The sequence below is a fragment of the Vitiosangium sp. GDMCC 1.1324 genome, from assembly GCF_003044305.1.
In the GTDB taxonomy this organism is placed as follows: domain Bacteria; phylum Myxococcota; class Myxococcia; order Myxococcales; family Myxococcaceae; genus Archangium.
Genome location: NZ_PZOX01000001.1, coordinates 576,449 through 691,791, shown reverse-complemented (window position 1 = coordinate 691,791; position 115,343 = coordinate 576,449). Strand labels below are relative to the sequence as shown.

General features: G+C 67.8%; 95 protein-coding genes and 1 riboswitch (2 of these 96 running past the window's edge). Of the genes, 52 read left to right on the top strand and 43 right to left on the bottom strand.

Annotated features, from left to right (window positions below; all coding sequences use genetic code 11):
- The 10 genes in view from cbiE to DAT35_RS02605 are tightly spaced (at most 9 nt apart) and all read right to left on the bottom strand, a layout consistent with a single transcriptional unit that may run on beyond the window.
- Nucleotides 1–258, bottom strand: partial view of a precorrin-6y C5,15-methyltransferase (decarboxylating) subunit CbiE gene (cbiE, locus tag DAT35_RS02650; RefSeq protein WP_108065275.1) — the 5' end (the start) only. The gene continues 993 nt to the left of window position 1, outside the view; the window shows 258 of its 1,251 coding nt (coding positions 1–258); it begins with the start codon at nt 256–258; its stop codon lies beyond the left edge, outside the window.
- Complete coding sequence (locus tag DAT35_RS02645) at nt 255–908, bottom strand: precorrin-8X methylmutase (RefSeq protein WP_108065274.1); 654 nt, start codon at nt 906–908, stop codon at nt 255–257. The genes cbiE and DAT35_RS02645 overlap by 4 nt, the downstream gene beginning before the upstream one ends.
- Nucleotides 905–2,014 (bottom strand): cobalt-precorrin-5B (C(1))-methyltransferase, encoded by a 1,110-nt coding sequence (locus tag DAT35_RS02640; protein ID WP_108065273.1) that lies wholly within the window; start codon nt 2,012–2,014, stop codon nt 905–907. Before DAT35_RS02640 ends, DAT35_RS02645 begins: the two co-directional genes overlap by 4 nt.
- On the bottom strand, nt 2,011–2,748 hold the full coding sequence (locus DAT35_RS02635; RefSeq protein ID WP_108065272.1) for an FAD-dependent oxidoreductase: 738 nt from the start codon (nt 2,746–2,748) through the stop codon (nt 2,011–2,013). The genes DAT35_RS02640 and DAT35_RS02635 overlap by 4 nt, the downstream gene beginning before the upstream one ends.
- A 4-nt stretch (nt 2,749–2,752) precedes the next feature.
- Entirely contained in the window at nt 2,753–3,127 is a 375-nt protein-coding gene (locus DAT35_RS02630) for a DUF3209 family protein (protein WP_108065271.1), read from the bottom strand.
- Nucleotides 3,128–3,136: 9 nt separating this feature from the next.
- Nucleotides 3,137–4,345: a CbiX/SirB N-terminal domain-containing protein gene (locus DAT35_RS02625; RefSeq protein WP_108065270.1), complete on the bottom strand. Its 1,209-nt coding sequence runs from the start codon at nt 4,343–4,345 to the stop codon at nt 3,137–3,139.
- A complete protein-coding gene (locus DAT35_RS02620; protein WP_158501520.1) occupies nt 4,342–5,199 on the bottom strand; it encodes an energy-coupling factor ABC transporter ATP-binding protein in 858 nt (285 codons plus the stop codon). The genes DAT35_RS02625 and DAT35_RS02620 overlap by 4 nt, the downstream gene beginning before the upstream one ends.
- Nucleotides 5,196–5,831: a CbiQ family ECF transporter T component gene (locus DAT35_RS02615; RefSeq protein WP_158501519.1), complete on the bottom strand. Its 636-nt coding sequence runs from the start codon at nt 5,829–5,831 to the stop codon at nt 5,196–5,198. Before DAT35_RS02615 ends, DAT35_RS02620 begins: the two co-directional genes overlap by 4 nt.
- A complete protein-coding gene (locus tag DAT35_RS02610; RefSeq protein ID WP_108065267.1) occupies nt 5,828–6,046 on the bottom strand; it encodes a hypothetical protein in 219 nt (72 codons plus the stop codon). The genes DAT35_RS02615 and DAT35_RS02610 overlap by 4 nt, the downstream gene beginning before the upstream one ends.
- Nucleotides 6,043–6,894 carry an energy-coupling factor ABC transporter permease gene (locus DAT35_RS02605; RefSeq protein ID WP_233261263.1) on the bottom strand — a complete coding sequence of 284 codons (852 nt, stop codon included), beginning with the start codon at nt 6,892–6,894 and terminating at the stop codon, nt 6,043–6,045. Before DAT35_RS02605 ends, DAT35_RS02610 begins: the two co-directional genes overlap by 4 nt.
- Before the next feature lie 29 nt (nt 6,895–6,923).
- A riboswitch (cobalamin riboswitch) is annotated at nt 6,924–7,133 on the bottom strand.
- 72 nt (nt 7,134–7,205) lie between these two features.
- On the opposite strand from DAT35_RS02605, the gene DAT35_RS02600 reads away from it, so the two are divergent.
- Complete coding sequence (locus tag DAT35_RS02600) at nt 7,206–7,871, top strand: DUF6304 family protein (RefSeq protein WP_108065265.1); 666 nt, start codon at nt 7,206–7,208, stop codon at nt 7,869–7,871.
- Nucleotides 7,872–7,908: 37 nt separating this feature from the next.
- Here DAT35_RS02600 and DAT35_RS02595 read toward each other — a convergent pair whose 3' ends face one another.
- Nucleotides 7,909–9,741, bottom strand: coding sequence for an ATPase (locus DAT35_RS02595; RefSeq protein WP_108065264.1), 1,833 nt, complete (start codon nt 9,739–9,741; stop codon nt 7,909–7,911).
- A 124-nt stretch (nt 9,742–9,865) separates the two neighbouring features.
- Here DAT35_RS02595 and DAT35_RS02590 point away from each other — a divergent pair, with 124 nt between their 5' ends.
- Nucleotides 9,866–11,527 carry an acyl-CoA dehydrogenase family protein gene (locus DAT35_RS02590; RefSeq protein WP_108065263.1) on the top strand — a complete coding sequence of 554 codons (1,662 nt, stop codon included), beginning with the start codon at nt 9,866–9,868 and terminating at the stop codon, nt 11,525–11,527.
- 62 nt (nt 11,528–11,589) lie between these two features.
- Here DAT35_RS02590 and DAT35_RS02585 read toward each other — a convergent pair whose 3' ends face one another.
- The gene (locus DAT35_RS02585; protein ID WP_108065262.1) at nt 11,590–12,444 is read right to left on the bottom strand and encodes an alpha/beta hydrolase; all 855 of its coding nucleotides are present in this window, start codon (nt 12,442–12,444) and stop codon (nt 11,590–11,592) included.
- A 26-nt stretch (nt 12,445–12,470) separates the two neighbouring features.
- Nucleotides 12,471–13,517: a type VI immunity family protein gene (locus DAT35_RS02580; RefSeq protein WP_233261262.1), complete on the bottom strand. Its 1,047-nt coding sequence runs from the start codon at nt 13,515–13,517 to the stop codon at nt 12,471–12,473.
- A gap of 122 nt (nt 13,518–13,639) precedes the next feature.
- Here DAT35_RS02580 and DAT35_RS02575 point away from each other — a divergent pair, with 122 nt between their 5' ends.
- Nucleotides 13,640–14,098, top strand: coding sequence for a hypothetical protein (locus DAT35_RS02575; protein ID WP_108065260.1), 459 nt, complete (start codon nt 13,640–13,642; stop codon nt 14,096–14,098).
- A gap of 259 nt (nt 14,099–14,357) precedes the next feature.
- Here the strand turns inward: DAT35_RS02575 and DAT35_RS02570 are convergent, their stop codons facing one another.
- On the bottom strand, nt 14,358–15,497 hold the full coding sequence (locus DAT35_RS02570; RefSeq protein ID WP_108065259.1) for a hypothetical protein: 1,140 nt from the start codon (nt 15,495–15,497) through the stop codon (nt 14,358–14,360).
- A 174-nt stretch (nt 15,498–15,671) separates the two neighbouring features.
- On the opposite strand from DAT35_RS02570, the gene DAT35_RS02565 reads away from it, so the two are divergent.
- On the top strand, nt 15,672–16,649 hold the full coding sequence (locus DAT35_RS02565; RefSeq protein ID WP_108065258.1) for an SPFH domain-containing protein: 978 nt from the start codon (nt 15,672–15,674) through the stop codon (nt 16,647–16,649).
- Nucleotides 16,642–17,568: an NAD+ kinase gene (locus tag DAT35_RS02560; RefSeq protein WP_108065257.1), complete on the top strand. Its 927-nt coding sequence runs from the start codon at nt 16,642–16,644 to the stop codon at nt 17,566–17,568. Before DAT35_RS02565 ends, DAT35_RS02560 begins: the two co-directional genes overlap by 8 nt.
- A gap of 315 nt (nt 17,569–17,883) precedes the next feature.
- Here the strand turns inward: DAT35_RS02560 and DAT35_RS02555 are convergent, their stop codons facing one another.
- Together DAT35_RS02555 and DAT35_RS02550 are read right to left on the bottom strand one after the other, a co-directional pair.
- The gene (locus DAT35_RS02555) at nt 17,884–20,922 is read right to left on the bottom strand and encodes an error-prone DNA polymerase (RefSeq protein WP_108065256.1); all 3,039 of its coding nucleotides are present in this window, start codon (nt 20,920–20,922) and stop codon (nt 17,884–17,886) included.
- Between the two features lie 219 nt (nt 20,923–21,141).
- Entirely contained in the window at nt 21,142–22,203 is a 1,062-nt protein-coding gene (locus tag DAT35_RS02550) for a hypothetical protein (protein ID WP_108065255.1), read from the bottom strand.
- 161 nt (nt 22,204–22,364) lie between these two features.
- On the opposite strand from DAT35_RS02550, the gene DAT35_RS02545 reads away from it, so the two are divergent.
- Together DAT35_RS02545 and DAT35_RS02540 are read left to right on the top strand one after the other, a co-directional pair.
- The gene (locus tag DAT35_RS02545) at nt 22,365–23,453 is read left to right on the top strand and encodes a DUF3142 domain-containing protein (protein WP_108065254.1); all 1,089 of its coding nucleotides are present in this window, start codon (nt 22,365–22,367) and stop codon (nt 23,451–23,453) included.
- Entirely contained in the window at nt 23,440–25,536 is a 2,097-nt protein-coding gene (locus tag DAT35_RS02540; RefSeq protein ID WP_108065253.1) for a hypothetical protein, read from the top strand. Before DAT35_RS02545 ends, DAT35_RS02540 begins: the two co-directional genes overlap by 14 nt.
- Before the next feature lie 3 nt (nt 25,537–25,539).
- Here the strand turns inward: DAT35_RS02540 and DAT35_RS59775 are convergent, their stop codons facing one another.
- The 4 genes from DAT35_RS59775 to DAT35_RS02520 all read right to left on the bottom strand — a co-directional run bounded on the left by DAT35_RS59775 (nt 25,540) and on the right by DAT35_RS02520 (nt 29,130).
- A complete protein-coding gene (locus DAT35_RS59775) occupies nt 25,540–26,403 on the bottom strand; it encodes an MYXO-CTERM sorting domain-containing protein (protein ID WP_199242776.1) in 864 nt (287 codons plus the stop codon).
- Between the two features lie 111 nt (nt 26,404–26,514).
- Nucleotides 26,515–27,339, bottom strand: a complete 825-nt coding sequence (locus DAT35_RS02530) for an alpha/beta fold hydrolase (protein WP_108065252.1) — start codon at nt 27,337–27,339, stop codon at nt 26,515–26,517.
- 25 nt (nt 27,340–27,364) lie between these two features.
- Entirely contained in the window at nt 27,365–28,132 is a 768-nt protein-coding gene (locus DAT35_RS02525) for a glucose 1-dehydrogenase (RefSeq protein ID WP_108065251.1), read from the bottom strand.
- Nucleotides 28,132–29,130 carry a zinc-dependent alcohol dehydrogenase family protein gene (locus DAT35_RS02520; RefSeq protein ID WP_108065250.1) on the bottom strand — a complete coding sequence of 333 codons (999 nt, stop codon included), beginning with the start codon at nt 29,128–29,130 and terminating at the stop codon, nt 28,132–28,134. The genes DAT35_RS02525 and DAT35_RS02520 overlap by 1 nt, the downstream gene beginning before the upstream one ends.
- A gap of 143 nt (nt 29,131–29,273) precedes the next feature.
- Between DAT35_RS02520 and DAT35_RS02515 the strand changes: the two genes are divergently transcribed.
- From DAT35_RS02515 to DAT35_RS02500, 4 genes are all read left to right on the top strand, one after another.
- Entirely contained in the window at nt 29,274–29,750 is a 477-nt protein-coding gene (locus DAT35_RS02515; RefSeq protein WP_108065249.1) for an NfeD family protein, read from the top strand.
- Nucleotides 29,751–29,752: 2 nt separating this feature from the next.
- Nucleotides 29,753–30,817 (top strand): SPFH domain-containing protein, encoded by a 1,065-nt coding sequence (locus DAT35_RS02510; protein ID WP_108065248.1) that lies wholly within the window; start codon nt 29,753–29,755, stop codon nt 30,815–30,817.
- A 59-nt stretch (nt 30,818–30,876) separates the two neighbouring features.
- Nucleotides 30,877–31,260, top strand: coding sequence for a hypothetical protein (locus DAT35_RS02505; RefSeq protein ID WP_108065247.1), 384 nt, complete (start codon nt 30,877–30,879; stop codon nt 31,258–31,260).
- 185 nt (nt 31,261–31,445) lie between these two features.
- Nucleotides 31,446–32,948, top strand: a complete 1,503-nt coding sequence (locus DAT35_RS02500) for an ATP-binding cassette domain-containing protein (RefSeq protein ID WP_108065246.1) — start codon at nt 31,446–31,448, stop codon at nt 32,946–32,948.
- A gap of 71 nt (nt 32,949–33,019) precedes the next feature.
- Here DAT35_RS02500 and DAT35_RS02495 read toward each other — a convergent pair whose 3' ends face one another.
- Complete coding sequence (locus DAT35_RS02495; protein ID WP_108065245.1) at nt 33,020–36,439, bottom strand: GMC oxidoreductase; 3,420 nt, start codon at nt 36,437–36,439, stop codon at nt 33,020–33,022.
- A 465-nt stretch (nt 36,440–36,904) separates the two neighbouring features.
- On the opposite strand from DAT35_RS02495, the gene DAT35_RS02490 reads away from it, so the two are divergent.
- From DAT35_RS02490 to DAT35_RS02460, 7 genes are read left to right on the top strand one after another with little or no spacing between them, the layout of a single operon-like run.
- Nucleotides 36,905–38,203 (top strand): alkaline phosphatase D family protein, encoded by a 1,299-nt coding sequence (locus DAT35_RS02490; RefSeq protein ID WP_158501518.1) that lies wholly within the window; start codon nt 36,905–36,907, stop codon nt 38,201–38,203.
- Nucleotides 38,204–38,210: 7 nt separating this feature from the next.
- Complete coding sequence (locus DAT35_RS02485) at nt 38,211–38,966, top strand: hypothetical protein (RefSeq protein WP_233261261.1); 756 nt, start codon at nt 38,211–38,213, stop codon at nt 38,964–38,966.
- A gap of 31 nt (nt 38,967–38,997) precedes the next feature.
- Complete coding sequence (locus tag DAT35_RS02480; protein WP_108065243.1) at nt 38,998–40,470, top strand: MBL fold metallo-hydrolase; 1,473 nt, start codon at nt 38,998–39,000, stop codon at nt 40,468–40,470.
- Nucleotides 40,471–40,516: 46 nt separating this feature from the next.
- A complete protein-coding gene (locus tag DAT35_RS02475) occupies nt 40,517–41,899 on the top strand; it encodes a hypothetical protein (protein WP_108065242.1) in 1,383 nt (460 codons plus the stop codon).
- A gap of 57 nt (nt 41,900–41,956) precedes the next feature.
- On the top strand, nt 41,957–43,564 hold the full coding sequence (locus DAT35_RS02470; protein WP_108065241.1) for a hypothetical protein: 1,608 nt from the start codon (nt 41,957–41,959) through the stop codon (nt 43,562–43,564).
- 11 nt (nt 43,565–43,575) lie between these two features.
- Nucleotides 43,576–44,244, top strand: a complete 669-nt coding sequence (locus DAT35_RS02465; protein ID WP_108065240.1) for a hypothetical protein — start codon at nt 43,576–43,578, stop codon at nt 44,242–44,244.
- A gap of 21 nt (nt 44,245–44,265) precedes the next feature.
- Nucleotides 44,266–45,306: an NADP-dependent oxidoreductase gene (locus tag DAT35_RS02460; protein ID WP_108065239.1), complete on the top strand. Its 1,041-nt coding sequence runs from the start codon at nt 44,266–44,268 to the stop codon at nt 45,304–45,306.
- Nucleotides 45,307–45,362: 56 nt separating this feature from the next.
- Here DAT35_RS02460 and DAT35_RS02455 read toward each other — a convergent pair whose 3' ends face one another.
- Nucleotides 45,363–46,415: a hypothetical protein gene (locus tag DAT35_RS02455; protein WP_108065238.1), complete on the bottom strand. Its 1,053-nt coding sequence runs from the start codon at nt 46,413–46,415 to the stop codon at nt 45,363–45,365.
- 122 nt (nt 46,416–46,537) lie between these two features.
- Entirely contained in the window at nt 46,538–47,467 is a 930-nt protein-coding gene (locus DAT35_RS02450) for a LysR family transcriptional regulator (protein ID WP_108065237.1), read from the bottom strand.
- A gap of 81 nt (nt 47,468–47,548) precedes the next feature.
- Here DAT35_RS02450 and DAT35_RS02445 point away from each other — a divergent pair, with 81 nt between their 5' ends.
- From DAT35_RS02445 to DAT35_RS02425, 5 genes are all read left to right on the top strand, one after another.
- Entirely contained in the window at nt 47,549–48,781 is a 1,233-nt protein-coding gene (locus tag DAT35_RS02445; protein WP_108065236.1) for an acyl-CoA dehydrogenase family protein, read from the top strand.
- 5 nt (nt 48,782–48,786) lie between these two features.
- A complete protein-coding gene (locus DAT35_RS02440; protein WP_108065235.1) occupies nt 48,787–49,611 on the top strand; it encodes an SDR family oxidoreductase in 825 nt (274 codons plus the stop codon).
- A gap of 13 nt (nt 49,612–49,624) precedes the next feature.
- Nucleotides 49,625–50,698, top strand: a complete 1,074-nt coding sequence (locus DAT35_RS02435) for a phosphotransferase family protein (RefSeq protein ID WP_108065234.1) — start codon at nt 49,625–49,627, stop codon at nt 50,696–50,698.
- Complete coding sequence (locus tag DAT35_RS02430; protein ID WP_108065233.1) at nt 50,698–51,390, top strand: histidine phosphatase family protein; 693 nt, start codon at nt 50,698–50,700, stop codon at nt 51,388–51,390. The genes DAT35_RS02435 and DAT35_RS02430 overlap by 1 nt, the downstream gene beginning before the upstream one ends.
- Before the next feature lie 290 nt (nt 51,391–51,680).
- A complete protein-coding gene (locus DAT35_RS02425) occupies nt 51,681–52,679 on the top strand; it encodes a DUF481 domain-containing protein (RefSeq protein ID WP_233261260.1) in 999 nt (332 codons plus the stop codon).
- 27 nt (nt 52,680–52,706) lie between these two features.
- Here DAT35_RS02425 and DAT35_RS02420 read toward each other — a convergent pair whose 3' ends face one another.
- The 9 genes from DAT35_RS02420 to DAT35_RS02380 form a co-directional block, all read right to left on the bottom strand.
- Nucleotides 52,707–53,669: an NAD-dependent epimerase/dehydratase family protein gene (locus tag DAT35_RS02420; RefSeq protein ID WP_108065232.1), complete on the bottom strand. Its 963-nt coding sequence runs from the start codon at nt 53,667–53,669 to the stop codon at nt 52,707–52,709.
- A gap of 91 nt (nt 53,670–53,760) precedes the next feature.
- Nucleotides 53,761–55,122, bottom strand: coding sequence for an NAD(P)/FAD-dependent oxidoreductase (locus tag DAT35_RS02415; protein WP_158501517.1), 1,362 nt, complete (start codon nt 55,120–55,122; stop codon nt 53,761–53,763).
- Entirely contained in the window at nt 55,119–55,844 is a 726-nt protein-coding gene (locus DAT35_RS02410; protein ID WP_108065230.1) for a glycosyltransferase family 2 protein, read from the bottom strand. The genes DAT35_RS02415 and DAT35_RS02410 overlap by 4 nt, the downstream gene beginning before the upstream one ends.
- Nucleotides 55,841–56,461, bottom strand: a complete 621-nt coding sequence (locus DAT35_RS02405; protein ID WP_108065229.1) for a hypothetical protein — start codon at nt 56,459–56,461, stop codon at nt 55,841–55,843. The genes DAT35_RS02410 and DAT35_RS02405 overlap by 4 nt, the downstream gene beginning before the upstream one ends.
- A 7-nt stretch (nt 56,462–56,468) precedes the next feature.
- Nucleotides 56,469–57,086 (bottom strand): FMN-binding protein, encoded by a 618-nt coding sequence (locus DAT35_RS02400; RefSeq protein ID WP_233261259.1) that lies wholly within the window; start codon nt 57,084–57,086, stop codon nt 56,469–56,471.
- The gene (locus DAT35_RS02395) at nt 57,083–57,607 is read right to left on the bottom strand and encodes a hypothetical protein (RefSeq protein ID WP_108065228.1); all 525 of its coding nucleotides are present in this window, start codon (nt 57,605–57,607) and stop codon (nt 57,083–57,085) included. Before DAT35_RS02395 ends, DAT35_RS02400 begins: the two co-directional genes overlap by 4 nt.
- 14 nt (nt 57,608–57,621) lie before the next feature.
- Nucleotides 57,622–59,028: a hypothetical protein gene (locus tag DAT35_RS02390; RefSeq protein WP_146209547.1), complete on the bottom strand. Its 1,407-nt coding sequence runs from the start codon at nt 59,026–59,028 to the stop codon at nt 57,622–57,624.
- Between the two features lie 5 nt (nt 59,029–59,033).
- Nucleotides 59,034–59,726, bottom strand: a complete 693-nt coding sequence (locus DAT35_RS02385) for a hypothetical protein (RefSeq protein WP_108065226.1) — start codon at nt 59,724–59,726, stop codon at nt 59,034–59,036.
- On the bottom strand, nt 59,727–61,274 hold the full coding sequence (locus tag DAT35_RS02380) for a hypothetical protein (RefSeq protein ID WP_108065225.1): 1,548 nt from the start codon (nt 61,272–61,274) through the stop codon (nt 59,727–59,729).
- Between the two features lie 102 nt (nt 61,275–61,376).
- On the opposite strand from DAT35_RS02380, the gene DAT35_RS02375 reads away from it, so the two are divergent.
- The 4 genes from DAT35_RS02375 (at nt 61,377) to DAT35_RS02350 (ending at nt 65,890) form a co-directional block, all read left to right on the top strand.
- Nucleotides 61,377–62,390: an FAD:protein FMN transferase gene (locus DAT35_RS02375; RefSeq protein ID WP_108065224.1), complete on the top strand. Its 1,014-nt coding sequence runs from the start codon at nt 61,377–61,379 to the stop codon at nt 62,388–62,390.
- Nucleotides 62,391–63,201: 811 nt separating this feature from the next.
- Complete coding sequence (locus DAT35_RS57975; protein WP_146209546.1) at nt 63,202–64,389, top strand: hypothetical protein; 1,188 nt, start codon at nt 63,202–63,204, stop codon at nt 64,387–64,389.
- 28 nt (nt 64,390–64,417) lie between these two features.
- Nucleotides 64,418–64,834: a hypothetical protein gene (locus tag DAT35_RS58750; RefSeq protein WP_158501516.1), complete on the top strand. Its 417-nt coding sequence runs from the start codon at nt 64,418–64,420 to the stop codon at nt 64,832–64,834.
- Nucleotides 64,835–65,419: 585 nt separating this feature from the next.
- Entirely contained in the window at nt 65,420–65,890 is a 471-nt protein-coding gene (locus tag DAT35_RS02350; protein WP_233261258.1) for a hypothetical protein, read from the top strand.
- Nucleotides 65,891–65,899: 9 nt separating this feature from the next.
- Here the strand turns inward: DAT35_RS02350 and DAT35_RS02345 are convergent, their stop codons facing one another.
- On the bottom strand, nt 65,900–67,411 hold the full coding sequence (locus tag DAT35_RS02345) for a DNA polymerase Y family protein (protein WP_108065219.1): 1,512 nt from the start codon (nt 67,409–67,411) through the stop codon (nt 65,900–65,902).
- A gap of 21 nt (nt 67,412–67,432) precedes the next feature.
- Entirely contained in the window at nt 67,433–68,293 is an 861-nt protein-coding gene (locus DAT35_RS02340; RefSeq protein ID WP_108065218.1) for an ImuA family protein, read from the bottom strand.
- A gap of 149 nt (nt 68,294–68,442) precedes the next feature.
- Between DAT35_RS02340 and DAT35_RS02335 the strand changes: the two genes are divergently transcribed.
- Entirely contained in the window at nt 68,443–69,825 is a 1,383-nt protein-coding gene (locus DAT35_RS02335) for an MFS transporter (protein WP_199242775.1), read from the top strand.
- Nucleotides 69,826–69,937: 112 nt separating this feature from the next.
- Here DAT35_RS02335 and DAT35_RS02330 read toward each other — a convergent pair whose 3' ends face one another.
- On the bottom strand, nt 69,938–71,149 hold the full coding sequence (locus DAT35_RS02330) for a vWA domain-containing protein (RefSeq protein WP_108065217.1): 1,212 nt from the start codon (nt 71,147–71,149) through the stop codon (nt 69,938–69,940).
- A 264-nt stretch (nt 71,150–71,413) separates the two neighbouring features.
- Here DAT35_RS02330 and lon point away from each other — a divergent pair, with 264 nt between their 5' ends.
- The 3 genes from lon to DAT35_RS02315 all read left to right on the top strand — a co-directional run bounded on the left by lon (nt 71,414) and on the right by DAT35_RS02315 (nt 76,019).
- Nucleotides 71,414–73,894: an endopeptidase La gene (gene lon / locus DAT35_RS02325; protein WP_108065216.1), complete on the top strand. Its 2,481-nt coding sequence runs from the start codon at nt 71,414–71,416 to the stop codon at nt 73,892–73,894.
- 125 nt (nt 73,895–74,019) lie between these two features.
- Nucleotides 74,020–74,928 (top strand): N-acetylmuramoyl-L-alanine amidase, encoded by a 909-nt coding sequence (locus DAT35_RS02320; RefSeq protein ID WP_108065215.1) that lies wholly within the window; start codon nt 74,020–74,022, stop codon nt 74,926–74,928.
- A gap of 110 nt (nt 74,929–75,038) precedes the next feature.
- The gene (locus tag DAT35_RS02315; protein ID WP_108065214.1) at nt 75,039–76,019 is read left to right on the top strand and encodes an aldo/keto reductase; all 981 of its coding nucleotides are present in this window, start codon (nt 75,039–75,041) and stop codon (nt 76,017–76,019) included.
- Nucleotides 76,020–76,047: 28 nt separating this feature from the next.
- On the opposite strand, the gene DAT35_RS02310 is transcribed toward DAT35_RS02315, so the two are convergent.
- From DAT35_RS02310 to DAT35_RS02285, 6 genes are all read right to left on the bottom strand, one after another.
- Nucleotides 76,048–76,677, bottom strand: coding sequence for a pentapeptide repeat-containing protein (locus DAT35_RS02310; RefSeq protein ID WP_108065213.1), 630 nt, complete (start codon nt 76,675–76,677; stop codon nt 76,048–76,050).
- Nucleotides 76,678–76,751: 74 nt separating this feature from the next.
- Complete coding sequence (locus DAT35_RS02305; RefSeq protein ID WP_146209545.1) at nt 76,752–77,657, bottom strand: T6SS immunity protein Tli4 family protein; 906 nt, start codon at nt 77,655–77,657, stop codon at nt 76,752–76,754.
- A gap of 125 nt (nt 77,658–77,782) precedes the next feature.
- Nucleotides 77,783–79,318 carry a triacylglycerol lipase gene (locus tag DAT35_RS02300; RefSeq protein WP_108065211.1) on the bottom strand — a complete coding sequence of 512 codons (1,536 nt, stop codon included), beginning with the start codon at nt 79,316–79,318 and terminating at the stop codon, nt 77,783–77,785.
- Between the two features lie 3 nt (nt 79,319–79,321).
- On the bottom strand, nt 79,322–81,817 hold the full coding sequence (locus DAT35_RS02295) for a type VI secretion system Vgr family protein (RefSeq protein WP_108065210.1): 2,496 nt from the start codon (nt 81,815–81,817) through the stop codon (nt 79,322–79,324).
- 85 nt (nt 81,818–81,902) lie between these two features.
- Entirely contained in the window at nt 81,903–82,874 is a 972-nt protein-coding gene (locus DAT35_RS02290) for an FHA domain-containing protein (RefSeq protein ID WP_108065209.1), read from the bottom strand.
- The gene (locus DAT35_RS02285) at nt 82,862–84,181 is read right to left on the bottom strand and encodes a serine protease (protein WP_108065208.1); all 1,320 of its coding nucleotides are present in this window, start codon (nt 84,179–84,181) and stop codon (nt 82,862–82,864) included. Before DAT35_RS02285 ends, DAT35_RS02290 begins: the two co-directional genes overlap by 13 nt.
- Nucleotides 84,182–84,415: 234 nt before the next feature.
- On the opposite strand from DAT35_RS02285, the gene DAT35_RS02280 reads away from it, so the two are divergent.
- From DAT35_RS02280 to DAT35_RS02255, 6 genes are all read left to right on the top strand, one after another.
- Nucleotides 84,416–84,901, top strand: a complete 486-nt coding sequence (locus tag DAT35_RS02280; protein ID WP_108065207.1) for a tetratricopeptide repeat protein — start codon at nt 84,416–84,418, stop codon at nt 84,899–84,901.
- A gap of 99 nt (nt 84,902–85,000) precedes the next feature.
- On the top strand, nt 85,001–86,839 hold the full coding sequence (locus tag DAT35_RS02275) for a serine/threonine-protein kinase (RefSeq protein ID WP_108065206.1): 1,839 nt from the start codon (nt 85,001–85,003) through the stop codon (nt 86,837–86,839).
- Nucleotides 86,836–87,819: a hypothetical protein gene (locus DAT35_RS02270; protein ID WP_108065205.1), complete on the top strand. Its 984-nt coding sequence runs from the start codon at nt 86,836–86,838 to the stop codon at nt 87,817–87,819. The genes DAT35_RS02275 and DAT35_RS02270 overlap by 4 nt, the downstream gene beginning before the upstream one ends.
- A 12-nt stretch (nt 87,820–87,831) precedes the next feature.
- The gene (locus tag DAT35_RS02265) at nt 87,832–89,742 is read left to right on the top strand and encodes a sigma 54-interacting transcriptional regulator (protein WP_108065204.1); all 1,911 of its coding nucleotides are present in this window, start codon (nt 87,832–87,834) and stop codon (nt 89,740–89,742) included.
- Between the two features lie 55 nt (nt 89,743–89,797).
- On the top strand, nt 89,798–90,406 hold the full coding sequence (locus tag DAT35_RS02260) for a hypothetical protein (protein ID WP_108065203.1): 609 nt from the start codon (nt 89,798–89,800) through the stop codon (nt 90,404–90,406).
- A 108-nt stretch (nt 90,407–90,514) separates the two neighbouring features.
- The gene (locus DAT35_RS02255; RefSeq protein WP_108065202.1) at nt 90,515–91,600 is read left to right on the top strand and encodes a lysylphosphatidylglycerol synthase domain-containing protein; all 1,086 of its coding nucleotides are present in this window, start codon (nt 90,515–90,517) and stop codon (nt 91,598–91,600) included.
- 6 nt (nt 91,601–91,606) lie between these two features.
- Here DAT35_RS02255 and DAT35_RS02250 read toward each other — a convergent pair whose 3' ends face one another.
- A complete protein-coding gene (locus DAT35_RS02250; protein ID WP_108065201.1) occupies nt 91,607–92,314 on the bottom strand; it encodes a metallophosphoesterase family protein in 708 nt (235 codons plus the stop codon).
- A gap of 139 nt (nt 92,315–92,453) precedes the next feature.
- Between DAT35_RS02250 and DAT35_RS02245 the strand changes: the two genes are divergently transcribed.
- The 13 genes from DAT35_RS02245 to DAT35_RS02190 all read left to right on the top strand — a co-directional run bounded on the left by DAT35_RS02245 (nt 92,454) and on the right by DAT35_RS02190 (nt 111,583).
- Nucleotides 92,454–93,053: a hypothetical protein gene (locus DAT35_RS02245; protein WP_146209544.1), complete on the top strand. Its 600-nt coding sequence runs from the start codon at nt 92,454–92,456 to the stop codon at nt 93,051–93,053.
- Complete coding sequence (locus DAT35_RS58745) at nt 93,050–94,666, top strand: carboxypeptidase regulatory-like domain-containing protein (RefSeq protein WP_158501515.1); 1,617 nt, start codon at nt 93,050–93,052, stop codon at nt 94,664–94,666. Before DAT35_RS02245 ends, DAT35_RS58745 begins: the two co-directional genes overlap by 4 nt.
- 123 nt (nt 94,667–94,789) lie before the next feature.
- Nucleotides 94,790–95,923, top strand: coding sequence for an AI-2E family transporter (locus DAT35_RS02235; RefSeq protein WP_108065199.1), 1,134 nt, complete (start codon nt 94,790–94,792; stop codon nt 95,921–95,923).
- A 645-nt stretch (nt 95,924–96,568) separates the two neighbouring features.
- Nucleotides 96,569–100,030, top strand: coding sequence for a CARDB domain-containing protein (locus DAT35_RS02230; protein ID WP_233261257.1), 3,462 nt, complete (start codon nt 96,569–96,571; stop codon nt 100,028–100,030).
- Between the two features lie 170 nt (nt 100,031–100,200).
- Nucleotides 100,201–102,603 carry a glycoside hydrolase family 31 protein gene (locus DAT35_RS02225; protein WP_108065197.1) on the top strand — a complete coding sequence of 801 codons (2,403 nt, stop codon included), beginning with the start codon at nt 100,201–100,203 and terminating at the stop codon, nt 102,601–102,603.
- 75 nt (nt 102,604–102,678) lie between these two features.
- Complete coding sequence (locus tag DAT35_RS02220; RefSeq protein WP_108065196.1) at nt 102,679–103,944, top strand: ABC transporter substrate-binding protein; 1,266 nt, start codon at nt 102,679–102,681, stop codon at nt 103,942–103,944.
- A 193-nt stretch (nt 103,945–104,137) separates the two neighbouring features.
- On the top strand, nt 104,138–105,199 hold the full coding sequence (gene argC, locus DAT35_RS02215) for an N-acetyl-gamma-glutamyl-phosphate reductase (RefSeq protein WP_108065195.1): 1,062 nt from the start codon (nt 104,138–104,140) through the stop codon (nt 105,197–105,199).
- Nucleotides 105,196–107,271, top strand: coding sequence for a bifunctional glutamate N-acetyltransferase/amino-acid acetyltransferase ArgJ (gene argJ / locus DAT35_RS02210; RefSeq protein ID WP_108065194.1), 2,076 nt, complete (start codon nt 105,196–105,198; stop codon nt 107,269–107,271). The genes argC and argJ overlap by 4 nt, the downstream gene beginning before the upstream one ends.
- Nucleotides 107,272–107,295: 24 nt before the next feature.
- On the top strand, nt 107,296–107,772 hold the full coding sequence (argR, locus tag DAT35_RS02205; protein ID WP_108065613.1) for an arginine repressor: 477 nt from the start codon (nt 107,296–107,298) through the stop codon (nt 107,770–107,772).
- Nucleotides 107,769–109,214 (top strand): argininosuccinate lyase, encoded by a 1,446-nt coding sequence (argH, locus tag DAT35_RS02200; RefSeq protein ID WP_108065193.1) that lies wholly within the window; start codon nt 107,769–107,771, stop codon nt 109,212–109,214. Before argR ends, argH begins: the two co-directional genes overlap by 4 nt.
- Nucleotides 109,211–110,116 (top strand): ornithine carbamoyltransferase, encoded by a 906-nt coding sequence (gene argF / locus DAT35_RS02195; RefSeq protein ID WP_108065192.1) that lies wholly within the window; start codon nt 109,211–109,213, stop codon nt 110,114–110,116. The genes argH and argF overlap by 4 nt, the downstream gene beginning before the upstream one ends.
- A 304-nt stretch (nt 110,117–110,420) precedes the next feature.
- Entirely contained in the window at nt 110,421–111,005 is a 585-nt protein-coding gene (locus DAT35_RS57970; protein WP_146209543.1) for a hypothetical protein, read from the top strand.
- Nucleotides 111,002–111,583: a head protein gene (locus DAT35_RS02190; protein ID WP_108065191.1), complete on the top strand. Its 582-nt coding sequence runs from the start codon at nt 111,002–111,004 to the stop codon at nt 111,581–111,583. Before DAT35_RS57970 ends, DAT35_RS02190 begins: the two co-directional genes overlap by 4 nt.
- A gap of 260 nt (nt 111,584–111,843) precedes the next feature.
- Here DAT35_RS02190 and dacB read toward each other — a convergent pair whose 3' ends face one another.
- A complete protein-coding gene (dacB, locus tag DAT35_RS02185) occupies nt 111,844–113,349 on the bottom strand; it encodes a D-alanyl-D-alanine carboxypeptidase/D-alanyl-D-alanine-endopeptidase (protein ID WP_108065190.1) in 1,506 nt (501 codons plus the stop codon).
- 281 nt (nt 113,350–113,630) lie between these two features.
- Between dacB and DAT35_RS02180 the strand changes: the two genes are divergently transcribed.
- Complete coding sequence (locus DAT35_RS02180; protein ID WP_158501514.1) at nt 113,631–115,325, top strand: DUF1592 domain-containing protein; 1,695 nt, start codon at nt 113,631–113,633, stop codon at nt 115,323–115,325.
- Nucleotides 115,322–115,343, top strand: the 5' portion of a protein-coding gene (locus tag DAT35_RS02175) for a DUF1552 domain-containing protein (RefSeq protein ID WP_108065188.1). 1,322 nt of this gene lie beyond the right edge of the window; only the first 22 of its 1,344 coding nucleotides appear in the window; it begins with the start codon at nt 115,322–115,324; its stop codon lies off the right edge, out of view. Before DAT35_RS02180 ends, DAT35_RS02175 begins: the two co-directional genes overlap by 4 nt.

Sequence of the window (115,343 nt, the reverse complement as noted above, 5' to 3'; positions counted from 1 at the left end):
CGCGCCGATGCCGAAGAAGAGCGGATCTCCCGAGGCGAGCACGCACACCTGGTTCTCCTGGGCGAGCTCGGCCACCCGCTCCAACGTCGCGCCAATGCCCCCGCTGAAGGAGAGACGCTCCCCGGAGAACTGGGGGAAGAACTCCAGGTGGCGCTTGCCACCGACCAGCACCCGGGCCTGGGCCACCGCGTTGGCCGCTCGAGCCGACAAGCCCAGACAACCATCGTCACCGATGCCCACCACCACCACCGGCTTCATGTCCGCGCCTCCTCGGCGCTGAGCATCAGCAGGGCGTGGATGATGGACACGGCGATGGTGCTCCCTCCCTTGCGCCCTCGCACCGCGATGTACGGCACCGGCAACTCGAGCACCGCCTCCTTCGACTCCGCCGCCGACACGAAGCCCACCGGCACGCCCACCACCAGCGCCGGGCGGGCCCCCTCTTCCTTCACCAGTCGAGCCACCTCCAGGAGCGCCGTGGGCGCGTTGCCCACCGCGACGATGGCCCCGCTCAGGAGCCCCAGCCGATGCGCCTTGCGCATGGACTCGATGGCGCGAGTGGAGCCCGCCTCGCGGGCCGCGGCGATGACGTCCGCATCGGAGATGAAGCAGTGCGTCTGGCAGCCGTAGGCAGCGAGCCGCTCCTCGTTGAGGCCGGCGAGGATCATCTTCACGTCGGCCAACACCGGGCTTCCGGCACGCAGGGCGAGGGTGCCCACCTTGAGGGCGTCGGGAGAGAAGCGGACCAACTCCTTGAACTCGAAGTCCGCGGTGGCGTGGATGATGCGCCGCACCACCTGCCACTCGCCGGGCGAATAGGAGTGGGGACCGGCCTCGCGGTCGATGATGGAAAAGCTCTCGTCCTCGATGCGACGCCCGAGCGTCGTCATCTGCCGCATGTCATTCATGCCGCGTGTCTCCTCTCTTCGGGGTACTGCCCGAGCAGCGTGCCGTTGAAGTCGACGAGGGTGGCGTGGACCTCGAGCGGCCCGCCCGCATGACGGGTGCACTGCTCGACGACGCGCCGGCACACCAGGCCGGTGATGTGGGTGAGGCCGTTGGCCGCGCACAGCTCGAGCACGTGGCGGGCGGTGTTGGCGGCCCGGATGTCGGCCACCAGGGTCTCCGGAGCCCCCGCCTCTGCGGCCAGGCTGGCCAGCAGCTCCATGTTCACCTCGGAGCCGGCCGCGTGCGTCTGCATGCGCCCATCGGCCATCTTGGACAGCTTGCCCATCATCCCCACCACGTGGACGAGGGCCGCCTGGCGCCGGGTGGCATGGCGGATGGCCACACCGATGAAGTCGCCCACCTGGATGAAGGCCTCCTCCGGAAGGTGAGGCAGGAGGGCCATGGCGTACTTCTCCGACTTACCTCCGGTGGTGAAGACGAGCTCGGTGCTGCCTCGTGCCCGGGCCACGTCGATGGCCTGCACCACACTCGCCTTGTAGGCGGAGGTCGAGTACGGCCGGACGATGCCGCTGGTCCCCAGGATGGAGATGCCTCCGAGGATGCCCAGGCGCGCGTTGAGCGTCTGCAGGGCCATCTCCTCGCCTCGGGGGACGTGGATGGTGACGATGGCGCCCCGTCCCTCGGGCAGCTCCTCCAGCACCATCTCGGTGATGTTGCGGCGCGGTATCGGGTTGATCGCCGGGCTGCCCACCTCCAGTCCCAACCCGTCCTTGGTGACGATCCCCACCCCCTCGCCCCGCTCGAGCACCACCCGCCCGTCGTCCGTCAGCCGCACCTCGGCGATCAGCTCGGCGCCGTGAGTGCAGTCCGGATCATCCCCCGCGTCCTTGATGATGCCGCAGCGGGCCTTGTCCCCGTCCCACTCGCAACGGTGCAGGGAGAACGTCACCTGCTGCCGGTTGGGCAGCGTCGTCTCCACGTGGGTGAGAGGCTCGCCGCGCACCAGCACGCGAGTGGCCGCCTTGGCCGCGGCGGCGGCGCAGGCCCCGGTGGTGAAACCGGTGCGCGAGCCCCGCTTGTCACGGGCGGGAGGCGCTTCGCTCATGCCGCTGCCTTCCGGGCCGGATTGTTGAAGAAGGACTCCAGCCGGATGCCACCCGCCTCGAGCCCCGAGTCCACCAGCGACTGCTTCAGCGGGTGCAGCACCGCCCCGTCACCCGAGAGGTAGACGCGCTCGGTTGCGTGGGCTCGAGCGGCCTCCAGGGCCAGCGCCAGGGCGTGCGCGGTGCGCTCCGGATGGTTCGGCGGCGGGCAGCTGTGGTGCTGGAAGCGGCATCCCAGCGCCTCCACCTCCTGGCGAACCCAGGCGGCGGGCAGGAACACCGTGGGCGACTCGGAGAACCACACCACCTGTGTCCGCGTCCGCTGCGGAGCGAAGGCGCGGCCTCGCAGCAACCCCAGCGCGGCGGTGATGCCGCTGTCGGTGGCCACCACCAGCGTGCTCCGAGGCGTGGAGTCATCCGGGAGGAAGCTGCCCCACGGACCGCTGAACGGCAGCTCCGTGCCCACCGGAGCCTCGTGCAGCACCGCCGAACCGGGTCCCTCGGCCAACCGGTAGACACAGAGGCTGAAGGTGCGCTGGTCCTCATCGCTCGACACCAGCGAGTACGCGCGCTTGTGCGCCTTGCCGTCGGCGCGCGGCACTCCGGTGTTGAAGATGAGGTACTGGCCCCCGGTGAAGCCGAGCGCCTCCTCGCCCTGCACTTGCAGATGGAGGAGCCGCCCGCGCTCGCCCATGGGCGCGGTGGAGAGGATGCGCGCGATGCGGGAGACGGCCATGGCGCTAGTCCCTCGGGTAGATCTCGTGGGTGAAGTCGTGCACCTCCTCGAGATCCCTCCACAGTCGCTGGAGCGACTCGGTCTGGCGCCGCAGATCCAACTCCACCGACTTGGTCAGGACGAGGAGCGAGCGCAGGTAGGGCATCTTCGGATCATCCGCCCGGGTCGCGGAGACCCGCTCCTGCAGCTGCACCAGCGAGGCCTCGAAGAAGCGCTGCACTCCCGCCAGATCGCGCGCTTGCATGAGCGAGCGCACGGGACCGGGCTGCTCGGCCGCGGTGCCCAGCTCGGCCAGCTCGTGCTGACGCTCGGCCGCATCGTCCACTCCCAGGATGTTCATCAGCGCCAACCGCAGCGCCGCCAGCTCGTGACAGGCCATGTTTCCTCCTCACTGCATGATGTTGTCGACCAGGCGGGACACGAGGCGATTGCCCACCAGGTGCTCGTTCACGAGCTCCTCGGCGTCCGCCTCCGTCACCCCGCGGTACCAGATGCCGTCCGGATAGACGGCCACGGTGGGCCCCTCACCACAGCGGCCCATGCAGGCGGTCCGGGTGACGCGCACCGTCCGCGCCTTGCCCACCGCCTTGAGCTTGCGGCGCAGCGCCTCGAGCAGCGCCACCCCGCCGCGCTCGGCACAGTCGGCGTTGCCGCAGACCAGCACGTGCTTCTCCAGCGCGCGGTGGGCGTGCGGATGGGGCGCCGCCTGGGTGTGCGTCTCGCGGTGGCGGATGCTCCAGAGCAGCGCCTTGAGTCCGCCCACGTTCTCCTGCAGGCCCGCGAGCGGAACGCGGTACTGGCAGCCATCGCAGGGCAGTGGCACTCCACCCGCGAGCGCCTCCTCGATGCGCCGGTCCACGTGTTGGACGAGCGGTGACAGACTGCCGTCCGCCAGGTGGGGCGTCACCTCGGCGCGGAGCCAGGGGTAGCGCTCCGCGAAGAGGGCCACCTGGGCGTGGATCTTCTGCAACAGCACTCCGGTGAAGAGCAGATAGGGCACCACCAGGATGCGATCCGGCCGCGCCCGGGCCACCCACTCCAGTGCCTCCTCCAGCGAGGGCCGCGCGATGCCGACGAAGGCCGGCTGCACCTGAGCGAAGCCCCTCCCCTCCGCGTAGAGCCGGGCCAGCTTGCAGAAGTCGCCGTTCGCGTCCGGATCCGACGAGCCACGCCCCAGCATCACCACCACCGTGCGCCCGGCGTCTTGAGGGGTGAGCTCCCCGGTGCGCGCCTCGGTGCGCTCGAAGGCCAGCTGGGAGAGGTCCGGATGCACACCGAAGGCCTTCACCGCCAGGAGACGCACTCGCGGGTGCCGCTGACGAGCCGTGGCGAGCGCCAGCGGGATGTCGTTCTTCACGTGCCGCGCGGTGAAGAGGAAGAGCGGAACGACGAGCACCTCCTCGACCTCGGCGGCGAGGGCATCCAGCGCCTCGGGGAGAGCCGGCGGGGTGAGCTCTACGAAGCCCAACCCCACACACAGCCCGGGATGGGCCTCGCGATAGGCCTCCACGAAGCGGTGGACCTCGGCGATGGCCAGCGCATCGCGGCTGCCGTGCCCGACGAAGAGGATGCCGCGCTTGGGACGAGAGGTGCTCACGGGTGCACTTCCTGGCGGGTGGGGACGAGGATGGAACGGAGGCGGCTGGCGGCCTCGGAGACCGTGAGGGGCGGAACCTCCGCCGGCCCGGAGAGGAAGGGCGCCAGATGGGCCCACAGCTCGGTGACGGCCGGTGCGCGCAGACGGGCCCGAGCCAACATCGCCGCGTCCCGGAAGACTTCGGAGGGAGAGCCGAAGGCGAGCAGCCGCCCCTCGCCGAGGATGGCCACACGGTCGGCGAAGAAGGGCACCTCGTCGGTGGCATGGGTAGAGACGATCAGGGCCACCTCGCGCTCGCGAGCGAGGCGCCGCAGCAGACCCGCTGTCTCGCGCTCGCCCACCGGGTCCAACCCGGCGGTGGGCTCATCGAGAAGCAGCACGGCCGGATGCATCGCGAGCACACCCGCGAGACAGGCCCGCTTCTTCTCCCCGAAACTGAGCGCCTCGATGGAGCGGCCCGCCAGGTGGGCCAGGCCGGTGGCCTCGAGCGCCTCGTCCACCCGCGCCCGCACCGCGTCAGGGGCAAGGCCCTGATGCAGTGGACCGATGGCCACGTCCTCACCGACCGTGGCGCCGAACAACTGGTCATCCGGATTCTGGAAGGCGAGCGCGAGTCCCGCTTCGGCCCGCGCCACCGCTCCACGCGGAGCCGGTTGTCCGCGCAACCACACCCTGCCCGCGCGCTCCGGCACCAGACCCGCGATGCCGCGCAGGAGCGTCGTCTTGCCACACCCGTTGGCGCCGAGCAGCGCGACCACCTCCCCCGGCAGCACCTCGAACGAGAGGGCGGAGAGGATGACGGGGCCGTCGGGGTTTCCCACCGCGAGCGCCTCGAGTGCGAGCGCGGCCTTCACGGATGCTCTCCCGAGCGAGGGAGCAGAGTCCCCCTGCATCCGCGAGCGGCCATGGCCTCGGCGGTGGCATGAGCCTGATCGAAGGCGCGAACCAGGGTGAGACCCCCGAGCGCTCCGAGCGAGTGCAGACCGCGGCGCACGCCCCGGTAACCGAGGCGGAGGACCTGGGCCTCGCGCGCACAACGAGCCGATCGCTCGAGGACGGTGGCGTAGCGCACCGCGAGCGCGAGCACCTCGGCGAGCGGGGCCGGCACCCGCCATGCGCGCAGCGCCCCCACCAGGGCCCAGGGAGGAGTCAGCGAGGTGAGGAGACCAAAGACAGTGGCACCCGCGGCCACGCGCGCCCCCAACACCAGCCCGGGAACCCAGGCTCCGCCCGCCTCCGGTTGCAACAGCCAGTGCAGGGCCCAGACCGCCACGCCACTGAAGGCGGCCACCCCGAGCCGACGAAGCAACACCCCTCCCCGCTCACCCACGGCGAGGGACACGAGCAGGGCCAGCCCCGCCACGCCCAGGGCGGTCTGCGGTGCGGGACCAGCGAGTGCCACCAGCAGGGCGAGCAGTGCACTCCCCAACTTGAGGCGGGCATCGAGCCCCACCACCCGCTCGCGCAGGAGGGAGGCGCGGCTCACGTCCGTCCTCCCGCCTCGACGAACAGGGCGCGGTAGAGGTAACCGATCAAGAAGCCCCCCACGAGCCCGGCACAGAGGAAGGCGAAGAGGAGCGCATCCCCTTCCAGGGGAATGACGGGCGGCTGGGGAGCGCGGCCTGCGGCTTCGGCGAACGGAAGCACGACGTGCTCGTCGACGCCCGGCCAGCTCGCGACGGAGGCGAGGAGCGGAGTCATGGCGTCACGGGAGCGGTGAGGGCGTGGAAGCGCAGGAGGGCGGGCCGGCGGCGGGAGATGAAGACGACGGCGCCGGCGGTGAGGGCCCCCTCGAGCAGGCCCAGCGGAAGCTGGGTGGGGAGGAAGGCGAGGAACAGTGTTCCCACCGTGCTGCCTAGGGGCTGCGCTCCATGAAGCGCCGAGGCCAGCTCGAAGGACGTCATGGCGTAGGTGGCCCAGTCGGACAACATGCCGGCGGCGAAGGCCGCCACTCCGAGCGGAGCGCGTACCGCACGAAGCCCGTGGAAGACGCCGTAGCCGACGAAGCCCCCCACGATGCCCATGGACCAGATGTCGGCGCCCAGGGTGGTGAGCCCTCCGTGGGCGAGGAAGAGCGCCTGGAGCAGCAGCGCCACGAACGTCACCAGCACGGTCATCACCGGGCCGATGAGCACGGCGGCGAGCCCGGTGCCGCACGGGTGCGAGCAGGTGCCGATGATGGGGACCGGCACGGGCATGCAGGAGACGACGAAGACCGCGGCGGCGAGCATCGCCACGAAGGGCGAATAGAGCGGGCTCTCGGCCACGCGCTGCCGCAGCCGGATCACCCCGAGCGCGAGCAACGGGAGGACGGAGACGGTCCAACCCGCGGCCCACCCGAGTGGAAGAAGCCCCTCCGCCAGGTGCATGGCATGCGCCGGGTGGGGTAGCAGCAGGACGAGCACCGCGAGCAGCCCCATGGGGGACATCGCCCGAGGAACACAGGGCGAAGACACCGCCTGGGGCGGGGGGACGGACGCTGGCTGGAAGAGGACCTGGAAGCAGCGCCGGAGGGCGGCACCACATCCACGCCCGGAGAAACCCGGCATGGCAACCTCGCTCTCATTCCACGGAGAGGTGGGGTCGAACAGCCGTGGGTAGGTCTCCTGGCTCGTGGATTCAGAACGCCTGTTGGCGTTCAGCGCCACCTCCACCTTCCCCGGCGCCGAGGCGTCGAGTGGTTACATCGGAGGCAGCTCCCCACTTACAGTGGCGGGACCGCGCCGGATTCACACCGGCTTCCCTGTTATGCCCACACCGTGCGGGCACCCATGGCTTTGGATTCAGTTGTCGCGCGCCAAGTACCGGAGGCTTCGGGCTTCTGTCAACGGAATGCTCAATTCATACAGAGCTGAGGGTCATGTCTGAAACGCGAACCCCATTCCCCGGCACGTATCGTGACACCTACGGCACGGAGCCCATCGAGTTCCTCAGCGACGGCCGCTCGCTCCTGGTCGTCGTGCGAGGCGTGGCGCTCGCCGGGACTGACTTCGACATGCTGGAGCCCGTGAACGGAGCCGAGGCAGCAGCGCGCGCGAATCTCCGCCTGCATCACAACTGCCTCTGCGGCTGCGAGCTGACATTCCACATTCCCCTGAAGCTCTCGGGGCCCGAGGGAGTGTCGGGCGCGGTCCTCGAGTCACGGCTCGTGCTCGGCGTGCCTGGCCCACGCGGGGGGCTCGACCAGGAAGATCTGCACCTGCGGCTGAGCTTCGGCGGCAAGACGTACCAGTCACGAGGCAACACCGGGTGGTTCGAGGACGAGCTACTCGACCTGGCAAGGCAGCTCCCCGAGGGGGTGCACCTGCGCGCCTGCATCACCTGCGCGTTCTCCGACTACAGCCCCTACGGTCATGGCCTGTTCGGCTGCCTGGCATGCTTCCGCGACAACAAGGCCGAATACCTCTCCGTGCGGGACAAGACGGGAATCTTCCGCGTCTGGAACACGCTCACGGAGTACGTCCAGGAGACGTACCTGTGCCCGGAGTTCCAGCTGCGAAAGCCGGGCACGGGCTACCGCGGATAGCGAGTGGGGGCGAGGCTCTCCCCCGCCCCGTCCCCGCTCAGCGCTTCTCCTTGTCGAACCGGACGAAGTAACTGCGCACCGCCGAGTCGACGAGGTCCTGATCCAACTGCGGTGCCATGCCGCGGTAGTACGCCATGTCGATCATCTGATCGAGCAGATCTCTCGGCTGGCACGCGGCGAAGCGGCGCCCGACGGGCTTGTAATGGGCGTCGATGAGGTACTGCACCATGTCGGCGTCATAGGGCACGCCGCGCTTGCGGCACATGACCTCGAAGATCTGATGGAACAGCTCCTCGTCGGGAGGCTGGACTTCGAGCTTGTAGCGGACGCGGCGCAGGAAGGCGTCGTCGACGAGATCACTCGGCTCGAGGTTGGTGGAGAAGGCGGCGAAGACGTCGAAGGGAACCTGGACCTTCTTGCCGGTGTGGAGGGTGAGCATGTCCACGTCGCTCTCGAGCGGGACGATCCACCGGTTGAGCAGATCCTTCGGGGAGACCTTCTGCCGCCCGAAGTCGTCGATGAGCAACATCCCGTTGGTGGCCTTCATCTGGAAGGGAGCCTCGTAGTACTTGACCTCGGGCGAGTACACGAGGTCGAGCATCTCGAGGGTGAGCTCACCACCAACGACGACGAGGGGCCGGCGGCAGCGGACCCAGCGCCGGTCATAGGGCTGCGAGCCATCATCCTCGATGGGCTTGTGCAGGATGCTGTCGTAGATGCGGACGATGAAGTCGTCGATGAGGATGGCATGGGGGATGAAGATCTCCCCGTCGAAGCAGTTGACCATGCCCTGGCAGATGGCCGTCTTGCCGTTGCCGGGGGGCCCGTAGAAGAAGATGGCGCGGCCCGAGTTCATGGCGGGGCCGATGCCGTCGAAGATGTAGTCGCGGATGATGAGGTCGCCGAACTTGTCCTCCATCCGCTGGCGGGTGATGCGGTTGCCGCGGACGGTCTGCTTCTTCACGACGTCGATCCACTCCTGGAGCGAAACGGGAGCGGGACCGTTGTAGCGGTTGCGGTCGAGGATCTGCCGCAGCACGTCGGTGGCGAACGTGGTGAGCTGGTAGATCATCGTGGACTTGCCCACGCCCGATCCGCCACCACCGCGGATGTCGATGTACTTCTGGCGGCGCAGGCCCTCGAGGATCTCATCAATGATGGTGGAGGGCAGCTTGAGGCGGTTGGCGATGTCCATGCCCCGCATCTCGCCGGCGAAGAAGATGGCCTTGAGGACGAGCTCCTCCACCATGGTGGCGGTGAGACCCGTCTCCGCGAGCGTGCGCGGCTGGTTGGGCCAGAAGCCCGGCGAGCTGGACGCCCCCCCACCCTCGGGGACGGCGGCGCGGCGCATGGTGCCGGTCATGCTGCGGCGCTCGGGGCTCGCGGCGGGCATCGCACCGGAGGTCTGACGGCGCGGCTCGACGGGGACGGGAGGCAGCTCCGACGTCGGCACGGGCGGGGCCGTGCGGCGCTGATCGACGATCACGGAAGGCAGGTCCATGGACGGCGGCGCGGGCGGGGCCGTGCGGCGCTGATCGGCGGGCACGGGGGGAAGCTGCTCCGTCGGGAGGTTGGAGATGACGCGACGCGCCTCGGGGCTCGGGGGGCTTGGAGCGCGGCGCTCGAGGAAGGGGCTGGGACCGACGGGACGGCGCTCGGGGGCACCCGGAGCCGGGGGAGGCCGGGCCGGACCACCGGGAGCGGCGGGACCCTGCCCGGGAGGTACCCGGGGCCGGGGAGGCGCGGAGAGCACGTTCCCCGAGGGAACGGCGGGGGTCTCCCGGGGGGTGACGGTGCGGCTGGTGTCGGTCTCGAAATCGGGGGACTCGAATCCGGGGGGAGTGGCCCCCGGCCTCCGCTGCTCGGCCATGCTTGCTCCGTGTTGAGGCAGCCGAGTCTAGCAGGAAGTCGCTGGGAGACCTGGATCACGACCCGGAAAACGAAGGCTGGGACGCGGACTCCCCTCGAACAGGCGCGGTGCTAGCTTGCCCGGTATGAGCTTCTTCCAGGAACCACCGAGGCTTGGGAACCAGTACGACGACGATGCGCTGCTCCGGAGCTATCTCGACCGGGTGCTCCCCCGGGACATGCGGGCGGGGTTGGAGGGCGAGCTGCGCGAGCTGGGCGAGCTGGGAGGCGGGTACTTCTACGACTTCCAGCTCAGGGATCGGCTGAACGAGCCCACGCTGATGCAGTGGGATGCCTGGGGCAACCGGGTGGATCAAATCGAGGTGTCGCCGCTGTGGAAGGAGGCGGAGACCCTGACGGCGAAGCGGGGCCTGGTGGCGGTGGCGTACGAGCAGAAGAACGGCGACCGCTCCCGCATCCACCAGTTCGCGCTGAACTACCTGGTGCAGGCATCGTTGGACATCTACTCGTGCCCGCTGGCGATGACGGACGGGGCGGCGAGAACACTGCTGTCGCTGGGGAACCAGGAGCTGATCCAGCGCGCCCTGCCCCACCTGACGTCGAGGGATCCAGCGACGTTCTGGACCTCGGGACAGTGGATGACGGAGCGGACGGGCGGCTCGGACGTGGGGCTGACGCAGACGGTGGCGAAGCAGTCACCCGAGGGGTGGAGGCTGTACGGGACGAAGTGGTTCACCTCGGCGACGACGTCGCAGATGGCGCTGACGCTGGGGAGGCCGGAGGGGAACGGACCTGGGGGCAAGGGACTGGCGATCTTCTACGTGGAGACGCGGGGGGCGGACGGGAGGCTGAACGGGATTCAGATCAACCGGCTGAAGGACAAGCTGGGGACGAGGAAGGTGCCGACGGCGGAGCTGACGCTGGACGGGACGCTGGCGGAGCCGGTGGCGGGGCTGACGGACGGCATCCGGAACATGTCGTGGATGCTGAACGTGACGCGAACGTGGAACGCGATGGGCGCCGCGTGGAGCATGAGACGGGCGCTGGCGCTGGCGAAGGACTACGCGAAGCGGCGGGTGCAGTTCGGAGCGCTGCTGTCGGAGAAACCACTGCACGTGGACACGCTGGCGGGACTGGAGGCCGAGTTCCACGGCGGATTCCTGCTGGCGTTCCGGGCGGTGGAGCTGCTGGGGAAGCTGGAGGCGAAGACGGCGACGGAGGAGGAGTTGTTGCTGCAGCGGCTGGTGACACCGCTGGCGAAGCTGACGACGGGACGGCAGGTGGTGCACGTGACGTCGGAGGCGGTGGAGAGCTTCGGTGGAGCGGGCTACGTGGAGGACACGGGGCTGCCGAGAATCCTGGCGGACGCGCAGGTGCTGTCCATCTGGGAGGGCACGACGAACGTGCTCTCGCTGGACACACTGCGAGCGATGGCGAAGGGAGGCGCGCTCGAGGCGCTCTATGCGGACGCGGAACGGCGGCTGGGTGCAGCGAAGGACGCTGGCCTGAAGCCATGCGTCACAGCGGCGCAAGACGCGCTGGAGAAGGCGCGGGCGTGGGTGATGAAGGCGATGGAGAACCCAGCGGCGGTGGAGGCCGGAGCGAGGCGGTTCTCACTGACGCTGGGCCGCACCTACGAACTGGCACTGCTGGTGGAGCACGCTCAGTGGTGCCTGGACAACGGACACGGCCCGAAGGCCACGGCGGCAGCGCGGCGGCTCACGCGCAACGGTGTGGACCTGATCACAGACATGGATCTGGACGACGCGCGGCTGCTGGTGTCCTGACCCACATTGCAGGTGGACCATCCGCGAAGGATGAGCAGTCCTTCGCGGCAGGGGCCCACCGTTCAAGGTCTTGTCTGGCCTGTTCCAGCCTGCTGCACGCCCTCACGAGCGAACCGCATCAATTCCTGGAGGGTCGCTGGCCCGTCGAGCACGTCATTGTGGCCTTTGCCCTCCAGGATGCGCAGGGAGGCATTCGGGAACAAGGTTCCCAGCCGCTGACCCATGTCCACGGGGATGACTTCGTCCCGAGTCCCGTGAACGATGAGCACCGGCAACTTCAGCCCGGGCGCCTTGGCTGCGCTGTCGAACCGATCCCTCACGAGCAGACTCGCGGGCAACCACGGGAAGACCCTCGCCCCCATCTCCACGATCGAGGTGTAGGGGGAGATGAGCACCAGCCGCGAGCCGTGGCCCCGTTTCGCCATCTCCACCGCCACACCTGACCCGAGGGATTGCCCCTGCAACACCGTGCGCTCCCGAGGCACACCCAGAGTGTTGTGCAGATGCTCCAGCGCGGTCTGCGCAGCCGCGTAAATGCCCGTCTCGGAGGGCCCCTGCTCCGCCGCGAGCCCGTAGCCCGGGTATTCCACGGCGAAGAAGCCGAGCCCCGCCTCCTGGAAGCGCTGCGCCAGCCACGCACTGTCCGCGAGTTGCTCACCGTTGCCGTGGAAGTGCACCACCATTGGTGCTCCCTCCGGTGAGGGCACATACAGCGCGAACACCGTCGACCCCTCTGGCCCGGGGATGCGCAGGAACTCAGCTCCGGGCAGCTTCGGCTCGCGAGCCCCCGGCGGTACCGGGAACACGATCTGCCTCTGGTTGAAGAACACCAGCACGCAGAGTCCCACGTACGCGATGACCAGCGTGGCCAGCACCAGGAGCAGCATCCGCCTCGCCCTTTGGAGAAGACGTCCCATGGGGCGGAACCTTAACCGTCACCGCGTCAGTCGAGGAAGCGCCTCCACCAGCGCCTTGCCTGCTCCTCGGTGAAGCGTAATGGCGTGTAGCGCGGTGGCTCGCCGGAGGACGTGACTTGCGGCAGGTGTAGAGGCTCGAGCCAGGGCGCCAGGACCCGGGCGAACTCACGGTACGCGGGAAGAGTCTGCCCCTCAGTCAGGTCTCCCGCCTCCGGCCACTCGCCGAGGGAGACAACAACCCGATCCTCGTCCAACTTCTGAACGACCGTTTCGCGAGCATGAAGGCGAGAGCGAAGCGCGGTGGCTCCGCCCAGCTCGCCTAGCACGGGCTGTGCGAGGAAATTGAGCCAGTGGACGCCATCGACCCGGCCGTCCATGCAGTGGGAGTTGAACCAGGCAGCCCGCAGATCAATGCCTGGGTAACGAATGAGCTCCGTGCGGAGGGGCTCCTCGGAGTTACGAAGGGAGGAGTAGACGCTCAGCGCGAGACCGGCGTGTCCCGTGGCGAAGCGAAGTCGAGAAGCCATCGCCAGGACGAGCTCACGCACTCTCGCGGGCCCGTGTGCCACCAGATATTCTGTGGGAAGGGTTGCGCTGAGCAGGCTCACCAAGGGCGACGGGTCACGATAAGGAATCCGGGCCCGGTACTCGAACAGGTAACCGTTGGTTTCGTTGGCACCGCCAGTGAGGAGCAGCCTGGTTTGAAAGCCTCGCTTTTCGATGCTTCGGGCCTCTGCCTCGCCGTAGTCGTCTGGGAAGCGCCATCGTCGCTGCGGCTGGAGGGTGTTACGAATGTAACCCCACCACTCGTCAGTCAGTCTGGCACCCTCGTCGTTGCCCCCGAGATAGATGTGGTTGATTGACCCAGGCCCTTCTCCGACCGCTCGCATGTAACATTCGAGGGCATTGAGAATACCCTCCGCGATTTCGGCATGGTCATGGGGCAGATAAAAGGCGACACGGAATACGTCTCGCGCGAGGAGCTCCCGGCGCGGGCGCGGTGGTTCGCCATCGTAGAGGCGCCAGCGCCCGGGAGGGATGCCACGAAGGCGAATGCGCGGAAGATGGGTCATGGGTCAACGCCAAGCTGCCGGAGCCCACTCGGTGTGATGAGTGCCACAGGGCATCGCCTGCTGAGCTGCTGGTAGTTCTCCAGTTGGGCCTCTGTGCCCGGAGACTTCAGCGGGTTGAGCCTGTGTCTTTCAAGGCAAGGAAACTTGAATTCGTAGACGCACTGCACATCGGTGGCATTTCGGGTGCCATGTGCCACGAGGTCAGGCACAAGAGACCCAGGCCCATCATTCGTGAGGACGACACCGTTGGCATCAGGGTTTCCCTTGTAACGCGGCTCGACGGAGAAATTGCCGCTGAATTCCGTCGAAAGGTGGCGTTTGACACAGGCGAAGGCGTCGGCATGTTTCAAGAGGCCGAGTTCCTGAGCGAGGGTGACGGGCTCATCATCGGGGGGCTGGAAACGCACGACCCGTTCGCACTCGGCGTCATTTGGAAACTTGCCATTCTTGAATCGCGAGTTGCTGCCCCGCTTCTGGTAGGCCTCGTTGATATTCGCATGAGCCTGCGCCACGCACTTCACGAGAATGGCTTCGAGGCGGTCGAGCTCCGCTCCGGTGAGAGCACGCTCGAGAGTGAGTAGTCCCTGGGCGGCCTCGACAACCTGGACAACCTTCTCAACCACCGAACCGGCCCGGGACGCCGCCGGGGCGAGAATTTCACCGGTGCTCGCATTGACTGGGGCTGCTGCGCAGGCCGCACCACAGGACTGGTTGAACTGAGAGCGCGCGCCGGTGGGTTGCCCGCCCCAGGAGGCCCGGGGTTGCAGACACGAGAGGCAGAGGAGCGCGGCGGTCGAGACAGCGAGGCAAAGACGTCCCATGGAGCGGAACCTTAACGCGCTATCCGCGTGCGATGTACCGCCCGATCACGTGCTCCAGGACCTGCTCCGCGACCACCGGCTCCTCCTGGAACCGCTTGCCCAGCCACGTCTCGACCAGACTCGCCACAGCGAACTCACACTCCTCGTTGGCGAGCTCTCCCTTCACCGGGCCGAGCCACACCGGCCGAGCCACCATGACATCGAGCAGCACCGTGAGCCCCTCCGTGAGCACCGAGGGAATGTAGGCCGGGATCTCCTGCGTACGGCCCACCGTCTCGGCGTAGTGGTAGAGCGCGCCATGGAGCCCCTGGACCAACCCCTTGAGATGCGTTCCCCCACTCACCCGGAGCTGGTTTACCCAGGACACCACCCGGATTCCCGGTGCCCCACACCACTGGAGCGAGAGCCGGACCCGGCTCGAGCCGTGGCGTCCCTCGAAGCCCCAGGGAGCATGGAGAGGGAACGCCGGCGCGGAGAGCCGTGCGGAGTAGTCCACGAGCCCGCGCTCGAAACGGTGGTGCGTCTCGACCTGGCGCACGTCATCGCGCAGACGGAAGGAGACACGCTCGTGCAGTGCGGCCAACTCTTCCATCCGCAACAACAGTCCCAGGAAGGAAAGCCGAGGCCGCTCGAAGATGGAGGGATCCGGCACGAAGCGGATGCGCGTGCCTCTGGCTGATGGAGGCCCGTCCTCCTTGACGGGAACCTCGTGTACCGGGCCAGCCGGCTCTCCGCATCGAAAGGCCTGCCGCCAGATCCTCCTGCCAGCACCGAAGGAGACCTCGAGCTCCGAAGCGAGCGCGTTGACGACCGCAAGATCTTCGTAGGGAGACACCAGGAGGAACGTCTCGGGCGCACCGTCCGGACGGGGAGCGTGAAGGTCGGCATCAGCCAGCGTGAACAGGCGAGCCAGCGAGTCCCCTGGAGGCTCGGGCACGAGCCGTGATGGCCACAATGGCCCGTTGAAGAAGAACGAGCAGGAGTCCCCTGCCCCGAGGTGGAGGCTCACTTCATCACCGCGGCCTTCGCTCGCGGCGAGGGCTCCCGCCTCCAGCAGGAGCAACGGCAACCGGTGGAGGCCGTAACCGCCCGTATCGCCCACGTACATGCCGGGCCGCTGGCGGACCTGCCGGAGGAGGTCACTCGAAGGAGGAGACATTCCCCGAGCCTACGCGAGTCACATACGCAACTCACCCACCTCGTGGGGAACACCCTCACCCCCAGCCCAGGCCCTGAAGAGAGGAACCATCCATCGCTCCACTTCGGGTTGCATTCGTGTCCATTCGACACTATGTTGGTGTCGTATAAACACGAAGACGAGAAGGGTTGAACCATGAGCATCCGGTACATGAAGGCGCCGCCGACGACGTACGTCATGCAGTTCAAGGACGGGAAGGTGAAGCGCGAGGGGCCCGGCCTCTCCTTCTTCTACTGGGCCCCCACCACCACCGTGGTCGCCGTGCCGCTCGCCAGCTCGGACGTGCCCTTCGTCTTCAACGAGATCACCCAGGACTTCCAGGCCGCCACCCTCCAGGGCCAGCTCACCTACCGCGTCGCGGACCCCAAGCTACTCGCCGGGCTGCTGGATTACTCGGTGAAGCCCTCGGGTGATTATGCCTCGGAAGATCCCTCGAAGCTGGAGGAGCGGCTCGTCCAGATCGCCCAGGTGCGCGCCCGCACAGTGGTGCAGTCCATGGCCCTGCGCGAGGTGCTCGTGCAGGCGGCCACCATCGAGGGCAAGGTGCTCGCCGCGCTGCGCGAGTCCGAGGCCGTGCGGATGCTCGGCGTGGAGGTGCAGGGCTTCGCGCTCCTCTCGGCGCGCCCCACCCCGGAGATGGCGCGGGCCCTCGAGGCCGAGGCGCGCGAGGCACTCCAGCGGCGCGCGGACGAGGCCATCTACGCCCGCCGCAACGCCGCCGTGGAGCAGGAGCGCCGCATCAAGGAGAGCGAGATCGCCACCGAGCTGTCCGTCGAGGCCGGCAAGCGGCAGATCCGCGAGGCGCAGATCGCCGCGGACATCGCCGTGGAGGAGCAGCGCTCCTCCTTCATGGAGCGCTGGAGCGACAACGAGCGCAAGGCCGCCGAGGCCAAGGCCTACGCGCTGGAAAAGACGCTCGCCCCGATCCGGGACGTGGACTGGAAGGTGCTCATGGCGGCGGCCGGTGGCGGGAACGATCCCAAGTTGAACATCGCGCTCGCCTTCCGCGAGATGGCGGAGAACGCGGGGAAGATCGGCGAGCTGAACGTGTCCCCGGACCTGTTGCGCTCGTTGCTCTCGGCCCCGTCGGGGAACCAGGGTCGCCATGGCTGAGTACGAGAAGATCGTCCTCGTCACCCGCAAGACGAGGCTCGCCGAGCTGGTGGAGCGCTTCAACACGCGCTCGCAGGCGCGCTTCTACCTGGAGCACGCCGGCCAGGACTTCGAGGACTACGCACGGGAGGACGACACCTACCGCCGCTCGCTCGACACGCTGCACAAGCTGCTGGAGCTCGGCCTGCCGGTGCAGCAGGTGGACCGCTCACTGGTGCCCACCTTCCTCTTCACCGGCAAGGAACTGGTGGTGACGGTGGGCCAGGACGGCTTGGTGGCCAACGTGGCCAAGTACGTGGGCTCGCAGCCGATCGTCGGCGTCAACCCGGACCCCGAGCGCTTCGACGGAGTGCTACTGCCTTTCGGGGTCGACAAGGCCCGGGTGGCAGTGCGCCACGTGCTGGAGCAGAGCGCCCGCTTCCGCGAGGTGACGCTCGCCGAGGTGGTGCTCAACGATGGCCAGCGGCTGCTCGGCTTCAATGATCTGTTCCTCGGGGCACGCACCCACGTCTCCGCGCGCTACACCCTGCACCACGAAAGCCGCGCCGAGTCCCAGTCCTCCAGCGGCATCATCGTCTCCACGGGGGCGGGCTCGAGCGGCTGGCTGTCCTCGGTGTTCACTCTGGCCCGGGGAATCACGGAGGCGACGGGTGGACAGCCGGGCCAACCGTGGAGGCTCACCTGGGAGGACCCGCGGCTGGCCTTCGTGGTGCGCGAGCCCTTCATCAGCCGGCACTCGGCGGCCAGCATGGTGGCCGGCTTCGTCAGCGCGCAGCAAGAGCTGGAGGTGGAGTCACGGATGCCCACGGGGGGCGTCATCTTCAGCGACGGTGTGGAGGAGGACTTTCTTGCATTCAACGCTGGAACCACCGCTCGCGTGCGTCCAGCGACACAGCGTGCCAAGCTCGTTGTCCATTAAGTAAAGGAGCCAACCGCACCTCCATGCCAAACTGGTACGACTTGAACGAAGAGTGGTTCACCTCGATCCCATCAGAGCATGCATAGACAAGCTGAGATCCTGGAGCCCTGCCGACGAGCGGTTCCTACTTACGCTCTGGTATGGCCGTCGAAGCGACTACAAACTGGATCGGGACGCCATGTTGTCCGGGTGTGCTCAATTCGAAAAGGCCGATCCTGTCTACCTCGGGAGTTTCGCAACAGATATTGCGGCCTATCGGCAGACTGGTGGGGGATACTTCGCCGTAGGCGTGGTGCGAATCCGCTGAAACCAAACTCAGCCCTGAAGCCCGGAAGCGAGCGGCTCCAGTTGCTGTACCTTCACGTTCGTCACCTTCCCCGTCTTCTCCAGCGTCCCCTGCCCCACCAGGAACAGCGCGCCGTGGATGTCCTTGCGGAACCTCGCGTATGCGTCCGGCGGAACCACGAGGTTCGCGATCCCCGTCTCGTCCTCGAGTGACAGGAAGCAGAACCCCTTCGCCGTCGGCGGCATCTGCCGGCAGATGAGCATGCCGCCCACCGCCACCCGAGCTCCCGCTCGCACCCGCTCCAGCCCCGCCGCCGTCACCGCGCCCCGCTTGCGCAAGATCGGCCGCAGCAGTTCCAGCGGGTGCTTCTCCAGCGACACGCCCACTGTCTCGAAATCCTTGCTCACCCGCTCGGCCACGTTCATCTGGGGCAGTTCCACCGACGTCCCATCCATCGCCATCCCGAAGAACAGGTCCGTCTCCTCCAGCGGGCCCAGCGCCTGGATCTCCCACAGCGCGTCCCGCCTCGAGCCGCTGAGGCTCCCCAGGGCCCCTGACAGTGCCAGCCGCGCCAGCTCGTGACGAGGCGCCCGAGTCCTCCGCGCCAGCTCACCGATGCTCGTGTAGCGCTGGCCCTGCCGCGCCGACTCCACCCGCCGCCCCACCGCATCCTGGAGCCCTCGCACCATTCGCAGCCCCAGCCGCAGCGCTCCGCCCTCCTCCATCGTGCAGTCCCACCCCGAGTGGTTCACGTCCACGCCCAGCACCCGGACTCCGTGCCGCTGCGCATCCGCCACCAGTGTGTGCGGTGCGTAGAAGCCCATCGGCTGTGAGTTCAGCAGCGCCGCCGTGAAGGCCGCTGGGTAGTAGCACTTGAGCCACGACGAGGCGTACGCCAGCAGCGCGAAGCTCGCCGAGTGGCTCTCCGGAAAGCCATAGTGCGCGAACCCGCGGAACTGGCGGAACAGCGTGTCCACGTACTCGGGCGTGTACCCTCGCGCCACTCCGCCCTCCACGAAGCGCTGGTGGAAGGGACCCAGCCGCTCCTCCGCGCGCTTGTGCGACAGCGCCCGCCGCAGCCCGTCCGCCTCCGCTGGCGAGAAGCCCGCCACCGCCATCGCCAGCTTCATCGCCTGCTCCTGGAAGAGCGGCACCCCCAGCGTCTTCTGCAGAATCTTCCGCACGTCCTCCGAGGGGTACTCCACCGGCTCCCGCCCTTCCCGCCTCCGCAGGTACGGGTGCACCATGTCTCCCACGATGGGTCCCGGCCGGATCAGCGCGATCTCCACCACCAGGTCGTAGAAGCACCGCGGCTTGAGCCTCGGCAGCATGTTCATCTGCGCCCGGCTCTCGATCTGGAACACCCCGATCGAGTCCGCATTGCACAGCATCTCGTAGACCCGGGGGTCCTCCGACGGAATCGTGGCCAGGGACAGGTCGCGGCCGTGGTGCTCCTTGATCAGCGCCAGGCACTTCGCCAGCGCCGTCAACATCCCGAGCCCCAGCAGATCCACCTTCAGGACGCCCACCGCCTCCAGGTCGTCCTTCTCCCACTGCACCACCGTGCGGCCCTTCATCGCCGCGTTCTCCACGGGGATCATCTCCACCAGCGGCTCGCGCGTAATCACGAACCCGCCCACGTGGATGGAGAGGTGCCTCGGGAAGCTTTCAATCTCCGTCGCCAGCGCGAGCGTCTGCCGCACCCGCCGGTCCTCCTCCGACAGCCCCACCTCCTTCAGCAGCTCCGGTCCCATCTCGCCGCCGTGGGAGCCCGCCGTCTTCGCCAGCCGGTCCACCTGATCCAACGACAGCCCGAGCGCCTTGCCCACCTCGCGCAGCGCCAGCCGCCCCCGGTAGCAGATGACCTCGCACACCATTCCCGCGCGGTGCCGGCCGTGCTTCTCGTAGACGTACTGCAGCACCTCCTCGCGCCGCTCGTGCTCGAAGTCCACGTCGATGTCCGGCGGCTCCTTGCGCTCCATGCTCAGGAAGCGCTCGAAGAGCAGCCCCATCCGCACCGGATCGATCGCCGTGACGCCCAGCGCGTAGCAGACCGCCGAGTTCGCCGCGCTCCCTCGCCCCTGGCATAGAATCCCCTGCGAGCGTGCGAACCGGACGATGTCCCAGATGGCCAGGAAGTACCCCGCGAAGTCCAACGCCCCGATGAGCTTCAGCTCGTGCTCGATCTGCTTCACCACCTCGGGCGGAACGCCTCCCGGGTAGCGCACCTGGAGCCCCTGGTACGTCAGCTCGCGCAGCCAGGTCGTCGTCGAGTGACCCGGCGGCAGATCCTCCTCCGAGAAGTGGTAGCGCAGCCCCTCCAGCGTCGCATTACAGCGGCCCGCCAGCTCCAGCGTGCGCTCGAGCGCCTCCGGGCAGTCCGAGAACAGCCGCGCCATCTCCTCGGGCCCCTTCAGCGTCCGCTCGGCGTTGGACAGCCGCCGCGTCCCGAGCTGCCCGAGTGTCGTCTTGTACCGGATGGCCGTAAGCACGTCCTGCAGCGGCTGGCGGCTCCGCTGGTGCGTGTGCACGTCGTTGTGCGCGCACAGGGGCACCCCGAGCCCCTTCGCCAGGGCCTTCGACCGGGCCACGCGGGCCTCGTCTCCCGAGGACAGCGATCGGGAGATCCCCACGTAGAAGCGTTCCGGGAAGGCCTCCGCCAGCGGGGCCACCTGCTCCGCGGGCGCCGGGAACGGGAGCAAGGCCAGGAGCCCCTCGTTGCCCTCGGCGAGCTCGCGCCAGGGCAGGCCCGCCTCGCCCTTGGGGTGCAGCATCCGGCTCTTCGAGATGAGCCGGCTGAGGTTCGCGTAGCCCCTCGCGTCCTGCGCGTACACCACCACCGGAGGGCCATCCAACAGCGTCAGCTCACTGGCGAGCAGGAACTTGATCCCCGCGTCCCTCGCCGCCAGGTGGGCCTTCACCGCGCCATAAAGTCCGTCCCTGTCCGCCAGCGCCACCGCGGCCAGTCCCTGCTCCGCCGCAGCCTGGATCAATTCCTCGGGGTGCGAGGCCCCGCGTAGAAACGAAAAGTTCGACCGGCAGACCAGCTCCGCGTACACGTCCGCCAAACTACTGAGCAGCCGTTCAGGCGGAAGGTCCGCCCCAGTAGGTATGTTCAGCCTACCCACCGTGTCACGACACTTTTGAGGTGAGATCGCTCCGCGTGACCATCTCGTCGGGTGCATGGGCACGTGAGGACCGGAGACGTCTGATCCAGGCGCTCCTGCTCGCGACCCTGGCGTCCACCAGATGCGCAACACGCCCGCCCCGCCATGAGCGGAAGCCGTTCAGCGTCCCGGGGATACGAACCACTCCCAGTCCTGCCCCTCCGCTGGGAAGGGGCTCCACCGGCGCGAGGCGAGCACCTCGGCCCGCCAGGCCTCGACACCACCGCTCAGCGGCCAGCCCCGTGTCACGGTGCCTCGCCTGCGCTGCGCATAATTGACCCGCAGCATGCGGTTGACCCTGTCGATGACCGTCGGCGTCGCCCCTGCACGCAGGTGGAACTCCGCCGCCTGCATGATGCCCTGGTACCGTTCGGGGATGGCGGGCAAGGCCACCTCGTGGACCGGCCAGAGCCCGAGCAGCGGCGGAGTGACTCCCTCGAGCAAGGCCGCGTGCACACGGTCGTGCCCATCAAGCACCAGCCATTTCATGAGCAGGTCCACATAGAGCAGCAGCACGGGAGGCAGCGTTCCGTCCCGTGCGCGCTTGCGCCAGCTCTTCACCCGCCCATCGTCCTCGGGCGAGGGAGCACGCAGCGGCATGATGGCCCCCACGCGCATCCGCTCTTCTGAGTACGGCTCGAAGTCCGTCCAGTCCTCCACCCGAAACCGCTCGAAGCGGAGGACTCCTTCGGGTGAGTGGGGTGGGAGCGGAGGCTGACCGAACTGCCACTCCATGGTGCTGATGGGATAGCGGCACGCCTCGGGAGCACGGATGGCCTGGAGGGGCCGCAAACACCAGCGACCCGCGTGGAGCACCGAATGCTCGGACTGCGCGAGCGTGCGGCCCAGACGCCACATCCAAGCTTCCCACCAGGGATCTGTCCCCGGTGAATGCGTCACCTCGCGCACCTCGGCCGCGGACAGCGGAGGCAGGCCCCAGGGAGCGAGGGCCTTGCCCCGGAGAAAGCCGCACCGATCCCACCAGCCATCGATACGCACCCAGAGCAAGGGCTGTCCGCCGCTGGTCAGGCGCAGCCGGTAGTCCGGGGCGGCCTCCAGGTGCAGGGACGGAGGCTGGCGCCAGCGACCCTCGGCGGGGACATCCAGCAACAGTCCCGAGCCCGCGAGCGGCAGCCCCCAGTCCTCCGTGTCATCGGTGGTGAAGGCCACGTTCGGGTGCATCCCCTCCTCCTTGAATCCAAGATTGTGGCAGGGTCCCAGGTGGGCGGCGCTCCTGATTGATGCGCCGTGCGGTCCTCGGCCCACCTTCGCGTCTCCGTGGCTCGCGAGAACTGAGTTAGGATCCGACGGTGTCTTCGATACAGCGACGAGCGTGGGGGTGGATGGGCGTGCTGCTCCTCGCGCTCGGCCTTGCCTGCACGCGAGGGGACTCGCCACCGCCCCGGGCCCTCGTCCACGAGACCTATGTCTGGCAGCGCGACTGGAGCCCCGAGCTGAGTCAGGCCGTCACGGAGGCCCCCTCGGAGCTGGGAGCGCTCCGCGTGCTGGCTCGCGAGCGCTCGGGACCCGAACGAACCCCGGTGGATATCGCGGTGGACGTGGCGGCCCTCGTGCGCAGTGGCCGCGAGGTGGTGGCTGTGATGCGGGTGGACGGCACGGCGCCTCTCGAGGGCATCTCCCTCCAGGAGGTCGCCACGCATGCCCGGGCCTGGAGGGCGCGGGGCGTGCGCGTCCGAGGCATCGAGCTCGATCATGACTGCGCCACCGCCGCGCTGCCGGATTACGCGGACTGGCTGGCGCGCGAGCGGGCGGCGCTCGGGGACCTGGCACTCTCCATCACGGCGCTTCCCACGTGGAGTGCCTCGCCAGCGATCGCCCGGCTGGCCTCCATTCCCGATGGCATCGTCCTCCAGGTGCACGCCGTGCGCGCTCCCACGCTCTTCACTCCCGAGGAGGCCCGGGGTTTCATCGAAGCCTGGTCCCAAGCCACCGGCCGCCCCTTCCTCGTGGCACTCCCCACCTACCGCGTGCGGCTGCGGGACGGGACTCGACTGTCCGCGGAGCCGCGCGAGGTGGCGCGCTTTCTGGCCGGACTGCGTGAGCGTCCCGTGGAGAACGTAGCGGGCATCGTCTGGTTCCGGCTTGGCCACCGGGGCGACCCGGAGGCCTGGAGCATTCCCACGCTCGCGGCGGTGGTTCGGGGTGAATCCCTGTCGCCGCGGTTCGTCCCTCGCCTCGTGGATGTGGGTGGAGGCACCTGGGACATCGTCATCGAGAACACCGGCCGCGTGGACGCCGATGCCCCCGCGCGCCTCTCCCTTTCCGGCAACCTCGAGATCCTCGACGGCGTGGGCGGCTATACCGCGCGGGGGACCTCACTCGTGGCGCGCACGCCTCCCCGCCTGCGCGTGGGCGAGCGCCGCGTCATCGGCTTCGTGCGGGGATCCGAGGTGACTCTTGCTGCTCCGTAGCGCTGTGACGTTCCTGGTATTGCTGGTGGTGCTCGTCCCCGTCCGCCGCGCGAGCGCCTGCGGCCCCGACTTCCCGCCCGAGTTGCTGAGAGACCGCGCAGCGACGCTGTCGGAGCTGCCGGACGGCGCCTTCCATCACGAGGCGAAGAGACTGGTACCGAAGCCAACGGATACCTTCTCCGTGGTCGACGGCGAGGAGCCGGAAGGAGCCCGGACGGGAGGCGGAGCCCGCGAGACGGAGCTCTACGAGTCCGGAGCGAAGGCCTTCCATGCGAGGCACTGGGACGAGGCCCGCGCCCGCTTCAAGGAAGTGCTCGTGCTGCCCCCCGAGGAGCGTCGCCGCTTCTCCACCTTCGCGGCTTTCATGCTGGCGCGAACGGCGGAGTCGGCGCAGGAGGGCCGGGAGCGCTTCGCCGAGGTGCGTGAGCTGGTCCGCCAGGGCTTCGAGGATCCGCTGGGGCTGGCCGTGGCGAGCCTGGGCGAAGAGGCACGGCTGCACCTCGAGGAGGGCGATGACGTGGGAGCGATCCAGCTCTACGCGGAGCAGGCGGCCCACGGGAGCTCGAGTGGAGTGTCCTCGCTGCTGTTCGTGGCCCGGGCCATCGGCCGCGACGACGCGCGCCTGCAACGAGCGCTGAAGGATCCCCTGGGACAGCGCCTGCTCGCGACCTATGCGTGGACGCGAGGACAGGAGACGCTGTGGACGGAAGACGGTACGGGGACCTACCCCAACCCGCTGCCGCGTCTGCTGGAAGCACTCGCGGCCGTGCCCGGACTGGCCGGGGCGGATCGGCTGGCGGCGGGTGCGTGGCGCGCGGGCCGCTTCGATCTGGCCGAGCGCTTCGCCGGGCAGGAGCGGACTCCGCTGGCGGCCTGGGTGAAGGCGAAGCTGGCGCTGCGCCGCGGAGACCGGACGGCGGCGGAGCAGTACCTCGCGGAGGCCCGGGAGGGCATCCCGGCGACGGAAGACTGGACGATCGAGCCCTGGAATCCCCTGATGCGTCCGAGGGCGCGCGTGGAGGGAGAGTGGGCGCTGCTGGCGCTCATGCGTGGCGATTTCAGCGAGGCGGCGGAGCGCGTGCTGAGGACCTGCTCGTGGCCAGACATCGCCTACGTGGCGGAGCGCGTGCTGACGGAGGAGGAGCTGCGGCGGTTCATCGCGGCCCACGCCACCAGCCCGGAGTTCCGGTGTCGACCCAGGCCCGGTTTGTATTCGAGCGAGCAGGCCGATCTGGCGGAGGACACGCCGATCGCCGTGCCCCAAGGCTCCGGTCCAGACGTGGAGACCCCGAGAGAGAACGTGGGTGAGAAACTCCGCCTGCTGCTCGGCCGACGCATGTTGCGCAACGGCCGTGGCCAGGAGTCCCTGGAATACTTCCGAGGCACAAAGTGGGAAGAGCCCGCGCGGCAGTATGTGGATGCGCTGGATCGGGCACGGTCGGTGTGGAACGACGTGGATGAAGCCCAGGCGCTCTATTCCGCGGCGCGGCTGGCACGCAACGCCGGCATGGAGCTGCTGGGAACCGAGGTGGCTCCCGACTGGGCCTGGGCGGAGGGGGAGTTCGACGTGGGGCAGTGGTACCTCGAGCTCCAGCAGTACGACGAGAGTCCCAAGAAGCCGGTGGTGCTGGAGAACCTCCCGTTCACCACGGACGCCGAGCGCGAGCGACTGACCGCACACGCGCCGCCGCACGCGCTGCGCTTCCACTACCGCTCCACGGCGGCGGATCTGGCCGAGAAGGCCGCGGACCTGGTGCATCCCCGGAGCCAGGCGTACGCGGCGCTGCTGTGCCATGCCGCGCGGTTCGCCTCGCGCAGCGAGCCGGAACGGGTCCAGCGCTTGTGGCGCACCTACGTGCAGCGAGGGGCACTCGCCGCGGATGTTGGGATGTTCGGCCAGAGCTGCCCGGAGCCGGACTTCGAGCGGCTGCGCAACCAGAAGCTCGCCCTGCCCTGGCGGACCTGGCGGCTGCGCACGACGGCGACCGTGGCAGCAGGAATGCTGCTGCTGCCAGTGGCGGGCGCCATCATCTTCGTGCGCCGCAAGCGCCGGGATGCGCAGAGCCAGACCGGCGACCAGTAGGCGTCAGTCGCGCGCCGCGCCTTCCCGGCGCCAACCTCGCCAGTGACGCGCCAGGCCCATCAGACCCAGGATGGCCCAGGACCACAGCGCAGCGGGTGACGTCGACTGGCAGCCGCAGCCGCTGTCCGGTGTCCTCGGATCAACCAGGGTCGGATCCTTGGAACCGGCGTCCTGCCCCGAGCCCGCATCGAGCCCACTCGCGCCGCCATCCGGCACCACACCGCCATCGGACCCTGAACCAGCACCCGGATCTCCACCGCCATCCAGCGCCACACCGCTGTCGATCTCAGTGCCTCCATCCAGCCACACACCACTGTCGGGCTCCGTGCCACCATCCGGCGCCGCACCGCCGTCCAGCACCACGCCTCCGTCAGGCTCCGTGCCACCGTCAAACTCGGTGCCTCCATCCAGCCACACACCACCGTCGGGCTCCGTGCCACCATCCGGCGCCGCACCGCCGTCCAGCACCACGCCTCCGTCGGACTCCGTGCCACCGTCCGTCACCACACCGCCGTCCTCGCCTCCGGGCGGCTCAAACGAGGACTGAGCGACGTAGATGGCGGTTCCCCATTCCTCCTGATCGTTGTCCGGCGGTGCCAATCCCGCGGAGAAGGTGATGTCACCGCGGGCGTTGATCATCACGCTGCCTCCGAACACCGGATTCGAGGGCTTCTCCTGATCCACGCGCGCGGGGCCGAGGTCCGAGGGAAGAATGTCGTGCTCATTCACCACGCGCTTCAGGTAGGCACCCGAGCCGAGCCCGCCAGCAGGAGCGCGCCCAGGAGCACGCTTCTCGTCCAGCCATGCCCGCCACGTGCGGGCAGAAGACTCCAATCCATCGATGTACTCCGTCTCATGGCACTCCACCTCTCCTGTGCAGGGCGGCGACTCTACCGCGCGAGCGATCAGCGGGAGGTGTGGAGATTGGAGAGGAGCGATGGCATCAGGGGCGGATGCTGCCCGGTTCGAGAGGACCGCTCAGCCCGCCTGGCGATTCCCGGAGGACATCTCGTCCAGGAAGCGCATCAACAGGGGGTTCACCAGTTCCGGCTCTTCCACCGTCGAGGTGTGCCCACCCCGGGGCATCTTCACCAACTTCGAGCCCTCGATGGCCGCGTGAATGCGCTCGGACTTGGCCGGCACCGTAGCCACATCCTCCTCGCCCACCAGCACCAGCGTCGGCGTCTTGATGAGCGGCAGCTCGTCGTACACACCGCGCCGCCGGATGACGCCATTCACCGCGCGCCAGACGTCGCGACGCAGCCCCAGGAGCCGGGCCTTCCATTCTGCCCGCTCGGCCGCCCGCTCCTGGCTCTCAAGGAACGTCCGGCCGAACATGATGCGCATCACCGGCTTCGCCACGAGCCTCGCCCCGAACCAGCGCACGATGAAGTTGAGCAGGTTGTAGCGCGGCACGTTCTGCTCGGGCTCCGGGTCCGCCGAGGTCTCCAGCAGCACGAGCGAGCGCAGCAGGTCCGGCCGCCGCGCCGCCAGCCGCATGCCCACGAAGCCGCCCATGGACAGCCCCACGAAGTGGCACGGCCCCACGCCCAGCTTCTCGATGAGACCCACCGCGTCCGCGTACACCGTCTCCATGTCCACGGTGTCCACCTTCCAGATGTCGCTCTGGCCCTGGCCGCGGTGGTCGTAGGTGATGCAGCGGTAGCGGTCCTTCAACGCCGCCACCTGCTTGTCGAACATCCGGCCACTCCACAGCAGGCCGTGACTGAACACGATGGGCTCGCCCGAGCCTCCCGTGTCCTCGTAGTAGAGACGGGTGCCATTGACGTCCAGGAAGGGCATGGTGCGCTCCGGGGTTGGGGATTGCTCACATCGCCGTGGTGCCACCGTCCACGACGAGCTCCGAGCCTGTCATCATCTTGGATTCATCCGAGGCCAGGTACACCACCGCATAGGCGATGTCGTCCGGCTCGCCGATGTGGCCGAGCGGAATCATGCGCGCGAGCTTCGCCTTCCCCGCCGCCACATCGCCCGCCAGGCTGGCCAGTCCATCCACCATGGGCGTCTCGATGAACGTGGGGTGCACGGAGTTGCACCGGATGCCGTAGCCCTTGCGCGCGCAGTGCAGCGCCACGGACTTCGTCAGCAGCCGCACTCCGCCCTTGCTCGAGCAGTACGCCGCGAGGTTGTCGCCCCCCACCAGCCCCGCCACCGAGCTGATGTTGATGATGGAGCCCTTCGCACCGCACTGGCGCATGCCCCGGATGGCGTGCTTACAGCCCAGGAACACGCCGTCCAGGTTCACCGAGTGCACGAAGCGCCACTCCTCGAGCGACAGCGACTCGACGTCCTTGGCGATACCGACGCCCGCGTTGTTCACCACCACATCCAGCCGGCCGAACGTAGCCAGCACCTCGTCCACCACCCGCTGCCACTCCGGCTCCTGGGTGACGTCCAGCTTCCAGGAGCGCGCGGCCCCACCCAGCGCAGCGGCGACGTCCTTCGCGCCGGGCTCATTGCGATCGGTGACCGCCACCCGGGCGCCCTCGCGGACCAGCATCGCCGCCGCGGCCTTGCCCAATCCAGACGCCGCGCCCGTCACCAGCGCGACCTTGCCCTCAACTCGTCCAGCCATCACTTGCCTCCTTGCACCGGTCCCGCCGGTGTCAACAGAACCTTGCCCTGGCGCCCGCCCTCCATCGCACGCGTGAGCGCCTCGTGAATCTTATCGAGCGGGTACGTGGCATCCACCGGGGCTCGCAGCACCCCCTCGGACACCAGCTGAGCCAGCCGCTGCATCAGCGCCGCCTGCTCCTGGCGCGGCGTCTTGCCCATCCAGTGCACCAGCCAGAAGCCACGCAAGGTCACACCCTTGAAGACGACCGCCGAGGACGACAGGCATGGCCCCTCGCCGCTCATCGCGCCGTAGTTCACCACCACGCCCCCCATGGCCAGCGAGTCGCCCAGCCGCGCCGTCGCCGAGCCGCTCACCGCGTCGATCGCCAGCCGGATGTTCGCGCCGCCCGTGGCCTCGCGCACCCTGGAGGGCAGCTCCGGCCCGTCCACCAGCACCACGTCCGCGCCCAGCGCGAGCAGCTCCGGCACGAGGTCCTCGCGCCGCACCACGTTCACCGTCCGGTAACCCTCGCGCCGCGCCAGCGTGATGAGATAGCGTCCCACCGCCGAGTTCGCCGCGTTCTGCAGCACCCACTCACCGGGCTGCAGCTCGACGTACTCGTGCAGCAGCAGCTCGGCCGTGGGGGGATTGATGGAGAGCATCGCCATCTGCAACAGGTCCGCGCCCTCCGGCACGGGCAGCAGCCGCTCGGCCTTCGCCTTCACGTGCGTGCGCCAGGTGCCCCCGCCCATGGGCAGGAAGACGTGCTGGCCGGGCCGTACCGCTGTGCTTCCCGACACGTCCACCACGCGCCCGACCCCCTCGTTTCCCGGCACCGCCGGCAGCTTCGGCAGCACGCCATACCGGCCTCCGATCGTCGACAGATCCGAAGGATTGATGGGCGTGGCCAGCACCTCCACGAGGGCCTCGCCGGGCGCGAGGGGCCCGGCCTGCTCGTCCACCACCTGCACCACATCCAACGGGGGCCCGAAGGCCGGGAAGCGCACCGCTTTCATGGGGACTCCGCTCGTCCAGGGGTTCGACGGCGGCGGAGCCTACCCCGCTCCCTTGCTCCACGGGGAGTACTGTCGGTCACGGAACGCCGGTGGTGGCGCCTCGCGTTGGCACGGTGGCAAGCTCTGATTGTATGGGAGCATTCATGGACATTTCCGCCTGGCAGTTGTGGATTGCCGCCGCGATCATCGCGGGTGCATTGGAAATCGCCCTTCCCGGCTTCGTGATGCTCTGGTTCTCCGTGGGGGCACTCGTCGCCAGCCTGGTGGCCGCGCTGGGACTGGGCATCAATGCCCAGCTCGTGGTCTTCATGCTCACCTCGGTGGCGCTCTTCGCCGCGTCGCGCACCCTCTTCAAGAAGGCCTTCATGCGCAATGCGGACAACCTGAAGATGGGCGTGGAGGCAATGGTGGGCCAGGAAGCCGTGGTGACCGAGGCCCTCGTCGAGGGGCACGGGGGCACGGTGCGCATCAACGGAGAGCTCTGGTCGGCGCGCCCGCTCGGAGGCCCCGTGTCCGAGGGCGAGCGCGTCATCGTCGAGCAGGTGGAAGGTTTGAAGCTCTGGGTGCGGCGTCCCGCCGCCTCGTTGGAAGTTCCTCTGAAGAAGAAGGAAGGTCGTTAGAGATGGGTACTGCAATCTTCGTCATCCTCGCGGCGGGCGTGGTGTTCGCCCTCGTCAAGGGCCTGCGCATCGTGCCGCAGGCGAAGGTGATGGTGGTGGAGCGCCTGGGCCGGTTCCACCACGTGGCCAGCAGCGGGCTGAACATCCTCATCCCGTTCTTCGACTCGCCCCGCGCCATGGAGATGCGCGTGGACAACCGCTTCTCCCGCACCTACCTGGTGGATCTGCGCGAGCAGGTCATGGGCTTCGAGACCGTGCAGGTCATCACCCATGACAACGTCACCATGGAGGTGGGCTCGGTCATCTACTACCAGATCGTCGATCCGGCGAAGGCGCTCTACGCAGTGGAGAACCTGGCGCTGGCCATCGAGCAGCTCACGATGACGAACCTGCGCAACATCATGGGCGGGCTGACGCTGGACCAGACGCTCACCAGCCGCGAGACGGTCAACAGCAAGCTGCGCGCGGTGCTGGACGAAGCCACCGAGAAGTGGGGCGTGAAGGTGACGCGCGTGGAGCTGCGCGAGATCGAGCCGCCCGCCACCATCAAGGAGGCCATGGCCAAGCAGATGACTGCCGAGCGCGAGCGCCGCGCCGAGGTCACCAAGGCCGAGGGTGACAAGGCTGCGGCCATCCTCTCCGCCGAGGGCGAGAAGACCTCGCGCATCCTGCGTGCCGAGGCCGAGCGCGACGCGGAGGTCGCCCGCGCCGAGGGCCGCAAGCGCGCCACGCTGATGGACGCCGAGGCCAAGGCCGAGGCCACGCGGCTCGTCTTCGATGCCATCAACGCCGGAGGCGGCGCCACGCCCGAGGTGCTCGCGCTGCGCTACATGGAGACGCTGCAGGAGCTGGGCAAGGGCGACAACAAGATGTTCGTCCCCTACGAGGCCACGGCCGCGCTGGGCAGCATCGCCACGCTCAAGGAGGTGTTCTCCAAGGAGAGCACCCCCAAGGCGCAGCCCACCAGCGCCGCGGCCCTGAGCGCCCAGGCCCTCTCGCGCACCGTGGGGACGCAGCCCCCCGCCGTGCCGGTGCGCACCCGCCCGGCCCTGCCCTCCGAGGAATAGGCCCGGAACTATTCCTGGACCCCGTTGTCCGAGGGGACGCACCTTTCACGGAGGACACCATGTCGGACGCTTTCATCGCCGGGGGTTGGGGGATGTATCCCACGCTCATCGCCGGTCTCGCGCTGCTGGCCACCAGCCTGCGTTACGCGAGCCGTCCCGAGTCGCGCTACGTCCCGCTGATGCTCACGCTGGGGCTCTTCACGCTCTTCGCGGGTGGGCTGGGCTTCATCACGGGCGTCATCAGCCTGCTGCGCGCCTATACCGGTCCCCTGGCTGGTGAGGGTCCGACCGTCCTGTTCATCGGCATCCAGGAGTCGCTGCACAACATCGCCCTGGCCCTCCTGATGACCACGACGTCCGCGATCGCCGCCTCGGTCGGCGCGTGGCGGCTCTCCCGGCAGGTTCAGTCCGCCACGGTGCCCGCCACCGTGCAGGTCCGGTAGGAAAAACCCGTCGGGGATTGCACAGGGGCCCGTCCGGGGTTAAGACTCCCGGGCCCCTGAGTTCCGGGGTTCCTCACACACGAGGCTTCGTACTCCATTGAAGATCCACTCCTGAATCGTCGGCGCTGTCTCTCAGCCAACCCCCGGGCCCCTCGTGCGCGCCCGGAACGATTCTGGAGTTCCTCGTGTCACTCGTTCGCGCCCACCGCGTCTCCTTCGCGTTCTCCGACGCCATTCCCCTCTTCTCCGACGCCGAGTTCCACCTGCCTCCAGGATGGACCGGCCTCGTCGGCTCCAATGGTGCCGGCAAGTCCACCCTGCTGCGGCTGATCTCCGGTGAGATCCAGCCCTCGGATGGGCACCTCCGCTTCGAGCCGCCCTCGGCCCTCGTCCACCTCTGCCCGCAGCGCGTCGAGGAGATCACTCCCGACATCATCGCGCTGGCGGAGGCATATGACTCGCGCTCCCGGCGGCTGCTCGGACAGCTCGCGTTGGATCCGACCGCCCTCGAGCGGTGGAGCACGCTCTCCCCCGGCGAGCGCAAGCGCTGGCAGGTGGGCGCCGCGCTGGCCCGTGAGCCTGATGTGCTGCTGCTCGACGAGCCCACCAACCACCTCGACGCCGAGGCCCGGGAGTGGCTCATCTCCGCCCTGCGCCGCTTCCGCGGAGTAGGAGTGCTCGTCTCGCACGACCGGGAGCTGCTCGAGGCCCTCACCACCTCCACGCTGCGCGTCCACGCGGGCACGGTGCGCTTGTGGTCCGGCGCGTACTCCGCCGCCCGCGAGGCCTGGGAGGGAGAGCAGGACGCCCGTCGCGCCACCCGGCAGCAGGCCCAGGACGAGCACCGCCGGCTGCAACAGCGGCTCGCGCAGACGCGCCGGGATCAGGAGGCCGCCTCCGCCGCGCGCAACGCCGGCAGCCGCATGAGGAGCAAGTACGACAGTGACGCGCGCACCCTGGGGGCCAAGAATCTCGTGAGCTGGGCGGATGCACGGCTCGGCCGCCAGGTGGCCCATACCCGCCGCGAGGTCGAGCGTGCCGCCGCCGCCGTCGAGTCCATCGATGTGGAGAAGACGCTCGGCCGCTCCATCTTCGTCGACTACGTCCGGCCACCCAATCCGCTGCTGTTCAGTCTCGATGTCCCCGGGCTGTACGCGGGAGACGTGGAGCTGTTCGGCCCGCTGCGGCTCGACGTGTCCCGGGAGGCCCGCATCCGCATCGAGGGTCCCAACGGCGTTGGGAAGAGCACCCTGCTGAGGGCGCTGCTCGGCCAGGCGCGCGTGCCACTGGAGCGCGTGCTGTACCTCCCGCAGGACGTGAGCGCGGAGGAGGCAGAAGAGGTGCTCGACTCCGTGCGCGAGCTGCCTCCAGAGGAGAAGGGCCGCGTGCTGTCACTGGTGGCGGCGCTGGGGGTGGATCCGGATCGCCTGCTCGCCTCCGAGCAGCCCTCTCCCGGCGAGGCGCGCACGCTGCTCATGGCACGGGGGCTCGGGCAACATGCCTGGGCACTCGTGCTCGACGAGCCCACCAACCACCTGGACCTGCCCTCCATCGAACACCTGGAGGAGGCCCTGCGCGACTACCCCGGCGCCCTGCTGCTGGTGACGCACGACGCGCACTTCGCTCGGCGATGCACCACGGAGCGCTGGAAGGTGCAGGAGCGGCGCGTGGACATCACCTCGGACTGACCCGACACGGCGGCGCCCAGGCCGAGGAGCGACGGCCTGGACGCCGCGAGAAGCGGAGCCCGTCCTGGGACTCAGACCTTCTGCGTGGCCTCGAGGTGCTCGAGGATGTGCGGGAACACGTCCTTCGCCGCGTTCTTGCCGAAGATGCAGTCGATGTGGCCGTACTTCGGAATGACCCGGCGCGAGTACAACCCCGCCCCGTTGGCCTTGACGAGGGCCTCGTAAGTCCTCTGCGTGCTCTCCGGCAGGAAGCACCCGTTGCTCTCGCCGTGGATGAAGCGGATGGGGAGAGCCATGCGCTTCAGGTGGGGGCGGTACGTGTCCTTCTCCTGGGCGTCGACGATGTGGCCGGCGCGGATCATGTCCGCCAGCCCGTCGAAGGCCTTGACGGTGGCCACGCCGAACATCTCATGCAGGGCGGCGTGCGTGGCCTCGTTGAGCTGCGCATGCTCGTACAGCAGCGAATACATGAAGGTGATGCGGTGGCAGACCGGGCTGTCGCACTCCTCGTCCTGGTCGACGGGGTAGAGATCCAACGCCTGATTGTAGAGGCGTGACATCCAATCCGCCTTCGAGTCCGTGTAGGCCGTCAGCGACTTGATGCCCAGCTTCTCGAGCAGGTTGGGCGTATGCAGCCCGGCCTTGATCTCCACCAGCTTGGGAACGACGAACTCGGTGGAGATCTGCGAGCACACCGCGGAGCGCACCCCCTGGAGTCCCCCCAGTAGGGCCATGCTGAAGGTGGTGGCGCCGTAGCAGTGGGCCACCATCTGCACGGAGGGAGCCCCCGTCTCCTTGAGCACCGTGGCCACCGCCGCAGGGTAGTCCTTCAGCGCCACGTCATCGCCGCTGTACTGGGTGTTGGAGGCAGGCACCAGGATGCTGGAGCGGTAGTCCAGCAACCACACGTCATACTCGTTCGCGCACAGGTACTCGACCAGGTTGGTCTCGATGGTGTCGATGGAGAAGATGCGGCTGGAGACACCCAGACCGTGGGAGAGGATGACGGGCCCCTTGGTACCGGCCTGATAACGCGTGAGCAACAGCTCCACCCCGTCACGGGTCTTGAACGGAACGAGCTTGGGTGCCGGGACGCGCAGCGGACGCTTCTTGCGCGGAGGCGCATTGGGATCGAGCAACGTATCCTTTGCCACGGCACCGCCGTAGTAGTCGTACACCACGCCAGCGAAGTACCGGCCGAAGCGCACCGTGGTCGCCAGGCGCTCCTCGGCATTCTTGGCGTGGGTGACCTCGAGCGTGCCCAACTGCTTGATGAAGTCCTCCGGGGCGATCCGAAGTACGCCCTTGCCCACCACCGGGCCCTTGTCGTCCAGGCCCTCGTGGAGCGTGACATAGAGCGTGGAGGTGTCATGCCACACCTTCCAGATGGGGCCCTCGCGGACGACCTTGTAGCCGTAGAAGAAGAAGGAGCGTCCGTCCTCGGCGGTCAGCTGCATGCGGTACTTCATCAACCGCGTCTCGACGGATGCCTTGTCCTCCACGAACAGGTTGAAGCCACCGTGTGTCACCGTCAGGGGATGGGGCGAGAGCGCCGGCGCAATCACCGTCCCCATCATGCGGGCCTCGTGCTTCGGATCCCCGACGAGCTTGTCCAGGTCGTTGGACACGATGGTCAGCACGAACTCGAAGGAGGAACCGTCCTTCTTGCCACGCGCCTCCGCGGCCTCGAACTCCTCGGGCCGGCTGGCCGCTCCTCCCTCGATGGCAAGGTGGCCCTTCATCCGCTCGGTGAAGCGGATGCCCGGCGTCACGGGAACGGGCAGCTCGGAGATGGGCCCCTTGAGCGAATAATCGATCTTCCAGCCACGCTCCTCGCTGATGATCATCGCGCACCGCTCGGCCAGCGCGGAGATGGTCAGCAGCGGATTGACACCCAGGGACGTGGGGATGATGGAGCCATCACAGACGTACAGCCCCTCATGGACGCTGGAGCCCTGCTCGGACGAGAACACCCGCCCGGTGTGATCCACCACGCCGGTGTCCGCCGAGTCCGCCATGACGCAGCCGCCCAGTGGATGGACGGAGATGAGCCGGTCGCCATGCAGATCAGTCCAGAGCGGGTTGCCCATCTGGATGCCCTTCAACGCCCGGGTGGCCTCCTTCAGTCGGTTGTCCACCTGCTGGAAGATGGCCCTGGAGCCCACTCCCGGCCAGACGACGCGCAGCCGGTCGTTCTCCAGCTCCATCCGCCCATCCGCCCCGTCGTGCGTCATGACGAGGTACGTCTGGGTATTGAGCATGGCCCCATGGCGAGGGCCGTGCACCAGGCTCTCCGCCTCGCGCTCCTTCTGAGCGAGCACTTGCGCCTCGGCGGTGTTGAGCCCGTCCACATCCGCCACGACCTCGAAGGCGGCGGGCAGCATCTCACCCAGGGCCCCCGGGATGACGCCCTCCTCGAGGATCATTCCGTCGCGCACCTCGGGGGTATCGCGCATGTCGACGATGCCGGTGATGCAGGGTCCCACCGGCGGCAGGTTCTTCACCGGGAGGTTGCCCGAGCCGACGCCTCGGATCTCCTGCGCGGTGTTGTAACCGAACGCGAGCACATCCCCGTTTCCACTGAAGGACCGGCCCACCCGCTCCGACACCTTCAGGCCTCGTTCACGAGAGCGCAGGAGGAGCTCGGTGGAGCCGAGCGTACCAGCCGCGAGGATGACCAGGTCCGCGGTGACGAACAGGGAGGGCGCGTCGAACGCCTCGCGACCCGTGCCCAGCGCCTGGTAGTGCACCCGCCAGCGACCGTCCTGGCCGCGCTCGATGTAGCGCACATCCACCGTGGTGAAGATCTCCGCTCCGTGACGCCTGGCGTCCGGCAGGTAGTTCATCAACACGGTGTTCTTCGAACCGTAGTTGCAACCCGAGCAGCAATCCCCGCACAGGTTGCACGCCTTCTGCGTCACGCCCGCCTCATTGACGCCATCCTCGAAGGTGACGTTGATGGACGGACGATAGAATTTCTGCCCCAGGACCTCGGCTGACTTCTGGAGGGCGTTCAGCTTGGGCAGGGAGGGAAGGTGCTCCGGGTACGGCCTGGCGCCCAGCATCCGCTCCGCGAGACTGAAGCCATGCTCCATCCGCTTCATGCCCTCGGCACGCAGGAGCGTCGGCCAGCTCGGATCCTCGAACACGCGAGGATCCGGACGGATGGACACATTGGCATTGATGAGCGAGGTGCCCCCCAGCCCACAGCCCACGAGCACGTTGATGTCATGGCCGAGGTGGAGATTGAACAAGCCCGTGCGAGGACCCGTCCGGCCATGGGGCGCCTCCATCTGGAGTTCGGCTGCCGCTTCCAGCGCCGTGTCCGGGAACTCGCCGGGCTGCAGCTCCCGGCCTCGCTCCAATACGCAGACCTTCTGGCCTGCTCGAGCCAGGCGTGAAGCGGTAATGGCTCCTCCGTAGCCCGACCCCACCACCACGATCGTGTAGTGGTCCTGGATGTCCTCGATCGAAGACGCGAGTCGATTCATCTGTTTGGCTCCCCCCGCTTGGGACACAGCGACCCCAGGTCGCGTCCCACGCGCTCCTCTACCACGAATGAGCTTGTCTTTAATAGAGCCCGCCTCATTTCAGCCCCGCCAGAATGAATCAACAACCTTGCGCACTGAAGACGGCAACGAATCCGCTTCGGCACCGCCCCCGTCACGCGTTCGAGACAGATCATCACGATTGTAAACACTTGCGGATCCCGCCTACTGGTCATGACTGAGGAGTCCTGTTAGGTGTTGATCCATTCGCAGGACCCTTGCGTGCAGTCGAAGGGGGGGGAAATGAGTGCAGAGGCCGTCCTGCGGTCATGCGCCGCAGCACCACCGGGACGATTGCGGGTATGGCTGGGCGTTCTTGGCAGGAGTTCAGCCCCATCCCTGGAATGGCGTTTGAACGGGCTCCCTCTGGCCCCGGACTCCCTCCACACCGTGCGTCCCCTGGAGAGTGTGCGTACACCCCCGATGCTCAAGGGAAATCCCGAGCGCGCATTCAGTGGTGTCTTCGATTTGACTCTTCCGCACGAGAGCCGCACCGCCCGGAAGGCCCGGGTGGAGCTCAGGCTCGACGGGGGAGAGCCCATTGCGACCGAGCTGCGCATCATACCTCGGAAGGTTCCCGAGGGGCTCGAGGCATCCTTCAATGTGCTGCTCACCTCCTGCTTCCATTGGGAGGAAGACAAGCGCGGCATCGCGGGGATGATCGTCGATGACATCCGCAAGACCTACCAGCCGGATCTGGTGCTGGCCGCGGGCGATCAGGTCTACCTGGACCTGCCCACGCTGCGGAATTTTCCCGATGATCTGTCCTCGCTCGCGGAGAAATTCGAGCAGGACTACGTCCGCAACTGGTCCGACGAGAGCGCCTATGCCCGAGTGCTGTCTGCGGGCCCCCTGAGCTGCGTCCCGGACGATCACGATTACTGGAACAACTACCCGATGCGCACCCCGCATCTGCAGAACACCTGGACCCGGGGTGGCCGCGACAGATGGGAACTGGCCGCGCGCCGGATGTGCGAGGCCTTCCAGCATTACGACTCCACACCGCTCGGGACGCCGATCCAGTTCGATGTGGAGCCGCTCTCCTTCTTCATCGTCGATACCCGCTCCTTCCGCACTCCGGACCTCACGCGGATGATGACGGCGGCGACCCTCCAGGCACTCTCGGCCTGGGTGTCCCACTGCGCCCATCACGGACGGATCGGCATCTTCTCCACCGGGCAATCGCTTCTCATGGAGAAGCCGAGCCTCTTCGGGCGCAACATGGAGGATGCCGAGCTCCCCAACTACGCCGACTTCGGCGTGTTGATGAAGGAGCTGGAGCGACTCATGCAGGATGCGGGGGACCTGCTGGTACTCACCGGAGACGTGCACTGGGGCCGGGTGACGAGACTGGTGCCAACGGATTCGATCCTCCACGGCCGTCAGGCCTACGAGGTCATCTCCTCCCCCTCCTCGCTGGTGGCGACGCTCGGCACGGACCAACTCGCCATGCTCCGGCAACGCTTCACCGGCAAGCCCTGGGCGCGACATCCCGAGGGACGCCAGGCCCCCTCCGTCTTCTCCGCTCCGGGAATGCAGAACCGCTTCCAGGCCCACACCGAGCATCTCCAGCACGGCAACCAGGTGTGCCTGCTGTCCTTCCAACGCCGAGGCCACAACGTCGAGGTCACCCCGCGCTACTTCCCGCTGGAGCTCGGCGCGGCCCCCGTATCCGTCAAGCCCTTCCTCCTCCGTCACGGAGCGTGAGCCCCTCATGTCTGGAATCCGCACCTCGAATGCCCAAGCGCCCAATGCCAGGTTGCACAAGATTCCCCGCGATCACGCCCAGAGCAACCTCACCTGGCTCGAGCAGTCCTTCCAGCAGCTCCCGGAGGCTCAGCAGAGTGGACCCGCCCTGCTGCTGCTGGGTGGACGGGACCCCATCTCCTTCCGGCTCCGGGTAGCCCAATCGCACGCCCGGCATGATCTGACGCCGAGCCACTGGTCCCATGTGGTGCTCCTGGAGAAGAACGGTCCGGCGCTGTCCGCCGTGGACGCGTGGGAGATCTCCCTCACCCCCGCTCACGGCTTCGGCTATCCGCCCGAAACCAATGGCATCCAGAGGGCTGACCTCCGCGCCTATGAGGACGGGGAGCGCTTCCCCAACGTGGCGGTGGTGCACGTGCCGCTCGAGCTGCACAAGGTGAGGCTCGCCCGGGAGCGCTTCATGCGCCAGCGCGCGGTGGTGGATGGAGTCGGGCTCATCACCGAGTGGCTCCCCTACGTCTGGGGTACCGGCCGCAACGTCAATCCACTGTTGGAGGGACATGGGCTTCCATGTGCAGCCATGGTGGAGGTCATCCTGGGAGCCGCGGGCTTCGAGCTCACCCCGAGCGTGGGCAGCCGCTCCAGCAGTCCCGAGGCCATCTGGCAATCGGCACGGTGGTGGCATGACTACCACAGCACCGACGCGCATCCGCCCCTGACGGGCAGGTACCACACCTCGCACAACCTGTGCACAGCGAGCTGACGCACAACCCCAACCAAGAGAATCCACACCCATGGCAGAAACGGACACGGACAAGGGCAGGAAAGAAGAACTGGCAGCCGCCTCCTCCATGGAGCCGGTGCAGGGCACGGTCGAGGTAGACATTCCCATCGATGTCCTCTGGGCCTTCTTCAACCGGGCCGACCTGTGGCCCCGATGGAACGAGTGCTTCCTCTGGGCGAAGAACCGCGACCTGAAATGGGGCCACCAGCTCATCTGGGCCTTCCACCCCATCCGGTGGTGGTACCCGTATTACATGCCGGCCATGGCGAAGATCGTGGAGCTGGAGTCCCAGGGCCCGGCGCGGAAGGTGACCTGGGAAGTCTCCGTGCTGCCAGGTTTCTACGCCCGGCACACCTACCACATGGAGGACCTGGGCAGCGGGCGCACCCGCTTTGGCTCCTATGAGAAGGCCATGGGGAAGAGCTTCAACCTGATGAAGGCCTTCTGGGTTGCCCACTTCACCTTCGTGAAGGACCGATCCCTGGAGGGCGCCAGATCGCTCGAGCCCATCTACCGCCAGAGCGGGAAGTTGGACGAGACCACGGTGCGAGGAGATCCCGGCCGTACGGCGCGAGGGCTCGCCATGCCGATGGCCGCATCGCTGGCACTGGGCGCGGCGGGAGCTGGAACCTGGTTCTATGCCTCCTTCCTGCGCCAGGAAGTGGTGGACCTGGCTCCTGGCGTGCGGATGGTGATGGGCGGTGGAGGCAACACGCTGGTGGTGGAGGGAAGCCGCGAGGCCTTGCTGGTGGACACCAAGTTCCCTCCCGGCGCGAACCTGCTGCGCAAATGGGTCTCCGACAACGTGCAGAAGCCGGTGAAGCACGTCGTCAGCACCCACTACCACTACGATCACACCCTGGGGAACGATCTCTATCCGGGTGCGGACCGCATCGCCCACAAGGCCGTGCCGGAGTTGATGCGCCGCAACGAGGCCCTCCAGACGAAGATGCATCCGCTGGGCGTCGCCAATGTCCTCGTGGATGAGAACCCCATGCGCGTGGACCTGGGAGACAAGGAGGTCGTGCTCTTCCACCCCGGCACGGCCCACACCCGCGGGGACCTGTGCGTCTGGCTTCCCAAGGAGAAGATCCTGGCGACGGGAGATCTCTTCTTCTTCACCTACTACCCCTTCTTCGATCTGCGCCAGGGTGGGGCCGACCTCGAGGGACTCATCAAGGCGGTGCGCAAGCTGGTGGCGACCTACCCGGACGCGGTGGTGGTGCCAGGCCACGGCCCCGTGGCCCGCATCTCCGACCTCGCCCGCTACGCCGACTACCTCCAGTTCCTCCACGACCAGGCAACCGAGGGACTCCAGAAGGGGATCGATGAACAGCAGGCCTCGAGGCTGCTCGATGGTGAGATCTCCAAGTGGGGGCTGAGCATCCTGCCCTCGTTCCACGACAACCAGCTCACGTGGGCCACGTCCCAGAGCAACGTCCGCGACGCCTTCTCGCTCGTGAAACAGACACAGGCCCGCTGACGCGCGCCCTCTGCGTCGCATCCCCACGCTTCAGGAGACACCATCCATGTCCCAGAATCCATCGACCCAGCCGCTCCACGTCCATGACGAGGAGCGGGGGCTTCAGGAAACCCTGCGCTACCCGCTGTTCGATGCGCTGCGCAACCGGCGCACCCGGCGCGTGGCCAAGGGCATCAAGTCCATTCCCGCGGGCAGTCTCAGCTACACCTCCAAGCACGAGCCGGAGCCGCTCACCGCGTTGGAGGAAGCGCTGCTCATCGCCTCCACGGGCATCACGGGCGTCACCCTGCCTGACCAGCCCTTCCTCACCGAGGACGGCAAGCCCCTGGTCGGCTCGCCCATGGTGGATGTCGTCGGCCGCACCGCCGGCAGCCCCGACAATGCCCAGGCCACCCACTTCTTCCTCATCAACGACTCGGGGACCTACTTCCTAAGCCGCCCCCAGGGTGAAGACGCCTTCATGCTGGCCAAGGGAGAGCTGACCGCCGCCAGGCTCATTGCCTACGCGGACAAGTGCAAGGTCAAGGTGTCCGACCAGCGCGTCGACTTCCCACGCCAGTACCCCTATTACATGGGCCGCAACCGGTACATGTCCAACGTGCCGGGCAGCACCATCCTCGTCCCGGTGGTGGACCTCACCCGCCAGTACATCAATGGCATCATGTTCCTGCTGACACAGGATGCCGGGCACCGCCCCACCTTCATCGACGACTGGAACTTCTACCGCGTGGCCGGCGTGCAGAAGTGGGTCCGCAACGGCTTCCTCAACAAGGACCAGAAGATTCCCCTCGGGGTGCTGGGCAATGCGCGCATCCCCTACGAGGCGGACTTCCTGATGCAGAACATCTTCCTCGTGGCGGAGGCCATGGGGTTGGGCGCGTGGATCCACGCGGCCTTCATCGGGCCCGTGTTGCTGGGAGACCCGGACTACCGCCAGGCCGGCAACAGCCTGGGCTTCCGCTACCACACCCCTCGCAATCTGTTGCGGCAGGCGCTCAAGTTCATCTCTCCGTTGCCCAGCTGGCGGCCCAACCCGGTGGGCCTCGACGGCCTGTTGCAAGGCTATTGCCCGCCCTACTACGGCAGCATGAACGAGGCGATCGACGCCCTCATCTCCCACAAGTACGGGCCCACCGGGCTCTACACGGACCCCAAGGAGTTCGACAAGGTCTTCAAGCCCGGCCTGGCCAAGCAGTTCGTCTCCGAGGTGCCCCACTACTCGGAGGAAGTCATCGCCTGCGCCAAGGACGTGTGCAACTACATCTACGAGACGTATGACCGCTTCCCGGCCCACGCGGACGCGATGCACGTGCCGGGCGTGTGGATCCAGATGCATCACCTGGACCTCGACTACTACGACCAGCTCTTCGCCAACGGTTATTCGGAGACGCAAGCCCGCCACGAGGAGCTCTGGCACGGCCGCCGGTAACGGTCCCGGCGCACGAGTTCCACTCGCTGGCCTTCCCTCCTTCCACGAGAAAGCGACATGCCAAGCATTTCGTCCCTCGCCCGGGCGATGCGGGTGGTCCGCATCGCCGCCGTGGCGCTTTGTGCCCTGCTGCTGTTGGCGACCTTCGGGCTGATCGCCCTGGAATCCACCTGGGTGAAGCCCTCGGAGGCGGATGGCCAGCATGCCTATCTCTACACGTCCACCGGTACCGAGAACGTCCCCCTCGCGGTGATGCAGGTGCTGCCGGACATGTTCCCGGAGCACTTCCAGCCACGCGGCCCGGAGTACGGCGATTGGATCCAACAATTCGGCTTCACCCGCGCTCCCGACGGCACCAACGAGGGGATGCCGATCGGCTTCGCCATCAGCAACCACCGTCCCGGCTCGGGCTCACCCTCGCCGGTGTCCTACGTGGGCTTCACCTGCGGCATGTGCCACACCGCTCGAGTGCAGACGTCAGACGCGGACCCGGGCGTCCTGGTGATAGGCATGGGCAGCCCCCACCTGGACTTCATCGCCTGGGTGGATGCCTTCAAGGACGCCGTGCTCGACGAGCAGCGCCTCTCGGTGCAGTCCGTGAACGAGGCCTACCAGAAGAAGTACCAGCGGGAGCTGACCCTGGCCGAACGGGCGATGATCAGCATCTGGCTGCCGCAGATCCGCCAGACGCTCCAGCGCAACCTGCCCCGCTTCGATGAGCCGTTCGGCGGCAAGGATCTGCTCGACTCCGGGAAGATGCCCAATGGGCCCTCGCGCACGCAGCCGTTCCGCAACCTGGTGCGCAACGTGATGGATCGTCCCGCCACCCTGGGTGACTACGCCTATTGCAAGATTCCCACGCTCTACGAGCAGGGCAACCGCCACTGGGGACAGTACGACGGCAGCGTGGGCAACCGGCTGACCCGGAGCGTGATGGCCGCCATCGCCGTGGGCGCCAACAAGGACAACCTCAACGAGCCGGAGATCTCCAAGAGCGTCATCAAGGCGGTGGACTACACCGTCGCTCTGCGGGGACCCCGGTATGCCGATGTCTTCAAGGAGCACGGCGCCGCGCTGGATCCCACCCGGGTGGAGCGAGGGCGCACGGTCTACATGAAGCACTGCTACGAGTGCCACGGCATCCGCGACTCGAAGACGGGCCAGTGGGAGAAGGGCAGGTACACCGGAGAGGTGGTGCCGGTAGAGAAGCTCGGCACCGACGCGGAACGGGTGACCTTCCGTCACTTCGATCGACTCCCGGACGTGCTCTACAACATGTTCCCGGACGACAACCCGCTCAAGCCCAAGCGCGAGGACATCCGGCCCGGCCCCGCGGGCTCCACCCAGGGCTACATCAACGCGCCCATCGAGACGGTCTGGTCGCGCGCTCCCTTCCTGCACAACGGAAGCGTGCCCACCCTGGCCGAGCTCATCAACCTCAAGCCGCGCCGCGAGCTCTACTACCGGGGCCGCAATCTCTATGATCCGGTGGACGTGGGACTGGTCGTCTCCCAGGCGCCGGACGCGCGCAACTACTACCGCTTCGATACCGGACTGAGAGGCAACTCCAACAAGGGCCACGACTACCCCTGGGCCTATGGATCGCCTGAACGCGACGAGGCCCAGCTGAAGGATCTGCTGGAGTTCCTCAAGACCCTGGACTGAGGACACACGAGATGAGCACCCTTCCCTCCGAGTCTCCCGTGGCTCCCCTCACGACACCCGAGGTGGAACTCCACGAATCCCGCGGCCGGCTGACGCTTGCGCAGTTCAGCAACGTGTTCGTGCCCTTCGCCCTGCTGCTGTGCGTCGCGATGCTGCGCCCGGAGCTGCGCCCGAAGATGGTGTACTGGCGCGCCGTCTACTCCATCTGGGTCACCATCCTCTTCATGACGCCCGCCCTGTTCCTGTTCTTCTGGCCCGGAAGCTCGGATCGGAAGAACAATTACTGGCTGCTGACATGGACCGCTGGTTACCTGGCATACCTGGTCCACTTCTACTTCACCGTCGGGGTCATCTTTCACGGCAGCCTCGCCGAGGTATACGCGAAGCAGGGCCCCATCATCGCCACCAGCAACCTGCTGGATACCGCGTGGTGGGCGTTCGACCTGGTGCTGGCCTGGTTCGTGCGCTCGGAAGCGAAGTGGATCAAGATCCAGCGCATCGCCGTGCATGTCTACATCCCCCTCACTTTCTTCGTCTCCGCGGTCATCATCAAACATGGCATCGTCCGAGGCCTGGGGATCGCGATGACCGTGGCCATGCTGACGAGCGTGGGAGTGCGGCTGGTGCGGCGCAAGCAGGCGGCGACAACGACCGAAGGAGGACTCGCTCCATCGCCGTGATAGGCTCTGGAGCCCACGACCATGAAAGCATTCTTCATCGAGAAATATGGCAGCAACGAGGTGGTCCAGTTCGGCGAGCAGCCCAAGCCCAAGCTGGGGCCCGGGGATCTGCTGGTGGAGGTCCATGCGGCCAGCGTCAACCCCGTGGACTTCAAGATCCGCGAAGGCGGAGTGAAGACTCTGGTGCCCAACGACTTCCCACTCATCCTGGGCAGTGATCTGTCCGGCGTGGTCGTGGAAGTGGGATCGGCGGTGACGAAGTTCAAGCCGGGGGATGAGATCTTCGCCCGTCTGGACAAGAGCCGCATCGGCGCGTTCGCGGAGTACGCCGTGGTGGGCGAGGCCGAAGCGGCCTTCAAGCCGAAGAACCTCACCCACGAGGAGGCAGCCTCCATCCCGCTGGTGGGCCTCACCTCATGGCAGGCCCTCATCGAAGTGGGTGGGCTCGAGAAAGGGAAGAAGGTGCTCATCCACGCGGGTTCGGGCGGCGTGGGCACCTTCGCCATCCAGCTCGCCAGGTATCTGGGCGCCACCGTGGCAACCACCGTCAGCGAGCGCAACATCGAGCTGGTCAAGCGGTTGGGTGCCGACGTGGTCATCGACTACCGCAAGGAGCGCTTCGACGACGTGCTGCACGACTACGATCTGGTCTTCGACACCCAGGCCGGTGAGACGCAGTACCGCTCGTTCCGTGTCCTCAAGCCGGGCGGGGTAATGGTCTCCATCGCGGGCAAGCCCGATGCGAAGTTCGCCCGGAAGTGGGGGCTCAACCCCTTGCTGGTGATGGCGCTGGGTATCATGACGCGGAAGACGACCGCGCTCGCCCGGAAGCACCAGGTGCGCTTCGAGTACCTGTTCATGCGTCCGGACGGCCAGCAACTCGCCGAGATCGGCAGACTGCTCACCGATGGTCACATCAAGCCCATCGTCGACCGAGTCTTCCCCTTCGAGCAGACGAAGGAAGCGCTGGATTACAGCCAGTCCGGCCGGGCCGTGGGCAAGGTCATCATCCAGGTAAAGCCTGCCGCCGCCAGGCGCTCGGCCTCCCAGGACAGGGCCTGAAGACCGCCCCGGCTGCGAGGCCCGGGCATCGAGCCCACCTCGCAGCCGTGGAAGGTTCAGGTGCCCGTCTGACCGCGCTTCCGCCCACCGCTGGCGCCGTTCACCTGGGTCCAGGTCCGTGCCAACGCCTTCGCAATGGGCTCCATCACCTTGTCATTCGCCCAGTAGAAGGGATGCACCATCGGTGTCCAGCCGAAGAGCAGCCCGCTCAACCGCACGTTCACATCTCGCACCCTCTTCCGGTATTCGTCTCCCAGCGGCTGGAGCGGATACGCGATGAGGTCGTCCTCGTCATAATAGTTGACCCATTCGCCCTCCACCCCTGAATGGTGCAGGAGGAGCTCCTCCGCCGGTACGCACACGGGGCTGTCCAGTTCCTTCTGATTCGGGTAGCGCAGGCTCCAGAGCGCCAGGGGACTGCCCATGGTGTACAGGTGCGCGAGCGTCTCCCCTCGCTCTAGCGGCGAGCGCTTCATGGGGTCCACATGGGACTCCAGCGGCCTCGTCGCACTCTGCCCTTGCTTCTGCATCTCGGCCCGCGCCACCTGCAGATCGTAGAAGTAGTTGCTCGCGATGATAGTGCCCAGGCTGTGTGCAATCACGCACAGCGGAGCATCGTCGCCAGCCCGCTGCCGCAGGCGTGCGAGTGCCTCCGTGACACAGGCATGGATCTTGTCATACACCTCGCTCTGCCCGATTCCGGGCTGATAGGCGATGGCATCCCCCACGAAGTGCATCATCAGCCACCGTGCACCCGGGTAATGCAGCCGCCCGAGGCGACTGTCCTTGCGCCTCGTGAGCAAGGCCATCAAGGGCCCGAGCCATAGCTCCGAGCCTCCATTGATTCGCTTGATCAGCCCGCGGAGCTCCTCGAAGAATCCCCCCTTCTTGTCTACGAAGTGCTCCTCGAAGAGCCGGCGCTCCGCTCCCTCCAACACGGGAGCCCAGTGCACCGGCTCGACGACGATCGCCCGCTCCGGGTCCGGCGCATTCGGTTGTCCCTTGAAGTGTTGGGCGAAGAATTTCTGGAGCAGCCGCTTCGGAGTCAGATGAAAACTCTCATCCTGGATCTCCACACCATGGATGATGAGGACAGCCAACGGCTTCATATGCTTCCCCCCAGGAAAACGATCGGGAATGCATCAAACAACAGGGGAAGGAGCTCAGCGCGCTCTCGCTGGGGGGATGTTTGCCTTTCAGACAATCGGAGGCCCGCACACCTCCGCGCACTCTACGGCTTCGCGCCTCCGAGCAGCCCCTCCGCGAGCGCCAGGAACTCCGCGCGCAACCACTGGTTGCGCGGATCGCCGTCCACCTGGCGATGCCAATAGAGGTGGAGCTCCAGTGGAGGCAGTGCCACTGGCATGGGCAGGAGCCGGTTGCCGAGGGGAGTGTTGATCTCCTCGGCCCGGCGCCGAGGCATCGTGAGGAGCAGGTCCGATCCCGCGACGAGTCGGCACGCCGCTTCATAATGCTGGCAGCGCACGGTGACCTCACGCTGGTAGCCCAGACGGCTGAGCACCAGATCCTCGAAGGTCAGACCCGTGCGCCGGGAGGACACGGTGACGTGCCGCGCGGCCAGGTAGGCCGGCACATCCAGCCTCCGCCGCCGCGCGCTCACCACGCAGAAGGTGTCGCGCATCAGTGCCGTGTGGTGCAGGTCGGCCCACGTCGGCTGCGCCACGTCCACCGCCAGATCCAGCCTCCCGGATGCCAGGTCCCTCTCGCTCTTCGTCCGCTCGAGCCGCACGCTCGCGACCCGGATGTGGGGAGCGCTCTCGCGCAGGCGCACGACGAGTTGTGGGAGGAGCGAGGGTTCCAGCACGTCGTTCATCGCGACGGTGACCTGGACGACATCCCGCCGGGCGTCGAAGTGACGGGTGCGGTGCACGGCCTGCTGGAGGAGCGCGAGCGCCTCCTGGATCCCAGGCGCCAGGCGCTCGGCGAGCGGAGTGGGCACCACCCCCCGCCCCTGACGCACGAAGAGGGGATCCTCGAGCTGCTCACGCAAGCGAGCCAGGGCGTGGCTCACCGCCGACTGGCTCAGGAAGAGGATTTCCGCCGCCCGCGTGAGGTTCCGCTCCCGGTAGATGACATCGAACACCCGGAAGAGGTTGAGGTCGAGCTGAGCCAGCCGCCCCGCTTCATGCGCTGCGTTCATGAGAACACATGACCAACATTCACTGGATTCATCAAGGCCCTCGGCCACAGGATCGAGGACCGTAACCCGGAGAGGCCTCTCATGAACTTCGAGCCGAGTGACCGTTCCAAGGACTACCGCGAGCGCGTGCAGCGCTTCATGCGCGAGCACATCCAGCCGGTGGAGGCGCAGTATTGGGCGCAGGTCCGCGCGGCCGACCACGGCGACTGGCGGCGTTGGCAGGTCCCCCCCATCATGGAGGAGCTCAAGGCGCGCGCCCGGGCCGAGGGCCTGTGGAACATGTTCCTGCCCGACGCGAAGCTCGGCGCCGGCCTCAGCACGCTCGAGTACGCGCCCATCGCCGAGGAGACCGGCCGCAGCTTCATGGCGCCCGAGGTCTTCAACTGCAACGCCCCGGACACCGGCAACATGGAGGTGCTCTGGAGGTACGGCTCCGAGGAGCAGAAGGCGCGCTGGCTCACGCCGCTGCTCGCGGGGGAGATCCGCTCCGTCTTCTGCATGACCGAGCCCGACGTGGCCTCCTCCGACGCGACCAACATGCAGGCGACGGCCGTCGTCGAGGGCGACGAGGTGGTGCTCAACGGAAAGAAGTGGTGGTCGAGCGGCCTCGGCCACCCGCGGGCCAAAGTCGCCATCTACATGGCTCGCACGCCCAACGAGGGCACGGATCGCCACCATCAACACTCGATGGTGCTGGTGCCGCTCGACGCGCCGGGAGTGGAGGCCAAACGCATGCTCCCGGTGTTCGGCGACTACGACGCCCCCCACGGACACGGCGAGGTGCACTTCCACAACGTGCGGCTCCCACGCTCCAGCATCATCGGTGGACCGGGGATGGGCTTCGAGATCGCCCAGGGACGCCTCGGCCCCGGCCGCATCCATCACTGCATGCGCTGCATCGGCGCGGCGGAGCAGTCGCTCGATCTGATGATCGACCGCGGAATGAAGCGCACCGCCTTCGGCAAGCCGTTGCTCAACCTCGGCGGCAACCGTGAGCGCGTCGCCGAGGCGCGCATCGCGATCGACCAGGCCCGCCTGCTCACGCTCTACGCCGCCTGGAAGCTCGACGAGCTGGGCGCCCTGGGTGCCATGAGCGAGATCTCCGCCATCAAGGTCGTCGCCCCCAATGTGCTGCAGAAGGTCGTGGATGACGCGATCCAGATCCACGGTGGGGCCGGAGTGTCGCAGGACACGTCGCTCTCGGGCTTCTTCGCCCAGGCGCGCTCCCTGCGGCTGGCGGATGGACCCGACGAGGTGCACAAGGGCGTCATCGCCCGCATCGAACTCGCCCGGCGCGGGTTCTCCAGGAGCTGACACTCATGAGCACACAGCGCATCTTCATCACCGGTGGCGCCAGCGGGCTCGGGCGGGCCATCGCCCTGCGCTTCGCCCGGGCGGGATGGCGGGTCTGCATCGCCGACGTCAACGACGCCCGCGGCGCGGAGACCCTGGCCTCCCTCACTCCCCTCACCTCCCAGTCCCACTACCTGCGCTGCGACGTGACGCGCGAGGAGGATCTGCGCGCGGCCTCCGAGTGGCTCTCCGCCCAATGGGGTGGCGTGGACGTGGTGGTCAACAACGCCGGCGTCGCCCAGGCCGGCGCGATCGACGAGGTCTCGCTCTCCGACTGGCAGTGGGTCCTGGACATCAACCTCCTGGGCGTCGTGCGCGGCTGCAAGGTCTTCACCCCGGTGTTCAAGCGCCAGGGCCGCGGTCACTTCGTCAACGTGGCCTCGATGGCCGGCCTGCTCGATATGCCGAAGATGAGCAGCTACAACGCCTCCAAGGCCGCCGTCGTCTCGCTGTCGGAGACGCTGCAGAACGAGCTCGTCGATGACAACATCGGCGTCAGCGTCGTCTGCCCCTCCTTCTTCAAGACCAACCTCGCTGAATCGCTGCGCACGACCGATCCCGGGCTGCGAACGGCCGTGGGCAAGCTGCTCGAGCGCTCGCCCGTGACCGCCGAGGACATCGCCGATCAGATCTTCCAGGCGGTCAAGCAGCGCGACTTCTACGTCCTCCCCCACCGCGAGGCGCGCCATACCTGGCTGCTGAAGCGGCTCCTCCCCCGCGAGCTCTACGCCTCGCTGATCCAGAAGCGCACCCGCCGCATCCGCGGGCGCCCCGAGGCTTCGCGAGCCTGATAGACGAGGACCCATGTCACCGACTCCCCCCCTCGACGAGGCCAGGGCCGTGCGCTCGGGCGAGGAGCTCGACGTCCCCGCCGTGGACGCCTGGCTCAAGTCCCAAGTGCCGACGTTGGAAGGCACCCCGAAGGTCACCCAGTACGCGGGTGGTGCCTCCAACTGGACCTACCGCCTCGAGTACGCCAACCGGGATCTCATCCTGCGCCGCCCGCCCGCGGGCACCAAGGCGAAGTCGGCGCACGACATGGCGCGCGAGTACACGGTGCAGAAGGCGCTCAAGCCCGTCTACCCCACCGTGCCCACCATGGTCGGGTTGTGCCAGGACCCGGGCGTTCTCGGCGCCGAGTTCTATGTGATGGAGCGGATCCCCGGTCTCATCCCCCGCTCGCGCATGCCTCCAGGACTGAAGCTGGACGCGGCGCAGACCCGACAGCTGTGTCTCAACGTCATCGACAAGCTCATCGAGCTGCACCGGGTGGATTACCGGGCGGTGGGGCTCGAGTCGCTCGGCAAGGGCGCCGGCTACCCCCGCCGGCAGATCGAGGGCTGGTCCGATCGCTACGAGAAGGCGCGCACCTGGAACGTCCCCTCCTTCCGGTACGTGCGTGACTGGCTCAAGGCCCACACCCCCGACGACATCGCCACCTGCGTCATCCACAATGACTGGCGCTTCGACAACGTGGTGCTCGACCCCGAGCGCCCCACCGAGGTCATCGGCGTGCTCGACTGGGAGATGGCCACCCTGGGCGATCCGTTGATGGACCTCGGCAACACGCTCGCCTACTGGGTGCACGCCGACGACAACCTGTTGATGCGCACCACCCGCCGCCAGCCCACGCACCTGCCCGGCATGCTCCGGCGTGAAGAGGTGGTCGCGTACTACCTCGAGCGCACCGGGTTGAAGCCCGCCAGTTGGGCCTTCTACGAGGTCTACGGCCTGTTCCGCCTCGCCGTCATCGCCCAGCAGATCTACTACCGCTACCACCACAAGCAGACGCGCAACCCTGCCTTCAAGAATTTCTGGATCCTCGTCAACTACTTCGACTGGCGTTGCCGCGGCATCATCAAGAAGGGAGGACGCTGATGGGTGCCGTGTACCTCGTCCGCCATGGGCAGGCCTCGTTCGGCGCGGCGGATTACGATGCGCTCTCGGAGGTCGGGCTCGAGCAGGCGCGCGTGCTCGGCGAGGCGCTGCGTGTGCGTCTGCCCCAGGTGGATGCGGTCTTCGCCGGCACCCTGAAGCGCCATGAGCAGACGGCGCAGGGGTGTCTCGCCTCGATGGGCATCCCGCTCTCGCCCCACCGCATGGCCGGATTCGATGAGTTCGACCACGAGGAGATCATCGCCCGCTTCGAGCCCCGGTTCGCGGACCATGCGCGGGCGGTGGAGGCGATGAGCGCGGCGGCGGACCCACGCCGGGCCTTCCAGGAGATGTTCACCCAGGCCGTCGCGCGCTGGACCGCGGGTGGACATGACTCCGAGTACACGGAGCCCTGGTCCGTCTTCCAGGCGCGCTGCCTCCGTGCTCTCGAGGACATCATCCGGCAGCTCGGGCCGAGCAAGACCGCGCTCGTCTTCACCTCCGGTGGGACCATCACCGCCATCTGCCGGGAGCTGTTGCAGATCCCCGTGGCCCACGCGTTCCGGCTCAACTGGACGCTCGCCAACTGCGGCATCACCAAGGTCATCTACAGCGAGCGGGGCCGCTACCTCTCCACGCTCAACGAGCACGGCCACTTCGAGGGCGCACAGCGCGCACTCATCACCTACCGCTGACCGGCGAGGCCGGACTTCCCCGGAAGCCCCCGCGCGCTGACGCGTCAGCGCTCCGGGCTGACACGTCATCCGGAGTGTCAGTTGGGGCTCCTCGCACCAGCTCCAGGGGCTGGCGCCAATCCTCTCGCGGGGTTCCGCGCGGGACGGCGCTGGCCCGGCCCGTGCAATTCCCGTTTCCATCCCATTGCACCCGGAGTTCCGCTGGTACTAAAGGCTCCGCACCCAAGCAGAGGCCGAGAGCGTCACGCCTCCCGGCCACTGAAGTCACTTCTTCACCCGCGAGTTTCGCTGTGCTTCCTGTCCACACCCTTCTGTCCGCCTTCCTGACGTTCCAGACTCCCGCGCCTGCTCAGCAGCCCTCTACTCCCGAGCAGTCGGCCCAGGCCGCCGAGCGCGCGGCCTCCTCCGCCGAGCGCGCCGCCGCCGCCGCCGAGCGCGCCGCCGAGGCCAACGCCCGCATGGCCGAGGCCATCGAGCAGCTCGCCAAGGGCATCGCCCGCACCGCGCCTCCCGCCGAGGATCAGCCCGCCGCCCCCGAGACGAAGGAGGAGAAGAAGGAGGCCGCGAAGAAGGACACCTGGGACATCACGGTGGGCCTGGGCCTCATCTTCATCAGCGGCAACGCCTCCACCGTCACGTTCAACGGCCTGGTCAACGCGGAGCGCAAGTCGGAGAACTGGATCTACGCCATCAAGGCCACGGGCGTTTACGGCGAGAGCCGCCCCCCCGCTCTCCAGGGCCAGCCGCAGCCGGAGTCCCAAGTGAATGCGCTCGCCGCGTCCCTGCAGTTGCGCGGAGACCGCCGCTTCAACGAGAAGATCAGCGGCTACCTGCTGGTGGGCGCGGAGACGGACCACTTGAAGAGCGTGGAGGTCCGCGGCAGCGGAGAGGCCGGTGTCGGCATCATCTGGTGGGACTTGAAGCGCAACAACGGCGGTGAGTCCTTCCTGCGCACGGACCTGGCCTTCCGCTATGCCCGCGAGACGCGCTTCCAGTACTACCCCACGTCCATGGATCTGCCGGACGTGTCGCTCGGCGGCCCCCGCTTCGGCGCGGCCTTCCGCTATGCCCTCAACAAGGACGTTGCCTTCCTGGAGGAACTGAGCGTGCTGCCCAGCCTCATCGAGGGCTCGCGTCTGCTCGTCGGCAACCAGACGCAGCTCACCGTGAAGCTCACCAAGGCGCTGGCGATCGCCACCACCTTCCTCCTCCAGTACGACAGCCAGCCTGCTGAAGGGAAGCAGCCCACCGACACCTCGCTGTCGGTGAGCGCCACGGTGACCTTCTAGGAAGTACGGCGAACGGACCGGGGCGGCTCAGCCCTCGCTGCCCCGGTACCACGCCACCAGCTTCGCGACTCCCTGCTCCAGCGGCATCGAGGGACGGAAGCCCGTCTCCCGCTCCAGTGCCGTCACGTCCGCGCACGTCACGTCCAGCTCCCCCGGCTGCGCGGGCCTCAGCTCCACCCAGGCCTTCGTCCCGAGCTGCTCCTCCAGCAGGTCCACGAACCGGGCCATCTCCACCGCCGAGCCCCCGCCCACGTTCAGCACCCGGTAGGGCGGCTCGCCTACGGGCGGCTTGTCCAGCACCCGCACCAGCGCCTCCACCGCGTCGTCCACGTAGGTGAAGTCGCGCCGCATCTTCCCCTCGCCGTGCAGCACGATGGACCGGCCCTCCAGCATCGCCCGGAGGAACAGCATCGGCGCCATGTCCGGCCGGCCCCACGGGCCATACACCGTGAAGAGCCGCAGCCCCGACACCGGCAGCCCGTACTGGTGGCTGTACACGTGCGCCATCATCTCGTCCGCGCGCTTCGTCGCCGCGTAGAGGCTCAGCGGACGATCCGCTGGCGCCTGCTCGGAGAAGGGCACCGGCGTCCCCGCCCCGTACACCGAGCTCGACGAGGCGAACACCAGGTGCTCCACCCTCGCCTGCCGGCACAGCTCCAACACCTGCAGGAAGCCCGTGACGTTCGTCTCCGCGTAGTCCGGCCCCTCCGACGCCATCGCCCGCACGCCCACCCGCGCCGCCAGATGCACCACGCGCTCGGGCTTCGCTCCATCGAAGAGCTCCCGGCAGGACTTCACATCGCGGATGTCCATCCGGTGGAAACCGAAGTTCGGCGCGGCCTTCAACCTCGACAACCGCGTGGCCTTCAGCGTCACGTCTCCCGACGTGTCCAGGTTGTCCAACCCGATGACCGTGTCTCCACGCGCGAGCAGTCGCTCACACACGTGGTAACCAATGAAACCCGCTGCGCCCGTGACGAGCACCTTCATGACCTACTCCATTGCGACCCGGCGCCAGAGCGTGACCGAGAGAACCCCCCACCCCAGTCCACTCCCCGAGGGACGGGGGACATACCACCAGTCAGTCCTCGATCTGCGTTTCGAGGAAAGGTTTCTGCCGGTCTCGCCAGACCCGGGAACTCGCGCCATCCGCGACCAGTCTCCCTACCGCTAATCCCGCCGAGCAGGCGTGATGAACGTTGTCGTGGACAAACAGCGCACTTCGCCCCAACGGGTAGAGTCCGTCCACCTCACTCAATACGTTCAACGCCCGCTCCCGCGCTGCCGCGAAGCCCTGGCGGTAGAGCGGATAGGCCGAGGCCATGCGCCGCACTCGCGCTCCGAGGATCTCCGTCCCCGCCAGCCCCGTCCGCTCCAGTGCCGGGCGCACGCGGGTCGTGAGCTCCTCCGGCGAGGCCCGCCAGATCGCGTCTCCCACCGAACACGGCAGATCGAAGCCCACCACCGTCCGGCCCTCGGGTCCTCCGCCTCCCGCGAAGTTCCGGGCCTCGAAGAGCCGGTTCGCCGGGAGGTGCTCATCCGCGAAGTAGTGCACGTCTTGCGGCGTTCCCCTGTCCCTCGCGAGCAGCAGGTACAGCAGCGTCAGCGCCCGGTAACCCAGTCCCTCGGCCGCCTCCGGCCGCCCCACCCACCCGCACAGCAGCGGCAGTGGCACCGTCGCCACCACCGACTCCGCCGGCACCTCCCGCCCCTGCGCCACCACGGCCCTCACGCGACCGTGCTCCAGCACCAGGCCCTCGGCCGCCGCATCGCAGCGGACCTCGCCACCGGCCCGCCGGATGCCCTCCGCCAGGCCCTCGGCCAGCGCGCCGCATCCGCCCTCCGGGTAGAAGTAGCGCCTCCCCGCCGATGCGCCTCCTCGCCCGAGCGCCGCGCGCACCACCGCCAGCGGGCCACCCTTCTGCACTCGCGCCCGGCCGAGTGCGGCGTCCAGTTCTTCCGGTGGCAGGCCCCACACCTTCCTCGCCGCGGGCTCGTAGAGCACTCGTGCCGCGTGCCTTCCCAGGCGCCGCGCCGCCTCCGCCCCGAAGTGGTTCCCCTCGGGCGGGCGCAGCCGCGCCAACACCGCCGACAGCCCGTGCTTCGCTACCTCGGTGAGCCCCAGCCCTCGTGCGATGCCCAGCAGCGACAGCGGGTACGGCAGCCGTCTCCCGCCCACGTGCACCATGCCGCTGCGCGCCCGGACGTGAAGCGCTCCACCCAGGGCCGCCCGGTAGAGGTCCAGCACCTCCGGCCCCGCCGCCTGGTGCAGCCGGTGCGGGCCGTAGTCCACCTTGAAGCCCGCGAAGTCGAATGAGCCCGAGAGGCCTCCCACCTGCCCCGCCGCCTCGAGCACCACCACCCGCTTCCCCGCCCGCGCGAGCGCATGTGCCGCAGCCAGCCCCGAGGGCCCCGCGCCGATGACCACCACCGGCGCGCTCACCCCGTGCCTCCCACGGCCGGCAGCTCCAGCGCCGCGAGCGTCCTCGGCGCCCGGCCCGCGCGCAGCCATCCGATGCCTCGCGCCACCGTGCGGCCCATCAGCCACGTGTCCCGCACCGGCCGCCACTTCGAGCGGCCCACGCGCACGTGGTAGGCGATCGGCAGGAAGACGATGGGATCCCCCGCCGCCGCCAGAGCCAACGTCAGCGTCGTGGTGAGTGAGAAGCGATCCGGCAGCACCGGCGCGAGCGACAGCAGATCCGCCGTGCGCAGCACCCTCATGCCCGAGTTCAGATCCGGCGCCTCGAAGCCACCCAGCCACCGCACCGCACCCCGGAAGAGCGCCTTCACCGCCGAGCGCGCGAAGGGCTCGGAGGCCCCGAGCTTCGGCCGGGCGCCAATCGCCTGCCGTGCCCCCTCGCGCACCGCCGCCACCAACTCCGGCAGCGCTGACTCTGGGTACGTCCCGTCCGCGTCGATGAGCGCCAGCAGCGAGCCTCGCGCCCGGGCGGCTCCGGCCTTGATGGCCGCGCCGTAACCCACCCCGGTCAACGTCAGCACCCGCGCCCCGGCCTCGCGCGCCACCGCGCCCGTGCCGTCCCGCGAGCCGTCATCCACCACGAGGATCTCATGCGCCTCCCCCGCCAGCGCCTCGCCCACCCGCCGCACCACTCCGGCGATGGCGCGCACCTCGTCGCGAGCGGGGATGACGACGCTGATCATCCCGTCTCCACCTCCGAGGCTGGCTCCGGCCGCCACATCTCCCACAGCGGCCACAGCAGCATCGGCAGCCACCCCACCGCCGCGCCCATCACCGACACCGGCATCAGCCAGCCCCACTGCGGCCCCACGAAGCGCACCAGCAGCGGCGTCAGCAGGTGCACGAACGTCGCCACCGAGGCCACGATGATGACGCCCACCTTCAGCCGCGTGGACAGCGCCGTCAGCATGAACAGGTGCCCCACGATGAGCAGCACCACCGGCACCGTGAACAGGTGGAAGTGGAACGTCTCCATCACCTGCCGCGCCGGCTTCTCCAACCGCATGGGCACGACGGCCGCCGTCTCTCCGGGCAGCTCCAACGCCGGGCCGTCCTCGGGCAGCTCCAGCGCCGGGCCTCCCGTTGCTTCGACCTTCGGGGCGGGAGGGGGCTCGGCGGGCGCGGCACCACCCCGGTAGTACTCCGCCGAGCTCCGCCCGGACAGCCCCCCGAACGAGTCCGCGTACAGCCACGCCGAGGACACGAAGCCCAGCACCAGGAACAGCAGGAATCCGGTGTAGAGGACGCGGGCCTCGAGCGACAGGCGGGTGATGGGAAACGGCCGGGCGTACTGACGCACGAGGTGGCTACCCCTTGGGAGCGGTCGGAGCGGTGAGCAGCGCGCCGCTCAGCGCTCCGGGCTTGAGAATGAGCTCGTCCAGCAGCACCAGCGCGCGGCGCACCCCGATGGCCATCGACCTCGACGAGATGGACGCTCCCGTCACCACGTCGATGTCCACCCCCGCCCGCACCGGATCCTTCACCGTCTTGCCCTGGAACTGCCTCCGGAAGCGCGCATCGGTGATCTCCTCACCGTACTTCTCCCGGTACACCATCACCTCGTGGCGCTCGACCACGCCCGCGGGCGACAGCTTCACCGCGAAGGTGATCTGCTCGTGCTGGCCGAGCTCCTCGTCGATGATCGCGTAGCCGTCCACGTGCTCACCCGTGCTGGCCACGAAGATGACGTACTCGGACTTCGCCGGCTTGTAACCCAGCCGCCCCTGCACCGCGGCCAGCTCCGCCGGGCCGAGCTTCACCTTGCGGTAGCTGACGCGCTGGCACTTGGGGAAGAACTCCTTGAGGATCTGCGGGGTGGTGAAGTACGTGCCGGCCGCCTCCGCCGGCAGCGACGCTCCGCTCCCCAGCCACACCGCCAACGCCAGCGACAAGTGCTTCACGGGCACTCCCCTTACCACGCTCATGGCAACTCCCGAACCGCCTGGATGACGGCCCGCCTGACGTGCGAGCGCCAGTCCGTCCGGGCGCGATAGAGATTCTCCGTGGTGGTGCTCCGGCGCTCCCCGCTCGACAGGACGCGGCCATCCGGGCCCACCATCATCGACTCCAGCTCCACCTCGGCCTGGCCGAGCGGCTGCAGCGCGGACAGGTCCAACCGGGTCAGCAGCAGCACCACCACCGCGTCCGCCCGATACTGGCGCGCCAGCTCCGCCGCCTGCTCCACCGAGGGCGCGGGCCCGGCCGTCAGCTCCACGCCCAGCACCTGGTAGCCCCGCGAGCGCAGGGCCTCGGCGCCTTCCCGGGCCACCACTTCGCGCGGCGAGTCGTCGCCGAACGCGTTCGAGACCAGTCCTCGCGGCGCAGGCTGCGCCACCACCGACGCGCCCACCACCACTACGCGCGACACGGCCCCCTCCGGACGCTTGGGAGTCCCGGCACAGGCCGCGGCAAACATGACGACAGTGACGAGCAGGAAGGTGCGCATCGGTTCTCCGGCTTTCAGAAGAGGTAGGCCACGCTGGCGAGGAACTCCCAGTGGCCCTGGCTCCAGAAATCGCCCGTCCACAGGTGCGGCTTCACGCCATCGCCTCCGCTCTTCTGCCAGAAGAAGCTCGTCTTCAGAACGTAGGGCGGCAGCGGCCGGAAGTTCAGCCCCAGCGTCAACCGCGACACATCTCCCGCGGTGATGAAGTCCATGTCCGTGTCCTGCTCCTCGTAGCGCAGCGACGCTGTGAAGTGGCCGTCGTGCCACTCGTCCGGGAGCAACTGGAAGAAGGGCTCGATGCGGAAGCGGTAGTTGGCCTGGGCGTAGAAGCCGAACATCCCCGTCGGCACCCGGTCGCGGGTGTTGGCCGTCGAGCCCTCCGGGAAGCCCTGCACGTAGCCCGGATCGATGAACGCGCGCACCACCTCGCCCGTGAGATCCAACGAGCCGAGCCGCCAGAAGAGATCCGCGTTGACCATGTTCACCCGGCGTCCCTCGAGGTCATACGCGCCGGTGTAGCCGGACAGGCCCGCCTCCAGGCCCAGGAAGGGCGAGACGGACACCCGGCCGGTGATGGCCTTGTCGTTGTTGTTGTCCTCCAGGTGGCTGCCACGCGCCGCCCGGAAGCCCTGGCCATCCTGGATCCGCGCGTCGAGCCCGTTGATCGCGTACACCTCGTAGTTCAACCGCCAGTCCCGGCCCAGATCGAAGCCGCCGAGGAAACCCGCGCCAGACTCGAACCACGTGGTGGGGACGACCGTGGTGTACGCGATGGGCCGGTCGGGCAGCTCTTGAGCCGGCGCGTCGTGCCGCAGGTTGTAGCCACCCACCGGCACCAGGATGACGCCGGCCCGGAAGGTCGCCCACTCCGTCAGCTTCAGGTCCACCACCGAGAACTCGAGCAGCACCTCGCCCGCCCCCGTGACGCCGTCGCGCTTGAGCGGGCTGCCCGCGAACTCGAACTCGATCTCCGTCGCCGTGGAGATGCGCTCGGAGATGTGGCTGTAGACGAAGAGCACGTACCGGTGGTTGCGGAACGTGGCCGTCCCCTGCTCGGGCCAGAGGAAGTCGTGCTCGGCATAGCCGCCCAGCGTCGTCCGATCGAGGATCGCCGCCGCCCGCTGCGCCAGCGTGGTGGTGGGCTGGAGCCGCTCGGTGAAGGTCTCCTGGGCCGCCTGGTCCGGCGTCTCGGCGTTGGGCGCCGGAGCCGTCCCTGTTTTGGCCGGATCCTCCAGCCCTTCCAGCTCCAGGCGTGGGCCCTCGCTCTGTGTCGGCGGCTGCACCTCGGGCTTCCGGGGTGCGTCCTCCGCGGGCTTCGCGGGCGTGGAGCCCTCGGCTTGCGCCAGGCCAGAGAGGGGCGCGAGCAACAGGGGCAGGAGGATCAGGGAGAAGCGGCGCGGCACGATGGCTCCAGAGTTCACGCGAATCACTGGCCCGTCTCGCGATCCACGCAGCGGCCGCGCAGGCAGGTCTTGTCCGAGGTGCAGTGGTTGTCCGTCTCGCAGCACACGCCCATGCACGTGCAGCACGTGGTGCCCGCGGGTGCGGTGCCATTCAGGCACTCGGCGGACGCGACGCAGCCCGGTGGATCCACGCACACCACCGCCTTCGGCGCACTCGACTCGCCGACGTACGTGACCGTGCCGTAGTACGAGTCCACCACCTGGCGGCCCGGCTGCCCCATGTTGGTATCGAAGTACTCGTAGACGCCCGGCTGCGGGAACGCGTAGCGCCAGTAGGAGAACGTCTCCTTGCCCTCGGTGCGGATGTTGTAGGGCTTCACCAGGTTGGGGCTGAAGAGCGACGCGGGCGCCGACAGCGAGGTGACGTTGGAGGCCACGTCGGACTGGTAGTTGCGGAACTCGACGATCTGCCCCGGCCTCATGGCCGAGCTGCCCGGCACCGGCTCGACGGGAGTCCCCGCCGGGCTCACCACGTACTGCTGCCCGATGCAGGTGGGCGCGATGGCGCGGTAGCGGCCGGAGATGATGCGGTTGAGGGACACCAGGACCCGCGGCTCGCCCGTCGCCGAGTCCTGGACGGGCCGGAAGTCATCGGGGAGCGGGCCCTTGCAGGCGGCGAGGCAGAGCGTGAAACAGAGGAGAAGACGGGCGCGCATTCAGAGCACCTTGTCCGGAGCGACCAGCGGCGCGAGCCGGTAGTGGAAGAGAACGATGTCGTGGGCGTGCGAGCGCACACGCCGGCTGCACGTGAAGCGCGACACGGGCTCCAGATGGGACGCGAGCGCCTCGGCCCCGGGAGCAGTGGAGGTGACGTAGACGTCCGCGCCCGCGGCGGCCACGCGCTCCACCTCGAGGCGGAGCTGCTCACCCGTGGCAGGGCGGCCGGCGCGGTAGTGGGGCACGTAGTGCTCGAAGAGCCGCGCCTCCTCGCCCGTGAAGAGCAGCGTGCCGGACGGGGGAAGCGTGCGGGAGACGTGCGATACTAGGCGGGCCGCGGGCGAGGGCTCACTGCCCTGCTCGAGCGCCACCGGCAGCATGACGGCCGCGGTGCTCATGACCAGGGCCGTGGCCAGGGGAAACACCCGGGAGGGCCGGGCTCGGGCGAGCACCGCCATGCCCACCGCCACCAGCAACGCGAGCGCGAGCACCACGGGCAGGGCATGACGCGCCTTGAGCAGGTTCTGCCCGAGGAACATCCACATGCCGTAAGGAACACCGAGAGCCAGGGCCAGCAGTGCCACCCTGCGCTCGGAGACGGACAGCGTCCGGCGGAGCGCCGCATGGACGAGTGCCCCCAGCGCCCCGACGAAGCCCAGCGCCAGGAAGAGACGCACGGCCCCCATCACCACGGAGTCACCGTCCACGCCGGGCCAGGGCAGCCCGAGGCCCGCGGCCAAGATGTCGAACCCGAGGTTCTCCAGCCGCCAGCCGAGGTCCGGGCGCACGGCCACGGTGCCGCCCCACTTCCCCGCGTGGCCGAGCAGGAAGCCCGAGCCGATGCGCAGCAGCTGCGCCGGGCCGGTGAGCGCCACCATCGGAACGAGCCACGCCACCACGCCGAGCCCGCTGCCCACGAGCGCCGCCAGCCGCCGACCGAGAGGCACCACCAGGGCCAGTCCGAACAATGCCGGGAGGAACGAAGGCCGGGCCCCGAGCGCCACGCCTGCCAGCGCGCCCGCCAGCACCGCCGCCCGAGGTGTGGAGTCACCAGTCACCAACACGGCACAAGCCGCGAGTGCCAGGAGCGCGAGGCCCGCCCCATCCGAGCCGGGAGTCGCGCCGAAGAGGACGGGGAGGGGCAGCAGCGCCAGCAGGGCCGAGGCCACCAGCGCTCCAGCCGCCCCGAGGTATGGCCGGAGAACGAACCCCAGCACCCCGATGGCCACCGCCCCGAGCACGAGTCCGGGCAAGGCGAGCGCCCCCACCTCGGAGGCACCGGCGGCCGAGGCCCACCGGGCCATGAGCACGTACACCGGGTAGCCCGGGAAGTGCGGGGCCTGAGCCGCGAGATCGAACCCGTGGAGGGAGCGGGCGAAGTTCACCGCATCCAGGTCCGGCAGGAGCCGGGGCAGCGCGAGCAGCCGCGCCACCACACCAGCACCCACGACACACGCCAGCACGGCGGCGAAGGCGCGGGGACGGAGTGCCCCCTGCCCCGCGGCGTCAGGTGTGCCGACGGATGGGTGAATGATTTTGAAACTCATTCTCAACGGACGAGAATGATGGAGTTACTATGCCCCCTGGAATGGGTCAAGCCGAGGGTACTGCTGGCGTCATCAGGTGCTCTCATGTGACAGAGAGCATCCATGATGCTGAGTGTCCTGCTGGTGGTCCTGGCGGCCGCCCCCGCTCCTCGAGTCCGCACCGAGACGCGCCCGATGATGGGGACGGCGGTGACGGTGACGCTGGTGGGAGGCACACCGGAGAAAGCGCGAGAGGGCTTCGACGCAGCGTTCGCGGCCTTCGAGCGCGTCAACCAGGTGATGAACGAGTGGCGCCCGGACAGCGAGCTCTCGACGGTGAACCGCAAGGCGGGAGACGGGGAGTTCGTGGCGATTCCCGAGGACCTGTGCGCGGCGCTGCGGCGCGGAGTGCAGGGAGCCGAGCAGACAGGAGGGCTGTTTGATCCGACGTGGGCAGCGCTGCGGGGGATGTGGCGCTTCGGAACGGACCTGACCCCTGCCCTACCGGACGAGGCCGAGCTGAAGAAGCGGTGCGCGCTCATCTCGTACAAGGACCTGGAGCTGGCTCCGGCGGCGGACGGTGGAACGAACGGGTGTGGGGCGCGGCTGAAGCGAGCGGGGATGCAACTCGGGCTGGGCGGGCTGGCGAAGGGCTGGGGCGTGGACCAGGCGGTGAAGAAGCTGAGGGGGCTCGGGTTCAAGGACTTCTTCGTGCAGGCCGGAGGGGACTTCTATGCGGCGGGGAAGAAGGAGGGCCGGCCGTGGAAGGTGGGGATCCGGGATCCGCGCGGCGAGCGGGACAGCGTCTTCGCGGTGCTCGAGGTCTCCGACGCAGCCTTCTCGACGAGCGGGGACTACGAGAACTTCTTCATCCTGGACGGCAAGCGCTACCACCACATCATCGACCCGAGGACGTGCTACCCGGCGACGGCATCGCGCTCGGCGACCATCCTCGCCCCGAGTGCTGTGGACGCGGAGGTGCTGACGAAGTCCGTGTTCATCCTCGGAGGCCAGGAGGGGCTGGCGCTCGCGGAGAAGCACGGTGCCTCGGCCGTGCTGGTGACGGCGGACAACCAGGTGCTGGTATCCCCAGGGCTGGAAAAGAAGCTGAAGCGGCTCAGCCCACCCAGCCCCTGATCCCCCTGCGAAACTCACCCCAGCTCTCTACCTGAGAGGGAGGGGGTTCCGTCCAGACGTTAGCAGCCCTTCGCAAGCTCTCGGAGGCATTGAGCCTGCCGGGCCTGGTTCCGTCCAACCGTCCCAACCCGTAACGGGACTTACCAAGCCTTTTGCTGCACCCGTGCTGCAAGCGCGGCCCATGCTGGCGTGGCTGCTGACGGCGCGGGAGGTGGCCGAACGACTGGCGGTGTCTCCCGCCACCGTCCACAGACTGTGCGCCGGGGGGACGGCTTCGGTTTGTCCGGGCTGGGGCTACCGTGAGGATTGACCCGGCCAGTCTGGAGGCGTTCATAGCGTCGGGTGGAGACAGCCCCACCGAACAGTAAGCAGCCGAGCGGTCGGGGCCCTTCCCCTGTAAAGGGGAGGGGGCCAGACAGACCCAGCCGGACGCCCCATCTACGAACTCGACCGGCCCAAGCTTCCTCTTTCCATCTACGTCGAGCTTCGTAGTTGGGGCAAATCCCCGAGCCGCAGGGCCCCGACGGCCCTCCACCGGCCCGAGGCGTCCGCCGTAGCTGGCCGCTGTGCCCCAACGTCCCACATCGGCCTGAGCTTCAGCTTACGCGCCCTGGGAGCCCTCCACTGATCCGAGGCGTCCCGCCGTGGCTGCCAGGCTTCCTGGCATCCTACAACGACCCGAGCTAGCCGCGCCGAGCTTTGTGATCTAGACCTGAGGTAAGCATGCCAACCATACCCACGAAGCAGAATCCTACGAAGCAAAACCAGGCTGAACTCATAACCGATTGGGATCCACTCTCTGCTCAAGAGGATGAAAGGTATTTCAAAGGGGGATGATCCATCCAAAATCCCCGCAAAATACCTGAAGCTCAATGGACTGTGGGGAGAATGGTCTGGCGAAGAGTTGCTGCAAGAGAGTGAAAGCAGCCCTATTAGACCCAAACTCGACAAGGCCGAGCAACAACTCGCCAACGAACTCGGAATAAGCATCTATGTTTTCCTGGCGTTCTCTACTGAACTCTGGGATGAACTTAATGACAGCAAGCTCCACCTAAGGAAAGGCCACCGTCTAATACGAGGTGGACTCCAATTGGCTACCCGGAGCATGCCTCAGGGGCTCCCGATCACGATCCCGATGACCAACAACATCGGATTTCAAAACTTGGCCCACGTAATTGTCCACATGGATCGGGCCGAACCCGATCTTGGACGCAAGGGATTCCAGCCAGAGCATGTTCGACTGGCCGAAAAACTTGCCGTGTCCGCTGTGACGGCCTTCAGGAAACGCTCTAATCTGCTGCGCAAGGCCACCGGCGAGCCAATCTTTCACGAGGAGATCAAACTCGATCAATGGATCGAGCAGCAGAAGGAGCATGAAAAAGAAAGTCCTCTTGCCATTAAAGGCAAAGGGCTCTTTCTCCCAACACAAGAACTGCCAATCCGCTCGACTCCTTTGACAGAGCAGGATGTTGTGGCAACATTCAACCAAATGCTCTCGTCGGGGCTTGTTCGCGGAGTACATCTCATCTCCAGCAGCCAGTACCAGCAGTACGACGGGCTGTTTAGAGTAGCGATGGATCCTCCTTATGCAAAATACATCCACTCCCCCGACAATCCCCTCGGCGTAGTCGAGGAATCTTTTACTGGCCAGAGCGGTCCATTGCGTTCCCCAGTCAAGATTCTTGAGTACAAATACAATGTGGATGCGCTGATTGAGGATTTCCAAAACGAAATAAAATTCCCATCAGAAATCGGTCTGGTTGTGGCTTGGGAAATGGGCGAGAAATGGCGTATGATGTTCGATGTCACATCATACCTGGATGATCAACATACCCAATTGAGGAAATTCCACGGATGCACTCACTCCTTCGTGCATTCGACGTCTGGGGCACGAGCATTCGAAGCCATTATCCTGAAGGACATGGTTGCATACTTGAGGGACCCAAAAGCTGAAGCCAAAAATCAGCGAAAGCGCTTTTCGGAAGATTCCGAAGATTAAGCCTCCTGGAGAGGGGGAGGTTGTCCAGATGTTACCAGCCATTCGCAAGCCCTCGGAAGCATTGAGCCTGCGGGGCCCGCTCAGCCGCTCCGGGCCCACCATCGCCGTCACCCGCCACCTCCGTCCTCCGAGCCTCGCCGCCAGCAACTCCCCCGAGGCCGTCATCTCCACGTCGATCGTGGTCGGATTCCCCAGCATCCGCGAGGGCCTCTCCCGCAGCACCTCGGGCACCGGCTCCGCGGCCTCCACCTGCTGGAGCAACTCGCCCTCCAATCCCCGCCGCATCGGTGGTGGCCGGAAGGCCCTCGCCGCGTACGCGTCCTCGGGACGGTGCGTGTCCTCCAGCGAGGCCATGAAGAGCGAGTCCTCACCCAGTGCCGTCGCCGGCAGGACTCATGGTACGATCTATGCCGGTCATCACCTGAAAGGCAGGGAGCAGAAATGATGCTGCGTTCTCTCGCGGTACTGCTCGCTCTGGGGAGTACCCTGGGATGCGCTACCGGCGGGCCGCCGAAATTCTGGCGTAAGCCTGATGGCCGAATCGTCGTGACGGGACCGATGCTGGGACCTGCTGACAATCTGGAGGCTCTCGCTCCTCGGCTATGTGAAAAGGTCCGAGACATGCCAGGCGCGAAAGCTGGCCATCAGCGAGGTGGCCAGGAATACTGCGGAGCCATCTACCGGCGCCGTGGGGACCCGCGGTTCTTCGCGAGCTACCCCTCATCCCTGGGACCTGCTTTGGACCTACCGGGCGGGCGAAAGGCTTGCTATCCACCGGATGAGGTCAATGACCCCGAAGCGTCGGAAGTCGAGATCTATGCAGACTACCATAGCCACCCTGCAGCTTCGAGATTCTCTCCCGAAGATCTACAGGCACGTCGCCAACGCTTCTATTTTCGGGTGATGTTCAACACTATTTGCGAAGTCTACCTGTATGACTTCCAGGCTCGAACGGTCTTCCAACTTCGAGACGGGAAGTTCGCCCCCATCAAACAGGTCACGGATGACTTCCGCGGTGAGTAATGGTCCCATGAATCCAGCATCGAACCAATTTGGCATCCCACAAATGCGGCATCGGCCTTTAAGCGGAGAACGGATGAAACGAATTGGCCTGGGTCTCCTGCTCATTGCCCTTCCCGGATGCATCCACATCCATCGGAAGGCGCCCGTTGCGAAGCCCGAGGTCTCCGAGAGCATCCAGTTCCCAGAATGGGGCAAGGATGCGGCAACGGTTACCGGGCCGCAGCTCAAGGCAATTCAAATTGCCATGGACGATTTCCGGCCAATGGGTACGGGGCCATCCAAGAACGCCGATGAGTGGGCACGCTGTCTGCAACGAATCGAAAACTATGATGCTTGGGTCAAGCGTGGCGAAGGTGGCGTGACCTTCATCCACTTCACTCCGAAAGAAGATGAGCGCTGTGGACTCAAGCCAGGCCCTGTCGATGCGGGCGCGAGCTACGCCATCAGCGATGATGGAGTGATTCTCAAGCGTGAGTAGGGCCCGCCTTCAATCGAAGAGGCCCTGCAGGTAGAAGCGGCCGTCGCGCGCATCCCGGAACACCCACGCCTGTCCCAGTCCCTCGAAGTGCACGCGGTAGTAATCCCGGCTGTACGGACGCGCGTCCCACCAGTCCCCGCTCAGCCGCTCCGGGCCCACCAACGCCGTCACCCGCCGCCTCCGTCCTCCGAGCCTCGCCGCCAGCAACTCCCCCGAGGCCGTCATCTCCACGTCGATCGTGGTCGGATTCCCCAGCATCCGCGAGGGCCTCTCCCGCAGCACCTCGGGCACCGGCTCCGCGGCCTCCACCTGCTGCAGCAGCTCGCCCTCCAATCCCCGCCGCATCGGTGGTGGCCGGAAGGTCTTCGCCGCGTACGCGTCCTCGGGACGGTGCGTGTCCTCCAGCGAGGCCATGAAGAGCGAGTCCTCGCCCAGCGCCGTCGCCAGCCGCGAGAGCACCACCTCCAGCGCCGCGTCCCCCTCGGGCGCGTCCCCCAGCGAGAGCTGCTGGCCCCGATCCTCGCAGTCTTCCTCCACCCGAAGGGTCAGCCCCGCCACAGGGCCCTCGAGCCGCACGTCCGACAGCCGGTGCCGCGTCAGGTCCAGCAGCATCTTCGACTGCGCCGTCGGCCTCGCCAGGGTGAGCGGCACCACCGCCTGTCCCGATGGATCCAACTTCAACGTGAGGTTCAGCCGCATCGCCGCACGGCGCCGTCCCCCCAGCCGCCCGCACAGCCGATCCAACACCGTCTTCAGCGCGAACTGCAGCGGCTCCAGCGACTCGGCCGGCCACTCCAGCGTCAGCTGCTCCTCCAACACCTCCTCCAGCACCTCGGCGATGAAGGGGGTCTCATCCCCGCCCCGGCAGCGCGTGTGCGCCCGCATGCCCGCCGCACCACCTCGTGCCGTCACCGCCCCCACGGGCAGCGCCGCCACTTCCCCCAGCGTCGTCAGTCCGAGCGCCGCGAACGCCGCCTGCTCAGGGCCCTCCAGGGCGCTCAGCGGCAGTGGGGCCAGCGCCTGTGCGCCCTCCCCTTCCGGCACCACGTCCATCCGCCGAGCCCCATACCGGGCCAGCGTCCGCGCGGTGAACTTCTCCGAGGCCACCACCACCCGCCCCCGCCAGCCCAGCTCCGAGCACAGGGCCAGCACCTTCGCGCACAGCCCCTCCTCCCCCTTCACCAGGTGCGCCGCTCCCGCGTCGAACCACAGCCCGTCCGGCGCCGACAGCTGGAAGCCCGGCGCCAGCGCCATCAGCATCTCGCCAATCCCCACCAGTGCCCGTCGCTCCTCCTCGGGCCGGTACGGGAAGTGCCGCAGCGAGGGCTCCAGCGCGTTCGCCGCGGTGAGCGTCATCCCCTGCCGCACGCCGGCCTTCAGCGCGCTCGTGGACGCGCACGCCACCCGCTGCTGGCCGCGCACCTCCTCCACCAGGACGAAAGGTTTGCCCGCCAGCTCCGGCAGCTCGATGACCTTGCGCTGCACCGGGAAGCGCGAAAAGTGCAGATACCCCAGCCGCATGTCCGTTCCCCTTCCCTCGCCTCAGTGCAGGGCCGAGCCCGCGTCCAGGTCCGCGCGCAGCGACGGCATCGGCGCGTCCCGCCCCGGCCTCTGTCCCAGGATTCCCCGGTGCCCCTCGCGCGGAGCCTTCTCGCGCTCGCGCTCGAGCTCCGGCACCGTCACGTCCTCGGCCGGCAGCAGCTCCGAGCCCCACGGGGACTCCTCCTGCTCCAGCTCCGGATGGAGCGCCCGCCACGGCACCAGCGCCCTCGAGCCGATTCCCCCCTGTCGGCTGCGCACCACCTCCACGGACAGGCCCGACTCCCCCCGCGACTCGGTCCGCAGGCGCATCATCCCGTCCGCCGGGGCCTCCGGCGCCGTCAGCAACAGCAGCAGACTCCCCCCTCGCCCCGCCGCGTCCATCAGCCGCTTGCCCTCCGCCGGGGACAGCCGCACGCCTCCCTCGCCCTTCCCCCTCGGGCCCCGCGTCAGGTCCAGCACCACGCACGCGAACGCCCCGCTGCGCACGAGCTGCACCGCCGACCACGCCAGCTGCTCCGCCGTCTTCGGCCGCACGATCAGCAGCCGGGAGGGGTCCACCCCCGCGGCCACCGCCGCTGGCGGGTAGAGCTCGCCCGGTCCATCCACGTACGCGCACAGCCGGCCTTCCCGGTGCGCCGATGCCACCGCCCTCAGCGCCAGGCTCGTCCGCCCCGAGGCCGCCTCCCCCCACAGCTCCACCACCTGCCCCAGCGGCAGCCCTCCCCCGGGCAGCAGCTCGTCGAAGGCCTCCACCCCGGTGCGCAGCGCCGCCAGGTACTTCCTCGGCGCCGCCTGCAACCGGCGGATCTGCTCCCTCAGTGCCTCTACCGTCACCGACAGCTTCTCGGCCGTCCCACTCATTACGTCCCTCGTCAGACACTGGACCTGAAACGAGGTTCAGTATGCCGAGCGGTCTGACATGCGCCAGGAAATGTCGCCTGGACGGCAGCCGAGTCCTCCTTCAGGGCTGTAAGTCAAGGTAGGCAATCGACGTCAAGGTCCATGGGTGGGTGCGCCAGGGCCTGCCGTATGCCGCCGCAGGCAACACGTTTGATGCCAACCCGACGTGCTCGCCCGAGGCCATGCTTCCCACTCCCCCGCGGATCAAACGCATCTATTACACGTTGCTGCTCGGCAACACGCTGGCAGCGTCCTTGATCTGGGGAATCAACACGATCTTCCTGCTGGATGCCGGCCTGACCAATCTGGAGGCCTTCGCCGCCAATGCCTTCTTCACCGCCGGCATGGTGGTGTTCGAAGTGCCCACCGGCGTCATCGCGGACACCGCCGGACGGCGGATGTCGTATCTGCTCGGGACCGTCACCCTGATGCTCTCGACGTTGTTGTACGTCCTGCTCTGGCGGATCCGCGCGCCGTTCTGGATGTGGGCGGTGTGCTCGGTCCTGCTCGGACTCGGCTTCACCTTCTACTCGGGTGCCTTCGAAGCCTGGTTGGTCGATGCGCTGAAGGCCACCGGCTACACCGGCAGCCTCGAAGCGGTCCTGGGCCGAGGCCAGGTCGTTGGAGGGATCGCGATGCTGATCGGATCGGTGGCGGGCGGGTACGTGGCCCAGGTCACCAACCTGGGGTTACCGTTCGTGCTGCGAGCGGTCATCCTCGGCGTGATGTTCGTCCTGGCCTTCCTCGTGATGAAGGACCTCGGCTTCACGCCCCATCGCGGCGGACGGCCGCTGGGGGAGATGCGGAAGATCGTCTCGGCCTCGGTCCAGTACGGCTGGCGAGTCCCCGCCGTGAAATGGACGATGCTGTCATCACCTTTCTCGGCGGGAGTCAGCATCTACGCGTTCTACGCGTTGCAGCCGTACCTCCTGCAGCTCTACGGCAAGCCCACGGCGTACGGCATCGCCGGTCTGGCCGCCGCGATCGTCGCCGGTGCCCAGATCGCCGGGGGCCTGACCGCGCCCTGGGTGCGGAAGCTCTTCCGGCGCCGCACCTCGGCCCTCATCGCCAGCGTGATCGCGAGCGTTGTCACCATGGCCGGCATCGGGTTGAGCCACAACTTCTGGATCGTCCTCGCTCTGGTGGTGATCTGGGGCCTGCTCTTCTCGGCCACGATACCGATCCGCCAGGCGTTCCTCAATGGCCTGATCCCCTCCCAGCAACGCGCCACCATCCTCTCCTTCGACTCGCTGGTCGGCTCGAGCGGCGGCGTGATCGCGCAGCCAGTGCTCGGCCGGTCGGCAGACGTCTGGAGCTACGGGACCTCGTACGTGCTCGGCGCGGCGATCGAGCTGATGGCCGTCCCCTTCATCGTCCTGTCCCAGCGCCAGAACGCCCCAGCGGACACCGCCCGGGACGAGCAGCCTCCGATGACCGCCAGGCCGGAAGAGCCGAAGCGAACGGAGGCCACGAACACGAACCGGGCGCCATGACGCAGTGCGACAAAGCCAGCGGACAGGCGCGTCCAGGGGCTGAGAGCCAGCGGAGGCACACAGACGAGGCGACCTCCTCTCGGCCCGGCCCTCGTCCCACGGGAGAGGGAGATCAGCCGGCGCAGAGCACCTTCACCTCGATCTTCTTGTCGGTCAGCCGCCTGGGGCACGAGGACTGGAAGAACAGGCGTGCCGCCTGGCGCTCCGTGGAGGGCTCATACGAAAGATCTCCCCCCGCCACGCTGCACGTCTGGACCGAATCGTCCTCCCGAGTCACCCGCACCTGCACCAGCCGAGGGTCCGGCAGGTTCATCACCTCGATGCTCTGCGACGTCCTGGCCAGCGTGGCGATGGACACCAGCGTCTCCCGGAAGCTCGCCCGGCAGATGGAGTCCAGGTTCTTCAGCCCCGTGTCGAACATCGACGCCATCTCCCGCTGCCGGTACCCGGGCCCATAGGAGGTGGGGCAGTCCACGTTGCGCACGAACGTCCCATCCGGCGTCACGTCCTGGACCGCCTCGGCCCGCTTGTCCGACAGCGCCACCGGGCCGATCGTCGCCCACAGCACCTCGCGCGCCTTGCCCGTCCTATCCTCCAGGCCGCGCAGGATGCGGACGTACTCCGTCACCGGCGTGAGCAGATCCGCCTGCTCGCTGCACAGATCCCTCGACGTGTCCCGCGTCAGGACCACCGGCGGCGGCCTCTGGGTGGAGCTGCAGTCCTCCTCGTCCGAGACCACCACCACCAGCAGCCGGGCGCCATCCCGCAGGAAGCCCCCGTTGCCCCCGTCCGCGAGGGCCGTCGTGGACAGGGGGGGCGTCACCGCCAGCCGCACCGCCTCGAAGGGGGACTCCTGGCCGCTGCCCTGGGTCCCCTGCTTCACCAGCCGGCGGAACTTCTCCAGCAGCTCCGGGTCCGACTGGTCGAGGTAGCGCTCGGCCGTGGGCCGGCCCAGCGCGTCCGGCACCGGCTGCAGCCGCCCGGACTGGTCGGGATAGTTGGTGACCTGTTCGTGGTTGTCGAACAGCGAGTGCAGGTACACCGACGTGGTGATGACCCCCACGCGGAAGTCCTGCTCCACCCCGTTCCCCTGCCGGAGCTCGTCCAGGAAGGCGGGCAGCTCGGTGGCAATGGCCGCCTGCTCCTCGGCCATGGACCCCGAGTTGTCGATGACGAAGAGGATGTCCGTCTTCTGGGCGGAGATCAGGGGTGCCTCGCCCTGGCAGCGGCCCGGCAACGTGGAGCCGGGCTGCTCCACCGGAGAGGAGCAGGCCACGCCCCATAGGGCCACGGCCAGCAGCGCGCTCGAACGGATGGGAAGCATCGAGGGTATCTCCTGAAAAACGCGGCTTGGCGAAGTGCTCGCCGTGCCGCGACAATAGGGGGGGCCGCCTAACATGCCCTACCCCCGGAGGATGTGCGAGCAAGCGTCCGGCAGCCGACTGCCACCACGAAAAACGCAGGTCGCGTTTGCCATGTGCGTTTTGGTTGCTACGTTGAGTCAACTCCCACAGAAGATCGACAACTGGTACGCAGTTCAACCGGCCCGGAAGCTGTCCGCCGGGTTGGAAACCGAGGCACCGACTACATGTCCGACGACAAGAAGAAGGGTACCGCCGCTGCAGCAGCCATGCCGGCGGCCATGGCACCCCCGGGGATGATCAACAAGGAGGACATTCCCCAGGTCCTCCCCATCCTCCCCCTGCGCAACTCCGTGTTCTTCCCGGGTGGCGTCCTGCCGCTCGCGGTGGGGCGGCAGAAGACGATCGCCCTCATCAAGGACGCGGTGCGTGACGACCAGGTGATTGGCGTCGTCACCCAGCGCCGCGCCGAGGAGGAGGATCCGGGCGCGTCCGACCTCTACACCATGGGCACGGTTGCCCGCATCGTGAAGCTCCTGAAGATGGGCGAGGACAATTACTCGCTCGTCGTCCAGGGCCTGGCGCGCTTCCGCGTGCTGGACCTGGTGCAGGAGGCCCCCTACCTCAAGGCCCGCGTGGATGCCGTGGAGGACAAGACCTCGGCGGAGAACGTGGAGGTCGAGGCCCTGGGCATCAACCTCAAGAAGCTGGCGCGCGAGGTCATCGAGCTGATGCCCGAGCTGCCCGCCGCGGCCACCGAGCTGGTCGAGTCCATCACCCACCCGGGCCACCTGGCGGACCTCATCGCCGCCAACGTGGACGTGCCCATCGAGGAGAAGCAGGCCGTCCTGGAGACGGTGGACCTCAAGGCCCGGATGAAGCTCGTGCTCGAGCTGCTCAACCGCAAGCGGGAGATCCTCAAGCTCTCCAACAAGATCGACTCCGCCGTGAAGGGCGAGATGTCGAAGACCCAGCGCGAGTACTACCTGCGCCAGCAGCTCAAGGCGATCAAGGAAGAGCTCGGCGAGATGGGCGAGGAGGAGGAGGAGCTCGACGAGCTGCAGGAGCGCCTGAAGAAGGCCGGCCTGCCTCCCGACGTGGAGAAGGTGGCCCAGAAGGAGCTCAACCGCCTGAAGACGATCCCGGCGGCCTCCAGCGAGTACACCGTCGCGCGCACCTACCTCGATTGGATCGCGGACCTGCCCTGGTCCAAGGTCAGCGAGGACAACCTCGACATCGAGAACGCGCGGCAGACGCTCGACAAGGACCACTACGGCATCAAGAAGGTGAAGAAGCGCATCCTGGAGTACCTGGCGGTGCGCAAGCTCAAGAACGACATGCGTGGGCCCATCCTCTGCCTGGTCGGGCCGCCGGGTGTCGGTAAGACGTCGCTGGGTCAGAGCATCGCCAAGGCGGTGGGCCGCAAGTTCGTGCGCCTGTCGCTCGGCGGCGTGCGCGACGAGGCGGAGATCCGTGGCCACCGGCGTACCTACGTCGGCGCGCTCCCGGGCCGGTTCATCCAGAGCATGAAGAAGGCCGGGACGAAGAACCCGGTGATGATGCTGGATGAGATCGACAAGCTCGGCGCGGACTTCCGCGGCGACCCGAGCGCGGCGCTGCTCGAGGTGCTGGATCCGGAGCAGAACAACACGTTCAGCGACCACTACCTGGATGTGGCGTTCGACCTGTCCAAGGTGCTCTTCATCGCCACGGCGAACCAGTTGGATCCGATCCCCGGGCCACTGCGTGACCGCATGGAGATCATCGAGCTCTCTGGCTACACCTTCGAGGAGAAGCAGAGCATCGCGCGCATCCACCTGGTGCCCAAGCAGCTCAAGGAGCACGGGTTGAGCCAGGACCACATCACCATCACCGACGAGGCCCTGCTCACGCTGACCGTCTCGTACACGCGTGAGGCCGGTGTGCGTAACCTGGAGCGCCGCATCGCGGACATCTGCCGCGCGGTGGCGGTCGAGGTGGCCGGCGGGAAGACCGACAAGCAGAACATCGACGCCAACCGGGTGAAGGAGATCCTGGGGCCCGAGATGTTCTACTCGGAGGTCGCGGAGCGCACGGAGGTGCCGGGCGTGGCCACGGGTCTGGCCTGGACGGCGGCCGGTGGCGACCTGCTCTTCATCGAGGCGACCAAGATGGCCGGCAAGGGCGGCATGACGCTCACCGGTCAGCTCGGCGACGTGATGAAGGAGAGCGCCACGGCGGCGCTGAGCTACCTGCGCAGCAAGGCGGAGGCGCTCGGCATCAACTCCAACTTCCTCGAGAAGACGGACCTGCACCTGCACTTCCCCGCGGGCTCCATCCCGAAGGACGGTCCCTCGGCCGGCGTGACGATCCTCACCGCGCTCACCAGCCTGCTCACGGGCATCCGGGTGCGCGGCGATACGGCGATGACGGGCGAGGCCACCCTGCGTGGCCTGGTGCTGCCGGTGGGCGGCATCAAGGAGAAGGTGCTCGCGGCTCACCGCGCCGGCATCAAGCGCGTCATCCTCCCGGAGCGCTGCCGCAAGGACCTGCAGGACGTGCCGGACCAGGCGAAGAACGACATCGAGTTCATCTTCGCCACCCGCATGGACGAGGTGCTCGACGCGGCGCTGGAGAAGTCGCCGTTCAAGTCGCCGGTGGCTCCCCCGGAGGGCGGCGAGAAGTCCGTCCCTCCCCAGACGGAGCCGACTCCCGAGGTCCGCGCCTAGCGCGGCCCCAGGCCAGCACTGAAGTTCGATGACGGGCAGGTTCCCTCGCGGGGACCTGCCCGTTGTCCGTTTGGCCTTCGCGCTATGCTGGGAACCCCGGCCCACCGGCCGGGGTCCGAGGAGACATGCCGAAGTCCCCCACGTGGATACCGCTGCTCCTGCTGAGCCTGTGCACCACCCCTGGGTGCGGAGAGCAGGCCCGGGCGGCCCCCAGCACCCTCGAGCCCCACCCCACCCCCACCGTGGTCGCGCCTCATTCCCCCTCACCCATCGTGGAGGCCCCACCCGTCTGGCCGGCCGCGAACGCTCCGCTCACGGTGGCGCCGGTGGAGTTCCCCAAGGGCTTCGGGCGCAAGCGCATCTACCTGGACGCGGGGCACGGCGCGCCCGGGAACGGGGGGAACACGTCCGTCACCTGCGAGCAGGAGGAGTCCTTCACCCTGCGGGCCGCCGAGGATCTCGCGCGGCGGCTGGAGGCCACGGGGCACTTCCAAGTGAAGTTGAGCCGGAAGCCGGGGCAGCGGCCCTCGTATCAGGAGCGGCTCGGCGAGGCCGAGCGCTGGCGGGCGGAGCTCTTCGTGAGTCTCCACTCGGACTCGCGAGGCGAGGCGACCGCGTGGCTGGGTGCCACGGACTCGTGGTGCCTGCGCAATGACGCGGCCCCCGGGTACAGCGTGCTCTATGCGGACGACACCTCCGAGCCCCTGCTGTCCCGGCGGCTGGCCCTCGCCCGGGCGCTCGCCCGGCGCATGGGAGAGGCCGGGTTGCTCCCCTATGGCGGCGAGGACTATGTGGGCCTGTACGCCTCCGACACCGAGCAGCCGGGGACGTTCGTGAGCCGGCATCGGCCAGGGCAGCGCATCTTCGTGCTGCGCAAGCCGCCCATGCCCTCGGTCATCATCGAGACGCACCACGCCCTGGACTTCGAAGAGGTAGCTCGCTGGCGCGAGGAGCGCACCCTGGAGTCCTTCGCCGCGGCGGTGGCTCGAGGCCTGGTGGACGTGCTGGCCCCACCCCCGAGCACCGATTTATGAGCGAGTGAGGAGAGTCTTCACGGAGAGAAAACCCGCGTTCACGAGACAGAGTGCGCTCGAGGCATGGAACGAGGGCTGGAGTCGCACGGTGGGTATGGCACGCTGAAGCGATGAAATTCTCCAACCTGGGACATACCGGCCTGAAGGTGTCGCGAATCTGCCTGGGATGCATGAGCTACGGCACTCCCGCCTGGCGTCCGTGGGTGCTGGACGAGGAAGCCTCGCAGCCCTTCTTTCGGCGAGCGGTGGAGGCGGGCATCAACTTCTTCGACACGGCGGACATGTACTCGCTCGGGGTGAGCGAGGAGGTGACGGGGCGGGCCCTGCGCAGGTACGCGAAGCTGGAAGAGGTAGTGATTGCCACCAAGGTCTACTTCCCCATGAACAACCAGCCCAACATGGGAGGCCTGTCGCGCAAGCACGTGGTGCAGGCCTGTGAGGCGAGCCTGAAGCGGCTCGGGGTGGAGACGATCGACCTGTACCAGATCCACCGGATGGATCCGGAGACGCCGATGGAGGAGACACTGTCGGCGTTGGATCAACTCGTGAGACAGGGGAAGGTCCGCTACATCGGCGCGAGCTCCTCGGCGGCGTGGAAGTTCGCCCGGGCGCTGAGCCTCTCCGAGCGCAACGGCTGGGCGCGCTTCGTGTCGATGCAGAACCACTACAACCTCCTCTACCGCGAAGAGGAGCGGGAGATGCTGCCGCTGTGCGAGGCGGAGGGCATCGGCGTGATTCCGTGGTCCCCGCTGGCGCGCGGGCTGCTCGCGGGTACGCGCAAGACGCTGGATGACAAGCAGTCCACGGCGCGCGCCGGCTCGGACGCGTACGCGGCGGCGCTCTACGACAATCCGCACGACTGGGACGTGGTGGAGGCAGTGAAGCAGGTGGCCGAGGCAAAGGGCCGCACGCCCGCCGAGGTGTCCCTGGCGTGGCTGTTGTCCAGGCCGGCGGTGGTGGCACCCATCATCGGCGCCACGAAGCTGGAGCACCTGGACGCGGCCATCCGAGCGGTGGACGTGACACTCACCCCGGACGAGGCGAAGGCGCTGGAAGCGCCCTACCAGCCCCACGCCGTGCGCGGAATGTAGCGCGCCCTCGAGGAGAGCGGGCGGGTCCTCATTTCGAAGTACCCGCGGTCTCCAGCCAGCTGCGCAACGCCTCACCTTCGAGCCTGATCGGGGCCTTCTCCGGGCCCTGCATGAGCCAGGAGGCCTGGACGGCGGCAAGACCCGACGCACCACTCAAGTCCGCTCCACTCAGGTCCGCCCCCGTGAGATTGGCGCCCTGGAAGGTGGCTCCTCCCAATTGAGCTCCTCGCAGGTTGGCGGACTCCAGGTTGGCGGACTCCAGGTTGGCATTGACGAGATAGGCACCATGGAGATCAGCGCCAGAGAGGTCCGCGCCTTGAAGATCTGTCTCGTAGAAGCTGGCCCTCAGGGCATTGGCCCCACTCAGGTTGGCATTCTTCAAGGAGGCATAATCCAGATTCGCCTTGGTCATCTGGGCGCCAGAAAGATTGGCTTTGACGAACGAGGCCGAGGCGAGATTGGCGCCGTGTAGCTTCGCCATGCTCAGGTCGCTCCCATCGAAGCGGGTGCCGGGCAACTCGGCCTCTGTCAGATCCTCGGTACTCAGCTCTCTCGCGGAGAGATCCGCATCCTCCATCGAGAGCCGCGCGCCCTTCTTGCCCCGCGACTCGAGCCACAAAGCATGCCGCTCCAACCTGTCAGCAAGCTCCGTAGCCATCCTGACTCACCACCATGCGCGCCGACACACTGTGTCTTGCTGTTGTCCAGGCCTCGAGGTCCGCCCTACCCGCCTCACAGCCCCGCGGGGCGCACCGAGTCGAGCAATTGGTTCCAGAGCGCCACCTTGGCGTCATCCTGCTCGAGGCTGCTCTCCATCTCGATGGTCATCTTGGGATGGCTGCCGGAGTTCTCCTCGCCGGCGTAGGTCCACAGACAGTAGAGCTCGCTGTCGTTTCCCTCGGTGTAGCGGAGGATGAGCTCCTCTCCTGGGAGGCCGGCGACCTTGCGGGACTTGTACTTCTGGGTGACGAGGCTGCCCTGCATCTCACCGCTGGCCAGGGCAAGGGAGTCGGAGAGCCGTTGCATGAGGTTCTTCTTGTTCACCCGGCTCTCCGTCTTGGTGGTGATGGCCAGCTTGAGATTCAAGGGGTGGCCCTCGAAGACGGACTGGGCCTCCTCCTTGAACTTCATGGGAAGCGCCACGAGCCCGTGATGCAAATAGAACCAGTCCTTGCCAGGAACGGGCCACGGCTCCTTCGGCTCCATGGGCCGGTAGGCCTGGGACAGGGCCACCAGCCGAGCGGCCCACTGGTCTTCGCGGTCCAAATCCCCGTCGATCTGCATCCACACGTCCACGGGCCCTCGCCGCAACAGGCCGCCCCAGGAGATGAGCGCCGGGTTGTCAGCTTCGTGGAACATCACGCCCCGGAAGCCGGACGCGAGCTCCCGCTGAGCGCGAATCTCTCCCTGGACGTCGGTGGGGAGCTCCCGCCGCGCCTTGAGGGCCTCGATGCGGGCCAGACGTGCCGTCCAGGCGAGCTCGCGGGCCTTGTCGTCCGGCTCCTTCCACAGCACCTCCTTCATCGAGACGTACTGGAGGGCGAAGGTGTCGGAGGTGCGGGCCATCGAGGCGGGCACGCCCAGACAGAAACGGCCGACACATTGGCGGATGACGGGCTCTGCCAGTTGCGAGCTCATGCGTGCTTGCTCCAGAGGGGGAGTGCTGTGTGAGCAGGAGGCCAGGGCCAGCAGCAGGCCCAACGCGGCCACGAGGTTGCTGCGCGAGAGGGGGTGATCGGTGGGCGGCGGCGGCACCGAAGGGGTCATTTTCCGATGCGCTTGTCGATCTTGCCGTTGCAGAACGTCTCGATGGCATCGAAGGTGAATTTCTGAGCCACCTCGCCCTTGTAGGCGGGCTCGTGTTCGATCTTGGGAATGCCCTGGGCGTCGACCTTCAACGCCTTACCGGAGGACTCGGGCACGGTGCCATCGCCGGCGCCATCGGCATTCTGGAGGGAGACCTTCAGCCTGGCGTCATCCCCCCGGTGGATCGTCGCCTTGAAGCCGCTGGAGCTCCGCGAGTCGCTGCTCTCGGGGTCGTAGGCCCCTTCGCCGAGGTACACCCCCTCGTCCCAGCTCTTCTTCTCGTCACTGTCTCCCCATTTGAAGAGCTTCCTGCCTTCTGGGGACACCTTGAAGACGACGCGATCCGCCGTGGCGTGCTCCTTGCCGGAGCCGTAGAAGACCTGCGTCTGCACATTGGGCGAAAGCCCCACCCGCTGGTGGAAGGCCCGGGTCTTGTCCACCAGACGGGTGAACCCGCTCCAGAGGGTCTCGGGACTCGTGGGGGAGTCGCTCTCCAACTCCGGTGCCAGGAGCGCGGGAGTGGCCAGCTGCCAGTAACGATCCCGAGCCTTGTAGATCTCCTCGTACGGATCGCCCCCCTTGGGAAGCGCGGCCACCTGCTTACCGGTGTCGTCGTGGAACTGGAGCCACTGCTGGGAGCCGTCGTTGGCGGTGTAGTCCTGGCTGGGGAGCAATTGGAGGCCTCCAGGCATGTTGCCCAGCAGGGCGGTCACCTCCTCGCCATTGGAGCCGAGCACCCAGGCGGCGGGATCGATCATGCCATGGCGCTCGAAGCCAGCCTTGATGCGCCAGTAGGCAGCGGCGGCGCCGGTCACTGGCTGCACACCATGGATGATGCCCAGCACCTTGGAGTTGGCGCCGTGCTCGATGCAGGCCGAGCGCGTCACCAGGCCGCCCATGGAGTGGGTGACGAGGATGACGTGCTCGCAGGAATTGCCCTCGGCCGAGTTGTCCGCGACGACCTTGTCAATGAACTCCTTGAGCTTCTTGCCCGAGGTGGAGTTGGAGGCCGTCCAGTTGTAGCCGCACGCGTAGACAGGCAGCTTGAAGCACAGGCGCATCACCTCCGGCCAGGTGTTGTTCTGGAGGGCGGTGAGGATGATTCCATAGCTGTCCCAGGACACGCCCCCCCAACCCCGCTCATCCGCGCCCTGGAACTTCTCGAGGTGTTTCTTGTTGTGTTTCGTGTCGTCCAGGAAGGGCTGGAGGAACTCCTCGTCGAACTTGTCGCCGATGATGGCCGCCTTCTTGTCCTTGGCGTCCACCCAGGCCAGACCGTACTTCTTCAGCATGAAGAGCTTGTCGTCCGGATCCCAGACCTTCTTGCCCGAGGAGTTCTTCAGCCGGCTGCCCATGATACCGGGCACGAAGATGATGGGGATGGTCTCCTGCTTGGGGACCAGGATGTTCTTGGCCCCCTGGATCATGCCCTTGAGGGTCGTGAAGAGCTCGGGCCACTGAATCTCGACCTTGTTTTCTTCCGGAGGGGACACGGCTCACTCCTTTTTCGAAGTCAGCTTGGCCAGGTCGGGGAAGGAGATCTCCGCCCGACCGGGCTTGGCCTCGGACACGCTCGCGGCGCCAGAACCGTCCACCGAGCCCGACTTCTTGGAGCCGTCGGGCAGCTTCACCTCGAACTTCTGGCCCGCCAGGGCGGAGTTGTCCGGGAGCACCATCTCCACGTGGACGGACTTCTTGATCTGCGCCTCCTTGATGGCTTCGAGCTCCTTGAGCTTCACGGACTTGTCCGTCATGGACCCGGCCGGCTCGAGCTTCACCTTGGCGCCCTTGACCTTGATGTCCGAGCCATCGAGGGTGAACGTCTTGGGGGCGAGCTGCACCTTGCCGCCCTTCTCCATGCTGAGGATGAGCTTGCCGTTGACCACCAGGGAGAACTTGTCCGCCTTGAGCTCGAAGGATTTGGCCAGCATGGCGGTGGACTCCTTGACGCCCACCTCCTGATTCTTGCCCACGTCGTTCTTGACGTCCTTGCCCACCGTCTCCGAGAGCTGGCCCTTGATCTCGGTCTGGAAGTTGCCGCCCACCTTGAGCGCGCTGTCCTTGCTGACCACCTCCTGGCGGCTGCCGATGACGTACTCGGAGAGACTGCCCGCCACCTGAACGGACTTGAGCCCGCCGACGGCCTCGTTCTTCGCCAGGGCAACGTCGACGAGGAAGGCACCACCGACGGTGAGCGTCCTGGCCAGACCCACGGACTCGGAGGCGGTCTGGGTCACCGAGAGGGTCTCGTTCTTCGCCACGGTGATGGCCTGGTTGCCCTCGATGGACTCGTCATGGCTGCCACTGGTTCGTGTGGTGCGGTTTCCGGCCACCCGCGTGGACTGGTTGCCTTCGATCAGGCTCGCATCATCCAGTACCACCCGAAGCCGCTGGTTGCCCTCCACCGTGCGCTTGCGGTCCTTCTTCACCAGCAGGTCCTCGTAACCGCGAACCAGCTGGTCCTTGTCGTTCTCGGTGACCAGGTCCTCGTCCTTCTGCGCGTGGGTAAAGATCTCCTCCTCACCCGCCGCGTCTTCAATCCGGAACTCGTTGAAGCCGTCGCTGCCCAGGCTCGAGGCGCTCTTGAGCGTGGACTTCGTCTTGTCGTCCGGCAGCGAATAGGGCGTCGGGTTGCCTCCGTTGTACACCGTGCCCGCTATCAGCGGCCTGTCCGGGTTGCCTTCCAGGAAGCGCACCACCACCTCCTGGCCGATGCGCGGCAGGTACACCGCTCCCCACGCCGGGCCTCCCCATGTCTGGCTCACCCGCACCCAGCACGACGCCTTGTCGTCCCTCTGTCCCTCCCGGTCCCAGTGGAACTGCACCTTGATTCGCCCGTGCTCGTCCGTGTGGATTTCCTCTCCCCCTGGCCCCACCACCGTCGCCGTCTGCAACCCATTGAGGTGCGGCACCGGCGTGGTGCGCCTGGGCCGGAAGGGCACGTTGGACGGCATGCACTTGAAGCTGTTGCGGTACAGGTTGCCCAACGACTCTCGGATGCCCGGCGTCTCCGGCTGCCGGCCCCGGTGCACCACCTCCACCGCCACGTACTCCCCGGAGTGCGTGCCCTCGTCCTCCACCTCGAAGCGGTAGCCCGCCGTCAGCCGCGGGCACACGCCCTCTCCCTCCAGCGTGCGCGCCGCCTGCACCGCCTCCTCCAGCCGCACCTTCGCCGCGCCCTTGCCCACCCCTGGCGCCACGTACTCTCCCGGGTAGTCGTACACCTCCAGCGCGTCCTGCCCGTTGCTCGAGTCCTGCGTCTTGCCCGACACGTCCAGCGCGGGCTTCTCGAAGTCGTAGTCCTTCAGGTGCACCTTGCCCGGCCTCAGCCGGTGCACCCTCTGCAGCGAGGACACGAACTCCTCGTTCGCCGCCCGCTTGTCATTCTCCCTCAGCGGCAGCTTCGCCCCGCCCGGCAGCGGCTCGTGCACGTTGGGCTTGTCTCCCACCACCAGTTCGTGGCCTCCCTCCGTGTGCTCGAAGAAGTAGAAGAGTCCCTCCCACTCCATCAGCCGGCTCACGAACGCGAAGTCCGTCTCCCGGTACTGCGTGCAGTACTCGCGAGCCTCGTGGCTGTCGCTCAGCGACAGCTTCACCTTCACTCCCCCCTCCTCCAGCACCGCCTTCACTATCTGCGGCACCGTCTTGCTCTGGAAGATGCGGCTGCGCTTCACCTGCGTGAGCCACCACGCCTGCGGCACCACCCACGCCCGATAGCGCCAGCGCCCCCCCTGCTGGCCCAGCGCGTCCAACGCCCTCACCCGCCCGTGCACATGGCGCTTCTTGTCCCCGGGCAGTTGCACCGTCAGCAGCGCCTCGGTGCCGAGCAGCGACTCGGCCTCCAGCGGCGTGTCCTCCAGCGGATGGAAGTCCACCTGGAACTCGAAGAGACTGCTCAGCCCCTCCCGTCCGGTGAAACCACTGACAACCAGGGCCTCCGGCTCCTGCGAGCCGATTCGGAACAAAAAGGCAGGTCTTTCGGGTGCGCCCATGGTGCCCCCCTTATCAATCGCTCAGTGCCAGCGACCGCCGAGGATACCAGCAAAACGGCCCCGCCACTTCGCGATCGAACATTTCTCAGGGCTTCTCCTTCGCGAGCGCGTCCACGTCCTCCTGGAGTTCCTTCGTGTCCTCGAAGAAGGTGTCCACCGGCTTCGCGGGGGCCAGTCGCAGCGCCGGCGGCAGCAGGGTGCGGTTGAACTCCAGGTTGGCCGAGAAGTCCTCCTCACCCAGCAGCGAGTCCGCCTGCGTCAGCGCCCCGAAGCACACGAGGATCACCGTCAGCATCACCGCGAGCCGCCTCGGCTCCGCACGCGTCACGTAGCGCAGGTGCCAGAAGAGCACGCACCCCATCCACCCCAGGTACCCCACCAGGTACAACCACCGAGCCCACGGCCCCAGCCCCAGGCTGTACACCCCCAGCGACAGCAGCAGGGGAATCGCCAGCAGGCCCAGCAGCCCGAGACTCCCGATGGTGCCGTGCGCCCCGAAGTGGAACTGCCGCCGCGCCACCTTGCTCGCGACGGACCAGAGCCCCGCCCAGAGGAAGGCCGCGGACACCGGCACCACCACCGCCAGCGCCAGCGAGCCCCAGTCCGTCTTCTGGTAGTTCGTCAGGTACTCGTAGAAGAGGAAGGCCACCACCGTCACCGCCAGCATCGCCGGGAATGCGAAGGGCCTGTCGAAGCGCCGTCCCCGAGGCGCCATCGCCACCGCCGTGACGCGCGTGTCCTCCACCGGGTGGGACCGGGTCCGGAAGCGCAGCACCGTGTCGCCCACCGCCACCCGCGCGTCGTCCGTGAGCTCCAGCTCCGCCAGCCGCGCCCAGGGCTCCACCCGGAACGTGCCATTGTGGCTGCCCACGTCCCGCACCACCAGCTTGCCCTCCTCGGTGCGTTCAATCCGCAGGTGCGAGGCCGACACCTTGGGGTCATCCAGGATGATGTCGTTGGTGTACCCGCGCCCCACCGTCACCGGGAAGCGCTCCAGCCGGTGCCGCTCGTGCACCCCATCCCCCTCCAGCACCTCCAGGAAGATCACTTCGTCCACGCGAACGCCTCCAGGTAGCGGCGCGCGAGGGCGCGTGCGTTGTCCGCGGAAAACCCCGCCAGGTCCAGGCTCGTCTGCACCCCCGAGGTGCTCGCGTTGATCGTCGCCGCCCGGAGCGCCAGATCGTACAACCCGGGGAACTTCTTATAGGCACGCAGACACAGGGCCGCGCGCACCGGCACGCCGCCCACCTTCACGAACTCCACGCGGCAGCGGAAGTTCGTCACGTCCTCCTTCGTGGCGTCCACTCCGCCCGGATCATTGCTGAAGGTGGCCGTGTAGAGCGCCGAGAAGCGCAGCGACCCGAGCTGATCGCTCGACACGGAGGCATGGTCATACGCCACCACGCCCGTGCGGTGCTCCGAGCTCAGGTAGATGTCCTCCTCGGACGAGCACTGGTAGCTGGTGATGGTGTAGGGGTTCTCCGGCTCGTGCGGGGTGTCGCCCCAGCACTTGAGGAAGGGCAGCCAGCGGCCGGGAACGCGGTAGTCCCCGAGCCGCTGCGTCGTCAGGGGCTCGGCCAGCAGGCGATCCGTGATGCGCTGTTGGTTGTCCAGCAACTGCGCGCCCACCACGGCCAGCAGCGCCGAGGGGCTGCCCTCCTTCGCCTTGCGCGCCCGCTCCAGCAGCTCGCGGGCATGCGCCACCGGCACCAGGAAGCCGAGCTGGTTGCCCAGCGTGGCCACGTTGACGCCCACCACCCGGCCCTCGCCCGTCAGCGTGGGCCCACCGCTCATGCCCGGGTTGATGGCGCCGCTGAAGTGCACCTTGTCGTAGAGCGCGTCCTGGACGAGCCCGTTGTACGTGCCCTCGACGATGGTGGTGCCCAGGTCATGCGGATTGCCCATGGCGAACAGCCGCGTGCCCTGCGGAGGCTCCTTCGGCGCCAGCTCGAACCAGTCCTTTACCGGCGCGTCCTGCTGGATGACGGCCAGGTCGTGCACCACGTCCACGTCCACCACCCGGACGGGGACCGCCTCCGCGTCGTTCCCGTTGCGCACCAGCTCGGCGGTGTAGTCGTCCGGCTGGTGAACGATGCTGGAGATGACGTGGTAGTTGGTGATGGCGTGCCCGTCGGAGCTCACGAAGAACGCCGAGCCGATGGACGACTTGGTCCCGCTGCGCCGCTCGATGATGCGCACCTGGGCCACGCGGCCCTTGATGCGCTCGAAGAGCTCGTGGGTGGCCGGGGGCAGCGAGGCCACGGGCAGAGGGGGAACGACGGCCGGCGCGCCCGCGTCGGGCTCATCCTCGTCGGGGATGTCCGGAGCCTGGGCCAGTGCGGCGAGAAGTAGGAGCGTCACCATATGCGGCGCACACACTAGCGGAACCGCCGCGCATTGCCCCTGTCTCGTCCCGAAGTGGAGCGCGCGGCTACCATTCTGTCGCCTGGGCCTCAAGGGGGGGCTGGCGCGGTGGCCTCGCCCGAGGGGCTGGCAGCCGGGGTACCCACCCCGGGTGGACCCCTGGCCCACTTTCCGAGCAGGCCACCACAGTCCTCGGGTGACTTCCACGCCCCGTACGGTAACCTTGCGCCCGAGATGAACCCCGAAGCCCGCGCCGAGATGGTCGCCCATGCCGAACGCGCCCTGCGCCGCGGAGAGCTGAGTGAGGCCGTGAGCCTCTATGAGACGCTCTGTCGGGCATTCCCCGAGGATGCCGCGCTGGTCCTCAAACTGGCCACCCTGCGCGAGATGCTCCAACCCCAGGAGCTCCAGACCCTGGAGGCCCTGGAGGCCAGCGCCCAGCCCGAGTCCATCCCCCAGGGCCCCTCCTCCCCCGTCGCCGAGGGCGAGCGCCTCTTCGCCCTGGGCGACTATGCCGGGGCCGCCGCCGCCTACCGCCGCGCCCTCCAGGAGCGCCCCGACAACGAGCTCATCCGCGAGCGGCTCGAGGAGCTCTACCGTCTGGCGCGCGCACTCCCCGTGCACTCGCCCACGGACCGCAAACTGCCCCGGCAGGCCGAGCCGCTCCTCAATGCCCTGCTGGACCGGCTTGCCGCGCGGCGTCGCCTCAAGCGCGACTGACGCGTTGCACCCCTTGGAGTCGGCTCCTAGAATCCGACCCCGACGTCGCTGTCATACCCGCGGTCTCCACCCTGACAGTCGCGTCCGAATCCCGCATCCATGACGCTCATCGGCCGAAACATCGGGCGGTACCGCATCCTCGAGGAGCTCGGCTCCGGGGGCATGAGCGTCGTGTACAAGGGGTTGGACACCGCGCTGGATCGCGAGGTGGCGGTGAAGGTGCTGCACCCGCACCTGGCCAACAAGTCCGAGTCGCGCCGGCGGCTCGCGCGCGAGGCCAAGGCGGTGGCGCGGCTGCACCACCCCAACATCCTCGAGGTGTTCGACTTCTCGGCCGAGGGCGCGCAGGACGCCTTCCTCGTCACCGAGTACGTGCGCGGCCGCACCCTCAAGGAGTACGTGGACGAGCTGGGCCGCCTGGAGCCGCCCGAGCTGGCCGCCATGGTCGTCCATGAGATCGCCGCCGCGCTGGCCCACGCGCACGAGTCCGGCGTCATCCACCGCGATCTCAAGCCCGAGAACGTCATGGTCCGCGAGGACGGCGTCCTCAAGCTGATGGACTTCGGGATCGCCAAGCTGCTCGACATCGAGGAGCGGATGACCGTCACCGGCGCGCTGGTGGGCTCGCCGGCGCACATGGCTCCGGAGATCATCGAGGGCAACGACGCGGGCCCGGAGACCGACATCTTCTCGCTGGGCACCATCCTCTATGGGCTCATCGTCGGCCGGCTGCCCTTCACGGCCGCCAACGCCACCGCCACCCTCAAGCGCATCCTCGACGGCACCTACGAGGATCCCCGCCAGCGGGTGCCCATGCTGTCGGACGAGCTGGCGGAGATCTGCGCCACCTGCCTGGCGAGGGAGCCGGCCCGGCGCTACGCCAACGCGGGCAGGCTGCGCGACGCGCTCGGGGACTACCTCGCGGGGCTCGGCTTCGCGCGGGTGGGCGAGGAGCTCGCGTCCTTCTTCGCGGACCCTGCCTCGTACCAGAAGCTGATGCGCCCGCGGATCATCGCCTCGTTGCTTGAGCGCGGGGAGCGGCTGCTCGAGGACAAGCGCATGCCCCGAGCGCTCGCCTGCCTCAACCAGGTGCTCGCGCTCGACGCCAGCAATACACGGGCGCTGGCGCTGCTCGAGGGGCTGGAGCGGGAGCGCCGCATGAAGCTGTGGCGCGCCCGGGGGCTGAAGCTGGGCGCGGGGCTGCTGGTGGCCTCGGTGCTCGGCGTGGGGCTCCACCTGTTCCAGCAACGTGCGCCAGAGGCCCCGCCGCCCGGGAAGCCGCCTGCTCCGGTGGCGAAGCCCGCCGCGAAGACCGAGGTCCACGAGGCGCCCGTGCCGAAGACACCGCCCGCTCAGCAACAGACGCTGACCGAGCCACCCCGGCCGCCGTCCCATTCAGCGCCCCCTGTACGGGCCACGCCCGACAAGCGGACCCTGGCGAAGGCCGAGCCGGTGCGGGCCGAGCCCCTCCACCCCGCGCAGGTGCCCATCTCCATCCTGGTGCGTCCCTACGGCTACATCCGCCTGGACAATGGAACGCGGAGCACCCTGCCACTCGCGCAACACTCGGTGGATGTGCCCCCCGGTAGCCACACCGTCACCATCACCTGCGACCACTACTGCGAGGACACCCAGGAGACCATCGAGGTGCAGCCCGGGGCGGAGAACGTCTTCCGGCTGCGCGCCCAGCTCAAGGCCTCGTGGCTGTCCTTCGCGTTCGAGCCCGCGGATGCGCTGGTGCGGGTGGGCGACGCGGTTCGCACCGCTCGCGAGACGCAGGAGCACCCTTTCGAGATCCAATCGCCGAAGGGGCAGGCGAACTTCCAGCACCGCGTGGAGTACGAGGTGAGTCACAACGGGTATCTCACCGAGAAACGCGTGGCGCTCATCGAGCCCGGGAAGTCCACCACTCTGCGCGGGTCCCTCGTCGCCGAATGAGCCCCTGCCTCCGCCTTCTCCTCCTCCTGGGGCTGCTCATCCCCGCGGCCGTGCTCGCCGACGAACCCGTGGACGCGGAGGTGGCCGCGCTGCGCTCCAGCTACGAATACGGCCGCTACGCCGAGGTGCTGGAGCGCGCGGGCACCCGGATCGATCGGGGCCGGCTGTCCGACAAGGACCTGGCGGAGCTGCACAAGATGGCCGGGCTGAGCGCCTTCCACCTCAACCGGACCGACGACTCCGCGCGCCACTTCCGCGCGCTGCTGCGGATGGAGCCGGACTTCAACCTGGATCCCTTCGCGGTGCCCCCGCCCGCGGTGGCGTACCTGGACAACATCCGCCAGCAGATGTCGGCGGAGCTGGACTTGGTGCGCCAGGAGCGGCGGCTGCGGATGGAGCGGGAGCGCATGCAGGCCGAGCGCCTCGAGCGCGAGCGGGTGGCCGCCGAGGAGCAGCGCCGCCGGGTGGAGGTCCTGTCCCGGCAGGTGACGGTGCGGCAGGTGGAGAGCCGCAGCTTCCTGGTGAACTTCGTCCCGTTCGGCGCGGGCCAGTTCCAACAGGGCCGCAGCGGCCTGGGCACCCTCCTGGCGACCTCCGAGGGCGCGCTCGCCGTCACCAGCATCATCGCCTTCTTCGCCTACGACTCGCTCATCAAGACAGACACCGTGATCGTGGATGACCTCCGCGGCGAGCCCAAGAAGGTCCCCGTGCGCTACATCCCCACCGACAACAAGCCCCAGGCCGTCGTCTGGGAGCGGCTCAAATGGGGCTCGGCCGCGGGCTTCTACGCGGTCTACGCGGCGGGGGTGATTGACGCCCTCGTGCACCACCAGGATCAGGTGGTGGAGACCCGCATCGAGACCCTGCCTTCCGAGCCCACGCTCCGGGAGTCCGCGCCGGATCCGGCCGCGCCCCGGGCGAGCCTCCACCTCTTCCCCACCTCCGGCGGCGCCGGCGCCGGCTTCACCCTCGCCTTCTAGGAACGCGTCGACATGGCCAGCCTCACCGTCCGTACCCCCGATGGCAAGGTCCGTACGGTCCTCCTCCGCAAGCGCATCACCAGCATCGGCCGCGCGGCCGACAATGATGTGCAGCTGGAGGATCCCTCCGTCCCGGACAGTGCCCTGCACCTGCTCTTCGATGGAACGCGCTACTCGCTCGGCAGCCTGGGTGCGACCTTCCAGGTGAATGGCAAGAAGCGCGACAACCACGTGCTCGCCACCGACGACGTCATCCGCGTGGGCGGCACCGAGCTCGTCTTCGCCCGGGAGGACGCCGCGCCGGCCAGGCCACCCCCGGCCCCCGCTCCCGCCACCGTCTCCGTCACCCACGCCCCGGAGCTGACGGCGGATCCGGACTCCCACACGCGCGACATGCCCGGCGTGGTGGGCCGCGAGCTCATCCTCCTGCGCCGTCTCACCGCCTTCAGCGAGCGGCTGCTGGGCAGCTCCAGCCGGGACGAGCTGCTGGAGAGCCTGATGGACGAGGCCATCGAGGTGACGCGGGCGGACAAGGGCTTCCTCATCCTCCGGGAGAACGGCGAGCTGCGCATGAAGGTGGCGCGCAACCTGTCCCGGGAGAACCTCGAGGACGCCTCGGAGCGGCTGTCCGACTCCATCATCGAGAAGGTGGCCCGCACCCGGAAGCCGCTCATCGTCAGCGACGCGCTGGATGATCCCGAGTTCAAGTCCAGCAAGTCCGTGGTGAACCTCAAGCTGCTGTCCGTCATGTGCGTGCCGCTGGTGCGCAACGACGAGCTGTTCGGCGTGCTCTACGTGGGCAACGACAGGCTGGTGAACCGGTTCGAGCCCAAGAGCCTGGACATGCTCACCATCTTCGCGGCCCAGGCGCTGCTGCTCATCCAGAACGCGCTGCTGGTGAACGACCTGAAGCTGGACAACACAGAGCTGCGCAAGCGCCTGGACGACACCCGCTACGGGGAGATCGTCGGCGCCTGCCAGGGCATGCTCGACGTGTACAAGCGCATCGACAAGATCGCCCCCACGGACATCTCCGTCCTCATCACCGGCGAGACGGGCACGGGCAAGGAGCTCATCGCGAGGGAGATCCACCGCCACTCGCCCCGGGTGAAGGGGCCCTTCGTCACCATCAACTGCGGAGCCATTCCGGAGAACCTGCTGGAGAGCGAGCTGTTCGGCCACGTGCGCGGCGCCTTCACCGGCGCGGTGAACACCAAGGTGGGCAAGTTCCAGGCGGCCATCGGCGGCACGCTCTTCCTGGATGAGATTGGCGAGATGCCGCTCCAGCTCCAGGTGAAGCTCTTGCGCGCGTTGCAGGAGAAGGTCGTCTACAAGGTGGGCGATCACCGCGGCGAGCCGGTGGACATCCGCGTGGTGACGGCCACCAACCGGGTGCTCGAGGACGAGGTGCGCAAGGGCACCTTCCGCGAGGACCTGTACTACCGGCTCAACGTGGTGACGCTGAAGCTGCCGCCCCTGCGCGAGCGCGGCGAGGATCTCTTCGTGCTGGGCAAGTACTTCCTGCAGAAGTACGCCAAGGAGTTCGGCTCGAAGACCAAGGGCTTCTCCCCGTCGGCCACGGTGGCCATGAAGAAGTACAGCTGGCCGGGCAACATCCGCGAGTTGGAGAACCGCATCAAGAAGGCGGTGGTGCTCGCGGACAAGCCGCTGCTCGGGCCGGACGACCTGGACCTCAAGCCGGAGAACCTGGAGCCGGTGCTGCCGCTCGCCGACGCACGCGAGCGCTGGCAGAAGCAGTACATCCAGGAGGTCTACGAGCGGAACAACCGCAACAAGACCAAGACGGCCAAGGATCTGGGCGTGGACCCGCGCACCATCTTCCGTCACTTTGAAAAGCTGGAGGCGGAGAAGAACGGCGGGCCGCTGCCGCCCGACGAGGGCGGCGACGAAGAGTTGCTGTAAACACTGACGAAGCGCGAGTGTCTCGCGGTGGGCCCGGGGGGTGTAGCCTCCGGCCATGACCTGTCACTCGCCCATCGTTGTCGCCCTCACGCTCGCCATCGCAGCCGGTGCCTCTTCCTGCATCTCCGCGAGCGACCAGAGTCACATGGTGGTGGACCCCCAGCAGTGCGACGGGCCGCTCGGTTCTCCGGCCCAGCTCCAGACGCCCGTCGGCGCCTCCGAGGGTCCGAGCATCGACGCACCCGCTCAGTGCTACGAGAGCAGCAGCGGCATGGACCGTGGCGCCTACATCCGAATCCATGGACACGGGACGCGCCGCCTCGTCATGGGAAGTGCGAACCGTGATCGGGCCTGTGTGCCTCCAGCCAGTGCATCGCCAGACGTGTGTCCCGAGGTCCTTGCCGATGCCGTGGGCCAGATGATCTTTGGAATGCTCCAGGAGCGCGGAATCCAGGTCAACGGGATTGGGGCAGGCGTGTGCGCTCAGAGGGAGGCCATGAGGAGTCAAGACGTCAACGACTGGAACTTCTCCGTGGGCATCATGAACTGGAAGGATGCCGACACCGCCATCGCCATCGTCGACGAGGTGCTCCGCAACTTGGGCATCGGTGACAGCTTCGGAATCTCCGTGCGCGGAATCGACTGCAACTCCGTGCCCCTCTGAGAACCGCCCGCGAGCAGTCGCGAAGATGTCACCTGCCGCCGCACGCCCTCGGCGGTGCCGTGACACGCACTCTCTAGATTCCCGTCGCCATCATCGACGGGAGGTCTCTTGAGGGCCGCTGCCAGCACTCCATCCACCCCTGCCCGGAATGGGCCCGCCCACCCGCGCGCCACGGTGCTCTATGGCCTCGGGCTGCTCACCGCCGGGGGGTGCCTGTTCTGGACGTTCCGCTCGGTCGACTTGTCACGCGCCTGGAACGCGGTGGCGCTGCTCGGCCCGGCGCTCTTCCTCACCTTCCTCCCCTTCTCTCTGTCCGTGGGCTTCGATGGCCTCGCCTGGAGCCGCATCCTCTCCACGCTCGGGCGAGGGGTGGCGCCCCTCCGCCTCGCCGCCATCCGCCTCATCACCGAGGCCCTCTGCATCAGCCTCCCCGGCGGCATCCTCCTCGCCGAGTCACTCAAGCCCGTCCTGCTCGAGAAGCGCCACGGCGTGCCGCTCGACGAGGGCGTGAGCGTCATCGCCGCCCGGAAGTGGAGCATCATCCTCGCGCACGGCCTCTACCTCGGCCTCGCCACCCTGCTCGGCTGGCAGTTCCTGGCCACCAGTTCCCAGCGGGTGCTCGGCGTCTCGGGACTCCCTCGGCTCGCGATGGGAGCCGCCGTGGCCCTCTTCGCCATCGCCGCCGTGTCGCGGTGGCTCATCCGTGGCGGGCTCGCCGGACGGCTCGGCGGGCTGCTGCGGCGCATCCCCCTCCGCCCGCTGCGGCGCTGGGTGGAGGCTCGCGAGCTCGCCTTCCGCCAGGCGGATGGGCACCTCGGACGGGCCCTGGCGCCGCGCAACCTCGGGCCGCCCGCCCTCTTCCACCTCGCCATGTGGCTCACCGAGTCCGCCGAGAGCTTCCTGCTGCTGCGCCTGCTCGGCTTCGACGTGGCCTGGAGCGACGCCCTCGCCATCGAGGCCGTCATGTCCGTCCTCAAGGTACTCGTCTTCTTCGTCCCCGCCGGGCTCGGCGTACAGGACGCGGGCTATGCCGCCTTCATCGCCGGCATGTCCGGCTCCCAGGCCCTGCACCTCGCCGCCGCCTTCACCCTGGTCAAGCGCTCCCGGGAACTGTTCTACCTGGGACTCGGCTACGCACTGCTGTTGCTGCGCACGCGCCGCGCCCGGCACCTCCAGAGCGCGGCGGCCGCCTGAGTCACCTCACCACGCGGCGTGGTGCGCGTACTCGCCCGTCCTCGTGTCCAGACTCAGGAAGGAGAAGCGCCCCTGGGAGCACGTGCCGCTGTTGAGGAAGAGTCGCTCCCCGTGCGCCACCTTCATGCCCAGGTGCGTGTGCCCCGTCACCACGATGTCGGCCGCGCTCTCGTGCGCCCGCCCCAGCGCCCACCGCTGGAAGGTGCACCGCGAGGGATCCTCCGCCGCTCCCCGCATCCGCTGATCCAGCGCGTCGAAGCTCCGGAACACCGCGCCCAACCCCCAGCGCCGCAGCCACGCCCCCGCCCACACCGCCGCCTCCGACAGCCAGCGCGCCCGGCGGATCACCCAGTCGTGGTGGTGCCCGTGCGTGAAGAGCATCCGCACGCCATCCGCCTCCAGCACCAAGTGCTCCGGCGCTCTCAACACCCGCCCGGCGATCAGATCATGGTTGCCGTGCACGTAGTGGTACTGGGGCCGCTCGAAGCAACGCACCAGCTCCGGGTGGGCCTCGCGTGCGGCCCTCAGCTCGGCCGCCTGCCTGCTGGGCACCCGGGACGTCAGCGTCTCGTAGATGTCCCCCAGCAGGATGATCCGCTCGAAGTTCCCCTCGAGGAACCGCAGGAAGCGCAGGAACGCCCCGTCCTCGTGGCCGAAGTGGTCCACCACGTCCCGCTGGCCCAGGTGGAGATCCGAAATGACCGCGATGCGCATGCCGCCTCCTGTCCTGACTCCGACAGTAGCGGCGCCGCGTGTCGACCCCGTGCGCTCCAGGTGGAATCGTCGTGACAGGGTTGTCGCGGTTCACAGCGCTCCCCACCTGTGGCACCCTCGTCAAACCCCCGTTCCGACGATGAAATCCCTGCTCCACCGACTGGCCGGCGAATTGCTATCCCTCCCCTCCGTGAAGGGGCTGGGGCTTGGGGCCGCTGTATGGGCATTGGGGGGATGCATCATCCCCCAGGACGAGGAATACCTCAGCGAACTGCCCATCCAACCCAACCGCCCCGTCCGAATCGTGGAGCAACAGGTGCAACCCTCCGAGCGCATCATCCGAGGTTATGGGATCGATCTGTGCGAGCTGGAGTTCTCGGCCGTCGTCGAGGATCCGGACGTCGCGGATACGCTGTGGGAGAGCTGGTTCGTGGACTACGACCCCACCCAACCCCGGGTGGCGGACTACGAACACTCCATCCCCCCCAACAACAACGGCAAAGCCGTGCGCGACGAGCGCGCCTTGTACCACCCGAGATTCAATTCGGGCGGCATCAACCGCCTGAACACCCCGGGAGACCACATCGTCGAGGTGGTCGTCTCCGACTCGCGCCTCTCCTCGAACCGGGAGCCCCAGCCCAGAAGCATCCTGGTGGATGGCGTGGAGTACCAGGAGCAGACCTACACCACGACCTATGCATGGTTCGTGAGGACCGAGGCAGGAGGAAACTGCCCATGAGAAAACCCATCACGTCCCTCCTGTTGCTGACGGCCCTCGCCACGGGTTGCGGGAGCTTCGACATGGAGCCCCCCATCAGCTGCCGGAGCGACGACGAGTGCGGCGACGAGAAGGTGTGCTTCATCGACGGCTGCGGAGACCCAGGCAAGAACATCGTCGTGGAGGTGGTCCCCAACCCCAAGGGCGGCCAGTTCGCCCAGGACTTCCAGGTGGACGACCTCCGCAGCCAGCAGAACATCGAGCTGTTCGATCCGGCCACCCTCCAGGGCCAGGTGCGTGTGGAGGGGACGTCCTCCAACAGCAGCTACTCGGCCCCCATCACCCTGCGCATGACGGGCGAGAGCCTGCTCATCCCCGGCGTGGTGCGCCGCCACGAGAGCACCCTCGTCCCCCAGGATGGCAGCTACACGCTGCCGGTGGCCTCGGGGCGCTACAACGTCACCCTGCTGGCCACCGACCCCGAATTGCCGCCGCTCTCCAGCAGCCGCGATGTGCAGCCGGGCCACGCGGTGACGCTGGACTTCGTCCTGCCCGACACCACCGAGCTCGTCCGGCTGTCCGGGACGGTGGTGGGCCAGGACGGCAAGCCCCTGGACGTCGGCCTGGAGGTGCAGGCCCAGGACGAGAACCAGCGTGCGCTGTCGCAGCGCGTCCCGGTGGATCGCCGCACGGGAACGTTCATCCTGGCGCTCCCGCCCTCGGCCGCCCAGCGGGCCATGCTCCTGCTCCAGGTGCTGCCCACCTCCGCGGACGCCCTGGTGCCGCAGAAGCTGTTCACCGTGGTGAACCCCCGCAAAGGCCTCCAGGAGCCGCTCTCGATGGGAGACTACGGCGAGCCGGTGCGCTTCCAGGGCTCCGTGCTGGATCAGCGCGGGAACCCCGTGCCGCAAGCCACCGTCTACCTGTCCGGCATGGTGGGAGGAGGCGGGCAGTACCGCAGCCAGAAGGCGCTCACCAACGACGAGGGCTTCTTCGAGCTCCTCACCCTCCCGAGCAGCTCCGACTCCAAGATGACGCTCTCCGTCATTCCTCCGGCGAGCTCGAACGCCGGCTACACCCTGAAGTACGTCAACGTGCCGCGCGTGAGCGTCACACGCACCCCGGACGTGGTGTGCCAGGAGCGCAGGAAGCTGCAAGGACTCGTGCAGCGGCCCAGCGGCTCGCAGCCGGCCGCTGGCGTGAGGGTGGTGGCCGAACCCATCGAGGAGCTGCCCGGCCTGCCCCGGCCCGCGTTCAGCTTCGAGGCTGCCCACCTCACGGATGACACGGGCCTCTTCGCGCTCGCGCTGGATCCGGGCCGCTACCGCCTCGACTTCATCCCCACCGAGGATCTCCCGCGCGTCAGCCGCATCGTGACGGTGCGCCCCGCGGAAGCAACCGACGACCCCTCCGGCACCACCCTGGAACTGTCCACCTTCACCCTCTCCAAGGGCCGCCGCGTCACGGGACAGGCCGGCTTCAGCGGCGGGAAGGTGGTGCAGCCGCTCGTGCCCTACGCCTCCATCCGCTTCTTCCGGGTGGTGGACGTGGAGGGCAAGCGCACCGCCCTGCTGCTGGCGCAGACGCTGACGGACCAGAACGGCAACTACTCCGCCACCATGCCCACGCGCTGAGCGGCTCCAGGCGGGAAACGGAGGACCGGGCAGGAGCGCGGTGGCCCTCTCCGCCGCCCGCCCTCCTGCCTCGGGGCGGGGCCGATACCAGGGCGTGCCTACCTTGAGCTGCGGAGGTCCGCCATGGACACCGCGCGCCGCTCCCAGATCACCCCTCGCACCGTCTGGACGGTGGGCATCAACGCGCTCGCCCTGGCGCTGCTGGCGGTGATGATCGTCCAGCTGCGCAACGTCTTCGTGTTGCTGGCCGTGGTGATGCTCGTCGCCCTGGCGCTCGATCCGCTCGTGGGCTGGTTCCAGCGGCGGGGACTCCCCCGGGTCGTGAGCGTGCTGGGAAGCTTCCTGGGCCTGCTCGGGATCGCGGTCCTGCTGGGGGCCACGCTGGTACCGCTCGTGGTGCAGCAGGCGAGCAGTCTCATCCACGCCGCGCCCAACCTGGTGGCCCAGGTACGCGCCTGGGAGTGGACCCGCTGGCTGGAGCAGCGCTTCGATCTGGAGCAGAAGGTCCAGGACGCGCTGGCGCACCTCCCGGACGAGGTCGCCCACTCCCTGCCGAGCGTCGTCTCCACCACGGTGAACACCGTGGTCCTGCTCATCACCGTGCTCACGCTCAGCCTCTTCGCCCTGCTCTTCGGGAAGGATCTCTACGAACAGGCCCTGAGCTGGGTGCGCCCCTCGCACCGGCCCCGGGTCCGGCAGCTCGTGGTGAACATGCGCAAGGCGGTCAGCGGGTACCTGGCCGGCACCTTCCTCACTGTCACCCTGGGCGGCATGATGACGGCGCTGGGGACCTTCCTGCTGGGAGTGCCCTATTTCCTGGCGCTCGGGAGTCTGTATCTGGTGCTGGGCCTCATCCCGTACATCGGCAGCTTCCTGATGGCGCTGCTGGTCGCCTTCACCACGCTGACCACGGTGGGGCTCAAGCGGGCCGTGATCGCGCTGGCCCTCTTCCTCATCTACCAGCAGGTGGAGGGCAACCTCATCCAACCGCTCGTCCAGCGCCACTCCATCCGGATGAATCCCCTGATCATCTCGGTGGTGATCATCATGGGCGCCTCCCTCATGGGGTTGATCGGCGCGGTGATTGCGCTGCCAGTGGCCGCGGCCCTCCAGGAGTACCTGCGCGAGGTCCAGGAGGAGCAGCGCCTGCGCTGGGGCTCCGAGCTCGAGGTCGGCCCACCCTCCGGAGAGAGCACGATCATCCGCGAGCCCGATGCGCATGACTCCCGAGACACGACGGGCCCCACCTCCCACTGAGGGAAGAAAGCCCTCCCATCCAGGGACAACCAGGGCGGATTTCTACACAAACACAAAACCAATCCTGCCCTTGAAGACGTCCAACGAAGCCGAAGACAAGAGAGACATCGCGGCATCGCAAACCCAGACGCGCCGCGTCATTGTCAGACAGTACTCCAATTCCCAGAATATGGGACGCCCTGCTCCCGGGGAGCCCTCCCCATCCGAGGACATGGGACGTCCCATCCCAAGGCGTGGGACTGGGGGCTCAAACCCAGACGCGCCGCGTCATTGCCAGACAGCCGCCTGGGTTTGAGGCGCACGGGTCGCATTCCCGGAGGATCTTGAATTTCCTTGCTCGCCCGGATTCATTTGGTTTATAGCTAGACGTCAATAAACGAGTCGTGAGTCGCGCATGGCCCGGCGGGTTCCCGCGGGCCGGAGCCCCCTGACGTTCTGTCGGCGGGCTGTGCCGCGCCCTACAGTCTCTCACCCCCCTCGGGCCCGTCTACCCCCTCGCGGTAGCCGGGCTCTCACCGTTTGAGCAGTACGTGAGCCGGTTGAGCTGGCTCATCCCCCCGCCGCAGAGGTCAGGACATGCACGTGGAGACGAGAAAGAGACAGAGGACGATGCCAAAGTCGGCCCGATTTGAAAGCGCTTTCATCTTGCTGGCCCTCCAGCTGCTCATCAGCGCCTGCGGCGCGCAGCCGTCGGCACCGGCGGAGAACCCGGGGGTCGTGACGTCCGGGCTGGATACGAATGTCGCGCTCGGCAAGAGCATCACCACGTCTGGATATACGCAGGTATATGCCGCGACGAACGCCAACGACGGTAATCGGACTACCTACTGGGAAGGCACCGCCAACGCCTATCCCAACACCCTGACGGTGAACCTCGGCAGCAACTACACGATCAGCTCGGTCGTGGTGCAGCTCAACCCGGACAGCGTCTGGGGCGCCCGGACCCAGAACATCACGGTGCTGGGCCACAACGCGAGCACGAGCACCTTCTCCACCCTGGTGGCCGCGGCGAACTACAACTTCGATCCCGCGACGGGCAACCAGGTGACGATCCCCCTGTCGACGACCGCGAGCGAGGTCCGGCTCCAGTTCGCGTCGAACACGGGCGCTCCGGGCGGCCAGGTCGCCGAGTTCCAGATCTTCGGCTCGCCGGCCGGCGGGACGACGACCTATGCCCTGACCGTCAACAACGGGACGGGGAGTGGCACCTACGCGTCCGGGACGGTCGTGAACATCGCGGCCAACACGCCCCCCTCCGGCCAGGTCTTCAACGGCTGGACGGGCGGCGTCGCCTCGAGCTTCGGCAACATCAACTCGGCGTCCACCACGTACACCATGACCGCGGCGGCGGCGACCATCACCGCGACCTATACGACGGCCACGGGCGGCAACAAGTACGAGGCGGAGTCCGCGACCCTGAGCGGCGGCGCGGCGACGACCACCAACCACAACAACTACAGCGGCACCGGCTTCGTGGAGGGCTACTGGGCCCAGGGCGCGAGCACGAAGTTCACCGTCTCCGTGGCGAACGCCGGCTGGTACGACGTGAGCCTGCGCTATGGCAATGGCTTCGCCGACTCCAACATCTCCGTCTATGTGAATGGAACCAAGACGGTGCAGAGCGCCCTGCCCACCACCGGCAACTGGGACACCTGGGCCAACAAGGCCGAGACGTTCTACCTGAACGCGGGCAGCAACACGGTGGCCTACCAGTACGACTCCGGGGACGGCGCGAACATCAACCTGGACTACATCACCGTCGCGCCCACGACCGCGCAGAAGGCCGATCTGATCGTGACCGACATCCAGTGGTCCGCGGCCCACAATCCCCCGCAGGAGGGCGAGGCCATCACCCTCAAGGCAGTCGTGAAGAACAACGGCACCGCCGCCAGCGCGAGCGGCACCCACAAGGTCTCCTTCAGCGTGGGCGGCCAGGAGGTCGCGGTCTCGTCGAGCACGACGTCCATCGCGGCCGGTGCGAGCGCGACCCTGACGGCCAGCGGCACCTGGTCCACCGCGAACGGCACCTATTCGATCACCGCCGTCGCGGATCCGGACAACACCATCGCCGAGTTCAACGACAGCAACAACAGCTTCAGCAAGAACATCACCGTGACGCAGCTGCCCGGGCCGGATCTGGTCGTCCGCGGCATCTCCTGGACCCCGAACACCCCGCAGGCCGGCAACGCGGTCACCTTCCTGGTGACGATCGCGAACCAGGGCCTCGACGCGGCCGGTAGCGCCGCCGCCGTCCGGCTGGTCATCGATGGCACGACGACCCTCAACGGCGTCTCCGGCTCGGCGCTCGCCTCGGGCGCCACCTCCGTCGTCACCCTGAGCGGCACCTGGACGGCCGCCAACGGCAACCACACCCTGCTCGCGACGGTCGACCCGGCCAATGCCATCAGCGAGGCCGTGGAAGGCAACAACACCCTGTCCTCGAGCTTCTATGTCGGCCGTGGCGCCAACGTGCCGTGGATCGAGTACGAGGCGGAGAACGGGACGACCAACGCCCAGGTCCAGGGCCCCAGCCGCGCGCTCGGCACCATCCCGGGCGAGGCCTCGGGCCGCAAGGCGGTCGTGCTCAGCTCGACCGGCCACTACGTGCAGTGGACCACCACCGCGCCCGCCAACGCCATCGTCATCCGCAACAGCATCCCCGACGCGGCCGGCGGCGGCGGCATCCAGGCCACGATCAGCCTCTACGTCAACGGCAGCAAGCTGACCACCCTCACCCTCTCCTCCAAGGAAGCGTGGATCTACGGCGGCGATGACCAGCAGTCCGACAGCCCCTCGGGCGGCGCCCCCCGTCGCATCTACGACGAGGCCAGCAAGCTGCTGAGCACCACCATCCCCGCTGGCGCCACCGTCCGCCTGCAGAAGGACGCGGGCGACACCGCCGCGTACTACGCCATCGACTTCATCGACCTCGAGCTGGTCGGTGCCCCGATCGCCAAGCCGGCCGGCTTCATCGACATCACCGAGGCGGGTCACAACTGGGCGCCCGCGGTGCCCAACGACGGCATCTCCGACGACAACGCCATCACTCAGGCGATCATGGCGGCCATGGCCGGACAGTACAAGGGTGTCTACATCCCGCCAGGCGTCTTCAACCAGACCAACAAGTACCAGGTCAACGGCATCACCATCCAGGGCGCGGGTCTCTGGTACAGCCGGCTCTTCTGCGACAACCTGTCGCAGGACGCGGGCTGGGGCCAGACGGGCTTCAACATCACCGGCGACAACACCACGTTCCGGGACTTCGCCATCTTCGGCAACACCGACGGTCTGCGCACCCAGGGCGGCAAGGCCTGGGTCAACTCGGCTCACAAGAACACCGTCATCGAGAACATGTGGATCGAGCACGTCCAGTGCGGCTACTGGGTCGGTGGTAACGCCGAGTCGACGAACCTCCGGTTCAGCAACGTGCGCATCCGGAACACCGGCGCGGACGGCATCAACCTCTGCAACGGCACCCGGGACAGCGTGATCGAGAACTCCCACGCCCGAAACACCGGTGACGATGCCTTCGCCATCTGGTCCGCGACCGACCTCTACCCCCATCCGGACATCAACAACGTCATCCGCAACTGCACCGTTCAGATCACCTGGCGCGCCGCGGCCTTCGCCATCTACGGTGGCACGGGCAACCGGATCGAAAACAGCATCGCGTACGACACCCTCACCTACCCGGGTCTGACCGTCAGCTCCGAGTTCCAGCCCTATCCCATGGAGTCCGCGACGATCGATGGGCTGACGCTGGTACGCACCGGTGGCACCTACTGGGGCGGACAGCAGTTCGGCTCTATCTGGCTGCGCGCCGACATGAACCCGACCAACGGGATCACGATCAAGAACGTCGACATCATCGACCCGACCTACCAGGGCATCAGCATCCAGAGCAACAACGGGGGCGTCTTCACCAATGTCGCCTTCGAGAACATCACGATCTCGAACCCCACGAACTACGGTGTCCAGATCCTGTCCACCGCCAAGGGCGCCGCGACCTTCACCAACGTGACCGTCAACAACGCCCCCACCGCGAAGTTCGCCAACCAGAGCAACGGCGGCTTCGCCGTCACCAGCGGCGGCGGCAACAACTGGTAGTTTGAACACCCGCGGTCTCCACCGCTCGAGGCTGCCCATCTCGCATGGGCAGCCTCTTTGTCGTTCTTCGAGTGCAACAGAAATAGCGTGCGCCCCACCCTCGACGAATCGCCGCGAGCGGTGCGAATGATTGCCGCCGGGCAGGCCGCTGCGTTTAGACTCCGCGCCCCATGCGCTTCGACGACATCACGATTGAACCCACCCGCGTCACTTTCTGGGGCCCGCGCGCCGCGCTGGAAGTGCGCAGCCCCCTGCCCGGAGTGCTGCGGCTGCGCCACCTTGCGTCCCTTCGCTATTCCGCGATTGGCCCTCGCGAGCTCTCCACCAAGCAGTCCTGGGCCGTCGTGGAGCACCGGGAGTTGCCGCTCTCCGTCCGCCGCGAGGAGCAGGACCGGGTTGCCGTGGTGGTGACGGAGGAGCTCTCGGTGGAGGTCAAGCTGGACGACGGAACCTGGCTCGTGCGCGACGCCGCCGGCCGGGAGCTGTCCCGGTGCGACAGCTTCTCCGGCGAGGCCATGCCGGACTATCCCGTCAACCGCTTCCGCTCGCGGATTGCCCTGTACACGCCGCCGGACGAGTCCTGGCTGGGTTTTGGCGAGAAGGTGGGCGCGCTCGACAAGCGCGGCATGCATTTCGTCTTCTGGAACACGGACGTGATCCCGCACCACCCGGACACGGATCCGCTCTACCAGTCCATCCCCTTCTCCCTCGGCCTGCGCAACGGGCTCGCCTGGGGCTTCTTCCTCGACGAATCCTGGAGGATGGAAGTGGACGTGGCGGCCCAGGATGGCTCGCTCGTGCAATGGGAGTCCTCCGGGCCCGAGCTCGACGCCTATGTCTTCGCCGGGCCGATGCCCGCGGACGTGGTGCGGCGCTACACCGCCCTCACGGGCCTGCCGCCGCTGCCGCCGCTGTGGAGCCTGGGCGCGCAGCAGTCCCGCTGGGGCTATGAGAACGAGCGCGACATCCGCTCCGTCCTCCACGGCTACCGGGCCCACCAGCTCCCGCTGGACTGCATCTACCTCGATATCGACTACATGGAGGGCTACAAGGTCTGGACGTGGGATCGCTCCCGCTACCCGGACCCGGCGGGGCTCGCACGCGAAGCGGCCTCGCAAGGTGTCCGGCTGGTCACCATCATCGACCCGGGCGTGAAAGCCGAGCCGGGCTACCGCGTCTATGATGAGGCGCTCGCCGGCGACTACCTGGTGCGCAACGACCGCGGCAGCGTGCTGATCGGCGAGGTGTGGCCCAAGCCCGCCGTCTTCCCGGACTTCACTCGCGAGCCGGTGCGCAAATGGTGGGCAAAGCAGCACCGGGACTTCATCGAGACAGGCATCGCCGGCTTCTGGAATGACATGAACGAGCCGGCGTGCTTCAAGCTGATCAACGGCCAGGACACCTTCTCCATCAATACGGCGCCCGCCGCGGACCTGGGGAAGGTGGAAGGGCCCACGCTGCCTCACGATGCACGGCATGGCGACAGGCGCCACCTGGAAGTACACAACGTGTACGCGATCGGCATGGCCCGGGCCGCCTACGAGGGCATGCGCGAGCTCGCGCCGGAGCGGCGTCCCTTCCTGCTGACGCGCGCGGGCTCGGCCGGCATCCAGCGCTACTCCGCCGTGTGGACGGGCGACAACTCCAGCTACTGGGCCCACCTGGACCTGTCCATCGCCATGCTGTTGGGACTGGGCCTGTCCGGCGTGTCCTTCACCGGCGTGGACGTGCCCGGGTTCCTCGGCCGCGCGAGCGGGGAGATGCTCGCGCGCTGGATGCAGGTGGGCACCTTCTACCCCATGCTGCGCAACCACTCCGGCAAGGGCACGCCTCCGCAGGAGCCCTGGCGCTTCGGTGAGCCCTATCTCTCCATTGCCCGGCAGGCACTGGAGCGGCGCTACCGGCTGCTGCCCACGCTCTACACGCTGATGCACGAGGCCTCCGTGGAGGGATTGCCCGTGATGCGCCCCCTCGTCATGTACGCGCCGGGGGACGCGGAGGCCCTGCGCATGGATGACTCGTTCCTCTTTGGCAGGGATCTGCTCGTCACGCCCGTGGTGCGCCAACACCGGACGCGGCGCCACGTGTACCTGCCCGAGGGACAATGGCAGCCATTCTTCAACCTCGCGCCCTCGGGAGAGATCGTCTCCGGGCGGCAGCACACCCTGGCCGAGGCGCCCCTGGACACGGTGCCGCTGTGGCTGCGCGCCGGCGGAGCGCTGGCCCTCACCGAGCCCGCCATGCACACCACCACGGCCAACTGGTCCCACCTCACCTGGCACATCCACGCCGCGCCGCGTGTGGAGGGCCGTCTGTATGAAGATGCGGGCGATGGCTATGGCGCGTCTCGGCTGACCCGGCTGGTGGGCGAGTCGGGCGGAGACCACTTCATGCTCGAGCGCATCGTGGAAGGCGAATTGCCACTGTCACGCCAGAAAGAAACGCTGTGCGTGTACGGATTGTCCGCGCCGCGCAAGGTGATGGGCGCACGGGAGCACCGCTTCGCGGACGGAGTGCTCACCTTGGAGCTGGACGCGGGATGGAAGCGGGTGGAAGTCGTTCAGGGTTCTTGATCGCCAAGCATCCGTGATAAGGAATTGAGAACGCGCTCCCCCCGGAGCGCGTTCCCGCAAAAAAGGAATGCATCCATGAAGAAGGTCCTGGCAGGGCTCGTGGCCGCGGCGGCAATCGTCGCTCCTCAAATGGCTCGGGCGGAGACGATCACCATTTCCTGTGGCAGCGTGGGAATGGAGCAGACCCTCTGCAAGCAGGGCACGGAGGCCTGGTCGAAGAAGACCGGACATACCGTGCAGATCATGGCAGCTCCCACGGACGCCACCCAGGAGCTGACCCAGCTCCAGCAATTGCTGGCGTCGGGCTCCAGCGACCTCGACGTGGCGCGTATTGACATCGTCTGGCCGGGCCTCGTGGCCAATCACTTCCTCGACCTGAAGCCTTACATTCCGGAGGACGTGCTCAAGCAGCACTTCCAGCCCATCGTGCAGAACAACACGGTGAATGGAAAGCTGGTGGCCATGCCCTGGTTCACCGACGCGGGGCTGCTCTTCTACCGCAAGGATCTGCTGGAGAAGTACGGGCAGAAGCCGCCGGCCACGTGGCAGGAGCTGGTACAGAGCGCCAAGGCCGTGCTCGAGGGCGAGAAGAAGGCGGGCAATGACAAGCTGGTCGGCTTCGTCTTCCAGGGCAAGTCGTACGAGGGCCTGACGTGCAACGCGCTGGAGTGGGTGGACTCCTTCGGCGGCGGGACGATCGTCGACTCCAAGGGCCAGGTCACGCTCAACAACCCGAAGGCCGTGGAGGCCGTCCAGTTCTTCGCCTCGCTGGTGGGCAACGTGGTTCCCAAGGGCGTGCTGAGCTACGAGGAGGAGGGTGCGCGCGGCTCCTTCCAGGCCGGCAACGCGGTGTTCATGCGCAACTGGCCGTATGCGTGGGCGCTGGCCAACTCGAAGGACAGCCCCATCAACGGCAAGGTGGGCGTGATGGCGCTGCCCAAGGGCGGCGCGAGCGGCAAGTCCACGGGTACGCTCGGCGGCTGGCAGCTCGGCGTGCCGAAGTACTCCAAGCACCCGGAGATCGCGGTGGACCTGGTGAAGTTCCTGACCAGCTTCGAGGAGCAGAAGCGCCGGGCGCTCGTGGGCTCGTTCAACCCCACCATCGCCAGCCTCTACAAGGACGAGGAACTGCTCAAGGCCAACCCGTTCTTCGGCAGCCTCTTCGACACCTTCACCAACGCGGTGCCGCGGCCGACCATCACCGGCTCGAAGTACAACCAGGTGAGCACCGAGTTCCGCAACGCCGTCTACTCCACGCTCACTGGCAAGGGCACGGCGGCCGACAACCTCACCAAGGCCGACACGAAGCTCAAGGGCATCGGCAAGAACGGCAAGTGGTGAGCTGAAACCGGGCGCCGTCGATCCCCTCGACGGCGCTCCGTCTCCGGTCCCGGCCCCATCCGGGCACCGGGAGCCAGCCCGGCCTGGCGGGGCATCGAGGTGGGTCGCGAATCGCCCGCCCTGCCCTCGCTCCGCCGGGAATATTCATTTGCCGCTTGCTTGTATGCAGGGTAGCGAATATTCATGCACGCCCATGCATAAGACGGCGATCGGCATCATTGGTGCGTCCGGCTACTCCGGCGTCGAGGCGACCCACATCCTGGCGGCCCACGAGAAGGTGGAGCTGCGGCTGGTGACCAGCGACAGGTGGCAGGGTGAGGCCGTGGGCCGCCGTCTGGGCATTGCGGGCCCCCTGGGGCAGCTGCGCTATGCACCGCTGGACAAGAGCGCCGAGCTGGCCCGGGAGTGCGAGGTCGTCTTCCTCGCCACGCCGGCCGAGTCCTCCCTGAAGCTGGTGCCCGGGCTGCTGGAGGCGGGCGTGCGGGTGATCGATCTCTCCGGCGCCTTCCGGCTGCGGGACACGGCCAGCTACCCCACCTTCTACAACTTCACCCACTCGGCGCCCGGGCTGCTGGAGCAGGCCGCCTATGGCCTGCCGGAGCTCTTCCGCGAGAAGATTCCCAGCGCGCGGCTCGTGGCCAACCCGGGCTGCTACGCCACCGCCTGTGCGCTGTCCGTGGCTCCGCTGCTGAAGGCCGGGCTGCTGGACGAGGGCTCGGTCATCTTCGACGCCGCCTCGGGCACCACGGGCGCTGGCCGCAAGGCCTCGGAGGACATGAGCTTCAGCGAGGTGGATGAGGACTTCCGCGCCTACCGCGTGCTGCGCCACCAGCACACGCCGGAGATCGCCCAGACGCTCGCGGGCGTGGCCGGCCACGCCGTGCCCCTCACCTTCACCGCGCACCTGCTGCCCCTCAAGCGCGGCATCCTCGTCACCGCGTATGCACGCCTGCGCCCGGGCGCCACCGCCGCCCAGGCCCGCGACGCGCTCGAGCAGGCCTATGCCTCCAGCCCATTCGTGACGGTGGAGTCCTCGCCGGACGCTGTGGGCCTCAAGAGCGTGGTGGGCACCAACCGCTGCACGGTGGCCCTGGCCGCCGACACCTCCGGCTTCGATCCGGGCCGCGTGGTGGTGACGGCCGCCATCGACAACCTGGTGAAGGGGGCGGCCGGTCAGGCCGTCCAGAACCTCAACCTCATGATGGGGTGGGAGGAGACGCTCGGCCTCTCCACCCTGCGGGGGTTCTCTCCTTGAAAGTACCGCTCGGCTTCTCCTTCTCCGGCATCCACTCCGGCATCAAGCCCCAGCGCAAGGACGTGGCGCTCGTCTACAGCGACACGCCCTGCTCCGCCGCGGGCTGCTTCACGGCCAACAAGGCCCGGGCCGCGCCGGTGCAGGACGCCGAGGGCCGCCTTCCCGCCTCGGACATCCAGGCGGTGATCGTCAACTCGGGCAACGCCAACGCCCTCACCGGCCCCGCCGGGCTGGAGGCTGTGCGCGCCGTGCGGGAGGAGCTCGGCCGCACCCTCTCCGTGCCCGCCTCCGCCGTGCTCGCCGCATCCACCGGGGTGATCGGCCACCCGCTGCCCGTGCCCAAGGTGCTGGCCGTGCTCGGCTCGCTCAAGGACTCCCTGCGCCCCGAGCCCGATGCCGCCGCCGAGGCCATCATGACCACCGACACCCGCCCCAAGCAGGCGTGGCGCTCGGTGAGCATCGGCGGCCGGGATGTGATCGTCTCCGCCATCTTCAAGGGCTCGGGGATGATGCACCCGTCCCTGGCCACGGTGATCGCCGTCATCACCACGGACTGCGCCATCCTGCCGGGGCCGCTCGCGGCCGCCCTGCGCGAGGCGGTGTCCACCACCTTCAACAGCCTGACGGTGGATGGGGACATGAGCCCCAATGACACCGTCTACGCACTGGCCAACGGGCGCGCCGGCAACGCGGCCATCACGGATCCAGGCCCGGAGCTGCGCCTCCTCACCGCCACGCTCGCGGACCTGTGTCTGGAGATGGCGCGGGAGATCGCCAGCGATGGCGAGGGCGCCACCAAGCTGCTGGAGGTGGAGGTGACGGGCGCGCCCTCGGTGGCCATCGCCCAGGACCTGGCACGCGCCGTCGCGGGCTCCACCCTGGTGAAGGCCGCCGTCTTCGGGGCCGATCCCAACTGGGGCCGCGTGCTCGCCACGGTGGGCGCTCGCGCGGGCACCCAGGGCTACGCGATCGATCCGTACCCGGCCCGCGTGTGCATCCAGGGCATCCCCGTCTACGAGGGCACGCCGCGGCCGTATGACCCCGTCCAGCTCAAGACGCGCATGCGCGAGCCCGAGGTCCGCGTGGAGGTGCACCTCACCGCCGGCACGGCCTCGTCCGTCGCCTGGGGGTGCGATCTCTCGTACGACTACGTGAAGATCAACGCGGACTACACCTCGCTCATCGTCCCGAGGCCGGACGGTGGCGTGGGCAAGGACGACCGGCTGGCCAACTACAGCCCCGCGTTCAAGACGACGCTGCTCGTCGAGGCGCTCTCGTACATCTCCCGCTTCCGCGGCAAGCGCTGCGTCATCCGCTACGGCGGCGCGGCCATGGTGAAGGAGTCCCTCAAGCAGGCCTTCTGCCGCGACATCGAGCTGCTGCGCTCGGCGGGACTTCAGCCCATCATCGTCCACGGCGGCGGGCCGGAGCTCACCCGCACGCTGGACAAGCTCGGCCTGCGCCAGGAGGGCGCGCTCATCACCGACGCCTCCGGTCTCAAGGTGGTGGAGATGGTGATCTCCGGCTCCGTCAACTCGGAGCTGGTCACCCTGCTCAACAACATGGGAGACCGGGCGGTGGGCCTGTCCGGCAAGGACGGAGCGCTGCTGCGGGCCCGGCGGATTCCGGGCGACGACGGCCGCTCCAAGGAGCACGTGGGCGAGGTGACGCGCGTCAACCACGAGTTCCTGGAGATGCTGCTGGGCCAGGGCTACGTGCCCGTCATCTCCCCCATGGGGCTGGGCGAGGACGGGCAGACGTACGACCTGGGCTCGGACGCGGTGGCCTCGGAGATCGCCAGCGCGCTCAAGGCGCACAAGCTCATCTACCTGCATGACGCCGCGGGCATCCTCAAGGGCCAGGAGCTCTTCAACGAGCTCACGTCCGCGGAGCTGGAGGGCCACCTCGCGGCCGGCGCGTTCAGCGGCAGCATGCGCACCCGCGCGATGATGACGCTCAAGGCGCTGAGCGGTGGAGTGGAGCGCGTGCACGTCATCGACGGGCGGGTGCCGCACAGCCTCATCGCCGAGCTCTTCACCGACAAGGGCGTCGGGACACTCGTCACCCGCTGAGGTCTCGCCGTGGGGGCATCCAACGTGAAGAACAATGGAGACAAGGCGGCGCGCCAGGAGGCCATCCGCCGCATCATCCGCGCACACGCGGTGTCCACGCAGGAGGAGCTGGGGCAGCTCCTGGCCCGCGAGGGCTTCGACGTCACCCAGGCCACGCTCTCGAGGGACCTGGCCCAGCTCGGCGCCATGCGCGTGTCGCTCCCCGAGGGCGGCACGGTGTACGGGCTGGGGGACGCCCCACCTCCCACGGGCGAGGACCGGCTGCGCGAGCTGGGGGAGATGATCCTCTCGGTGGATGACAATGAATTGTTGGTGGTGCTCCGCACCCGTCCGGGCTCCGCGCCCGTGGTGGCGTCGGCCATCGATCATGCCCGGCTTCTGGAGAGCCTGGGGACCATCGCCGGAGATGACACCATCTTCGCCGCCCCAGCCCGAGGGAAGTCGGCCCGCACACTGTCCAGGAAACTGAAGTCCCTCTTCGGAAAGGAAGAAACCCCGTGACGATTGCCAAGACGGCCGCCTCCGGCGGGCCCGGCCTCCACCCGGAGGTGCTGGCGTTCACCAGCTCGCTGGCGCTCGACAAGGCCCTCCTCAAGGAGGACCTGGTGGGCAGCCTCGCCCACCTGACCATGCTGTCGCGCACCCGCCTCATCCCCTCGGAAGACGCCCGCGCCATCCGCGAGCAGCTCGTGGCCATCTGGAAGGGCTCGCAGGCCGGCACGCTCGTGCTCGCCGACGAGGAGGACGTGCACATGGCCGTGGAGGCGGAGATCACCCGCCTCCTCGGCGAGCGCGCCGGACTCCTGCACACCGCGCGCTCGCGCAATGATCAGGTCGCGTTGGACCTGCGCCTGCACGTGCGCGAAAAGGTGGCCGAGGCGCTCGGCGTGCTCGCGAAGCTGCTGGAGGGCCTGGCCGCCCGGGCCGAGGCGGAGCGGGGAACCCTCCTGCCCTCGTACACGCACCGGCAGCGGGCGCAGCCCATCTCCCTGGCGTACCTGCTGTGCGGCTACGGAGCCATGTTCACCCGGGACGTGGACGCGCTCGGCTTCGTGCTGGAGCAGGTGTCCGCGCTGCCCCTGGGCGTGGGAGCCATCGGCGGCACGTCACTGCCCATCGACCGCGAGGTGACGCGCGAGCTGCTGCGCTTCCCGCGCCTCACGATGAACGGCCTGGACACAGTGGGCGATCGCGACTTCGCCATGGACTTCGCGTACGCGGCCATGCGCTCGCTGCTGCACGCGAGCCGGGTGGCCACGGACTTCTACGACTTCGCCTCGCCCGAGTTCGGTTTCGTGAAGCTGGACGGGGAGATCGCCTGCGGCTCGAGCATGATGCCGCAGAAGCGCAACCCGGACGTCTTCGAGCTGATCCGCGGCAAGTCCGGAAGAGCGGTGGGCAACCTCAACACGCTGGCGGTGCTGGTGAAGGGCCTGCCGGGCGGGTACAGCCGTGACCTGCAGGAGGACCGGCAGGTGCTGCTGGAGACGGGTCCGCTGCTGACGAGCGTGCTGTCCATGCTGGACCTGGCGCTGGGCAAGGTGCACTTCGATCGCGAGCGGTGCTTCGCGGCGGTGGAGTCGGATTACATGCAGGCCACGGACGTGGCCGAGGCGCTGGCGATGAAGGGCATTCCCTTCCGCACGGCGTACAAGGCGACGGGAGCGCTGGTGCGGGCGTGTCAGGAGCGCGGCCTGCCGCTGGCCAAGGTGACGCTGGAGCTGGCCCAGTCGATTGATCCGCGCTTCGACGCCGAGGTGTTGAAGAGCGCGGATCCGCGCCGGGCGGTGGAGCGCAAGGCCAACACCGGAGGCACCGGACCGGCGTCGGTGGAGAAGCAGATTGTGGAGCTGAAGTCCCATGCGGCCCGGGCCCGGAAGATGGCGGATGCCATTCCGAGGCTCGCGGCCCTCTTTGACTCGTTGCAGGAGGCTGCACTGTGAAGCGCGATTTCCTCACCCTGGCGGACCGGACCGAGGCCGAGTACCGCGCCCTCTTCGACCGGGCCCACGCGCTCAAGGCGAGCCGCAAGCGCAAGGAAGTGGTGACGACGCTGGCGGGGCGTCACCTGGTGGCGGTGTTTGAGAAGGCCTCGACGCGCACTCACCTGTCGTTCGAGGCGGCCATGTACCAGCTGGGCGGCACGGTGACGACGATCACCGCGGGCAGCAGCCAGATCGCCCGCGGCGAGACGATCGAGGACACGGCGCGGGTCATCTCCGGCTACGCGGACTGCATCATGTTCCGCACGTTCGGGGATGATCGGCTGAACGCGTTCGCGAAGGCATCGCGGGTGCCGGTGATCAACGGCCTGTCCGAGGGCGGGCACCCGGTGCAGATCATCACGGACCTGTTCACGGTGGAGGAGCGGCTGGGGAGCGTGAAGGGGAAGACGCTGGCGTTCGTGGGCGACTGCGCGAGCAACATGGGCCTGTCGTTCGTGGAGGCGACGCGCTTCTTCGGGTTCGACCTGCGGCTGGGGTGTCCCGAGGGCTACCGTCCGGCCGCGTCGGCGCTGGCCGCGCCGGGGACGCGCGTGCACGTCACGGCGGACGCCTCCGAGGCGGTGAAAGGCGCGGACGTGGTGGTGACGGACGTGTGGACGAGCATGGGCCAGGAGGCCGAGTCCGCGAAGCGCAAGAAGGACCTGCACGACTACCAGCTCAACGAGGCGCTGCTGGCGAAGGCGAAGCCGGGAGCCATCGTGCTGCACTGCCTGCCGGCGCACCGCGGTGAGGAGATAACCGACGGCGTCGTCGACGGCGCACAGTCGGCGGTCTGGGACGAGGCGGAGAACCGCATGCACGTCCAGAAGGCACTGCTGGAGCAGCTCATCCTGGGCTGAATGGGTTGCGGGCACCCTATCCCTCCAACGAGAGGGCAGGGGGAGGATGAGCGATGTCGGGCCTGATTCCGGGCACTCAAAGCCTGATTCGGGAGGGTCGCTCATCCTGTCCCTGCGTGCTTGCCCTGCCCGTATCACCCTCCTAGTTTGGGGGGGTATGAAACGCGCTAATTGCCACCCAATCCTAGGCACGGTGGCCCTTTTGGGGGCACTCGTAACAGGCTGCGCATCTGGACCGACGACTCCGCCGGGTCCAACCGACGACACGAGCACCCATGTGTCCGTAGGAACGACCAGCGGCGCCTTGTCTCCCGCCGTCGAAGAACTCGACCGTTACGTGCTCGTCATTCAGGAGTCCCCCAGCGGTCACGTCACGCACAGTTGGCGTGCCATCGAAGCGTTTGACCTTTCGCAATTCAGGATCCAGCCACACGCGGAAAGGACATACGGGCGCATCATGCTTGCGGCTGCACGTGAGCGTGACTGCGATCAGGAGAATCTCCTGTGTTTTAGAAGGTGCATGCGCGCACGCATTCCTTCACACCTTGGACACATCAAGCCCCCTCGCCGGGGAGATGGCGCGAAAGCCGAGATTTGTCAGCAGGAGTGCAGACCATCCTACGAAGATTGCCTGAAGGCACAAGGACTTCGACTCCAGGAATTTTCCGCCGTCGATGGAGCGATTGACTGGTTGAGGCAGAATCGCAATGGGGTCATTTTAGGAGGAATCGTGGTGATCGCAGGGGTCGCCTTCTGGGTCTTCCCCCCCACGGCGATTGCGGGCGCGACCCTCGCAACAGCCAAGGCGCTGTTTGTATTGGTGCCAGTGGCAGCACTGGCGTCGTCGGAAGTTGCTTGTGAGCCTCATACTGTAGCGGTGGTGCCGTGACAATTTTCAAACGCATTCTTGAGGCGCAAGAAACCCTCGGAAAGACTTACGACGAGTCTCAATCTCCGGAGGAGAAGGAATCATTTCGTCTCGCCATTGACGCGCTCTGGTTCATCTGGACGAATGGCCAATCCGATGAGTTTGAGGACTATCGAAAAGACGTTGAATCCGACGCTCCAGCCCGAGTGGTCGCCGCCTTCAACACGCGAGATGAAGCGGATGCCTGGTTGAAGGCAAATCCAAGGCCGCCAAATTCGGCCTACGTCTTGATCGCCAATGAGTACTACGTCGTCATGTGGTTTCGTGAGGGCAATGTTCGCTCACTTGTGCGGCGGCCGATTCTTGAATTTCATCTCGAAGAGATGATGCGGGATGGCCTCCCGCCAGCAGCGGCCACATTCAACACCCGTGACGAGGCAGACACCTGGTTCAGCGGGCAGTCAGAGCCGCCAGCACAGACTGTCATTCAGATCGGGGGTGAGCACTACCTGGCGGCGTACTACCGGAATATCAATCACCGCGCCTTCTTCCCCTTTTCCCTTGTCGAGAGACTAAAAGAGGAGGAGTCGGAAGAATAGAAGCGCGTCCGGAAGCCAAACTGGAAGCCAACATGTCCAAACAGGGGCGGAATTGATGCATAGAATCGCGCATCAATTCCGAATAACCCCTTGAAACTATTCAGCTACCGACCATTCTCCTCCTAACGAGAGGACAGGGGGAGGATGAGCGATGTCGGGCCTGATTCCGGGCACTTGGCCGCCCCCCGGAATAAGTGAAGAAGCCAGATGGAAGCCATCGGGCACTGAGTGCGCGTACCGGCGTCATCACGCCCCCTGCCTCAGCGCAGGGGCAGGGACACCATCGCCTCGGCGAACTGCTCGAACACCTGGCTCGCCGTGAGCGCGGGCTGATCGTCGATGTTGCCGAGCATTAATGCGAAGACGACGCGCGGGTGCTCGGGGTCGTTGGGGCGCTCGGCGATACCCACGTACGCCTTCTGCCCCGACAGCGTTCCCGTCTTGGCGCGGATAAGCCCCCGCGTCCCGTTGGAGACCGCGCTGCTCGCGAGCGTGCCGTCCACCCCCGCCACGGGCAGGCTCTCCAGCAGCGCGCTGGCGTACGGCTCCTTCAGGCTGGTGTAGATGACCTCCGCCAGCCCTCGCGCGGTGGCCACGTTGTAGCGGGACAGTCCACTGCCATCCACCGGCCGCAGCAGCCGTGTGGGAATGCCCCGGCGCGCGAGCTCCTGCGCCATCGCCTCGCGCAGCGCGGGGTAGCTCTCGGTGCCCGTGCGCTCGCGCGTGAAGCGCAGCCCGAGCCGCTCGGCGTAGAGGTTGAGCGATTCCTTGTTCGTCACCTTCACCAGCTCGGCCAGCGACGGGCTGGTGAAATCGAGGAGAGGCTCGCTCGTGGCGACCTCGGGCACGGCGGCCAGATGCGGAGGCACCGGCACGCGCCAGATGCCACGCGCGGCCAGCGAGTCCTCCACGCACGAGGTGAACAGCGCTCGCGGCTCGTCGATGGCCACACGCATCGACGCCTTCTGCGGACACTGCTCGGCGGTCGAGCGCCACACGCAGCGCATGCGCCCGCTGCCCCGCTCGCGCACGCAGCCGAGCCCGGCCTTCTGGGCATTCGGCTCGAGGTACACGACGGTCGGAAGCTCGTTGAAGGACGGGGAGTAGCGCACCACGATGGGCCGCCGCGGCTGGGCGTTGCAGTCCTGCCCCTCGGGGCGCTCCAGGGACAAGTCCACCACGTTCTCGCGGAAGACGAAGGGGGTCGGCGCGGCGCTGTAGGCGTAGGCCGCGTCGTCCCAGGCCCAGCCGGGACCAAACAGGCCATAGGGCCCCTCATCGGCGTTGCTCACGCGCACCGCCCCGAGCCACTGCCGGATGCCACGCGCCTGGAGCGCCTCGGCGACCTGCTCGCAGGCCATGGCCGTCTCCGGGAAGCGCCACGAGCCCAGGGACGGATCCCCCGACGCCTCCACCACCAGGTCCCCGAGGAAGAGATTGCCCAGCTGCGAGCCCTCGAGCCGCACCGGGGTGTGGAAGCGGAAGTCCGGGCCGAACGCCGCGAGCGCCGCGGAGGTGGACACCACCTTCATCGTCGACGCGGGCAGCAGGCGCACGTGCTCGTGGCGCGCGTAGAGCGGCGTACCCGTGGCCGCGTCCACCAGGAAGACGCTCGCCATGGTGCCTTCGTTCTCGACGGACTCGAAGAGCGCGTTCGCCACCGACGTCAGGGAGGGCGGTGGCGGAGGACGGATCGTCGTACGCGGGAGACAGGCAGGCAGCACGAGGGCCGCCAACAGGAGCGTCGCGAGGGGGGAACGGCGCATGGGCGCAAAGTACCGTCCCCTCTCCCGGGTGTCGACGCTCGGGTTGCGCGCGGCCTCCTGGATTCGTGCGCCCGTCCACACGAAGACCGAGAGGGCAGCCCATGGGCGCGCTGCCAGAGAGAAGGCACGTCGGCAATAAACAGACATAGGCCTGTATGGCTGTCCACCCCTCGAACTGGCGGGAATAACCACACATATTTGACAACAAAGCAAATCCCCTTACCGCTCCATCATGGTGTCGAATGGCGAACAGGTTCGTCCGAAACCGAGGAGCCAGAACGATGCCTGCCCGATGCCAACTCGCTGCCCGATGTCTCCGGGACCTTTCCGTCACGACGTTGGTGGCGCTCCTGGCCCTCACGGGCTGCAGCCGGCAGGAGCGGCCCGCCCAGGTATTGCCTGGCAGTCAGACGGGAAACGAGGGGCAACCACTCCCGCCCTTCAAGCCGGCGCCGGTCACGCTGCGCACCCTGCTGGGGTGGCAGTACCGCAACGCCATCGCGGACCTGTTGGGCAACGAGGCCGCTAACGTGGTGCAACCTCCACCGGACACCGCGCTCAACGGGTTCGACGGCATCGGCGCGGCGCAGCTCGCCCTGTCCCCTAGCGCCATCTCCCGGTACGAGAGCTCGGCCTACCTCGCCGCCCAGGCCACCCTCGCCAACCCCTCGGCGCGCGACGCACTGTTCGGGTGCACACCCCGCTCCGTCGCCGACACGGAGTGCCTGCGCGGATTCCTGGGTCGCTTCGGTCCTCGCGTCTGGCGCCGACCGCTGACGGAGGCCGAGCTCACCTCGTGGACCGAGCTCGGCCAGTCCGCGGCCACGGCCTCCGGTGACTTCTACAAGGGGGCGGAGTTCCTCATCGCCGGCCTGCTCCAGTCCCCCCACTTCCTCTACATGGTGGAGGTGGGCGCGCCGGATCCCTCCCAACCCGGGCGCCTCAAGCTCACCAGCCATGAGCTGGCGACGCGGCTCGCCTTCTTCCTCGCTGGCACGACACCCGACGAGGCACTGCTCGCGGCCGCCGGACGCGGCGAGCTGGACACCGCCGAGGGCGTGCGCACCCAGGCCCGGAGGCTGCTCGCGCTCCCCGGGGCCCGCACGGCGCTGGCCTATTTCTTCGACGAGTTGCTCCGGCTGCGCGAGCTCCCCACCCTGAGCAAGGACACCACCACCTTCCCTGGCTTCACGCCCTCGCTCGCGGCATCGATGCGCGAGGAGACGCAGCGACTGCTCGAGGACATCGTCTGGGAACGCGAGGGGGATTTCCGCGACGCCTTCGACGCGGACTACACCTTCGTGGACAATCAGCTCGCCGCGCTCTACGGAATCCCTGGCGCGCCCACCACGGGCTTCACCCGCGTCACGCTACCAGCGGAGGGAGGACGCGGAGGGCTGCTCGGCCACGCCAGCCTCCTCGCGCTGCTGGCCCACCCCACCACCACCTCTCCCACGCTGCGCGGCAGGTTCATCCGCGAGCGGCTGTTGTGCGAGCCCATCGCCTCCCCGCCAAGCAACGTCCCTCCCCTGCCCGCGCCGAATCCCGGCGAGCCTCCGAAGACGATGAGGCAGAGGCTCCAGCAGCACGTCTCCAACCCGAGCTGTGCCAGCTGCCACGAGAAGATGGATCCTCTCGGCCTGGGCCTGGAGAACTTCGACGCGGTGGGCCGCTACCGCACCAACGAAAACGACGCGCCCATCGACCCGGTGAGCACCTTCGATCGTTCCGGTACCTTCAGCGGACCGAGGCAGCTCGGCGGCCTGCTGCGCGCGGACGAGCGCGCCGTGCACTGCCTGGTGCGCAACGTGTTCCGCATGGCCACCGGCCACGTGGATACGGAGGGGGAGCAGGCGCCGCTGCACCAGCTCGACGAGACCTTCGCCACGTCCGGTTACCGCATGAAGGAGCTGCTGGTGGAGCTCGTCGCCAGCGATGCCTTCCGTTACGCCCGCCCCCAGGAGGTTCAGCCATGAAGCCCTTCCACCTCTCCC

What these genes read in the sequence shown, in the direction of transcription:
- DAT35_RS02265 (WP_108065204.1), top strand. Translation starts at nt 87,832, where the DNA reads ATGGCCAGCCTCACCGTCCGTACCCCCGATGGCAAGGTCCGTACGGTC.
- DAT35_RS02545 (WP_108065254.1), top strand. Translation starts at nt 22,365, where the DNA reads ATGGGCGTGCTGCTCCTCGCGCTCGGCCTTGCCTGCACGCGAGGGGAC.
- DAT35_RS02505 (WP_108065247.1), top strand. Translation starts at nt 30,877, where the DNA reads ATGTCGGACGCTTTCATCGCCGGGGGTTGGGGGATGTATCCCACGCTC.
- DAT35_RS02460 (WP_108065239.1), top strand. Translation starts at nt 44,266, where the DNA reads ATGAAAGCATTCTTCATCGAGAAATATGGCAGCAACGAGGTGGTCCAG.
- DAT35_RS02235 (WP_108065199.1), top strand. Translation starts at nt 94,790, where the DNA reads ATGGACACCGCGCGCCGCTCCCAGATCACCCCTCGCACCGTCTGGACG.
- DAT35_RS02530 (WP_108065252.1), bottom strand. Translation starts at nt 27,339, where the DNA reads ATGCCCTTCCTGGACGTCAATGGCACCCGTCTCTACTACGAGGACACG.
- DAT35_RS02400 (WP_233261259.1), bottom strand. Translation starts at nt 57,086, where the DNA reads ATGAGCGTGGTAAGGGGAGTGCCCGTGAAGCACTTGTCGCTGGCGTTG.
- DAT35_RS02275 (WP_108065206.1), top strand. Translation starts at nt 85,001, where the DNA reads ATGACGCTCATCGGCCGAAACATCGGGCGGTACCGCATCCTCGAGGAG.
- DAT35_RS02395 (WP_108065228.1), bottom strand. Translation starts at nt 57,607, where the DNA reads ATGCGCACCTTCCTGCTCGTCACTGTCGTCATGTTTGCCGCGGCCTGT.
- DAT35_RS02550 (WP_108065255.1), bottom strand. Translation starts at nt 22,203, where the DNA reads ATGCACCCGAACGTGGCCTTCACCACCGATGACACGGAGGACTGGGGG.
- DAT35_RS02585 (WP_108065262.1), bottom strand. Translation starts at nt 12,444, where the DNA reads ATGGGACGTCTTCTCCAAAGGGCGAGGCGGATGCTGCTCCTGGTGCTG.
- DAT35_RS02345 (WP_108065219.1), bottom strand. Translation starts at nt 67,411, where the DNA reads ATGCGGCTGGGGTATCTGCACTTTTCGCGCTTCCCGGTGCAGCGCAAG.
- DAT35_RS02340 (WP_108065218.1), bottom strand. Translation starts at nt 68,293, where the DNA reads ATGAGTGGGACGGCCGAGAAGCTGTCGGTGACGGTAGAGGCACTGAGG.
- DAT35_RS02380 (WP_108065225.1), bottom strand. Translation starts at nt 61,274, where the DNA reads ATGAGTTTCAAAATCATTCACCCATCCGTCGGCACACCTGACGCCGCG.
- DAT35_RS02430 (WP_108065233.1), top strand. Translation starts at nt 50,698, where the DNA reads ATGGGTGCCGTGTACCTCGTCCGCCATGGGCAGGCCTCGTTCGGCGCG.
- DAT35_RS02440 (WP_108065235.1), top strand. Translation starts at nt 48,787, where the DNA reads ATGAGCACACAGCGCATCTTCATCACCGGTGGCGCCAGCGGGCTCGGG.
- dacB (WP_108065190.1), bottom strand. Translation starts at nt 113,349, where the DNA reads ATGCGCCGTTCCCCCCTCGCGACGCTCCTGTTGGCGGCCCTCGTGCTG.
- DAT35_RS02285 (WP_108065208.1), bottom strand. Translation starts at nt 84,181, where the DNA reads ATGGTGACGCTCCTACTTCTCGCCGCACTGGCCCAGGCTCCGGACATC.
- DAT35_RS02455 (WP_108065238.1), bottom strand. Translation starts at nt 46,415, where the DNA reads ATGAAGCCGTTGGCTGTCCTCATCATCCATGGTGTGGAGATCCAGGAT.
- DAT35_RS02260 (WP_108065203.1), top strand. Translation starts at nt 89,798, where the DNA reads ATGACCTGTCACTCGCCCATCGTTGTCGCCCTCACGCTCGCCATCGCA.
- DAT35_RS02450 (WP_108065237.1), bottom strand. Translation starts at nt 47,467, where the DNA reads ATGAACGCAGCGCATGAAGCGGGGCGGCTGGCTCAGCTCGACCTCAAC.
- DAT35_RS02320 (WP_108065215.1), top strand. Translation starts at nt 74,020, where the DNA reads ATGCCGAAGTCCCCCACGTGGATACCGCTGCTCCTGCTGAGCCTGTGC.
- DAT35_RS58750 (WP_158501516.1), top strand. Translation starts at nt 64,418, where the DNA reads ATGTTACCAGCCATTCGCAAGCCCTCGGAAGCATTGAGCCTGCGGGGC.
- DAT35_RS02580 (WP_233261262.1), bottom strand. Translation starts at nt 13,517, where the DNA reads ATGACCCATCTTCCGCGCATTCGCCTTCGTGGCATCCCTCCCGGGCGC.
- DAT35_RS02470 (WP_108065241.1), top strand. Translation starts at nt 41,957, where the DNA reads ATGCCAAGCATTTCGTCCCTCGCCCGGGCGATGCGGGTGGTCCGCATC.
- DAT35_RS02420 (WP_108065232.1), bottom strand. Translation starts at nt 53,669, where the DNA reads ATGAAGGTGCTCGTCACGGGCGCAGCGGGTTTCATTGGTTACCACGTG.
- DAT35_RS02635 (WP_108065272.1), bottom strand. Translation starts at nt 2,748, where the DNA reads ATGGCCGTCTCCCGCATCGCGCGCATCCTCTCCACCGCGCCCATGGGC.
- argC (WP_108065195.1), top strand. Translation starts at nt 104,138, where the DNA reads ATGCATAAGACGGCGATCGGCATCATTGGTGCGTCCGGCTACTCCGGC.
- DAT35_RS02645 (WP_108065274.1), bottom strand. Translation starts at nt 908, where the DNA reads ATGAATGACATGCGGCAGATGACGACGCTCGGGCGTCGCATCGAGGAC.
- DAT35_RS02520 (WP_108065250.1), bottom strand. Translation starts at nt 29,130, where the DNA reads ATGAAAGCGGTGCGCTTCCCGGCCTTCGGGCCCCCGTTGGATGTGGTG.
- DAT35_RS02445 (WP_108065236.1), top strand. Translation starts at nt 47,549, where the DNA reads ATGAACTTCGAGCCGAGTGACCGTTCCAAGGACTACCGCGAGCGCGTG.
- DAT35_RS02375 (WP_108065224.1), top strand. Translation starts at nt 61,377, where the DNA reads ATGATGCTGAGTGTCCTGCTGGTGGTCCTGGCGGCCGCCCCCGCTCCT.
- DAT35_RS02570 (WP_108065259.1), bottom strand. Translation starts at nt 15,497, where the DNA reads ATGTCTCCTCCTTCGAGTGACCTCCTCCGGCAGGTCCGCCAGCGGCCC.
- DAT35_RS02480 (WP_108065243.1), top strand. Translation starts at nt 38,998, where the DNA reads ATGGCAGAAACGGACACGGACAAGGGCAGGAAAGAAGAACTGGCAGCC.
- DAT35_RS58745 (WP_158501515.1), top strand. Translation starts at nt 93,050, where the DNA reads ATGAGAAAACCCATCACGTCCCTCCTGTTGCTGACGGCCCTCGCCACG.
- DAT35_RS02525 (WP_108065251.1), bottom strand. Translation starts at nt 28,132, where the DNA reads ATGGCTGGACGAGTTGAGGGCAAGGTCGCGCTGGTGACGGGCGCGGCG.
- DAT35_RS02595 (WP_108065264.1), bottom strand. Translation starts at nt 9,741, where the DNA reads ATGGCCGAGCAGCGGAGGCCGGGGGCCACTCCCCCCGGATTCGAGTCC.
- DAT35_RS02280 (WP_108065207.1), top strand. Translation starts at nt 84,416, where the DNA reads ATGAACCCCGAAGCCCGCGCCGAGATGGTCGCCCATGCCGAACGCGCC.
- DAT35_RS02295 (WP_108065210.1), bottom strand. Translation starts at nt 81,817, where the DNA reads ATGGGCGCACCCGAAAGACCTGCCTTTTTGTTCCGAATCGGCTCGCAG.
- DAT35_RS02465 (WP_108065240.1), top strand. Translation starts at nt 43,576, where the DNA reads ATGAGCACCCTTCCCTCCGAGTCTCCCGTGGCTCCCCTCACGACACCC.
- lon (WP_108065216.1), top strand. Translation starts at nt 71,414, where the DNA reads ATGTCCGACGACAAGAAGAAGGGTACCGCCGCTGCAGCAGCCATGCCG.
- DAT35_RS02315 (WP_108065214.1), top strand. Translation starts at nt 75,039, where the DNA reads ATGAAATTCTCCAACCTGGGACATACCGGCCTGAAGGTGTCGCGAATC.
- DAT35_RS02510 (WP_108065248.1), top strand. Translation starts at nt 29,753, where the DNA reads ATGGGTACTGCAATCTTCGTCATCCTCGCGGCGGGCGTGGTGTTCGCC.
- DAT35_RS57975 (WP_146209546.1), top strand. Translation starts at nt 63,202, where the DNA reads ATGAAAGGTATTTCAAAGGGGGATGATCCATCCAAAATCCCCGCAAAA.
- DAT35_RS02590 (WP_108065263.1), top strand. Translation starts at nt 9,866, where the DNA reads ATGAGCTTCTTCCAGGAACCACCGAGGCTTGGGAACCAGTACGACGAC.
- DAT35_RS02565 (WP_108065258.1), top strand. Translation starts at nt 15,672, where the DNA reads ATGAGCATCCGGTACATGAAGGCGCCGCCGACGACGTACGTCATGCAG.
- DAT35_RS02485 (WP_233261261.1), top strand. Translation starts at nt 38,211, where the DNA reads ATGTCTGGAATCCGCACCTCGAATGCCCAAGCGCCCAATGCCAGGTTG.
- DAT35_RS02435 (WP_108065234.1), top strand. Translation starts at nt 49,625, where the DNA reads ATGTCACCGACTCCCCCCCTCGACGAGGCCAGGGCCGTGCGCTCGGGC.
- DAT35_RS02515 (WP_108065249.1), top strand. Translation starts at nt 29,274, where the DNA reads ATGGACATTTCCGCCTGGCAGTTGTGGATTGCCGCCGCGATCATCGCG.
- DAT35_RS02350 (WP_233261258.1), top strand. Translation starts at nt 65,420, where the DNA reads ATGAATCCAGCATCGAACCAATTTGGCATCCCACAAATGCGGCATCGG.
- DAT35_RS02560 (WP_108065257.1), top strand. Translation starts at nt 16,642, where the DNA reads ATGGCTGAGTACGAGAAGATCGTCCTCGTCACCCGCAAGACGAGGCTC.
- DAT35_RS02310 (WP_108065213.1), bottom strand. Translation starts at nt 76,677, where the DNA reads ATGGCTACGGAGCTTGCTGACAGGTTGGAGCGGCATGCTTTGTGGCTC.
- DAT35_RS02605 (WP_233261263.1), bottom strand. Translation starts at nt 6,894, where the DNA reads ATGCCGGGTTTCTCCGGGCGTGGATGTGGTGCCGCCCTCCGGCGCTGC.
- DAT35_RS02600 (WP_108065265.1), top strand. Translation starts at nt 7,206, where the DNA reads ATGTCTGAAACGCGAACCCCATTCCCCGGCACGTATCGTGACACCTAC.
- DAT35_RS02270 (WP_108065205.1), top strand. Translation starts at nt 86,836, where the DNA reads ATGAGCCCCTGCCTCCGCCTTCTCCTCCTCCTGGGGCTGCTCATCCCC.
- DAT35_RS02610 (WP_108065267.1), bottom strand. Translation starts at nt 6,046, where the DNA reads ATGACTCCGCTCCTCGCCTCCGTCGCGAGCTGGCCGGGCGTCGACGAG.
- DAT35_RS02410 (WP_108065230.1), bottom strand. Translation starts at nt 55,844, where the DNA reads ATGATCAGCGTCGTCATCCCCGCTCGCGACGAGGTGCGCGCCATCGCC.
- DAT35_RS02640 (WP_108065273.1), bottom strand. Translation starts at nt 2,014, where the DNA reads ATGAGCGAAGCGCCTCCCGCCCGTGACAAGCGGGGCTCGCGCACCGGT.
- DAT35_RS02305 (WP_146209545.1), bottom strand. Translation starts at nt 77,657, where the DNA reads ATGAGCTCGCAACTGGCAGAGCCCGTCATCCGCCAATGTGTCGGCCGT.
- DAT35_RS02330 (WP_108065217.1), bottom strand. Translation starts at nt 71,149, where the DNA reads ATGCTTCCCATCCGTTCGAGCGCGCTGCTGGCCGTGGCCCTATGGGGC.
- DAT35_RS02475 (WP_108065242.1), top strand. Translation starts at nt 40,517, where the DNA reads ATGTCCCAGAATCCATCGACCCAGCCGCTCCACGTCCATGACGAGGAG.
- DAT35_RS02495 (WP_108065245.1), bottom strand. Translation starts at nt 36,439, where the DNA reads ATGAATCGACTCGCGTCTTCGATCGAGGACATCCAGGACCACTACACG.
- DAT35_RS02225 (WP_108065197.1), top strand. Translation starts at nt 100,201, where the DNA reads ATGCGCTTCGACGACATCACGATTGAACCCACCCGCGTCACTTTCTGG.
- DAT35_RS02180 (WP_158501514.1), top strand. Translation starts at nt 113,631, where the DNA reads ATGCCTGCCCGATGCCAACTCGCTGCCCGATGTCTCCGGGACCTTTCC.
- DAT35_RS02630 (WP_108065271.1), bottom strand. Translation starts at nt 3,127, where the DNA reads ATGGCCTGTCACGAGCTGGCGGCGCTGCGGTTGGCGCTGATGAACATC.
- DAT35_RS02245 (WP_146209544.1), top strand. Translation starts at nt 92,454, where the DNA reads ATGAAATCCCTGCTCCACCGACTGGCCGGCGAATTGCTATCCCTCCCC.
- DAT35_RS02220 (WP_108065196.1), top strand. Translation starts at nt 102,679, where the DNA reads ATGAAGAAGGTCCTGGCAGGGCTCGTGGCCGCGGCGGCAATCGTCGCT.
- DAT35_RS02385 (WP_108065226.1), bottom strand. Translation starts at nt 59,726, where the DNA reads ATGCGCGCCCGTCTTCTCCTCTGTTTCACGCTCTGCCTCGCCGCCTGC.
- DAT35_RS02250 (WP_108065201.1), bottom strand. Translation starts at nt 92,314, where the DNA reads ATGCGCATCGCGGTCATTTCGGATCTCCACCTGGGCCAGCGGGACGTG.